We start from the raw sequence: 115343 nt of genomic DNA, 5'->3' as shown, positions 1-115343 counted from the left end.
CTCACGTTTGGCTTGATGAACTGCATTGTGTCGTAGATAGACATGCCCGCTGTTACGCTACCGCCAGGTGAGTTGATGTAAAGATAGATATCTTTGTCTGGGTTTTCTGATTCCAAGAAAAGCAGTTGAGCCACGACAAGATTTGCCATGTGGTCTTCCACTTGACCTGTTAAGAAAATGATACGTTCTTTTAATAGACGAGAATAAATATCGTAAGAACGTTCACCACGGGAAGTCTGTTCAACCACCATAGGAACTAGTGCGTCCATAATCGATGGCATTGTATTTTTTTCTTGGTAGCTCATATTCTTATGTCCCTAAAATAAATGGCCCGAATGATTAAATCATACGGACCATTGTTAGCAGAATTGTTGACCGTACGTCAACCTTCTACGTCAGATATTACTATATTAAGCAGGTTGCTGATTCATTAGCTCGTTGAAGCTAACTTCTTTATCAGAAACTTGAGCTTTAGCGATGATTGCATCAATAGCTTGCTCTTCTAGAGCAACATTGCGCATGTTGTTCATCATTTGCTCGTTTTGCTCGTAGTAAGCAATAACTTCTGTTGGATCTTCGTATGCTGTAGCCATCTCTTCGATGATAGCTTTAACTTTCTCGTCGTCAGCTTTTAGCTCTTCAGTCTTGATTACTTCACCAAGAAGAAGACCTACAACTACGCGACGTTTAGCTTGCTCTTCGAACAGCTCACGTGGAAGTTGGTCAGCAGCTTCAGTGTTGCCACCAAAACGTTGAGCAGCTTGTTGACGTAGAACACCGATCTCTTGATCGATTAGAGCAGAAGGTACGTCGATGTTGTTTTCGTTAACTAGACCGTCGATTGCTTGCTCTTTGATGCGGTTCTTAACAGCTTGCTTAAGCTCACGCTCCATGTTCTTACGAACTTCAGCTTTAAGGCCTTCAACGCCTTCAGCTGCGCCGAACTTAGAAACGAATTCTTCGTTTAGTTCTGGAAGCTCACGAGCTTCAACTTTGTTCAGCTTGATAGAGAACTTAGCAGCTTTACCTTTTAGGTTTTCAGCGTGGTAATCTTCTGGGAAGTTTACTTCGATTTCGAATTCCATACCTGCTGTTTTACCAACGATACCGTCTTCAAAACCAGGGATCATGCGACCAGCACCCATCTCTAGTGGGAAGTTCTCAGCTTTACCGCCTTCGAACTCTTCACCGTCGATAGAACCAACGAAGTCGATAGTTGCACGAGAACCAGCGTCAGCAGCAGCTTCAACTTCAGTCCAAGTTGCTTGTTGCTTACGTAGAGTTTCGATCATCTCTTCAACGTCAGCTTCTTTAACTTCTACTGCTGGTTTCTCAACAGTGATGTTTTCTAGACCTTTCAGCTCAACTTCTGGGTAAACTTCAAAAGTTGCGTTGAATACTAGGTCAGCGCCTTCGTTGTTTTCAACTGGTGCGAAAGTAGGTGCGCCAGCTGGGTTGATTTTCTCTTTAACGATCGCTTCGATGAAGTGACGTTGCATTACTTCGCCCATCACGTCTTGACGTACTGCTTTGCCGTACATTTTAGCAACCATCTTCATAGGCACTTTGCCTTTACGGAAACCATCGAAACGACGGTTTTTCGCGATGTTGCGTAGTTCAGCTGTAACTGCATCTTCGATGTTTGCAGCAGGAACAGTAATATTAAGACGGCGCTCTAGGCCTTCTAGCGTTTCAACAGTAACTTGCATTATATAAACCTCAAAACTGGCTCAGTAATCTGAGCATATGAGCCGTAACTTAGCTTTAATTCAAAAGCCGACGTTGTTGGCTGCATTCTTGTGTAGTGCTCTATCCGAACACCTAATTTAAAATCGAGCATTGATGTCTGAATTGATTATTCAACCAAACACCAGACTAATCAGCGATATCTTCGTTCTTCACATGCTTATTGAACGTTCTCACGCAGTTATAAAACGTTTTCACGAACCTATAAAAAGCAGTGAAGCTTGTTTTCGGAAACAAGAAAGGTATCTCCGATTAGCCTCAGGACAGAAATTTTAGATGCGACATTCTAGCGATCTGTTTAATCTCTGTCGAGCCGTTCACCTCTGCATGATGATGAATGCTCTAAATTCGTCCAACTAAATGATACAAAAACGATCAAATCATCACTTAGCACAACAGAAATGGGGACAATAGCGACTTTTTCAAGGGAATCGAGGGCTTTTTTTGCTAAAAACCTTAAAAAGAGATCTTGCTCTTGTTTTACCCCTCAGAGTCGATAACTTTTTCAACAATCCCCGTTACAAACCCTTAACCTACCCCACCTGTCGACTTTCTCCTTTCAGCAAAAACTACCGCTATTTGCTACCATAAATGAGAGAAGACGGGCTTGATTGATTACCAAAGAAATTAGCGGAGAGCCTTCATGTTTCAAGCTTTTAGAATCCCAATACTATTAATGGCCATATACAGTCTACTGATGGTCTTTGGCGGTCATTGGGTATGGAGTACAAGTCATGAAAGTTTGTTAAATGATCATCAATCTAAGCTAGACCGCTTTTCGGTTCATATTTCAAGCCAACTGGATAAGTTCGCGCACATTCCCGAGCTGCTTTCAAAAGACAAAGAGCTGGTCGATGCCCTTCACTCTCCAAGTAACTCTGCGCAAATCGAACTCACCAATCGCTATCTAGAGCACGTAAATTCGGTGATTCAAGCGTCCGACACTTATTTATTAGACAGCATTGGCACCACTATCGCAGCCAGTAACTGGAATCAACCGCATTCTTTTATTCGTCGAAACTTTGCTTTCCGTCCCTACTATCAAGAAGCCATTCAAGGTAATGAAAATCAATATTTTGCGCTAGGTTCAACGTCTGGGAAGCGAGGCTATTATTATTCTTATCCGGTCTCCTATGCCGCTGAGATTATTGGCGTCATTGTCGTAAAGATGGATTTATCGCTGATTGAAGCAAGTTGGAAAGGCAAACAGAGTTTTTTTGTTGCTGACGATAAAGACCAAATCGTATTCATGTCGAGTAATCCTGAATGGCTGTTCAAAAGCCTTCAGCCGCTGAGCCAAGCACAGCAAGCTCGAATTCAAAAAAGCAGGCAGTATCTCGATACCAAAATCGAAAGCCTTCACTTCTCTGGTGATTTCGAGAGTGCTACTAGCAATATTGAGTCTCCGCACAAGCTCGTCCAAGAGCAATTCTTTAGCTCTTCACGCTTCTTAGCCGAACCGAAACTCACCATACGGGTATTTTCTCCGACCCACTTAGTTTGGTGGGATCTGGTGGCTTACCTAGTGGTTTTGAGCCTTATCTTTGCGATTTTTTATCTAACGATGCAGCTCAATCACCATCGACAACAAAGGCGTGCCCAAATTGATAGGCTGCAATCTGAAGCCAAGCAAAAGCTAGAATTTCAAGTACTTGAGCGCACATCAGAGCTGCACGTCGAGATTAAACATCGTATCGAAACCGAACATGTACTGAGACAGACACAAGACGAACTCATCCAAGCCGCCAAACTGGCGGTGCTAGGGCAAATGTCAGCAAGCATCAGCCATGAGTTGAATAACCCTCTCGCTGCGATTCGCAGTTATGCCGACAACGGCCGACTGTTTCTTGCCAAAGAAAAGATCGATCGTGTCGATGACAACCTCTCGCGAATCTCGGCGCTCACTGATCGCATGGCGAAAATCAGCCACCAGCTTCGCTCCTTCGCCAAGAAATCCACCGCGGAAGAGCTACACACGTTGCAGATACTTCCCGTATTGCACTCGTCAAGAGAGCTGATGAAACCACAACTCAAGAGTGAACGAGTTAAGGTCAACGAACTCCCTGAAATCTTTGATGCTTGCGTGCTCGCCAACGCCATTCAATTGGAACAAGTGATCATTAATTTGCTGACCAACGCGATTCAGGCGATGGAACAACAAGACGACAAGCAATTAGCTATTCTGTTAGAGATTAGGGAATCCGACCATCAACAAGCCAGCACCTTGCTGATTCATATCGATGATAATGGCCCCGGCTTCACTTCCTCTTCGAGCGGAGATTTTTTTGAACCTTTCCATACCACCAAGAAAAACGGACTTGGACTTGGGTTATCGATTTCTCAACAAATAATCCGCGGAATCAACGGCAAGCTAGTTACCGGTCACAGCCCTCTAGGTGGCGCTCGATTCAGCATAGAGTTGCCCCTTGTTGAACAAGAACAAAAAGAAAAAAAACCAACACCCAAACCAAAAACAACAGACTGAGATTAAACCGTTAGCTAGCTATTGAACAAGCGAGCCAACCAACAAGCAAAAAACTCAGCGATAATCAGAATACAAAGAAGTAAAGGAATCACTATGTGTCACGTCTATTTCATTGATGATGAATCCGATCTAAGAATGGCGATTGAACAGAGCTTTGAGCTCGCCGATATTGAAGCGGAGTTCTTTCCCGATGCCGAATCTGCTCTGCTCGCAATTCAAGAGAACGGCTTACCCCACGTGATCGTCACTGATATCTGTTTACCGGGTATTTCCGGGCATGACTTGCTCAACACCGTAATGCACAAAGATAAAGAAGTCCCCGTAATCATGATCACTGGCCACGGCGATATCTCCATGGCCGTGCAAGCAATCCAAGACGGCGCCTATGACTTCATTGAAAAGCCGTTCGCCAATGAACGCCTAATCGAAACCACTAAGCGAGCGATAGAAAAACGCCAACTTACCCTTGAGAATCTTGAATTAAAGCGCTCTCTCAAGGCCAGTAAAGCGCTTGGACCAAGAATCATTGGTGACACGCAATCAATGACCGAGCTACGTTCTATCATCACCCACGTTGCCGACACTAACGCCGATATTTTGTTGTTTGGTGAGACAGGCACGGGCAAAGAATTAGTCGCACGATCCCTACATGAGCAAAGCAGTCGACGAGAACAAAACTTTGTTGCCGTCAATTGCGGGGCGGTTCCAGAAAATCTGATTGAAAGTGAGTTGTATGGCCATGAAAAAGGCGCATTCACAGGTGCTGAGAGTAAACGCATTGGCAAGTTCGAGTTTGCTCAAGGCGGAACCCTATTCTTAGATGAGATCGAATCCATGCCGATGCAGGCACAAATTCGCCTGTTACGTGTCTTGCAAGAACGCGTCATCGAAAGAGTTGGCTCAAACGGATTGGTCCCACTTGATATTCGAGTAATCGCCGCAACCAAAGTTGACTTGAAAAAGGCAGCTGAAGAAGGGACTTTCAGACAAGACCTTTACTACCGATTGAATGTTGTCACCCTAGATTTACCGCCGTTGAGAAGCCGCCAAGAGGATATCCCAGCACTCTTCCACCACTTCTTACTGGTCGCTGCGGCACGTTATGGCAAAACAGCCCCGGCAATTCCACAGAAAGAACTGCACGAGCTTTTAGCCCACGATTGGCCGGGAAATGTACGAGAATTGCGTAACACTGCGGAGCGTTTCGTACTTTTAGGTAAACTATCTCACTTATCAGACAGCACTTCGGAGTCGACCCAACATTTGTCGTTAGCAGAACTGGTTTGTGATTTTGAGAAAAACATGTTAAAGCAAGCGCTTATTGAGTGTAATGGCAGCATCAAAGAGACGATGGATAGACTACAACTTCCCCGAAAAACACTCTACGATAAGATGCAAAAACACCAGCTAGTGAAAGAGTCATACAGACAAAACGAAAACTAAATTAGATTTGGGAGCAAGATCACCTATACTTATTTTGATAACAGGATGTTATGCAATCAAAGTAATAAGGAAATAACTATGGGTGAGAAAACAAGAGTTCCCTCGATCACCGATACTTTCGAGATAGATGGTATTTTTTATACTGACAATCATGTCGATCTATACACGCCAGAATTAGAGGCAAAAAGAGCGCTGTATGAGCAGATTGATTCAGGCTCTAGATATGGCAAGATTATCGATGAGGAGGTTTAACCCTCCTCATCACTTCGTTGTTACTTCACTATCTACTTAGTGATGATCTCTGGCCCCATCAACGTGGTCGGTAACCATGTTGATACCCAAGGTACGTAAGTTACGATAATCAAGAACAAGAACATCACGCCAACCCACGGCAACGCTGCTTTTACCACGTTCATCATCGACATCTTCGCGACCCCGGCGGTCACAAACAAATTGAGCCCAACAGGCGGCGTTATCATCCCTATCTCCATGTTCACCACCATCATGATACCTAGGTGAATTGGGTCGATGCCCAGTGCAATTGCAATTGGGAATACCAATGGCGCAACGATGATCAGCAAGCCTGATGGCTCCATGAACTGCCCACCAATCAAGAGTAGAACGTTCACCACAATCAAGAAGGTGATCGGACCTAAGCCTGCAGAAAGCATAGACTCAGTGATCATCTGAGGAATGCGTTCCTCTGTCAGTACATGCTTAAGAATCAGAGCATTGGCAATGATAAACAGCAGCATGATCGTCAGCTTACCCGCATCATAGAGCGTGTCTTTGGTATCTTTATGGAAGAAGGTTTGGAACACCTTAACCAAAGCAGGCTTTGTATTCTTCTTGTCAGCGAAAGGCCCCATATCTTTATAGATAAAGTTGGCAATAAAGAACGCGTATACCGCTGCAACAGCCGCCGCTTCCGTCGGTGTAAAGATACCGCCGTAGATACCACCCAAAATGATGACAATCAGTAGCAGACCCCAACTTGCGTCTTTTGCTGCTGCGAACATCTCACCCCAGCCCACAAACGGCTGTGCAGGAATCTTCTTAATACGTGCTGCAATGTAGATGGCAATCATCAACATCACACCCGCCAACAGACCAGGAATAACGCCACCGAGGAACATACGACCTACAGATACATCCGTCGCCGCAGCGTAAACAACCATAACAATTGACGGTGGAATCAAGATACCCAAAGTACCCGCATTACAGATAACCCCTGCCGCGAACTCTTTTGTGTAGCCGTTTTTGATCATACCAGCGATAACAATGCTACCGATTGCTACTACCGTTGCTGGAGACGAACCAGATAACGCTGCGAACATCATACATGCCACAACCGACGCCATCGCTAAACCGCCGCGGAACCAGCCGACCATTGCGATAGCAAAACGGATAATACGTTTCGCCACACCACCGGTTGACATGAAGCTAGAGGCCAAGATAAAGAAAGGGATCGCTAAGAGTGTGTAGTGGCCTGCAAATGCGTTGAACAACGTTTGTGCAACCGAAGCTAGTGACGCATCAGAGTGCATCAACAAGAATATGACGCTTGATAAACCAAGGGAAATCGCAATTGGTACACCGACCAACATGAAAGCAATTACCATTAAAAATAGAAATAACATTGCCATGATTAGTCTTCCTTACCGTTAGATTTTGTACCCGACTCGTTCGCCTTGTTTTGCTTAGTCGAATCCAATACCGCTGTCGCGTCTTCATCAGAACCCGCTAACACATCAGCTTTCAATGCATCCAGCTCTTCTTCGGCTTCATGGCCTGCAATCATGCGGTCAAGCTTGCCCGTCGCCACTTGATAAGCGATTTGGATGAATCGGAACGTCAGCATTGCCATACCAATCGGCAGCGCCATATAAGGAATAAAACGTGGCAGTTTCTCGTATCGCTCGCCTTCATTCAGCCAGTCAGCAAGAAACTGAAGCATCTCGGGCATTGGAATATCATCGGTCTCGTACCAAGCGCGCTCAGTCGCGAACGGGTACCAGTAATTCCAAGAACCGATAAGAAGTAAGATTGAGAATGCTAGGCAGCTTGTGACGGCGATTAACGCATACACTTTACGTAGCTTTTCTGGGGCAAGGTTGATGATCACATCAACGCCAATGTGGAAGTGTTTTTTAACGCCATAAGATGCGCCCACTAACACCATCCAAGCGAACATGAACACAGTCAGTTCTAGTGCCCACAAGATATTGCCATTGAATGCGTATCTGAATACAACATTGGCAAAAGTAAGTAGCGTCATTGCGCCAAGGAAAAATGCGATTAATGACTCTTCAATCACATCTGTAACTCTTCCGACTTTGGAAAAAAAAGAGGTTTCCAGTGCTGATTCGCTAGAATTTGGTTGTTCCATTTGAGGATTATCCATAATTGACTCCGCTTATAGTTATTTTAATAAGGAGTGGCGAAATGCACGCCACTCCCTTAGCGGTGTTATTGGTTTGAAGCTAACGCTGCATCGATAAGGTCTGAACCGATGTCTTTTTCAAACTTCTTCCATACTGGTTGAAGTGCAGCTACCCATGCTTCACGCTGTTCAGGCGTAAGTGTACGAACCTCACCACCGGCTTCGATGATGTTATTTTTGTTCGCTAGGTTAACTTTTGAAGATTCTGCATTACGTGTTTCAGAGACTTCTTGAACGATAGTGCCAAGCTGTGTACGTACATCTTCAGGTAGGTCTTTCCAGAAGTCGTTTGACGTTACCACTAGGTAATCCAAGATACCGTGATTGGTTTCAGTTACGCCGTCTTGTACTTCAAAGAACTTCTTACCGTAGATGTTTGACCATGTGTTCTCTTGACCATCGATAACCTTAGTTTGCAGGCCACCATAAACTTCTTTGAAAGACATCTTCTGTGGGTTAGCGCCTAGTTGTTCAAACTGAGCCACCAATACGTCTGATGCTTGAACACGGAATTTCAAACCTTCCGCGTCCTCAGGGTTGATAAGAGGCTTATTCGCCGACATCTGTTTCATGCCATTGTGCCAAAACGCTAGACCTTGAAGGCCACGACGCTTCATCGCATTCTTCAGTTTTTCGCCAGATTCTGAGTTTTGGAAACGGTCAACGGCTTCTACGTCTTCAAATAGGAAAGGAAGGTCAAAAATGCGGTATTTCTTAGTGAACTTCTCAAATTTTGACAACGATGGCGCCGCCATTTGAACATCACCATTTAACAGGGCTTCCAGTACCTTATTATCATCGTAAAGTGTTGAGTTAGGGAAAACTTGCATACAAGCCTTGCCATTCATTTCCGTGTTTACTCGCTCTTCCAGTAAAGAAGCGGCAATGCCTTTCGGGTGCTTATCGGTATTGGTTACATGACTGAATTTAATCACGATTTCACCTGGATCACAGTTTGCAGCAGCATTAAAACTTGTGAGCGCCAGAGCAGAGACAGACAGCAGGGTAAGAGGCTTAAACATTATTATTCTCCTTAGTAAACAAAACAGCCCTTCAATGGGAACTGCGTGCTTTCACTAAGGCAATTAGCGCGCCACATTGACACAAATCATTAACAACCCTTTAACCATAAGGCTTCATGATATCTGCCTGCTGCACTCGCCAACTCGCTGCAAAAATCAATGGGTGGGAAATGACACATAGAATATTTGTAAATGGGTGGGAGTTGACCAACGCATCACTAATGGATACGACCGAATGAGGTCTGACCAAGAGCCACATTGCCGATGATGCCTTGAAGTAATTTCCACCTATCCTGTAGAGTGCTGCACAACTTAGTCAGATTTACAGCCCCACTACTTACCAAGAGTTGATACCAATGAGTCAGATCTACCATCACCCAGTACAAATTTACTATGAAGATACCGATCACTCAGGTGTGGTTTATCACCCTAACTTTCTAAAATACTTTGAGCGTGCGCGCGAACATGTCTTGGGTAGCGATAAATTGGCGGAATTGTGGAACGAGCACGGACTAGGTTTTGCGGTCTATAAAGCCAACATGACTTTTCAAGATGGTGTTGAGTTCGCTGAGATCTGTGACATCCGAACTTCTTTTGAACTCGATGGCAAATACAAAACGCTATGGCGACAAGAAGTGTGGCGTAAAGATGCAACCAAACCCGCGGTGATTGGTGATATCGAAATGGTCTGTTTAGATAAAGACAAACAACTGCAGCCCATACCTGCCGAAGTATTAAAAGCGATGCTTGGCGAAACGAGCTAACTTCACCTTACTTCACCAAACTCGCTTAAAAGAGATGAGACGACGAAAAGGTTCTCATCTCTATCTGCATGGGTAGCAAATTTCCACCAAGAGTCACGGCGAAACGATACTGGTCATCTAATCGACCCAAGCAACATTGCCAATCTGTAGAAATATCGTCTTGTTGATAAGAATCCAAATCCAACCCAATCCCGCTATCTAGCCTGATTTCGCGATACAATCTAATTTCATCCTGCAAATTTGGCTGAAAATCCGAAGCGTGAATTGGCAATGTTTGCTCCGTCAGATTGGAGAATTCGAACGAAAAGCTTCGCAACGATGTGGCTAGCCCCTTACCCGTCGCTTTGATGTACGACTCTTTCAACGCCCACAGATCGAAAAAACGCTCTCTCTGCTCTTCTTTGCTGAGCTCAAGTAAATCCGCCAATTCTTTACCTGAAAAGTAGTGCTTCATGATCGAGTCGATATTGGTCGAACTTCTGGCGTGTTCAATATCAACACCCAATTGAACTTGCTTCCCTTCTCTCTGGCAAACTGCAATCAACAAATGTTCTTTGCTATGACTAATATTGAAATTTAACCCCGTCTTGAGTTGCTGTTTGGCGACTAAACTTGGCTTTCCTTTCTCGCCATATTCAAAGCGCCACGCTTCAGGCATCAAATCAGAATAGCGAGACAGCACCTTTCTTAGGTAATTTCGAACATACAGAGCCTGAATTTGAGATGAGGGCATTCGATAGCGCTCAACTTTAGCTATCTCATCGGCTGTCAGTCTCTTTTTGAGCTGCGATACATTGTCTGGCTGGTCATCTAAATTACTCAGAGAACATAGCCACAAATCAACAACGGAAGTTTTCATTTAACTCGAACTCACTTCTAGAAATCACTCTTCAAAACACGATTGGAACAACCAAATCGAACAAATTTAACTCATCTATGATTTAAGTAAAACCTAGAGAATACGGGAGGGAAACACCCTTCATATACGGGCTTAAAACCAATTTTTTAAATAATAACAAATTAAAACACAGATCACACTTAGCCTTGCACAAGAGGCATCCATTAAATGTTACTTACAAAAACATGACATAGATCTCACCAAATCAAAATATAGAGTAAAAACACTAAATAACAACTCATAACCATTAATTATCAACAAGTTAATGAAATTGAAAATGCAAAAATCAAAACCATGCCAAATTCATCTGGTCTGAACAGATCATAGTGGCCTCTCGGAGCATTGTATCAATAAGTCACCTCGGGTAGCCTGCTCAACCATTAAACAAATTCACACGTTTTCTTTGCGGATACCGACTTTTCAATTAGTCAGACTTTGAACAGGATTTTAATGGACATCGCCTCAACATTTGAATGCCACCGTCGCGCATGAAACACCTCCCCTACTCTCGTAAGTCAACGCACTTCGAAAGCCTAATTTCTATCTGGTTGCCGCCACTCAGCAACCTGAATTTTCAGCTGCGCTTCCCTAAATCTGTTTCAGATTTTCTTTCTTTAATTTTAAAAGCGCAGCCTCAAAACACGACATCACTTTCTGTGATTTCTAGTGGAGACTCATAATGAGCCAACCCGAGACAAATACACCGGAATCAGTCGACGATACTCGACTGAATAAACGCCTTAAAGATATGCCTGTCGCTATCGTTGGTATGGCGAGCATGTTTGCAAACTCTCGCTACCTGAATAAATTTTGGGACCTTATCAGCGAAAAAATCGATGCGATTACTGAAGTACCAGATACGCACTGGCGTCCAGAAGATTACTACGACTCAGATCGTACTACGCCAGACAAGTCTTACTGTAAGCGCGGTGGTTTCATCCCAGAAGTGGACTTCAACCCTATGGAGTTCGGTCTTCCGCCAAATATCCTAGAACTGACTGATACGTCGCAGCTGCTTTCTCTGATCGTTGCAAAAGAAGTACTTGAAGATGCCAAGCTGCCTGAAGGCTACGATCGCGATAAGATCGGTATCACGCTCGGTGTTGGTGGTGGTCAGAAGATCGCTCAAAGCCTAAATGCTCGCCTGCAATACCCTGTTTTGAAAAAAGTCTTCAAGAGCAGTGGCATCAACGACGAAGACAGCGAAATGCTGATCAAAAAGTTCCAAGACCAATACATCCACTGGGAAGAGAACTCATTCCCTGGTTCATTAGGTAACGTAATTTCAGGTCGTATTGCTAACCGCTTTGACCTTGGTGGCATCAACTGTGTGGTAGATGCTGCGTGTGCAGGTTCTCTAGCCGCAATGCGTATGGCACTGAGCGAGCTGGTTGAAGGCCGCAGCGAAATGATGATCACAGGTGGTGTGTGTACTGATAACTCGCCAACCATGTACATGAGTTTCTCTAAAACACCTGCATTTACCACCAATGAAACCATTCAACCTTTCGACATCGACTCAAAAGGGATGATGATTGGTGAAGGCATCGGTATGGTTGCTCTGAAGCGCTTAGAAGATGCAGAACGCGATGGCGACAGAATCTACTCAGTGATTAAAGGTGTCGGTTCTTCTTCGGATGGTAAATTCAAGAGTATTTACGCACCTCGCCCTGAAGGACAAGCAAAAGCACTGAAACGTGCTTACGACGATGCTGGTTTCGCACCGCACACGCTTGGCCTATTAGAAGCGCACGGTACAGGTACAGCAGCGGGTGATGTTGCTGAATTTGGAGGCTTAAACTCGGTATTCAGTGAGAACAATGAAGAGAAGCAACACATTGCGTTAGGCTCTGTGAAATCTCAAATTGGTCACACCAAATCAACCGCGGGTACTGCAGGTTTAATCAAAGCTGCATTAGCACTGCACCACAAAGTACTGCCGCCAACGATCAACGTATCGGCTCCGAATCCTAAACTGGATATCGAGAACTCTCCGTTCTACCTAAACACACAAACGCGTCCTTGGATGAAACGTGTCGACGGCACACCACGCCGTGCAGGTATCAGCTCATTCGGTTTTGGTGGCACTAACTTCCACGTTGTATTGGAAGAGTACACACCAGAGCACGCTCGCGGTGACAAATACCGTCAGCGCCAAGTGCCGCAAACGCTGTTATTCAGCGCAGAATCTCGTCAAGCACTGATCAATGAGCTCAAGCAGGTTTCAACTCAAGCTGCAGATGCGGCATTCAAACTAGAAGCGCTTGCTGAGCAGCACGCTCTACGCGAAGTAGACGCTAAGCACGCTCGTCTTGGTTTAGTTGTCACTGACCAATCAGACCTTCAAGCGCAACTGACTCAAGCGGTTTCTATGCTTGAGAGCCAAACCAAAACACATTGGCAGATGCCAAACGGTACTAGCTACCGTGAGTCGGCACTGATTGCTGAAAACGGTGCAGGTAAAGTGGCAGCGCTATTTGCAGGTCAAGGTTCGCAATACCTAAACATGGGTCGCGAGCTTGCTTGTCATTACCCTGAGATGCGCCAACAGCTTGCTCAAGCGGATCAAGTATTTGGTCAGCACAAGAAAACAGCTCTGTCGCAAATTCTGTTTCCAATTCCAACCTTCACACCAGAAGCAACCAAAGCTCAAGAAGCGGTGTTAACCAACACTGCCAATGCGCAGAGTGCGATTGGTACTGTGTCTATGGGTCAGTTCGACATCATGACTCAAGCTGGCTTCAAAGCAGACATGGTTGCAGGCCACAGCTTTGGTGAGCTAAGCGCATTATGTGCATCGGGTGTTATCTCGCAAGACGATTACTACCAGTTAGCTTTCGCTCGTGGCGATGCGATGGCTGCGACACCTGAACAAGGCGACAGCGGTACTATGTTTGCGGTCATCCTAGACGCAGACAAGCTTCCAGCCGTTGAAAACTGTATCAGCCAATTCGAAGGCGTGAGTATTGCCAACTACAACGCTCCGACTCAACTGGTTATTGCAGGTCCAACTGCAACGGTTCAACAAGCAGCACAAGCGCTAACTGAACAAGGCTTCAAGGCGATTGCTCTGCCAGTGTCTGGTGCTTTCCACACACCGCTTGTTGCTCACGCTCAAAAACCATTTGCTTCTGCAATTGATAAAGCTTCATTCAGCGCTCCAACGCTGCCGCTTTACTCAAACGCAACGGGCAAACTGCACAGCAAAGACGCTAAAGCTATCAAGAAAGCGTTCAAGCAACACATGCTGCAATCGGTTCGTTTCAGTGAGCAAATTGAAGCGATGTATGAAGCAGGCGCGCGTGTATTCGTTGAGTTCGGTCCAAAAAACATTCTTCAAAAGCTGGTTGAGAAAACATTGGCTGATAAGAACGAAGAGCTTTACGCAATCAGCATCAACCCAAGCCCTAAAGGCGACAGTGACCAACAGCTTCGTTTAGCTGCGGTTCAACTGTGCGTGGCAGGTGTTTCATTAGACAACATTGACCCTTACCAAGCTGACATTGCTGAACCTGCGAAGGCATCACCAATGAACATCAAGCTGAATGCAACCAACTACATCAGCCCTGCTACTCGTAAGAAAATGGATCAATCATTAGCTTCGGGCAACGTCACCGAAAAGACTGAGATTGTTGAAGTGAAAGTTGAAGTCGAGAAAATCGTGGAAAAAGAAGTGATTAAAACAGAAATCGTTGAAGTACCTGTGGCTGCTCCTCAAGCTTCAAATGTACAACAGTCAGTTGCTCCAGCACCAAGTGCACAAGTAGTAACAGCAGCTCAGCAGCCACAAGTGGCGCAACCTGCACCAGCGACTATTCAGCCAGCAGCTCAAGTAACAGTTGATGAATCTTCACTGCAATCGTTCTTCAATGCTCAACAACAAGCAGCAGAAGTACATCAGCAATTCTTGGCGATTCCTCAGCAATACGGTGACACATTCAACACCCTAATGTCTGAGCAAGCGAAAATGGCAACAGCAGGCGTAGCAATTCCTGAGAACCTACAGCGTTCTATGGAAATGTTCCACCAGCACCAAGCTGAAACGCTAAAAGCTCACGCTCATTACCTAGAAATGCAAGCGCACAGCAACAGCTCTGCACTTAATATGCTGACGCAAGGTTCAGTACAAACGGCACAACCAACCTTCGTTGCGTCTGTAAATGCTCAGCCAGTAATTCAAGCTACTCCAACAGCTATCGTTCAAGAGCCTGTAGCTCAAGTACAAGCTGCTCCTGTACAAGCTGCGCCAGTTCAAAATACAACAGTTCAACAAGCTCCGGTCCAGAAAGCCGTTCCTGCACCACAAGTAGCGGCTCAAGCGGCAGCGCCTGTTGCAGCTCAGCCTGTGCCAGTTAAAGCACAACCAGCTCCTGTGGCTGCACCAGTAGCAGTACAATCAGCCGATGCTGAAAAAGTGATGCTAGAAGTGGTCGCTGAGAAAACGGGTTACCCAACGGAAATGCTTGATCTAGAAATGGACATGGAAGCAGACCTTGGTATCGACTCAATCAAGCGCGTAGAGATCCTTGGTACCGTTCAAGACGAAATGCCAAACCTACCTGAGCTGAACCCTGAAGATTTAGCTGAGTGTCGTACTCTTGGCGAAATCGTCGGCTACATGAACAGTAAAAGCATGAACAGCAAGATGCCAGCATCAGCGCCTGTGGCAGCACAACCAAGCGCAACTGCTCCTGTTCAAGCCGCTAACGGTCTTGATGCGAAAGTCGTTCAACAAACCATGCTAGAAGTGGTTGCTGAGAAGACAGGTTACCCAACGGAAATGCTTGATCTAGAAATGGATATGGAAGCAGACCTTGGTATCGATTCAATCAAGCGTGTTGAGATTCTTGGTACGGTTCAAGATGAACTGCCTACTCTTCCAGAGCTAAACCCTGAAGACTTAGCTGAGTGTCGTACTCTTGGCGAAATCGTTGCTTACATGAACAGCAAGCTTCCGGCTTCTGCTCCAGTATCTTCACAAGCACCAGTAGTTGCTCCGGCAACAGCTAGCAATGGTCTAGATGCGGCTGTCGTTCAAAAAACCATGTTAGAAGTAGTGGCAGAGAAGACGGGCTACCCGACTGAAATGCTAGACCTAGCAATGGACATGGAAGCTGACCTTGGTATCGACTCAATCAAACGTGTTGAAATTCTAGGTACGGTTCAAGACGAGCTACCGACTCTTCCAGAGCTAAACCCTGAAGACCTCGCTGAATGTCGCACTCTGGGCGAAATCGTAGCCTACATGAACAGCAAGCTTCCAGCTTCTGCTCCAGTAGCAGCTCAAGCATCTGCGCCAGCAGTATCAAACGGTTTAAACGCAGAACAAGTTCAAAGCACAATGTTGAGCGTAGTGGCTGATAAAACAGGCTACCCAACAGAAATGCTCGACCTAGCAATGGACATGGAAGCAGACCTTGGCATCGACTCAATCAAACGTGTTGAGATCCTTGGTACGGTTCAAGACCAGCTACCAACATTGCCAGAGCTGAACCCTGAAGACTTGGCTGAGTGTCGTACTCTTGGCGAAATCGTTGACTACATGAATAGCAAGTTAGCTCCTAGTTCGGAAGCAGCGACAGTAGCTCCTGCTGCAGAAGTAGAGACAATTGTAGAAAGCGCAAGCAACGACCTAAACCCTGCTCACGTTCAATCAACAATGATGGAAGTGGTTGCCGACAAAACAGGCTACCCAGCAGAAATGCTCGACCTAGCGATGGACATGGAAGCAGACCTTGGCATCGACTCAATCAAACGTGTTGAGATCCTGGGTACGGTTCAAGACCAGCTACCAACGCTGCCAGAGCTAAACCCTGAAGACTTAGCTGAGTGTCGTACTCTGGGTGAAATCGTTACTTACATGCAAAGCAAGCTATCCGCTGCTGCACCTGTAGCGACTCCAAAAGCTGAATCAGTAACGCCTATCGCAGAAACAGCGACAGCGGAACTTCCTCCACACAATGAGGTAGCGCTAAAAAAGCTACCAGCGGCAGATAAACTCGTCGATTGTTTCTCAAAAGACGCTTGTGTCGTGATCACAGATGATGGTCACAACGCCGGTGTTCTAGCAGAAAAGTTGACCGCTAACGGCATTCAAGTTGCTGTAGTGCGTAGTGCTCTTTCTGCCGCGTCACCTTTAAACAGTGAAATCGCAAGCTACACACTCAACAGCGTCGATGATGCGGGTGTGACTGCGGTTATTAACGACATCGAAGCAGACCTTAAAACGTCGAACAAAGTGATTGCTGGCTTCATTCACCTACAAGCTATCGTTGATGCTAAACAAAGCAACGAGCAAGCGGTTAACTTGAATGCAGACTCAAGAGCTTCACTGACGACAGCGTTCTTATTCGCCAAGCACCTAAATGGCCAACTGAATGCGGTACCTGGTCGCAGCGTGTTCTTCACGCTAAGCCGTATCGATGGTGGCTTTGGTTACCTAGATACTAAGCAATTAGCGAACGCAGAACTTAACCAAGCAGCACTGTCTGGTCTAACTAAGACACTGAGCCATGAATGGTCAAACGTGTTCTGCCGTGCATTGGATGCTGACGCTTCTATTGATGCTCGTCACCTAGCTGAAGCTATCACAGGTGAACTGTTCGATATCGATACCAACACGGTTGAAATCGGCCTTAGCCATGCGGAAAACGGTGAATCTGGTCGTGCAACATTGATTGCGGCAACACCAGGAGCTGCACAAACGAAGAACACAGGCGCTCAACTCACCAAGAGCGACAAAGTTCTCGTAACTGGTGGCGCTAAAGGCGTGACGTTTGAATGTGCACTGACGCTTGCTAAGCAATGTAAGTCTCATTTCATTCTTGCAGGTCGTAGTAAGCATATTACTTCAGCTGAGCTACCTCAGTGGGCACAAGGCAAACAAGAGAAAGAGCTAAAACCAGCGGCTATTGCTCACTTACAAGCAACAGGTGACAAACCAACGCCAAAGAAAGTTGATGCCTTACTAAAACCTGTATTGAGCAGCCTTGAAATCAACGCAGCACTTGCCGCTTTCAACGAGATTGGCGCGAGCGCTGAATACCTAAGCTTAGATGTGTCGAACCATGAGTCAGTAGCGAAAACGCTGGCGAATTTCGACGACATCACGGGGCTTATCCATGGCGCAGGCGTGCTGGCTGACAAACACATTCAAGACAAAACGCTCGATGAGCTAAACATGGTTTACGGCACGAAAGTGGGCGGACTAGAAGCGGTTCTTAGTGGTCTTGATAGCAACAAGCTAAAACTGATTGCGATGTTCTCTTCGGCGGCGGGTTTCTATGGAAATACTGGCCAAAGTGATTACTCGATGTCTAACGAAATCCTAAACAAAGCGGCTCTACAACTATCTGCTCGTAACCCTCAAGCGAAAGTGATGAGCTTCAATTGGGGACCGTGGGACGGTGGCATGGTCAACGCAGCACTGAAACGTATGTTCACAGAACGTGGTGTGTACGTAATTCCTCTTCAAGCAGGTGCAGAGCTGTTTAGCTCTCAACTGCTGAACGAAACTGGCATTCAATTGCTGGTTGGTACGAGCATGCAAGGTTCTGACAACAAGGAAGCTGCTGTAAAAAAGCTTAATGCGGAGTCTGTGCATCTTGCAAAGAGTCCGCTGAATACAAGCATCACTGTGACACGTCATCTTGATCCAAAGGCATTGCCTTTCATTCAAGATCACTGCATTGCCGGTAACCCAGTGTTACCGACAGTATGTGCCATCCAATGGATGCGTGAAGTGGCAGAGCAACTGTTAGGGGTGAACGTTAGCGTTCACAACTACAAACTGCTTAAGGGTGTGATTTTTGATACCGATGAAGTGCAAGAGCTGAAACTGGTTCTTTCTTCTGACGCTAAATCAAAAGATCAGCTAAAAGCGGTGATCAGTTGCCAAGGGCGACCACAGTATCAAGCTCAGTTGCAAGTGGCCTCTGTGCAAGTCTCTGAAGATGTTCAACAAGCGTCAGTAAAACGCTTTGAGGCCAACACTTCAGCACCTGTAACAACGGCACAAGCTCTATACAGTGACGGCACTCTGTTTCATGGACCAAGATTGCAAGGTATTACCTCAGTCGAACGCTTTGACGACTTAGGTTTATTGGCTCAATGCCAGTTGCCTCACATTGAAAACAGCGACTGCGGATCATTTATTCCTAAGCAAGGTTTTGGCGATAGCCAGCCATTTGCTGAAGATTACCTGTTGCAAGCAATGCTGGTTTGGGCTCGATTGAAATACGGCGCGGCAAGCCTACCGTCTGCAATCGGTGAGTTTGTTTGTTACGCACCGATGCACAATGGTGACCAAGGTTGGCTAGAGCTGAGCGTGATAAAAAGCACGGCTCGTTCTCTGCAAGCTGATATCTCGCTTTACCACCAAGATGGTCGTTTAAGTGCGGTAATGAAAGGTGCCAAAGTCACCATCAGCAAGAGCTTAAACGACGCATTTTTGCCGAAGTCTAGCTCAGCAGTATCGAAGAAAGAGGCGACTAAGAACCCAGAAAAGGAGCAATTGTCATAGTGACTGTTCCTTCTGATAAAGCGATGCCATTACGCATCGCTCTTTTAGCTCAGCCAGCAAATGCGGCTGAGCTTTCTGCCGACTTATTCCCCTCGTTCCCAGACATAATGACTGTTGTGGTTGATGGCAATTTTAATCAAGCACTTACTCAAGCGATTGAGGCAGTCAATCAAGGCAGTATGGTTAAGCTTTGTTTGGATTCTCACTCACCATCATTGTTGATGTTGAGTGCGCTGACCGCTGCTCAGAATAAGATTCACCCGCACGCGAATTTAGCGGGTTTTGCAGATACAGTTACCGAAGATAGCGTTCAGCTTGCTCTAGAGATGTCACGTCGCCCCGCTACAGATTTAAGCCATCAACAGCAACACTCTGACTTATCTGCTTCACAACAGTTCGGTCAATTGCTAAATATGGTGAATTCGATATCGAGCCGTTCATTGCCGAGCCATTCATTCCCTAACCATTACTGGTTCACTGAGCCGAACAAAGCACGTGTTGTTGCGTTAACTTTCAGTGACGATAGCCAGAAAGCCACCAGCCTGATATTGACTCAAGCGACCGGTTTGCAAGAACCAAAACCATTACTATCCAGCGAGCGTTTGATGTTTGTGGTTTCAGGCTACGAACAAGCCGAATTGGTTTCTCAGTTAATCTCGTTAAGAGAAGAGCTTAAATGCGTTAACGAATCGGCAGACCGTGAACTTGCTATAGCCAGCTTGATGCATTCAAATCTAAGCCATTTTCAAAGCGTTCAGCACAATGCTGGCCGTGGTGCGAACATCGTGATTCAAGCGGCTTCAATTGAGGCTGCAATACAAGAGATCACAGCGCTAGAAAATGCGTTGCCAAAAGTAATGGCTGACAATAGCCAATACAAGACTCCTGCGGGCAGTTGTTTCTCACCCAAGCCTCAAAGCAAAGGTGGCGTTGCATTTGTTTACCCTGGTGTTGGCACGGTTTATCCCGGTATGTTGCGCGAATTTCACCACCATTTCCCACAGTTATTTGCTCGTTTAGAGCGCGAAGGTAACTTGAAAGAGATGCTGCAGGCTGACAAAACCTACGCTGAAGACTCGCAAGAAATGTCGCTCAGTGAATTGGCCATTGCAGGTGTGGGCAGTAGTTATCTATTAACACAACTGCTATGTGATGAATTCAAAGTGCAGCCAGATTTCGCTTTGGGTTACTCCAAGGGTGAAGCTTCAATGTGGGCCAGCTTAAATGTTTGGAAAAACCCACATGCGCTGATTGAGATGACTCAAACCAGTCCTATCTTCACCACGGCTATTTCTGGCGAACTCACCGCAGTACGTCAAGATTGGCAACTAAGCAGCGACGAAAGCATCCAATGGAATAGCTTTGTGGTTCGAAGTGATGCGCAAGCGATTGAGGCTCTGTTACCAGAGTTCCCACGCGCTTATCTCGCTATCATCCAAGGCGATACCTGCGTACTGGCAGGCTGTGAAAGCACTTGTCGTGCATTGCTCAAAAAGCTTGGTAAACGTGGCATTGCCGCGAACCGTGTGACTGCCATGCACACCACACCAGCACTAAGCCAGCATAGCCAAGTGCGTGAGTTTTACACGCAACCACTATTTGACGAATTGCCAAAGCATATCCGTTTTATCAGCGCAGCAGGTCTACCGACTGGCGCACCAATCAATATCGACAGCGACAACATCGCCCTTTCGATTGCCGACACTTTCTGTTCGACGTTAGATTTCACCGCGTTGATCCAGAGTGCGCGTCAACAAGGTGCTCGTCTGTTTGTTGAAGTGGGTGCCGATCGTCAAACCAGCACATTGATCGACAAGATCAATCGTAGCGACGACGTAGCCGACCATTACTGCACAATCGCTTCCAATGCCAAAGGCGGTGACGATGTTGTCACGCTCATCAAGTGCATTGGTCAGCTCATTACTCATCAAATTCCACTGTCTGTCGAGCCTCTTATCCAAGGGCTAGAACAACAGATCACCGCCGCTAAGCAATTAAGTGGTGCGTCTCAAGGCAGCGCAGTGAATCATCAAGGAGAGCTAGTATGAGTTCTCAATCGAACCAGTATCAGGCTCAGAACAAACAGCAAGTGAAGTGCAATAAGATCGCGATTGTCGGTATTGCTAATCAATACCCAGAAGCGGATACGCCAAAAGATTTTTGGCAAAACTTGTTAGATAAAAAAGATTCTCGAACCACATTAAGCGCTGAAAAGTTAGGCGCTAAGCCTGAAAGCTATCAGGGCGTGCAAGGTGAATCAGACCGCTTTTACTGTGATAAAGGCGGCTACATCGAAAACTTCAATTTCGACAGCAATGGCTACCGCTTAACAGCCGAGTCATTCAACGGTGTCGACCAGAGTTTCCTTTGGGCTTTGGATACCAGTCGCAAGGCTTTAGTCGACGCCGGCATTGATCTGAATGCCGATGTTTTAGAGCGTACCGGCGTGATCATGGGTGCCCTTTCGTTCCCAACCACACGCTCAAACGACCTGTTTCTACCGATGTATCACTCTGTGGTCGAGAAAGCACTACAAGCGAAATTGGCTAATGACCAGTTTTCACTGCTACCAACCAATGAAACCGCGCAAGACCTCAACCCGATCAACGGTGCGGCAGCACACAACGCCTCGAAATTAGTGGCTGATGCATTAGGTTTAGGCAACGTGCAACTTAGCCTAGATGCCGCATGTGCAAGCTCAGTGTATTCATTGAAGTTAGCGTGTGATTACTTGAACACGGGCAAAGCCGACATGATGTTGGCGGGCGCGGTATCCGGTGCTGACCCATTCTTCATCAACATGGGTTTCTCAATCTTCCACGCTTACCCAGACCACGGTGTGTCGGTTCCGTTTGATAGCAACAGTAAAGGTTTGTTTGCTGGCGAAGGTGCTGGTGTTTTAGTCCTAAAACGCTTAGCTGATGCAGAGCGTGATGGCGACAACATTTACGCAGTCGTCAGCGGTATTGGCTTGTCGAACGATGGCCGTGGCCAGTTCGTATTAAGCCCAAACAGCAAAGGACAAGTACAAGCCTTTGAACGCGCTTACAAGGCATCAAACCTAACACCAGACAGCATCGAAGTGATTGAGTGTCACGCAACCGGCACGCCATTAGGTGACAAGGTTGAGTTAACCTCAATGGAGCGTTTCTTTGCTGACAAATTGAATGGTTCTAACCCGCCATTGATTGGCTCTGCGAAGTCAAATCTCGGTCACTTACTGACTGCGGCAGGTATGCCAGGGATCATGAAGATGATCTTTGCGATGAAAGAAGGTGTACTTCCGCCAAGTATTAATTTGGACAAGCCACTATCATCGCCTGAAGGTTTATTTGGATCACAGACTCTGCCAACACAAGTTCAACCTTGGCCAAGTAAAGCGGGTAACCAAGAGCGCTGTGCGGGTGTTTCTGTATTTGGTTTCGGTGGTTGTAACGCTCACTTACTACTTGAAGCGTATTCAGACACGAGTCATGTAACCCAGACTTTAGAGTCGGCATCTCCAAGCCTACAACCGTCTAATTTAAGCATTACTGGCCTAGCGTCTCACTTCGGTTCTCTGCAAAGTATCAACGCGCTGAGCACTGCAATTGAAACCAACAACGATGCTTTCATTGCTTTGCCTAAGAAACGCTGGAAAGGCTTAGACCAACATCCAGAACTACTGAATCAGTTTGGTTTACACGGCATTCCAAACGGAGCGTACATCGATCAATTCGATCTCGATTTCCTACGCTTTAAAGTGCCGCCGAATGAAGATGACCGTTTGATCTCTCAGCAGTTGCTACTGATGAAAGTTGCAGACGAAGCGATCAAAGATGCCAAGCTTGTGGCTGGCCAAAAGGTTGCAGTTTTAGTTGCGATGGAAACTGAGCTTGAGATGCACCAATTCCGTGGACGCGTAAACCTGCATAGCCAACTGGCGGACAGCTTTGCCAACATGGGTATTGAGCTAACACAAGACGAATACCAATCGCTAGAAACCATCGCGATGGACAGTGTGATGGACGCAGCCAAGCTGAACCAATACACCAGTTTCATCGGCAATATCATGGCTTCGCGTATCTCTTCATTGTGGGACTTTAACGGCCCTGCCTTTACGATTTCAGCCGCTGAACAGTCGGTTGCTCGTTGTATCGATGTCGCGCAAAACCTCATGTCGCAAGAATCGATGGACGCCGTTGTGATTGCAGCCGTCGACCTAAGCGGCAGTGCGGAACATGTGATTCTCAAGAACAGCGTGAGCCCAGTGTCACTTTCTCCAAAGTTCGGCCAACCGCAAGACGGCAATTGGAATGTCGGCGAAGGCGCAGGTGCAATTGTTCTTGTTGAAGAGAGTCAAGTAGCGAGCAACCAAGATACGGCTTACGGCAGCATCAACGCATTGGCCTTTGGTTCAAGCGAGAATAACAACGCCGTTGCTGATGAGTTACTGACTCAAGTCGGTATGAGCTCGAACGATGTTTCTCTGCTTGAGCTTAACCATGCACTAGAGTCTTCGTCATATCAGTCTTCGTCTCTAAGTTTAGCGAGCACAAGGACGACTCAAGCGAGTCAGCGTGTAGGTCACTGCTCTGCAGCTTCTGGTATGGCAAGCCTGCTACACGGTCTGCTCAACCTGAACCATGAGCCACTGAATCCAAATGTCAGCTCTAAAAACGCTATTGTTGCCAACATCAGCGAAGGACAATGTTCACAGCTGCTACTAAGCCAGTCGAGTGTTGAATCTCAGTCACTTTCCGTTCGTTTAAGCAATGAACTGGCGAGCGATGCTAAACGTCAATTGGTTAAGCAAGTGACTCTTGGTGGTCGTGATATCTATCAACATATTGCCCAAACCCCAGTGACCAACTTGGCAACGATTCAACAGAAAGCTTCTGGTAAACAAGCAGTAAGAGTGGCGTCGATTCCAACGACAGCAAGCATTCAAGCAGCCCTTGCGCAAAAAGAGTTAGAGAAGAAAGCATTAGCGCAGAACGTGGTAGAGCCAGTCATCGAAACTCCTACATCAGTATCCCCTACTCTGGCGCCAACGCGCCACAGTCAGCTAACAGGTAACCACAGCAATATGACTCATGTCCTATCCGCTAAAAATGGCGTATCGAATATCGACGCTAATACGGATGCAGCATCACAGCCGTCTGTAACACCATACAACCAAGCTTTTGCTCAAAATCAGCAAGCAGCTCAACAGGTACACAAAGCATTCCTGCACACACGTGCCCAAGGCATGCAAATGGCTGATGCGCTATTAAAAGCACAGCTAAACGCAATTACGTCTGGTTTAGATAGCTCAGCCCTTATTCAACAAACGAATGGTCAGCAAACATCAGCTCAGCCTGTTCAAGCTCAACCAGCTCAGGTTCAGTCAACGCCAGTCAACGTACTTGCGACACCAGCACCAGTGAAACCGATCCGTAAACCATGTATCTGGGATTACGATGATCTGGTTGAATACGCTGAAGGCGACATCGCTAACGTATTTGGTCCTGATTACGCGATCATCGATAGCTACTCGCGCCGCGTTCGTTTGCCAACCACCGACTACCTACTGGTATCTCGTGTCACTAAGCTCAACGCGACAATGAACGAGTACAAGCCAAGCACAATGACCACCGAATACGACATCCCAGTTGATGCGCCGTATCTTGTTGATGGTCAGATCCCTTGGGCTGTTGCAGTTGAATCTGGTCAGTGTGACCTAATGCTGATCAGCTACTTAGGCATTGATTTTGAAAACAAAGGCGAGCGTGTTTATCGCCTGCTTGATTGTACGCTGACCTTCCTTGGCGACTTGCCTCGTGGTGGCGATACACTGCGTTACGATATCTCAATCAACAACTTTGCTCGCAATGGCGACACATTACTGTTCTTCTTCTCGTACGAGTGTTTCGTTGGCGACAAGATGATCCTGAAAATGGATAACGGTTGTGCGGGCTTCTTCACTGATGAAGAGCTAGCAGATGGCAAAGGTGTGATTCACACTGAAGACGAAATCAAGGCTCGTAAGCTTGCAACTAAGCAACGCTTCGACCCTATGTTGCACTGCCCTAAAACTCAGTTTAACCACCAAGAACTACGTCATCTACTGACTGCAAATATTGCAGAATGTTTTGGCCCGACTCACCAATCTAATCGCCACCAGCCTTCTCTATGCTTCAGCTCAGAGAAGTTCATGATGATCGAAAAGGTTAGCCGTGTAGAACCGCAAGGCGGCACATGGGGACTTGGTCTGATTGAAGGTCACAAACAGCTTGAGCCTGAGCACTGGTACTTCCCTTGTCACTTCAAAGATGATTCAGTAATGGCTGGCTCTTTGATGGCAGAAGGTTGTGGTCAACTGCTTCAGTTCTTCATGATGCACCTTGGCATGCACACACTTGTTCAAAATGGTCGTTTCCAACCGCTTGAAAATGCCCCTCAACAAGTACGTTGTCGTGGCCAAGTTCTACCGCAATCTGCAGAACTGACTTACCGCATGGAAGTGACCGAGATTGGTCTAAGCCCTCGCCCATACGCGAAAGCTAACATCGATATTTTGCTGAACGGCAAAGTGATTGTTGATTTCCAAAACTTGGGTGTGATGATCAAAGAAGACGACGAATGTACTCGTTATCTGCCTTCTTTAGAATCAGCTGTCGCGATCCCTGTTATCGAAAGCTTGGACCATAAAAGCTTGGGCCATACACCAGCAGTTAATCAACAAGCTTCAGTAAATGCGCCACTTATGGCGCAAATTGAAGACCTAGCAACAGCGCCAAACAAAGGTGTGGTTCCTCTTCAACACGTTGAAGCTCCGGTAACTCCAGATTACCCAAATCGCACACCCGATACGGTTCCATTCACGCCTTATCACATGTTCGAATTCGCAACGGGCGATATCGAGAAATGTTTCGGTCCTGATTTCTCTATCTACCGTGGCATGATCCCACCACGTACTCCGTGTGGCGACCTACAGCTAACTACTCGTGTTGTTGAGATCGACGGTAAGCGTGGCGACTTCAAGAAGCCTTCATCGTGTATCGCAGAGTACGAAGTGCCAGAAAATGCATGGTACTTTGATGAAAACAGCCACCAAACCCTAATGCCTTACTCGGTATTGATGGAGATTTCACTGCAGCCAAACGGCTTCATCTCAGGCTACATGGGTACAACACTGGGCTTCCCAGGTGAAGAACTGTTTTTCCGTAACCTAGATGGTAGCGGCAAAATGCTGCGTAACGTCGACTTGCGTGGCAAAACGATCACCAACGATTCTCGTCTGCTTTCAACAGTAATGATGGGCACCAACATCGTACAGAGCTTCAGCTTCGAACTGAGCACTGACGGCGTGCCTTTCTACCAAGGTACAGCTGTATTTGGTTACTTCAAAGGCGCAGCACTGAAAGACCAACTGGGGTTAGACAACGGTAAAGTGACTCACCCTTGGCACGTTGATAACAACCGCACACCGGATGTAAACATCAACCTGCTAGACAAAACGACGCGTTACTTCAATGCACCTATTTCTGCTTCGGGTGAAGTGCAAGAGCACTACCAACTGGCTGGCGGCCGTTTGAACTTTATCGATACGGTACAGATCACCAGCGATGGTGGTAAAGATGGCCTAGGTTACCTATACGCAGAGCGTACGATTGACCCGAGCGATTGGTTCTTCCAGTTCCACTTCCATCAAGATCCGGTAATGCCAGGTTCTCTAGGTGTCGAAGCGATCATCGAGCTGATGCAAACCTACGCACTTAATAAAGATTTAGGCGCTGGCTTCCGCAATCCGAAGTTTGGTCAAATCCAATCGGAAGTGAAATGGAAATATCGTGGTCAGATTAACCCTCTGAACAAACAGATGTCTCTGGATGTACACATCACTGCGATTAAAGATGAAGACGGTAAACGCATCATCGTTGGTGACGCAAACCTAAGCAAAGATGGTCTGCGTATTTACGAAGTGAAAGACATCGCGATTTGTATCGAAGAAGCATAATCCTGACACGGGACTAGGAAAGAAATAATTATGACAACTCAAACCACTATCAATAACGAAAAGCTATCTCCGTGGCCTTGGCAGATCGAAGAGAACACAACGCGTTTCGATAACGCAGCAATGTCGACAATCTTGAAAGATTTAAGCCTTGCTTGTTACGTTGTGAACCACCCAGAAAAAGGCTTAGGCGTAAGCCAACAAGCGGAAATTACATCGGGCGATTCAGCAAGTTCAGCGAACAACCAACCTGTTAGCGCTTTTGCTCCGGCTCTTGGTACACAAAGCCTAGGTGACGAAGATTTTCGTCGCTGTCATGGCGTGAAATACGCTTACTATGCAGGCGCAATGGCAAACGGAATTTCATCTGAAGAGTTGGTGATTGCGCTTGGCCAAGCTGGCATTCTTTGTTCATTTGGCGCGGCGGGCTTAATCCCGTCTCGCGTTGAGCAAGCGATCAACCGCATTCAGGCTGCATTACCAAACGGCCCTTACGCGTTTAACCTGATTCACAGCCCAAGCGAACCCGCGCTAGAACGTGGCAGTGTTGAACTATTTTTGAAGCACAAAGTGAAAACGGTTGAGGCTTCTGCCTTCTTAGGTCTAACGCCGCAAATCGTTCACTACCGTGCTGCAGGTCTTAGCCGCGATGCACAAGGTGAGATTCAGATTGGCAACAAAGTTATTGCTAAGGTAAGCCGTACTGAAGTCGCAAGTAAGTTCATGCAACCTGCTCCTGTGAAAATGCTGCAAGCTTTGGTTGATGAAGGTCGAATCACAGCAGAACAGATGGAACTGGCACAGCTGGTTCCTATGGCTGATGACATTACCGCAGAAGCCGATTCTGGTGGTCACACCGATAACCGCCCACTGGTTACTCTACTGCCAACGATTCTTGCGCTGAAAGAGCAAATCCAAGCTCAATATCAATTCAAAACACCGCTACGTGTCGGTTGTGGTGGTGGCGTAGGCACACCTGACGCTGCTCTAGCGACGTTTAACATGGGTGCGGCATACATTGTTACCGGTTCAATCAACCAAGCGTGTGTTGAGGCTGGCGCGAGCGAACACACACGTAAGCTGCTTTCGACAACCGAAATGGCTGACGTGACTATGGCTCCGGCGGCAGACATGTTCGAAATGGGCGTGAAACTGCAGGTGGTTAAGCGCGGCACTTTATTCCCAATGCGTGCCAACAAACTGTATGAGCTATACACACGTTACGATTCTATTGAGGCGATTCCAGTAGAAGAGCGTCTAAAGCTTGAGAAGCAAGTATTCCGTTCAACACTGGATGACATTTGGGCGGGGACTGTGGCGCACTTTAACGAGCGCGACCCTAAACAGATCGAACGAGCTGAAGGCAACCCGAAGCGTAAGATGGCGTTGATCTTCCGTTGGTACTTGGGTCTTTCGAGCCGTTGGTCAAACACAGGTGAACAAGGTCGTGAGATGGATTATCAAGTATGGGCTGGCCCGGCACTTGGCGCATTCAACGCTTGGGCGAAAGACAGCTACCTAGATGATTACCAACAGCGTAATGCGGTCGACCTTGCTAAGCACCTCATGCACGGTGCGGCTTACTTAGCACGTGTTAACCTGCTGACTTCGCAAGGTATCAAGCTTGACCCAGAACTAGCACGTTGGAAGCCGACGCAAAGAATGGCATAGGCATTTCAATACAGCGTTAATTAAGCTCAACGAATAAAAAAAAGCGACCTTAACGGGTCGCTTTTCTTTTGGTCATTTTTCTTAAGCTAGCTAAAAGATTAAGACTTCTGCATACGCTTTTTCAGTCGCGCTAAATCAATGGCGCTTGAACGAACCGTTAATTTGATGTGTTCGTAGTCGTACTCTTCTTTAACCACACTCATATTTGAGCGAATTTCACCGATGATGCCTTGTCCAGAATAAGGGATAGTGATCTCTTCTTCGATCATGCCTTCTTCAGCAACACCAACGATGTACTTGTGCAGTTTCGTGATATCCAGAGGATCTCGAGTCGACGTCAGCATCGCATCTGGGAATTCTTCGATCAGCTCTAATTGCTGTTCTTCAGTCAATCTATCGCACTTATTAAGCACTAATAGTTTTTCGCTGCCTTCAACACCCACTTGTGCTAATACGTCGTGTACGACATCAAGCTGAGCTCGGAACGAAACGTCAGAAGCATCAACCACATACAAAAGCAGTGAAGCATCATGCGCTTCTGCTAGCGTTGAGTGGAATGAAGCAACCAGATCGTGTGGCAATTTCTTGATGAAACCAACGGTATCTGAAACAAGGATACGCGGTTGAGTGATTGGCTGAAGCGCACGAACCGTAGTGTCTAGCGTTGCGAACAGTTTATCTTCACCCACCACTTCGGTTGCGGTCATTGCACGCATCATCGAAGACTTACCGGCATTGGTGTAGCCAACTAAAGCAACAGTGAAAAGCTCCGCGCGCCTTGTGCGTCGAGTCTTCATTTCATCTTGTACGCTTACTAGCTCACGCTTAAGCGCAGCAATTTGGTCACGTACGTTACGACGGTCTAGCTCTAGTGAAGTTTCACCTGCGCCCTGACCCATTTGGCGTTCTTTATCGCCTTCAGCCGTTTCACGAAGTCGTGGCACTAAGTAGTTTAGACGAGCGATATCAACTTGCAGACGAGCAGTACGAGTACGAGCGTGACGGCTAAAGATTTCGATGATGATGCCAGTACGGTCAAATACTTCCACACCCAAACTCGCCTCAACAGTACGCATTTGAGATGGACTTAAATCACAGTCAAAGACCACAACATCAGCGGCACCGTATTGGAAGTTGCCCGTTGGAAGATCATCAAAATCTAGCTCATCGATTTCAACATTAAAATCAAACGACTCATCAATAAAGTCTTCATCTTCTGCTTCTTCAATAGAGCCTTGATAACCAGTTAGGTGTGCAATTTCAGCAAGCTTACCGGCACCCAACACGTTTTGTCGTTGTGATGAGCTGTGGTGTTGCGATTGCGTACCGACTACTTTAAACCCTAGGGTTGTCACTAAGCGAGCAAGTTCGGCAAGAGACTCTTTTGCTTCGTCACCTTTAAAATCCGGTGTCGTAATAGAAATAAGTAAAGCGTTATTCGCCGCTGGTTTTGCTGTTAGTTTCATGTTTTATTCTGTCTATGCACCAAAGTGCAACCTAGTATTTGATCTAAAGTAGTGTGATCCTACGCGTTTCTACGTCAGCTTTATAGAGCTAAGGGATACTAAATCACAATATTATTGCAGTAGAAGCATATATATAGTTTACCCCTCTGTTTTTATAAGGAATAAAAAGCAAGTATAGACAACGAAAAAGGCAGCACCACGTTACTTATTACTAATTGGTGATACTACCTTTGATTTAGACATGAACTTTGATTGTTAAACTAACTCAGCAACTAGAAGTTAGAAATCGATTCTCGCTTCGGTTTGAGCATCGAAGAATACCGCTTTGGATAGGTCAAAATGCAGCGGTGCCATTTGCCCAACGGACACTTCAAATTCTGGCGATAAACGACACGCGACTTCTTGGTCGTTCACTTTAACCATCGCAATAGTATCTGGCCCTGTCGGTTCCAATACCTCTAGTTGTAAGTCTAGCTTTGTAGAGGCAGAAACATCGTCACCCTGCTGCTCGGTAATGTGCTCAGGACGTAGTCCTATCACCAACTCTTTGCCATCTTGGTCGCGCATACTTTGTGGCAAACGAATGTGGTGTTCTTGATCTGCGGTACCGACCACTTTAATAATCGGATTCTGTTCCTCATCCAAGTCCACCATGGTTTTAATGAAGTTCATTGATGGTGACCCCATAAAGCCCGCTACGAACATATTGTTTGGCTTGGTGTAGATCTCTTGTGGTGTGCCTAACTGCTGCAGTTCACCGTCTTTCATTACTGCGATGCGATCAGCGAGAGTCATCGCTTCGATTTGATCATGGGTTACATAAACAATCGTGGTATTCAGCTTCTGGTGCAGACGTTTAATCTGATGACGCATCTCAACACGCAGCTTGGCATCCAAGTTAGAAAGCGGCTCATCAAACAGATACAGCTTAGGACGACGAGCCAGAGCGCGTCCCATCGCGACACGTTGACGCTGGCCACCAGAAAGCTGCGACGGTTTACGATCAAGCAACTGTTCGATTTGCAGCATTTCTGCCACTCGATTTACTTCAGCATCAATCTCTTGCTGCGGCATCTTACGAATCTTCAAACCGAAAGCGATATTGCCACGCACCGTCATGTTTGGATACAAGGCGTACGACTGGAATACCATCGCGATATCGCGATCTTTAGGTTCAACCTGCGCCACGTCTATGCCATCAATGACAATCTCACCCGAGCTAATATTTTCTAGCCCAGCGATGGTGTTCATCAAGGTGGATTTCCCACACCCCGAAGGGCCGACAAGTATCAAAAATTCCCCCGAATCGATACTGATGTCGATGCCCTTTAACGTTTCGTTGTCCGCGTTGCGATAGGTTTTACGGATCTGTTTTAAATCTAATGTTGCCATGGGTAATTATCCTTTTACTGATCCTGCCGTTAGGCCACGAACAAAGTATTTTCCTGCGAAGACATACACCAACAGCGTTGGCAGTGCGGCGATGATCGCGGCAGCCATGTCGACGTTATATTCTTTAACGCCAGTGCTGGTGTTGACTAGGTTGTTTAATGCCACGGTGATCGGCTGAGTATCTGAGCCGGAATAGACCACTCCAAACAAGAAGTCATTCCAAATCGCGGTGAACTGCCAGATCACCGTCACCATAATGATTGGTGTCGAGATCGGTAATAAGATCTTGAAGAAAATCGTAAAGAAGCCAGCACCATCGAGCTTTGCCGCCTTGATCAATTCATCAGGAATCGAGATATAGAAGTTACGGAAAAACAGTGTGGTAAATGCCATACCGTAGATAACGTGCACAATCACCAAGCCGATGGTTGTGTTCGCTAGCCCCATCTTGCCGAGCATGGTTGCCATTGGTAGTAGCACCACTTGGAATGGAATGAAGCAGCCAAATAACAACAAACTAAAGAACAGGTTTGAACCTCTGAATTGCCATTTCGTCACGACATAGCCATTGAATGCACCGAGCAATGTTGAAATCGCAACCGCAGGAATCACCATTTGGAACGAGTTCCAGAAGTAGCCTTTGATGCCTTCACATTTCACGCCAGTACAAGCGGTGTCCCACGCTTTATACCAAGCATCGAACACCCACTCTTTTGGCAAACTCATCAGGTTGCCCGCCTTGATGTCTGGCAGAGTTTTGAATGACGTCAGCGCCATTACGAACAATGGCATTAGGTACACTAAACAGAAGAAAAGCAGTGCTGAATAAATAAAGATTCGAGCAAAATTGATGTTATTCATCATGACTTTTTCTCCCTAAGTTCAGAGTAAAGATAAGGCACGAGAATCGCTAAAATGCCGGCAAGCATCATCATGGCGCTGGCAGCACCAAGGCCAATTTGACCACGAGTAAATGAGTGGGCATACATGAATAGCGCTGGAAGATCCGATGAATAACCCGGACCGCCTGCCGTCATTGCCGTCACAAGGTCAAAGCTCTTAATTGCAATGTGAGAAGTAATGATCACCGCACTGAAAACCACAGGGCGCAAGCAAGGTAAAATGATTTTGAGATAGATAGTGGGTAAGCTTGCCCCATCGATTTGAGCCGCTTTGATGATTGAAGAATCGATGCCACGCAGACCTGCTAAGAACATCGCCATCACGAATCCAGAAGACTGCCAAAGTGCTGCAATCACTAAGGTGTAAACCGACATTTCAGAATTGACGAGCCAGTCAAATTTGAAGTCAGTAAATCCCCAGTCTTGCATCAGCTTTTCAATGCCAAGACCCGGGTTAAGAATCCATTTCCAAGCCGTACCTGTCACGATGAATGACAACGCCATTGGGTAGAGATAGATAGTGCGAATCGCGCCTTCTTGACGGATGTTCTGGTCAAGTAATACCGCTAAACCAACACCTAGCAAGATAGCAATCGCCATGAATAGAAAACCAAACACACCGAGGTTGGTGATAGAGGTAATCCAACGATCGTTATCCATCAGCTTTTCATATTGGGTTAAACCAACAAAGTTGAAGCTCGGAAGAAATCGAGAGTTGGTGAACGACAATGCGGCCGTCCAAAATATATAACCGTAGATACACACCACGGTCACTAACGCTGTTGGCGCCAGCACAATTTTAGGTAACCAATGTTGCAACCTGTCAGCAAAACTCGGTTTCGGTGCAGGCTGGCTCCTTGTGGGTTTTGGAGTCGACTCAGTCAAAACATGCTCCATAACTTATCCTTGTTGCACAATCGAGCCAATGGCTTACCTTTCGGCACCACATCAGCATCACGCATATTAGAATTGGGAGTGAAGAGCAGATAGGCTCCCTACGAGCCTACCCACCCTGGGGGTTCGATAAAGCAACACAACCCGTCACTCACGTGCGTTGTGTGTCGCTTATCAAGTTAGATTAGATAGCCGCTTTCACTGCTTTTGCTAACTTAGCTGCCGCTTGTTTCGGATCGGCATCTTTCTCATTGAAGAAGTTGGTCACTACGTCATAGATCGCGCCTTGAGCGTAGCTTGTTGTCGCTAGGCCGTGAGCCATACTTGGAACAAGATCGCCAGATTCAGCACTCGCTTTGAAGGTTGCCATTGAGTCCAACGCACATTGGTCAAACTTAGACATGTCCATATCTAGACGTACAGGGATAGAACCTTTGTTAAGGTTGAAGACTTCTTGGAAGTCTTTAGTAAGAATGGTTTTCGCTAGGTCTTGCTGCGCTTTTTGGTTCTCTTTGTCACTTAACTCAAAGAACGCAAAGCTATCGATGTTGAAGGTAAATTGGCCGTCAGTACCTGGAGCTGGTGCACAGATGTAATCTTTACCCGGCACTTTGCCTGCTGCAGTAAACTCACCTTTCGCCCAATCGCCCATGATCTGCATCGCGGCTTCGCCATTGATAACCATTGAAGTTGCTACGTTCCAATCACGACCTGGAGAGTTGCTGTCGATGTAGTCACGCATCTTTTTGAACTTGGTGAAGACTTCCACCATCTTGTCGCCAGATAATACGTCCATATCAAGATCAACGAACGCTTTGTTGTAATCTTCACTGCCTAGAACATCAAGAGCCACCGCTTCGAATACGGTAGCGTCTTGCCAAGGTTGACCACCGTGAGCCAATGGAATGAAGCCAGCTGCTTTAATCTTGTCTGCAGCAACAAAGAACTCATCTAACGTAGTTGGAACCGTAACGCCCGATTTTTCTAAAACAACAGGGTTAGCCCAAAGCCAGTTAACGCGGTGAACGTTAACAGGAACCGCCACATATTCGCCATCCCACTTCATCACTTTAGTCACCACCTCTGGCAGTAACTCATCCCATTGTTCTTGTTTAGCAGTCGCATCGAGAGACGTTAGAAAACCTAAACCACCCCACTCTTGAATATCATGACCTTTGATCTGCGCGGCAGATGGAGGATTGCCCGATACTGCTCGAGTTTTCAAAACAGTCATCGCACTTTCACCGCCGCCACCAGCAACAGCAAAATCTTTCCAAGTATGGCCTTGTTCTTCAATCATCTCTTTCAGTACCGCTGCGGATTTCGCTTCGCCACCGGCAGTCCACCAGTGAAGCACTTCCACTTCACCAGCTTGAGAAAATGTTGAGGCAGCAAGAAGAGATAGAGTAAGTAGGGTTTTATTGATTTTCATTATTATCTTCCATGTTTTAGCGGACTCGACGTCCGGTTCAATAAAGAGTCTACTTATTCTGATTGATAAGATTGAAACAAAAGGTAAGCCCTATGTAACACAATTGTTACATTACACTTCTAGGCCTGTTGGGATATAGACTTTGGCTTCTAAGCCGCCTTGAGAGGAGTTGCGAATAATGAGATCTCCGCCGTGTCCGTGCAGGATATTTCGGCAGATCCCGAGGCCAAGTCCGTGTCCTTGGTCGTCGGTTGCAAGCCTAAAGTAAGGTTCAAAGACCATCTCTAGTTTGTCTTCTGGAATGCCATTACCACGGTCTTGAATAGTCACGACCACCCAAAGCTCATCACCACTAACTTCCACTACGGCAGATGAACCATACTTAACTGCGTTGTCGATTAAGTTGGTCAGTACACGCTTAATCGCCAGTGGTTTCGCGACCAATGGCTCAATGACGACCGGCTCGAACTCTACCTTTGTTTGGTACTGGTTATGAGATTCAATCACAGAGAGCACCATTTCATTGAGGTCAATAATGGCATTATTCTCGTGTAGATCGGTGTCTCTTACCGCTTGTAAAGCACCTTTGACCATCATCTCGAGCTCATCGAGATCTTTATTGAATTTGTCTTTCTTTACTTCACTCTCCAACAACTCTGCACGCAATCTTAGACGTGTTATTGGTGTCTTTAAGTCATGGGAGATCGCAGAAAAAAGGTGCTCTCGGTCGGCAACATAGCGACGAATCCGTTGCTGCATGCGATTAAAGGCTCGGGTTGCAGTGACCAGTTCAGTCGCCCCTTCTTCTTTCAGTTGGGGTTGCTGAATGTCCATACTCATCTCATTAGCTGCTCTTGCTAACTTTTTCAGAGGACGCACTTGGCGACGAATCATCAAGTAAGTTAGAACCAGCAGAATAAGCGTTGAAGAAACTAAGAAGATCACCTGCTCTCTGCCAAGAATCGTATCGTCGAGTTTCACATATGGAGCAGGCAACAATGCCGCAATGTATACCCATTCATGACTGGTCAATTCGATTTGTACAACCAGAATGGGTGGATTCAGCGGTTCTAACGTTAAAGTATGATGTGCCCAAGATCGCGGGAGATCGCTTAAATAGATGTCATTTTTGAGCAAGCGAAGGTGTTCAGGACGAGAAAAATCAACCCGCACTGACGCCACTTTATTGAGTTTGCTACTCAAAACACTTTCTATCGCTTCAATCGAGGCGGTTTTTAAACGGGTATCGGGGATCGGTTCGACAATCAAAGCCTCTTTATTGAAAGAAACGAAGAAACGCGTTCCCCCCATATTGCGGATTTGATCCAGCACGATATGACGATATTTAACGGGTAGAGATTGGAAAAAAGTCACCGTTGAAGCAAACATGTTCGCCATGCTCGACGACGCAGAACGAATCCCTTCTAGCTCTTTGTGTTTTGATTCGCTATACCATATAGACGTTGCGATACCTTGAGCTATCACCACGGCTAACAGCGTCAACAATAAGGTTCTTGCGACTAACGAATTTGGTTTCAACCAACTCATCCAGTTCATACGAGATATTTCATCCGGAATACTTCATTGGAAATACTTTATTAGCATTACTTCATTAACAGTAGGTCATGCTTAGTGTTCATACTGAACCGGCACAGCAAGAATGTAGCCATTACCGCGCATAGTTTTGATGTAGTGAGGGTATTTACCACTGTCGCCCAGCCGACTTCTCAGGCGACTAAGCTGCACATCAATACCACGTTCAAAAGGCAGCGCTTCGCGGCCTCTAGTGGCGAAAGAGATGGTGTCACGGTCGAGAACTTCATTAGGACGAGTCAAGAACAGCATTAACAAAGAAAAGTCACTGCCCGACAAATCCATTTCATCTGAGTTTTCATTGTGAGAAATTCTATGCGCGAGTGTATCGAGCGTCCAATCACCAAAAACAATCTGCTTTGGCAGTGCATCACTTGGCTTGTCATCCACTACTTGAACACGTCGTAATAACGCTTTGATACGAGCCATTAATTGGCGCGGACTAAATGGCTTGGCAATGTAATCATCGGCACCAATTTCTAAACCAATAATTTGATCGGTTTCATCCGATACCGCTGTCAGCATGATGATTGGCACATTGGATTGCTTTCGAACTCGCTGACACAAGGTAAAACCATCGTCACCGGGGAGCATAACATCGAGCAGAATCAGGTCTGGATAACCTTGGCTTTGCAGGTGGGTTTCTAATTCAACACCGTCTCCAACAGAAGAGACATCGAAACCCGATTTTGTGAGGTACTCTTCCAGCAGCTCGCGGATTTCTTGATCATCATCCACCACGAGAATTCGAGTATTTGTTGGCATCGCCCAAACCTATTAAATTTACAACTTATTCACATAGTGTATAGGCTGGCCGATTATTTGATTATTGACATGTTTGTAAAGTTAGAAGAACGAACAGATAAAGATCACAACTTAGTGACCTCTATCTGAATCTTTAGGGCTTAATCCGCTATTGGTTGGTTATGAGGAGCAGCTGATCTCCATGGCTTTGCCCCACTCAGGCGGCAGCGCGGCAAGGTGTTCGTAGTCAGGGTGTTCCGCATAAGGGTCTGCCAACACCACCATTAACGCATCAATATCGCAGCTATCACCGCGTTCCGCTTTATCTATGGCGAGTTGGGCAAGGTAGTTTCTGAGGATGTATTTCGGGTTCACTTGTCGCATCTTTTCGCTGCGCTCTGCCACTGAACTGTCTTCCAATTCGCAGCGTTGTAAGTAGTTATCCATCCATAGCTTTGCTGCCTCGCGGTCGATAACCAAATCAATCACTTCCTGTGGCGGCAAGGTATCCAAGTTCGACAGCGTTCTAAAGAATCTTGGGTAGTCGACTTTGTTTTGCGACATCAACTCAAACATAGATTCAAACAAACGACTGTCACCTTCTTGTTTCGAAAGCAGCCCCAACTTACGACGCATCATCTGACTGAAATAACCATTCATTTGTGGTTCGTATTGTTCGAGTGCAGCCTCAAGACCGGCTTTATCCACCAGCGGCGAAAGTGAGTGAGCCAGTGCCGATAGGTTCCACAATCCAATTCTAGGCTGTTGATTGAAAGCATAACGACCTTGGTAATCCGAGTGATTACAGATCAATCTTGGGTCATATTCATCAAGGAATGCGAATGGGCCATAATCGAAAGTTTGCCCGATGATAGACATGTTATCAGTGTTCATCACTCCGTGAGCAAAACCATTTGCTTGCCACAATGCGACCATTTCTGCAGTGCGATCAACAATCTGATTAAACATGGCTGCGTAGGGCTTCTCTTCATCGAGGCATTCTGGGAAGTGCCATTCGATGACTTTGTCAGCCAATAATTTATGTTCTGCCAACTGATTGGTATAAAACAAGTGTTCAAAGTGACCGAAACGAATATGTGACTCAGCAGCACGCACCAACAATGCGCCCCACTCTTGCTTCTCACGATAAACCGGCGTATCGCTGGTCATCATCGCCAACGCACGTGTGGTTGGGATATTAAGACCCGCCATCGCTTCGCTACATAGATACTCACGAACCGTTGAGCGAATAACCGCTCGACCATCACCCATACGTGAATAAGGTGTTTTACCTGCACCTTTGAGGTGCAAATCGAACGTTTCGCCACTTTTCGCCACAACTTGCGCTAATAACAGCCCTCTTCCATCACCTAAGTCCGGGTTATAAGAGCCAAACTGGTGCCCTGCGTATTTCATTGCGACTGGCGAAAACTGCTCAGGTTCAACATTGCCCGATAACGTCTCAAGCAATTCCTCGGAAGCGTTTTCAAATGACGGAAAGCCAAGTTCATTCGCAAGATTATGGTTCCATGCGAGCCATTGGACATTGCTGAGCGGTGTAGGTTGAATTGGGGTATAGAACAGTCGAGGTAATGCGGTAAATCGATTGTTAAATGAAATAGAATCCCAGACAGACATGAGAGGCACACTGTAGATAAAAGATGATTTAAGATTATCACAGTTTGATAACAACTTCAGATCAGGTTATGCAATGAGTCTATTGAGATAAAGGGGTTAATCAGACAAAGAGATTATTCAGAGAAAAAGGTTACTGAGAGAAAGGTACTGCTAAGAAGAGGAAAAGCTAAGTGGCTAGACTGATGAGAAGAGCCACATTTACGAGAATAAGAGTTCTGACTTTGAAGACTTTTTAACAAGTGTATTCATAATAAAAGCTGAAAATATTGAGCCATAAAACTGACTACATTAGAGCAAGAATACCCACTAGAGAAAGGGTAGAGAAAATCCAAGTGCGACTGATAACGCCGAAATTACTGTGTTGAATCATTTCTTGATGCTGCATATGTCTCTCCTCGAGAACGTGATGGTGTAACACCAATATATCGACTTTATGCCGATATCAGCAAGCACATTAATATTAACCTTTTATGACAACACCAAGAAACTTCTGTAACTATTCAACTATTTGATAAATCAAAAGCTATGCTCGACTGGTCGTCGAAAGCAGTGCACCGGCCCCAATAAAGACACCTCCAGTGACACGATTAAAAACCTTGGCTCGGCCTTTAGCGAACAACCAATTTGACGATTTAGCCCCTAAATAGGCGTAAACCAATAACCAAGACAATTCCATTATAATAAAGGTCAAAGCAAACACGGTGAACTGTGGAACCAGAGCGATCGATGGGTCAATAAATTGTGGGAAAAGTGCGGTAAAAAATAGAATAGCTTTGGGATTGCTCGCGCCAACAATAAAGCCACTGAGGTAATGCTGCGCAGCACTTTCATTAACCGATTTAGAATCGGATTGTTGATTGGATAGGTTGTCATAATCTTGCTGACTAGAACGTAGAGACTTCCAGCCAAGGTAGATTAGGTAAGCAGCTCCTGTCCATTTAATGACATTAAATACCACCTCAGACGAAGCGATAATCACACCTAGCCCGGTAAACGATAACGTTAGAATTCCAGTAATCGCAGTTAAGCTACCCAGCGCGGTAAATATCGATAGTTTAAAGCCAGATTGCACACCTTTGGTCATGCATAATAAAGAGCTTGGCCCGGGCGAAGCTGTCAAAATCAGCACCGCTAATAAATAATAAATCCATGCATCAAAGCTCATCGCGAATTCTCCTTAACTCACTAAAACGACTAAACATTGACCATCAATATGTGATAGTTATTCATATTAAGCAACTAAATAATATGCAACAAATCCTCAACGCTAAGTCCCGATATCCAAAATGTAGGCAATAAAAAACGCCATGCATTGCTGCATGGCGTTTAAATTAATACAGATAGGGTTTCTTTAATAACGAAGGTAACCCGAATCTAATCAAAGAAGCTTTTTCGATACAAAGCTTAGTCTATATAAACCTTAGTCTGTGCAAACTTAGTCTATAAAAAAACTTAGTCTTTGTAGAGAGAGAACTCATCTGCACAAGCCACTAGCTGCTCACGAGTGATCATGAATACGCCATGACCACCATTAGAGAATTCAATCCAAGTGAATGGAATCTCTGGGTACTGATCCATCATGTGAACCATTGAGTTGCCCACTTCACAGATCAGAATACCATCATCCGTTAGGTAGTTTGGCGCGTTAGCTAAGATACGACGAACCAATTTCAGCCCGTCAGTACCTGCCGCTAGGCCAAGTTCTGGTTCATGAGTAAACTCTTCTGGCAAGCTGTTCATATCTTCTTCGTCCACGTAAGGTGGATTCGATACGATCAGGTTGTATTTCTCTTTTGGTAAATCACGGAAAAGATCTGAACGGATTGGGAACACTTGCTGCTCCATGCCGTGATCTTGAACGTTCTGCTCAGCAACTTGCAATGCGTCAGTAGAGATATCAATCGCGTCTACTTCAGCGTCAGGGAATGCATGAGCACAAGCAATAGCAATACAGCCACTACCCGTACAAAGGTCCATGATGCGTGTTGGCTCTTCAGTTAACCAAGGTTGGAATTGAGCTTCGATCAGCTCACCAATTGGCGAACGAGGCACAAGAACGCGTTCATCAACGAAGAACTCTAGACCACAGAACCAAGCTTTGTTGGTTAGGTAAGCCGTTGGTGTACGATCATTGATACGCTTGATTACGCGCTCAACAATACGCAGACGTTCGCTGCTTGTTAGGCGAGAGTTCATAACATGCGAAGGAACATCAATCGGCAGATAAAGAGTAGGTAAAATAAGTTGTACCGCCTCATCCCACGCGTTATCAGTGCCGTGACCATAAAAAAGGCCCGCTGCGTTAAAGCGACTAACAGTCCAACGAATCACATCTTGAAGCGTGTGTAGTTCTGATACCGCTTCTTCTACAAAAATCTTATCCAAAATTGTCTCCGAAAAGCGCTACAATACTGCTAATTACGTTTCTAATTAGAATTCATAACCTGATGAGCAAAAAAGACACCGACTTCGATGACGATTTCGCCCTATTCAACGATGCAGTAAAGGGCGTTAAAAAGTTGCAACAGGATACCATAGTCCAGCAGCCAAAAAGAAATGCCAAGCAAAAAGAAATTACTCGCACGGCAAGACAAGCCAGTGATAGCGAGTTTTATTTCTCGGATGAGTTCATTCCGCATCTTAGCGAAGAAGGCCCAACACGTTATGCGCGTGATGATGTCTCTAAGTATGAGGTGAAGCGCTTACGTCGTGGTGTCTACGTACCTGATGTGTATCTTGATATGCACGGTATGACTCAACAAGAAGCGAAACGCGAGTTAGGAGCCATGATTGCGCACTGCGTGAAAGAGAGCGTGGCGTGTGCCTGTGTTCAGCACGGTATCGGTAAACACATCCTTAAACAGAAGGTGCCTTTGTGGTTAGCGCAGCACCCTGACGTGATGGCCTTTCACCAAGCACCTTTAGAGTTCGGTGGTAACGGTGCGTTGTTGGTTTTGCTTGCTATTCCAGACAAATAACCCTGACTCGCTATTCCCCCCCAACGTCAAAAACAGAAAAGGGCACCTCAAATCATTGAGGTGCCCTTTTCTTTGTTATCTTTCAGCCTATAGGTTAGATATAACCTCGACTATGGATTGATGTTCCAAAGTAACTCGCCTTTTTGTGTCTCAAGGTCGAATTCAATGCAAGCCAAACCTGACGTCGGAAACATAGGTGGCGCCATGCCCGTTGCAAATTCTGCTGTTAAGTAGCCCACTAGAGGTAAATGAGAAACAAATAAAATGGTCTCTAGTTTTTCTACTTCTGCCATTGCTACGGTCAAATCAAACACATCGTCGGACATTCCATAAGGCGTAATATCATCACAGGTTTCTACTTTCTTTCCAGAAAACGCCTGAGAGATTTCTAACCACGTTTCTTGTGCCCTTAAATATGGGCTCACAAGCACTTTATCGAATTGACTAATCCCCTGCTCATTTGCAGCTTGAGCCACTGCAAGAGATGCCATTTTCCCGCGCTTGGTTAACGCTCGTTCTGCATCCGAGTCCGCAAAATGTTCTGCTTCACCGTGGCGCATTATGAATATTTTCATGTTCAGTCCTGTCTACGTAACATTTCGAAAGTCGATATATCCCATATCAGCGATACGCTACTTAGCGTTTGGCTCTCAAACTAGAGAAGCCGCAGTCTATATAAATAATTATATCAAGTCACTTGCTAAAGAGTTCGACTTTCTTAACAATCTTATTAAAAGAAAATAAATCACTGATAAAAATCGATAAAAATGATTTAGAAGTCGCCAAAAAGCTCTTCATATCCCAAAATGTGATCGCAAGGTTTGCACCTCAAATCATCGCGTACATAATTTAAAAACCACCTTCTCTGGAGATGCTTCTGTGCATTTAAGCCCTAATGATGAACATCAATACCGTTACGTAACCTTGGATAACGGATTGCGAGTACTGTTAGTTCACGATCAGAACGCTCAAAAAGCTGCAGCCGCACTCGCCGTTAATGTCGGGCATTTTGATGACCCTACAGACCGAGAGGGTTTAGCGCACTACTTAGAGCATATGCTATTTTTGGGAACTGAAAAGTATCCAAAGGTCGGAGAGTTCCAAAGTTTTATCAGCCAACATGGCGGTAGCAACAATGCTTGGACCGGAACCGAACACACCTGCTTCTTTTTTGATGTTGAATTGAATGCCTTTGAAACCGCACTCGATCGCTTCAGCCAATTTTTCACAGCGCCACTTTTTAACGAAGAAGCACTAGATAAAGAACGCCAAGCCGTTGATTCCGAATATAAAATGAAACTCAACGACGACTCGCGACGCTTGTACCAAGTTACCAAAGAACTGGTGAATCACAATCACCCATTCTCGAAGTTTTCTGTTGGTAATATCGAGACGTTGGGTGACAGAAACGGTGAAACGATTCGACAAGAGATCTTGGCTTTCCACCAGCAACAATATTCAGCCGATCTAATGACGCTGACACTGTCTGGCAATCAATCATTAGACGAAATGCAAAGTTGGGTTGAGGAGCGCTTCAGTTCTATTACCAACCATCATCTACAAGGCAAGAAGGTTGCAGTTCCGATTGTTGGTGAATTAAGCACGGGTGTACAAGTACACGTTAAACCGATAAAAGAAGTGCGCAAACTTATCTTAACCTTCCCAATGCCAAGCATGGACGAGCACTATGGCGTTAAGCCATTATCATTCTTTGCACACCTTATCGGTTACGAAGGCGAAGGCAGTTTAATGATGCAGCTGAAAGAGAAAGGTTGGATTACTTCCCTCTCGGCAGGTGGCGGCGCAAGTGGCAGTAACTATCGTGACTTCACGATCAGTTGCTCAATGACCATCGAAGGCTTAACCAAAACCGATAACGTCGTTCAAGCAATATTTCAGTACATCAAACTCATTGAACAACAAGGCATCGAAGAGTGGCGTTATCTTGAAAAACGCGCCGTTTTAGAGTCCGCTTTCCGCTTTCAAGAGCCCTCCAGACCGCTCGATGTCGTCAGTCATCTTGTTATCAACATGCAGCACTATCAAGAGCAAGATGTGGTGTATGGCGATTATAAGATGTCGCACTTTGACGAAGAGTTACAACGCTCTTTGCTTCCCTACTTATCTGTCGACAACATGCGGGTCACCATCGTAGCTCAAGGCTTCGAGTATGATAGAGAAGCGAAGTGGTACTTTACGCCCTACTCCGTTACGCCTTTTAGCTCAGAGCAGACCCAGTGCTTTACGTGCATCAACCCCGGCTGGATGTTTGAGCTGCCAAGTAAAAACCCATTTATTTGCTACGACTTAGACCCTGCTGAACTCGAAGGTGACGCTAAGCACCCACAACTGTTAGAAGAGCTCGACGGCTTTAAGTTATGGCACCTCCAAGATCATCAATTTCGAGTACCTAAAGGTGTGGTGTATATCGCTATCGACAGCCCACATTCAGTCGCCACCCCGAGAAACATCGTTAAAACACGCTTGTGTGTAGAGATGTTCTTGGACTCGCTTGAAAAAGATACGTATCAGGCTGAGATTGCGGGTATGGGCTACAACATGTATACCCATCAGGGCGGTGTAACACTCACGCTTTCGGGATTCAGCGAAAAGCAACCACAGCTGCTCAATATGATCCTTGAGCGCTTCCAAGCACGCGACTTTAGTCCAACACGCTTTGAAACTATTAAGCATCAATTGCTCAGAAACTGGAATAATGCGTCGCAAGATCGTCCTATTTCGCAACTCTTTAATGCGATGACCGGAGTACTTCAGCCAAATAACCCGCCTTATTCCGTATTAATTGAAGCATTGGAAACGATTGAGGTCGATGAACTCTCTTCTTTTGTTCAAGCGATTTTGGCTGAACTGCATGTCGAAATGTTTGTGTATGGTGATTGGAAAAAAGCCGATGCACACAATATGGCTGAAACGCTAAAAGATGCATTACGTGTTCAAGACCAAGCTTACGAAGAGTCACTACGCCCATTAATCATGTTGGGTGAAAATGGTAGCTTCCAACGCGAAGTCGTATGCAATCAAGATGATTCAGCCATCGTGGTTTACTACCAATGTGCTGATATTTCACCTAAAAATATTGCGCTGTATTCATTGGCGAACCATTTGATGTCAGCCACCTTCTTCCATGAGATTCGTACCAAGCAGCAGCTAGGCTATATGGTCGGCACTGGCAATATGCCGTTGAACCGACACCCGGGTATTGTGTTATATGTGCAATCACCGAATGCTGCCCCAGCAGACTTGTTAGCCTCGATAGATGAATTCCTCAATGCCTTTTACATGGTGCTGCTGGAGCTTAACGACTATCAATGGCACAGCAGTAAACGCGGGCTCTGGAATCAGATTTCAACGCCAGATACCACCTTGCGCGGTCGCGCTCAGCGCTTATGGGTCGCGATAGGCAATAAGGACTTGGAATTCAATCAGAGAGAGCGTGTCTTAGAAGATCTTAAAGGTCTAACACGCTCAGACATGATGCGTTTTGTGGTCAGCCAACTTAAACCTCGTACGGCAAATCGTCTGATTATGCATGCACACGGTAATGCTCATAATGAGGAAGAAAAGCTGTCAGCAGGTGTGGAGATTGGCTCAATTGATGAGTTTCAGTTACGTCCTAAAGACTGTGAACTTGGCTGATAAAGCTGGGATAAAAATCATAAGGTTGATGTGAAAGCATCAACCTTTTTTCTTGGGTGAAGCACAAAATCAGATCTCCTATTACGCTCTTTCGTCACTCCCAAGAGGGAGGAATGACCGAGTTGGGAATCTCCCGACACACCGATAATATCAGGCAAAACACATCCCTCTTCTCGTCATTCCCGAGAAGGAGGAACGACTGAGTCGGGAACCTCCCAACACTCCAACATCCTGAATAAAAACACTCCATCCTTATCATTCCGGATTACGGAGAAGCGGAAAAGTCAGGAATCTTCCGCTCCACACCGACACTACCTGACAGAACACACCACTCCCCGTCATTCCCGAGAAGGAGGAAAGACTGAGTCGGGAATCTCCTTCCTTTCGCACACTCAAAAAAATAAAAAAGCCCGCTTCAATTGCTTGATACGGGCTTAATAATCAATGTGCTAGAACGTTACTTGTAGAGAGTTACTTATAAAAAGACTCATCCAAGCCAGCACGTGTCAGTAGGCCATCGCATGGCGCAAAACGATCACCGTACTTCTTAGCGAAGTCGTTCATCATTTCGACCAATGACTTAATACCAATTTGATCCATGTATCGGAACGGACCTCCTAAGAATGGAGGGAAACCGATACCGAAAATAGCACCAATATCGCCATCACGTGGGCTGCGGATAATACCGTCATCCAAACAACGAACCGCTTCGTTTAGCATAGGTAACACACAGCGCATCGCGATATCGTTATCGCTCAACTTAGGATCGGGTTGCAGCTTAAGCAGCTTGTAAACTGACTTATCGACTTCTTTCTTCTTACCTTTGTAAGTGTAGAAACCTTTGCCACTCTTACGGCCTTTACGGTTGTCATTCAAAAGAATATCGAACACATCAGGGCCTTGGAAACGATCGCCAAGCTCATTCACTAAAATTGGAATAATCTTCGCGCCGATATCAACACCCACCTCATCTAACAAAGTAATTGGGCCAACCGGGAAACCGAAGTCCAATAACGTGCTATCGAGCTTTTCAATCGGCTCGTTTGCCAATAATAAGTGCGCGGCTTCATTCATGTACGGAGCAAGAATACGGTTCACGTAGAAACCAGCCGTGTCTTTAACAACAATCGGCGTTTTGCCTTGCTTCTTCGCTAATGCTACAACCGTCGAAATCGTCTCTTCTGACGTAGTTTCATGAGGGATAACTTCGACTAGCGGCATTTTTTCGGCAGGGCTGAAGTAGTGAAGACCGACAACGTTTTCTGGTCGCTGCGCCTTCTCCGCAATCTTATGGATTGGCAATGAAGACGTATTCGTCGCAAAGATAGTCTCTGGCTTTGCATTGGCTTCAATGTCCGCAACCATTGATTGCTTAAGATCGAGGTCTTCAAATACCGCTTCAATCACCACATCAGTGTGATTAAAGCTCGTAAAGTCGATACCACCAGAAAGCTGAAGCATCTTACTTTCCAGACCAGCTTTAGTCAGAATGCGACGCTTACGCTGCTTATCGAACAACTTAAAATTGTAGTTCAGCGCGTTCAGCACGCCTTCATTGGATACGTCTTTAATGCGAACAGGCACTTTCGCTTTGGCAACGCTAACATGGCTGATACCAGCACCCATAAGGCCACCGCCCAGCACACCAACACGCTTAACCGCTTTGGGTTCTGCGTCTGCGCCGTGCTCTTTTTTCATTTCAGTGGTGGCAAAGAAAATCGAACGAAGGGCTTTGGATTCTGAAGTCATTACCAGTTCAGAGAAACGCTTCGCTTCATACTGAAGGCCTTTATCAAAACCGTTCTCAAGGCCGTAACGAATGACATCAAGAATCGCATCGGCTGCAGGGTAATTACCGCGTGTTTTCTGGTTGGTTTTCTTCGAAGCCTGTTCAAAAATAACCTTACGACCAAGACCCGTGCGTGAAATAAGCTTCTCTTTGGTCGAAGCTTGGCTTTTAGACGCAAGACGCTTGCCTTTTTTGCCGCCTGAGTTCTTTTCAACAAAGCTCTTAGCGACTTCAAGCAAGATAGTTTCTGGCACACAAGCATCCACAACACCAAGCGATTTCGCTTTCTTAGCGCGCAACTGCTTACCCGTCAGAATAAGGTCAAGAGATGGCAGCAAACCGATAAGGCGAGGTAAACGCTGTGTACCACCAGAGCCTGGTAACAGACCTAACTGTACTTCTGGCAAGCCAAGGCGAGTCTTATCTGAGTCGGTACATACGCGGTAATCACATGCCAACGCAAGTTCTAAACCACCACCTAAACATGGACCGTGGATCGCTGCGACTACTGGATATGGAAGATCTGAGAGTGTTTGGAACATCTCCTGCCCTTGACGAGCAAGAGACTGTGCTTCGTCAGCCGTTTTACAAGCATCAAGCATTCGTACATCAGCACCAGCGATAAAGTTATCTGGCTTTAGTGAATGAACGATTAAGCCTTTAACTCGGCTTTGCTTTTCTTTTAACTGCTCGAAGATGGCTTTCATTTCTTCAGCAAAAGCCGCTTGCAGCGTGTTCATTTTCTCGTTTGGCACATCAATCGCTAACCAAGCAATATCTTGCTCATCAATATTAAGAGTAAATGCTGTCGCTTTCTTTTTGGTTGATTCAGTCGCTGACGTTGAATCTGGTTGAGCGACGGTTTCTTTTTCTGTTGTTGCATCAAGAGTCGTAGACATTATTCTACCTCCAAGATCATTGCTGCACCTAAACCACCAGCCGCACACGCTGTGTTCAGTGCCAAGCCGCCACCACGACGTTTAAGTTCACGCAGTGTTTGAGTCATCATACGCGCGCCAGTCGCAGCAAACGGGTGTCCGTAAGCAATTGAGCTACCCAGCACGTTGAATTTCTCCATATCAATCTCACCGATCGCTTTGTCACGGCCAAGATTCTTCTGAGCAAACTCGTCACTTGCAAACATTTTGACGTTCGCTAGAACTTGGGCTGCGAATGCTTCGTGCATCTCGATTAGAGTTAGGTCTGACAACTCTAGACCTGTGTTCTTCAACACTTGTGAGGTCGCGTAGGTTGGCCCCATCAACATATCCGTTTCAACACCAATCGCTGAGAATGCATAGCCACGAATATAGCCAAGCACTTCTAAGCCTAGCTCTTTAGCTTTACCTTCGCGCATCAACATCACCGCAGCACCGCCATCGGTAAGAGGTGTTGCGTTGGCTGCCGTTACACTGCCGTACTTTCTATCGAATGCAGGGCGCAGTTTCGCGTAGCCTTCAACCGTTGAGTCGTGGCGAACGTTGTTGTCTTCCGCTAGGTACTTTTTATAAGGCGCTGGGAACGCCGTCATCACTTCGTCTTTAATCTTGCCTTCTTTCCATGCTTGAGAAGCCAAAGAGTGAGAACGGTGAGCAAGTGCGTCTTGAGCTTCGCGAGTAATACCATGCGTCTTCGCCATCTGCTCAGCCGTTTGTCCCATGGATAAACCGGTCGAGTATTCTGCGACTGCCGGTGGCACTGGCATCAGATCTTTTACTGAAAGCGTTTTAAGAATCTTCAGCTTCTGACCCATGGTTTTCGTTTTACTCAGCGCTAATAAATTTGCCGCTAACTTTTTCGAAACGCCAATAGGCAATACAGAAGAAGAATCCGCACCGCCTGCAATACCGACATCAATCGTGCCAGCCATAATGCTCTCGGTCACGTTGACTGCCGCTTGGAAGCTGGTCGCACATGCTCGTGTCACACTGTAGGCATCGGTATTGATGTCCATGCCCGTACCCAACACGATTTCACGTGCAATATTCGGTGCTTCTGGCATTTGCACTACTTGGCCGAACACCACTTGTTCGATAAGCGCAGGATCGACATCTGTTCTTGCAAGCATTTCACTCACAACCATTTTGCCTAGGTCAACCGCAGGCACTTGGCTAAATTCTGTACTCTGACGAGCGAATGGGGTTCGTAGTCCAGCGACAACGGCAACACGTTCTCCAGAACGCGTTTTGACTTCCTGTTTGCCCATGGTTTCTCCTTAAAGTTAAGAGGTCTGACCTGAAGCATTGTAAAGAAGTTGTTAATTAAATCAAACGAGCGTTTAAATAAACGTGATACGAGTATCTCACTGTTTGAAAATATAACTGCGCATTCAGGCGAACCTTTTTGGGGGAAAGGTTGTCGTAAGAGACTAAACTATTGTAAGCAAAGACTGTTATCGCTGTGTAGGGAATGGTTTTCTTGAGGCAAAAAAAAACCACACAAAACTGTGTGGTCGGAATGTATATAAAGCAATTAACTTAACGCCAATTGAAATAATCAGTTTCCTGATTAGGAGAAAGTAAAGTCAGCCTTCAAAAGGAAGTGTCGTCTTGCTCAACATGCTAACCACGAATGACTAACTAGACGACAAGGTGTACTATAGCTTGTTCGAGGCCTTAGATTTTGAAGTAGATCAATTTTAATGTGATTTTACGGTTTCCTGCCGATCGTTAGCCTTAAAAACGAAACAGAATATAAAAACGAAGCACAACGTATAGAGGACAGCTATACGCAGAGCAATTATGGAGGCTCGTGTGTCAATAATAAAAATGTTTGGAAAGAAAACAGCCAAGCGTCCGGTCAACTCTGATATGGACAAACAAAGAAAGTACGAAGCACTCGTTCGTGCCTATCATCGTGACCTCTTTCGCTACGCCTATTGGCTATGTAAAGACAAAAGCATTGCCGAAGATTTAGTACAAGAGACTTGCCTTCGTGCATGGAAGTCACTCGATAGCTTACAAGATGAAAAAGCCGCTAAATCTTGGCTGATCACCATCTTGCGACGCGAGAACGCTCGACGTTTTGAACGCAAACAGTTTGATCTGGTTGATATCGACGATCATGGTAACGATGCAAGTGTCAGCGATGACCCACATCATCAACACCTGTGGTTGCAAGCTCAGATCATGAAACTTGAAATCGATTACCGTGAACCCCTCTTCTTACAAGTGATTGGTGGTTTTAGTGGTGATGAGATCGCAGATATTCTCGACCTCAACAAAAACACGGTGATGACACGTTTATTCAGAGCTCGAAATCAGTTGAAAGAGATGCTGGATACAGAAGAGGCAGAGAGGGGGCAACATAATGGATGATTTGGAATTTCGTCGTCGTGTATTGTCGGAACCTAAGCAACGTACACAAGATATTATTGATGCAGCAGCAAGCAGCGAAGCCAATAGTAACTTTCTAGACGATGTACTATCGCTTGATAAACAGATCCATTCAGCAATGAATGTGAATGTGCCAGACGATCTTGCTGATCGTATACTGTTCAATCAGACCTCAAGCGAAGAAAGCAAAGTAGTAAGACCTACGTTTGCTCGTCGAGCGATGGCAATGGCTGCCTCGGTGGCGTTTGTTGCTGGTTTATTGGTTGGCCAAGTTAACTGGGGCAATGCATTCGTTTCACCCGCGCAAGCAAGTTTGGCAGATACGGCAATGAAACATGTTGTCGATGAAAAGAGCTTTGTGAGTGCGCTTGATGAGAATGTTACTTCACAACAAATCAATGCCAAGATGAATCCGTTTGCATTTCAATTTGATGAAGCCTTCCCTTACCACGTCTATTACCTGAACCATTGTGGCTTTGGCAAGTCCAACGCAATGCACATGGTTTTCCAAGGCGAAAAAGGCAAGGTCACTCTGTTTTTAACTGGAATTCCGACTGACAAGTCTATCGACTTTGATGAAAAAGGCATGTCAGGCTCAGTAACACCGATCGATGGCAGCAGTTTGATCCTTGTAGGCGAAGATGGCGAGGATGTCTCTAAAATCGCCGAAAAGCTGACAAAAATGATCAAACCAATGAGCTAATTTGCTCTCAAAGCCCCGTAACAAAAGGCCCAGTAAGTATATCACTGATATTGCTGGGCTTTATTTATCAATAAACCGCAAAACCATTCACCGCAGATATACCTCTAGAGTTAAAACTCTAAAAAATGGCATTTATCACCATTTTCGTGCCAGATAGGCGTCATTTCCATAATTTTACACTCATTTTTTCCAATGGTCGGATTTGTATATCGTATACTTGCGAATAGGATCAGCCACCATTGAGCAATTGCTCAAATTAATCGCCCTGTAGAGGCGGATATATAAAGGATTAAATGAATGACTACCAACAACACGCGTCTGTTTAAAAAGTCTCTTTTAGCAGTAACAATCACACTGGCGTCTTCGCAAGCGATGGCAGCAGGTTTCCAACTTAACGCACAATCAGCAACCGGCATCGGCCGTGCTTTCGCTGGTGATGCAGTAATCGCAGATAACGCGTCAGTAATGGCACGTAACCCTGCAGCAATGGCACTATTTGATAAAACTGAGCTATCTCTTGGTTTTGAAAGCATCACTTCAATGATTGAAGTTAAAGATGCTACCTATAAAGGCTTCATGGGAAGCACCTCCAGCAATGCTGATTATGACGATGCTGGTGATACTTCTATAGCTCCAAATATTCACCTTATTGTTCCTATCAACGAAAAATTTGCTGTAGGCTTCAATGCTTATTCGAACTTTGGTACAAAAACTGAGTTCAGCGATAGCTATGTGGGTGGTGAATATGGCGGCCTTACAGATGTAAAAAGTGTTAACTTTGGCCTAGCTGGTTCGTACCGTTTAAACGATCAATGGAGCTTTGGCGCTGGACTTGATCTTATTTACGGCAAAGGCGAGCTAAAACGAACAATGAGCTCAGAATCAGGCACAGGTGGGCTCCCTTTACCACAACCTGGGCAAACGGTCCTTGACGCTGAAGCAGATGGCTGGGCTGTTGGCTTTAACCTTGGTACTGTTTTCGAATTGAATGAAAACAACCGTTTTGGTTTGGCTTATCACTACTCTCCGAAACTTGAAGCTGAAGGCGATATCAGTTACCAAGGCACTGAATATAAAGATGACACTCTTTATATGCCTCTACCTGATATTGTTGAGTTCTCTGGCTTTCACAAAATCGAAGATACTAAATTCGCGGTTCACTATTCAGTACAATGGATTGGTTGGAGCTCATTTGACAAGCTAGAAGCAGAAAAAGCGGGTGTTCTAAATAATTACGAATGGCAAAATGGTATGCACTACTCTCTAGGTGGTACATATTACATGAATCGTGATTGGACACTTCGTGCCGGCTACATGTATGACACTAGCGCACAAGATGAAGTAACTTCAGTTTCAGTGCCAGATTCAGATCGCCAATGGTTCTCAGCTGGTTTCACATACCACATCAACGAAGCATCAAACGTAGACTTTGGTTTCACATACCTGATGGGCGACGATGTTACAGTCAACGAATCAACTTCTGTTGTTTCGTCAATTTCAGCAACAACTCGTGCAGATGCAATCCTAATGGGTCTGCAGTACAGCCGTAGCTTCTAGTAAAGCTAGGTGATAAACCCAAAGGGTCGCATTACGCGACCCTTTTTTGTTGCCTAAACCACTGACCGACATCAATTTAAGCTTACAGCTGTAGCCTGCAAAGGCAAAATATGCCTACAAGTGTACGCTCAAACTTCGCAACACAGCCGAAACATTTAGATTATTTCTCTAATAATTAAACACATTTACTCATTTAATCCCTAAAACACTGTTTTATTCGAATTTCATTTTTAAAGTAATAACTCTAAACGTAGAATCACGACACTAAATACTTATGATTCAGCGAACATAATAATGAAAATGAATAAGACTCTTCTATCTGCTGCAGTGGCAGTTGGACTACTTTCGACTTCTACCGTCACTCACGCGGCAGGCTTTCAACTAGCAGAATACTCAGCAACAGGCCTTGGCCGTGCGTATGCTGGTGAAGCAGCAATCGCAGACAACGCTGGTTCACAATGGCGTAACCCTGCCCTTCTTACTTATCTAGAAGGCACACAGGTCTCTGTTGGTGCTATCTATGTTGATCCAAATATTGATATCGACGGTACTTCAACATCAGGTGGCACCTCTACACCTTCAAATTCTAGCGATTTCGCTCATAGTGCAGTGATTCCAAACTTTTATGTTTCTCATAAGTACAACGACAAATTTGCATTAGGTTTTGCAGCTGGTACCAACTACGGTATGGAAACAGACCTAGGTAAAGATTTTGGTGGCGCAAACCACGGAAATGAAGCAAGCGTAACCACAATGGAGCTAAACCTAAACGCTGCATACCAAGTACTTGAAAGCGTATCTGTTGGTGGTGGCGTTCGTTACATCATGGCTGAAGGCAGTTTTGGTGCTGTTGCTGCTGCTGATTACTTATTCATGAATAAGGGCGACACCTTAAAATACATGGAAGGTGATGACACCGCATGGGGTTGGCAAGTGGGTACCGTTTGGCAACTGAATGAGAATAACCGCCTTGGTTTTACTTATAAATCAGAAGTTGACTTAACCCTAGAGGGACATGCTAACGGCCGTGGTTTCAATACTTTTCAACCAAATAAGAAAGATGCAGGCTCTATGGATCTAGCTCTGCCTGCTACAGCAGAACTTGCAAGTTTCCACCAATTGACAGAGAAAGTTGCGGTCCACGCGAGTGTTAACTGGACAAACTGGAGCAGCTTTAAAGAACTTGTTGCTGATTTCCCCAACAAAGATAGCGTAGATATCAAGGAAGAAAACTGGGAAGACAACTACCGTTTTGCAATTGGTACGACTTATCAAATGACGCCAAAGCTGGCTCTACGTTCTGGTATCGCATATGACACTTCTGCTGTAAGCGAAGAGCATCGTACTGCGACGATTCCTGAAACAGACCGCACTTGGTTAAGTATTGGTGCGGGCTACCAATGGTCTGATCAATTAACTCTAGACGCAGGTTTCACTTACATTTTAGCGAAAGATGCAAAAATGCTTGAAGATGATGCAAGTTCAGAACCATTTGGTGGCACATTTGAAGGCGAAGTAACGGGTAGCATTTGGTTAGTAGGTATTCAAGCTAACTACCGTTTCTAATCTGGTTGCTTAATCTAAAGTAGCAAATATAAAAAAAGGCTCGATGTTATTTTCAACATCGAGCCTTTCTTTTATCAGTTATTCAAAATCTTATATCTAGTAGTCTTCTAGGTATCCGTCAATGAAATCTTCTTCTTCAAGATCGACTTCTTCCGGTTCGATTTCGGCTTTAAAGTCACGACGTTGAATGTAAACTTCACGAGTCAGAGCATATGGATCTGGCGAGTCATCCAACAAAGCTTCTTGAGAAACTAACTGAGCTCGAGTCTCCATACCTTCAAATGCCCACTTTCCGAGGCTCGCCCAGAAGTTCAACAGAGCTAAAGGCACATATAAACTATCCACTTGCTCCGTCACTTCACGAGTCGTAATAGGACCATAACCCGGCACCATAAAGTACGGCCCATTCCCTACCCCATAATGACCAATCGCATCAGAAAACGACTTGTCGTCATATTTGGTGATACCCGCTTCACTGGCAATATCGATTAGACCCAACAGACCAAAAGTTGAGTTAATCCAAAAACGGTTGAAATGGTCGAGTGCTTTCTCGCCATTACCCATGAATATGTTGTTCACCATGCTTGCAGGTTCGTCTAAGTTGGCTAAAAAATTTGAGATACCAGAGCGAACTGGAACAGGGGTGTAGCCAACATAAGCGAGTGAAATAGGACGAACTAAATAAGGATCAAGATATTCGTAGTTGATATCCCACATCGCTCGGTTGAACCCTTCGAAAGGGTCATTCGGGTGGGACTCTTCGACGTATTCAGAGGTTTCGAGGTTATTATCGTTCGTGCTTTCATCTGGCGCGCTAGAACAGCCCACCGTTAAGCTTGCGATAAAAAGTAAACTCGAGAGTCTTAAAACACTGACAGACATATCACCTTTTCCATAAGGAATAATAAAAAAAGGCCAGCAATCGCTGGCCTCAATTGTTTGCGTAAGTCTATACCGTTTATTGCAAAATCGGAATAGCTAACACCTATGCAAAATGATGATTAATATTGCTTATTGATATTAATGGTCACTGGAGCGCCCAGTTCAACCACTTCACTTTCACCGTACCAATCACCATCGCGAGTTGAAACGTTACCATCTGTATCAAGCCTAGCTCTAACCATCAGAGTTTCAAGGCTAGACAACTTCGAGCCTTCCATCATGCTGTTACCATCATCGAGAACAACAGTGCGTGGGAAAGAACCCAATGGGTAACGGGCTGCAGCGACCGGCATTGGCGAACCATCAGCTCTATGTACCGAAACAACCAGCACAGACTTAGGATCAGCGTTCACATCGCCAGACAGCTCAAGTGTTACTGCAACGCTCTTACCTTGGTCAACACCCATGGTGTCGCCCATTTTCTTCTGAGCACTTTCAATACTGCGTGACAACATCTCGTAGCGACTGTCTTGTGGACCAATCATCTGTTGCATGATGCTCCAGTACTTGACAGCACCCGGGTAATCTTGACGTTCAAAAGAATCAAACGCTAGCAGTGAGAACACTCGAAGGTCGACATAATCGTTTTGGATCAAACGGCTCAAAATCAAACGCGCTTGGTTTTGATCGGCTTCATCAGGTGAAAGCATCAATGCTTGAGCAAAACCTAGCTGAACATCTTCATTCTTAGGCTCAAGTTTGTAAGCTCTTTCCATAGAATCTTTCGCAGTTTCTGCGTCACGGTTTGCTAATGCAATACGACCAAGCAGTAACCAACCAGTTGAATCTTTTGGTTGATAGTGAAGACGAGTACGAAGCGCTAGAGTCAAATCTTCAAGTTCATCATCGGTAAGCGTTCCACCTTCTGATGACATTAACTTTTTAGACAACTCAGGAAGGTTTGAACTCACTTCTTGCCAGTGTTGAACTTTATCTAATGCACCAAACTGAAAGTACATACCATAAGTCACAACCAGAACCAGGATCACTGACGGTACAACGACACCCAGCGTAGATATTTGTGTTCTCTTGATTTTTTCTTGCGTTGGAACGTCATCAAGTAGTGACTGTTTTAAGTCAGCGATCAGTTCTTGCTGGTTATCAACAAGGCCTTCTTCAGCTTCTACTTCTAATTCAACTAAGCGATCTTTATAGAAGGCTTTATTCAACTCATCGCGAAGCACGTCATCGTTGTTTTCTTTCTTGTTCAAAAAAGGCAGAACAATCAATAAAATCGCGGCTAGCGAAAGGACAATTGTAGAAATCCAAAATAGAGTCATTACTGTTTATCTCCGTCGTTCTCTTCGTCGAGTAACGCTTTTAAACGTGCTTCTTTGTCTGCATCCCAGTCTTTATTGGACTCTACTGCTTTCGATTTTGACTTTCTGCTTCGTAAAACAATCAAACCAAAACCTAATACAACAACCGAAAACGGGCCAACCCAAAGGATCGATGTCGCTAAGGTCAGTGGCGGGTTGTACGTTACAAAGTTACCGTAACGAGCAATCATATAATCAATAATTTCTTGCTCAGACTTGCCTTCTTTTGTCATCTCATACACTTTTTGACGCAAGTCGACCGCAAGTTCCGCGTTCGAATCACCAATCGTGTTGTTCTGACATTTTGGGCAACGAAGCGTATTGCTCAAATCTTTAAATTGTTGCTCTTGATCAACCGTATCAAACTCATGAAATTCGATAGGCGCAGCCGTTACCGACGCAGAGATAGCGAAGGTGGCAAACATTGCTACAAGTGTTTGTTTAATCATTTCGCCTCCTCCAATAACTCTTGGTACATCGGCTGAAGCGTCGATGCCCAGTTAGTCGGGTTCACGTCACCAACATGGCGGTAACGAACCACGCCGCTGGCATCAATGAGGAAGGTCTCAGGAGCGCCATATACGCCAAGGTCAAGACCTAACATACCGTTACCATCGAACAAGCTGATTAAGTACGGGTTGCCCAGTTCTTTTAACCAACCAACCGCTTTATTACGATCATCTTTGTAGTTAAGACCAATAATCTTAACGCCTTGATCCGCTAACTTATTCAGGTAAGAGTGCTCTGCATAACAAGTAGGACACCAAGTCGCCCACACATTAAGAAGCAGAGGCTCACCTTTAAAGATAGCTTGATCATGAAACTTACCCGGCTGTTCCAAATCCTCTAGGCCAAACTCAGGAACCTGCTTACCAATCAATACGGATTCAAGTTTAGTCGGGTCATCACCCGACTGGTTACGCATCAATTGAGTTGCAAAGATTCCAGCTAGAACCATGAACGCAATCAATGGAATGAATAAAATCTTCTTGTTCATTCGAATTAAGCCTCCTGCTCTTGAGCCGACTTTTTCGTTGGCTTACGGAAACGGTAACGACGGTCACTGATAGCAATCACACCACCAATCGACATGATCAAAGAACCCGCCCAGATCCAACGTACAAATGGTTTGTAGTAGATACGTACAGCCCAAGATTTGTTGTCGTCTAAACGCTCACCCATTGCGATATAAAGGTCGCGCGTTACGCCACGATCAATCGCCGCTTCAGTCATCATAGACTTAGCTGTAGTGTAGAAACGTTTTTCAGCGTGAAGCGTGTTGATGTATTTGCCTTCTTTGGTAATTTCAAAGTCAGCAATGTAACCATCATAGTTAGGGCCATCTTTGTCACGAACCCCTGTAAACAGGAAGCTGTATTCTTCAAGTTGGTAGCTTTCGCCTGGCGCTAAACGCACATCACGTTCGATGCTGTAGTTTTGCACCATCGCGATACCGATCACTGTTACGGCTAAACCCATGTGACCACAGATCATTGCCCAATGGCTACGAGGTAGCTTAGTTAAGCCTTTCATGAAGGTATGACGGTGTGTTGCACGCTCATGCAGCTCAAAGCCGTGCATGAAGAAGATCCAGAACGCCATCACCCAACCAGCAAAAGCAGTACCACTGAAGCGGTCAGCTAGCATGGTCACCATTAGCGCACTTAAACCTAGCGAGAAGATACCCGAAACTAACATTGGCTTAATAAGCTTAGACAGGTTGTCACGTTTCCAACGGATCAGTGGACCGATACCCAATAGGAACGAAAACGGGATCATTAACCAGAAGAACAACATATCAAAGAATGGTGCACCGATTGAAACCGAGCCCAAACCTAACTGCTTATGAACTAATGGCAGTAGCGTACCGACTAACACAACGACAAGCGCAGCAATCAATAAGATATTGTTGCCGAGTAGTGCGTTTTCACGAGAAACCAAATCAAAGTTACCACGGACACGAACCGATGCGCCTTTAACAGCAAACAACAGCAGTGAGCCACCGATAACGAATACTAGGAAACCTAAAATAAACATACCACGAGCAGGATCTGACGCGAATGCGTGAACCGATACCAAGATACCCGAACGAACTAAGAATGTACCTAGTAAGCTTAAAGAGAATGCAGAGATAGCCAGTAATACTGTCCAGGCTTTAAATGTGCCACGCTTTTCTGTTACCGCAAGCGAGTGCATCAGCGCTGTACCAGCCAACCAAGGCATGAATGAAGCGTTTTCTACTGGATCCCAGAACCACCAGCCACCCCAGCCAAGTTCGTAGTAAGCCCACCATGAACCAAGTGCGATACCTACCGTTAGGAATAACCAAGCAGCGATTGTCCAAGGACGAGACCAACGAGCCCAAGCCGTATCTAGACGACCGCTCATTAGAGAAGCAATAGCGAAAGAGAACGCAACCGAGAAACCTACATAACCCATGTAAAGCATAGGCGGGTGAATAATCAAACCCGGGTCTTGCAGTAATGGGTTCAAGTCACGGCCATCGACAGGAAAGTAAGGCAGTGTACGTAAGAACGGGTTAGACGTTACGATAATGAACAGCAAGAAGCCGACAGTAATCAAGCCCATGATAGCCAGTACGCGAGCCACAGACTCTTGTGGCATACCACGGCTAAACGTCGCTACTGCAACCGTCCAACCCGCTTGGATAAGAACCCAAAGCAGTAATGAACCTTCATGAGCACCCCAAACCGCTGTGATTCGGTAGTACCAAGGAAGTTGGCTATTCGAGTTACTTGCTACGTATTGAACCGTAAAATCATTGGTGTAGAACGCGTAGCACAAGATAAAAAACGAAATCGCTAGGAATCCGAACATACCCCATGATAGCGGTCGCGCACTATTCATTAATAATGTGTTATTTCGAGCTGCCCCATACAGCGGGAGCACACTCAATAGCAATCCCAGCCCTAAGGACAGGATCATGGCAAAGTGGCCGATCTCGGCTATCATTGAGCACTTCCTTCTTTTTGTTCTGTCGAGTACTGCATTGGCTCATGGGTTTTCTTCATTGCTTCAGCAACTTCAGAAGGCATGTACTCTTCATCGTGTTTCGCTAAGACTTCGAAAGCTTCAATTGTTGTCGCATCTTTCAGAACGCCTTGAGCAACAATACCTTGCCCTTCACGGAAAAGATCAGGAAGAATGCCATCGTATAAAATCGTTACTTTAGGACCAACATCTTTCAAGTCAAAACTTACACGTAGTGATTCGTTGTCACGGCTTACAGAACCGACTACAACCATGCCACCAATACGCAGACGTTGGCCAACTTCAGGTTTCTTGCCGTCTTTGCCGTTAACAAGCTCAGTTGGCGTGTAGAACAGATCCATGTTCTGGTTAAGCGCATAAACCATTAATCCAACAGTTGCACTGATACCAAAAAAGATCGCTAAGACAATGCCCAGCCTCTTTTTACGTCTTGGGTTCATAGAGTGTTCTCCATATTTTTTGCTGCATCGATACGAGCTTGACGATCAATCTTAGCTTGTACTTCATTTAGTAATTGCTTACCACGACGAACGCTTAAGACCAGTAAAATGATCATCGCGAGGAATGTGATTCCAAATGCACTCCATACATATGAGGCGTAGCCACCCATGGCAAAGAAATCACTCAGAGATTCAAAATACATAATTACCTACCCTACTACGCTTTATCAGCCGCGAGTTTACGAACCCACGGACGGTGACTTTCTTTACTGATGATTTCGTTTCTAAAACGAACCATAGTCACAGCACCAAAGAAAAAGGCGAAGCCGAAGATGTTGAGAAGAAGCGGCCATAGCATGTCACTTGAAATAGAAGGCTGATCGAACTTAGTAATCGTCGCGCCTTGGTGAAGTGTATTCCACCACTCTACTGAAAAGTGAATGATAGGTAGGTTGATGACACCAACGATCGCCAAAATACCTGCTGCTTTCGCTGCGGTTTTTTGGTCGTCAAACGCGTGGTGTAGTGCAATCACACCCAAGTATAGGAATAGAAGAATCAGCTCTGAGGTCAAACGTGCATCCCAAACCCACCAAGCACCCCACATTGGTTTACCCCAAACAGCACCAGTTAGCAGCGCTATGAAGGTAAAAACAGCACCAATAGGCGCCATAGCCAATGCAGCCATGTCTGATAATCTCACCTGCCATACCAAGCCGATAAATGCAGCAATTGCCATCGACATGTAGACGCCCATCGACCAAATTGCAGACGGAACATGGATATAGATGATACGGAAGCTATCGCCTTGTTGGTAATCAGAAGGCGCAAATGCAAGCCCCCACACAGTACCTACTGATAGACACAATAGCGCTAGGATAGAGAACCATGGCAGAAGTTTACCAGCAAGCTGATAAGAGGTTTCTGCTTTGGCATAGGGATGGAGCCATTTCCACATGTTGTAATCTCACTCTTACTTCATATTGCTTACAGCTATCACAGCTATAATTATTATAATTTATTTGGCTTACTGTCTCTTTCAGTGACTCTATGAGTTTAAAAGCTTCAATTAGTTCACTCTGAACAAACAAAGTGGAAGTGAGCGCTTGGTTAGCTAGTTTTAATCAGATAATTAACTAGTTAACACTCACTCTCAGCGCTGCGCTTATGGCAAATGGGGTGAGCGTCATTGCGCCCATTAGCATTGCCCCTAACACAGCTAATTGTCCGTTATACGCAACGCCTAGTGCTGCCGCATCAATCGCTGATGTAGCAAATATAAGAATTGGGATATACAACGGCAAAATAAGCAGACTTAACAGCACACCGCCTTTTTGTAATCCAACCGTTAAAGCGACACCAATCGCACCAATGAAGCTTAATGCAGGCGTACCAACCAATAACGTTAAGACCACCGATAACCAAGTATCGAAATCCAAGGACAGCAGTACCGCTAACAACGGACTGATCAATATTAATGGTAACCCTGTCAATAACCAGTGCGCTATGACCTTGGACAATACTACCAACTGCAACGGGATGGGCATCAGCATCATCTGCTCGAGGGCGCCATCTTGAAAATCATCTCGGAATAATCGTTCGAGAGAGAGTAATGCAGAAAGTAAAGCAGCAACCCAAACAATGCCCGCTGCGATACGCGCAAGTAGGTTTGGCTCAGGGCCGATACTCAATGGGAAAAGGGTGATGACAATGATAAAAAACCACAGAGGGTTAAAGATATCGGCTTGGCGACGAAATGCGATCAACAGCTCACGTCGAATGATCGTTGTCATTGAAGAAATCATATTACTCACCCAACTTTATTTTTCTTAGTTTCGGGCTATCAGCAAACATATCTTGGTGTGTGGTTAATAACACAATTCCACCGTTGTCTGCATGCTGAGAAAAAAGAGACTCAAGAACTTTAACGCCCTGCTTATCAATGGCAGTCAGCGGTTCATCTAGAATCCACAACATTTGCTTACTTAACCACAGACGAGCCAATGCTACACGGCGCTGTTGGCCCGCCGAAAGTTGACCTGCAGGCACGTCTTCTCGTCCAGCAAGGCCGACTTGAGCCAATGCATTGTAAAGTTCTTCCTTACTCGTTCCACTGCTGTGAATCGATTGATAGAAGCTCAGGTTTTCATAGGCACTAAGCTCGCGTTTTACGCCAGTTTGGTGACCAAGAAAAAGCAAATTTTGGTGATACACATCTCGACTCGTTTCAATGGACTCACCATCCCAAGAGATAGTGCCTTCATCACGATCACCTAAGCCGGTGATAATCCTAAGGAGTGTCGTTTTCCCAGTACCGTTACGACCTTCAACTTGAACCAGCTCACCGGGTTTCAATTGAAAAGACAACGATTCAAATAGAACCCTGTCGTCACGAATAGCAGTTAAATTTGAGACTTCAAGCATAGGTAAATTTAGTCGAGTAATGAAAGGGCTATAGTAGCACACCAATATGGTGACAAAACAGGACTAGGCGTTTTCGATAGAACAAACTCCGTAAGAAACTGTTACCACCGCATCACAATTTACACATTTTCATCAACAAACAAGATACTGCCTTAGATACAAGCACTTATAAACATCGTTCTATATAGAGCTGTCAGGCATAAAAAAAGAAGCCGAAGCTTCTTTTAAGAGGAGTGCACGATAAACATCAATTACTCAATACGCAGCGAGCGCTCAATTTAACGACGTCGAGTTGGGTCTCTGCGCTTATGAGCTGCATCTGGTTTTTCATCGTACGATGAAGGGTTACTTCTTAGCGAAGGAATTTTTTCCTTACCCGCGAGCTTATTCTGCAGAGACATCATCAGCTCAGCTTCAGCTTTAGGTAATTCACACTCTTCGATCAGTTCGTTTATCCCTGCACCAAGCTGAACCATCTTCGTTGCACGCGTGTACAAGCGCCCATCGGTATCAACATGTTCCAGCTCTACAATGCGTTCATTCAAGTGCTTTATTAGATCTTGCTGTTCCGTCACTTTCTGACCAAGGCCAACCACGACAGAGCGGACCTCAAGCAATTGCTTGCTCGATTTTTGAAGCTCTTTGTCCAAGTTACGAACTTGCAGGCGTGACTGATCGAGCTGCTTTTGAATCGCACGTTTTACTTTGCTAATCAAAATCACGATGAATAACGTAAAAACCCCGACTCCGGCAATCAGAGCAACAGGGCTTAAAGGAAGCGCTTCAAACATTACAGGTGAGCCATCTCATCCCATTCGTCTTCGCTTAGTAGTTTGTTTAGATCTACTAAGATAAGCAGCTTGCCATCACGGTTACTTACACCTTGGATGAACTTGGCACTTTCATCAGTACCAACACTTGGAGTAGTGTCGATTTCAGAAGAACGTAGGTAAACCACTTCAGCAACGCTGTCTACTAGAATGCCAATGACTTGACGCTCAGATTCAATAACGATGATACGAGTGTTGTCTGTGATTTCACCTTGCATCAAACCAAAGCGAGAACGAGTGTCGATAACAGTAACAACGTTACCACGCAGGTTAATAATACCTAGAACGTAATCTGGAGCACCCGGTACTGGAGCAATTTCACTGTAGCGAAGTACTTCACGTACCTGCATAACATTAATGCCGTAAGTTTCTTCTTCTAGCTGGAATGTCACCCATTGAAGTACTTCATCATTGGTTGGGTCTTTTCTTACTTCAATTTCACTCATATGAGACATATTTAATCCTCTTGCCGTCGTTACCGACCACTATTATTAACTTGATGCGTTTATTGTTAGCCTAATGCTTATTACTAGCTTAATGCTTTTACATCTAGCCCTGCGTTTAGCATGGCGATCAATGCTTCAACATGAATCAAAGCACACATTTTTTCTTTTACCATACCAGCGAGCCATGGGCGTTTACCTGCCATTTCTCGCCAACGAACTTTATCTGTATTAAGAAGCTCGGTACCTTTAAGTTCAGTACCCGCAAGCCCCCATAAGCTTTCTCCAAGCATCACTATATATTGATAGTTTTCTTTGTATTCATCATTCGTTAGTTTCTCAGGCATCACCCACTTTGCGGTGTCGACCACATCTAACTGACTATCTCGATTTGTTTGCAAACCTAAATACCAAGCAGGCTTACCAATCAAATGGCTTAGCTCTTCAAGGCGATGAATACCACCAAGCTCATCAAGAGGAACAGCAAATGTTACCCCGTTGACGTCAAAATACAGTACCTGAAAATCTTCTGTTCGAGCCGTAGTTTCCCAAGAGGTAAACCGTTCAATACCGCCAGATTGAGTTTCAAGCTCAACCTCGGGCTCACTGACAGATTCAATTTCTGACTCTTCAGTGTGAGTTTCGTCTTGCAGAGCTTCAACGTGCGACTCTTCAGCTGTTGGTGATTCTTCAGCTATTGGCGACTCGGCTTGCTGCTCAATTGGTCGTTCAACAGGTCGATCAACAACCATTGATGAATCTGACTCTGGGAGGTTCCAATCTTGAATCTCAGGTTCTACAGAAAGCTGAACGGATTCCACCGCCGCATCAAACATTTGCATGTCTGCTTGCTGAGCGATTTTCTGCGTGTTCTGATCCATTAATTCATCAAGATTCAGTTCATCAACCACGTTCGTCGCTTCTAAGCGGCTCAGTAATTTTTGAACGTCTTCCAGATTGGGCACTTCAAATTCAGCTTCTCGTAACTCGGCATAAGTCGAGTAACTCGAATGTTTGGGCTCTGGCTCTGGCTCTGGCTCTGGCTCTGGCTCTGGCTCTGGCTCTGGCTCTGGCTCTGGCTCTGGCTCTGCAGATGATGACTCATCGCTGGTCTCGTCAACAAAAAATTCGTCAGAATCCAGCATTTCATCACCTAACAGCGCAGTAAAGTAATCATCAAGTGCTTGTTCACTTGATAAACTTGATCGCGCCATTGTTGATTCTTTATTCGCGCTCATTTATCGCCAGCCTTTCGAGATAAATAAGCAGCTGTTTGTAAGCAAATACACCACGACTACCCGATGCAAAATGAGATGCTGGTAAGCGCTTTAGGCTAGCATCTCGAAACTTAGTGTCTATCGGCACAGCGGATGTCCAAACTTGATTTGGATAATCTTCTTTTAGCTGAGTTAATGTTTGCAGTGATGCTTTAGTTCGCTTGTCGTACATCGTCGGGACAATCGTCACCTTAAACGGTGTTTTGCGAGACTTCTGCATGATAGCCAAAGTGCGAATCATGCGCTCTAAGCCTTTCATTGCCAAAAACTCAGTCTGTACCGGAATCAAAATACGGTCACTGGCAGCCAATGCGTTGACCATCATCACACCCAAGATCGGCGGACAATCGATAAGCACATAGTCATAGTCGTCTTTCAAAGCGGCTAAAGCACGCTTCAAGATCAACCCCATACCGCTTCGATTTCCCATCACACGGTCTAATGTTGCCAAAGACATGTGCGCGGGAATAATATCGATACCTTCGACTTCCGTTTGTAAAATCAAAGGTCTTACTGTCGGCGCGTTAAACTCACGCAACTGAAATAGATCAAACAGACTCGATTCCACCGTATCTGAGTCGTAACCCAGATAGGTGGTTAGTGATGCATGCGGGTCAGTATCAACCAACAGAACACGGTGCCCCTTCAACGCAAGTAAACCTGCTAGGGTCACGGTCGAGGTCGTTTTACCAACACCACCTTTTTGGTTTGCAACACTCCAAACAATCATTTCGATTTACCTAAGCTAACCCAACTTCAACCAAAATCCTTTCCGCAATGCGGTCTAGAGGGAGGTCTTCAGTAGAAATGCCAGCTTTTGCTACAGCTTGAGGCATACCATATACAACACAGCTATCTTCGTCTTGCGCCCAGATTGTCGAGCCCGCAGTTTTTAACATACGCGAACCTTCTCGACCATCAGCGCCCATACCGGTCAGTATCATAGACAAGACTTTGTCACCGTAGATCTTCGCTGCAGAGCCGAAGGTTACATCCACACAAGGTTTGTAATTCATTCGGTCGCCGCCATCGATAATTCTTAAGCGAGCAGATCCTGCACGGCCGTCAACCATCATCTGTTTACCACCAGGAGCAAGATAAGCCACTCCAGGTTTCAACACATCTCCGTCTTGTGCTTCGCGAACCTCAATCTTGCATAAGGTATTCAGTCGGCTAGCAAAAGCGGCGGTGAACGTTGCTGGCATATGCTGAACTAACACAATCGGATGTGGGTAGTGTGCAGGGATGCGCGTCAAAATTTTCTGTAGTGCAACAGGGCCACCCGTAGAAGTACCAATTGCAGTTAATTGATACTTTTTACCCGAAGCTCTGAATTTCGCCGTTGATGCAACCGCTGGTTTCACTGCTGAAGCTGCTGCTGAAATCGGTTGGCGCAATGGTGTTGAAGTTGTTGCCGGTGTAGCTGTAGCTCGTGGCGCAATCGGAGCACGGCGCATAAACGCACGCTTTGCTGCAATCTGAATCACACGTTGTTGAAGCAATGCGACAGCATCATCACGGTTACGTGCGATGTCTTCAAACTTCTTAGGTAGGAAGTCTAGAGCACCAGCGTCTAACGCATCTAACGTTGCTCTCGCACCATCATGCGTTAGCGATGAAAACATTAAAATAGGCGTTGGCGACGCAGCCATGATTTCACGAACGGCGGTGATGCCGTCCATGACAGGCATTTCGATGTCCATCGTGATTACGTCAGGTCTCAGCTGTTTCGCTTTCTCAACCGCTTCTTTACCGTTTACTGCTACATCAATGACTTCTAGGCGAGCCTCTGAGTTGATGATCTCGCTAACGCGACGACGAAAAAAACTCGAATCATCAACGACTAATACTTTAATCGCCATATTTATCCTTAAATTAAATTCTTGACGCAGCTGCGTACTGCTTCAACAAGTCCGGCACATCTAGAATCAATGCAATGTGTCCATCACTTGTAATTGTCGCGCCTGCCATTCCTGGCGTGCCCTGTAGTAGTTTATCAAGTGGTTTGATAACAACTTCTTCTTGGCCAATAAGCGTATCAACAACAAAACCAACACGTTGGCTACCAAGTTGTACGATAACAACATGGCCGTGTCCTTTACGCAATTCCACAATACCCGCTTTAGGTGCCAGCCAGTTTTGCAAGTAGAACAACGGAATAGACTTATCGCGAACGATAATCGTCAGCTGGCCATCAACCACGTTTGTACGGCTTAAATCTAGGTGGAAGATCTCGTTTACAGAAGCCAGTGGCAATGCAAATGGATGTCCGGCAACACCGACCATCAAGGTTGGTAGAATCGCCAGCGTCAATGGAACCTTGATCGTGATCTTGGTGCCTTGTCCCATCTCTGAATCAATATCAATCGAGCCATTCAGTGTGTTGATCGCTGTTTTCACAACGTCCATACCTACACCACGACCAGAGATATCCGAGATCTGCTCCTTGCTTGAAAAGCCAGGGGCAAAAATAAGATTGAAACACTCTTTGTTTGATAAGCGAGACGCTGCATCTTCATCCATCAGACCGCGTTTAACCGCAATAGCACGAAGCTTATCAGGATCCATACCACCACCGTCATCAACGATAGCCAGTTCAATATGGTCACCTTCTTGCGAGGCAGATAGAATCACTTTACCCGTTTGTGATTTGCCAGCCGCAATACGGGCTTCAGGCATTTCAATACCGTGATCCACAGAGTTTCTCACTAAGTGAATCAGTGGATCGGCAAGTGCTTCAACTAAATTCTTATCAAGATCCGTTTCTTCCCCGCGCATTTCAAGAACAATGTCTTTCTTCAAACTACGAGCAAGGTCGCGGACAACTCGTGGGAAACGACCAAAAACTTTCTTGATCGGCTGCATACGAGTCTTCATTACCGCACCTTGGAGGTCTGCGGTAACAACATCTAAATTCGAGACAGCTTTTGCCATCTCTTCATCGTTACTGTTTAAGCCAAGGCTTACAAGTCGATTACGAACCAACACCAGCTCACCCACCATATTCATGATGGTATCCAGTGTTGACGTGTCGACACGAACTGTAGCGTCGGCTTGTTGTTTCTTCGCTGGCGCTTTAACTTCAGCTTTCGCTGGTGCTTCTTTAACAGCGACCGGTGCAGATGGCTTAGGTGCTGCTTGTGGAGCCGGCACTGGAGCAATAGGCTTCGCTGCAGCAGGTTTAGTTGCTGCATCTAGCTCTTCAATAGTTGGTCCATTACCTGAACCATGTAACTGGTCTAGTAGCTTCTCAAACTCTTCGTCGCTCATCAGGTCATCACCTTCAGACATCGCCGAAACGGGTGCGGAAGAAGGCGCTGGCGGAGGAGGAGGCGCTGAACCTACTGCCGTCGGGCTCTTGCCCGCGCCATGCAGTTCATCTAATAACTTTTCGAATTCGTCATCCGTAATATCACCGCTCTCAGCAACCGGCTGAGGAGCGACAGGAGCTGGCGGCGGTGTTGGTACAGAAGAAGCTGTTGGTGAACCACCTTTACCATGAAGCTCATCAAGCAGACGCTCAAACTCATCTTCAGAGATATCATCCACTGAAGATGCACTAATGCTTGCGCTTTCGACGATCGGTTCAGCAGGCGCTTCAAAAACGGGGTCAGCGATTACTGGTACTGGGGCTTCTACTGGAGCAGCTTCATCGGTCGACTGTGGTTTACAGAGGCGGTGAAGTTCATCCAATAAAGCTTGATCAGCTGGCACTAAAGGTTCCTGATCTTGCACGGCTTGAAACTGTACATTAACTGTATCTAGAGCCTGCAGCATGGTATCCATCAAACCTGATGTTACGCTGCGCTGGCCGTTTCGTAGAATGTCGAACACATTCTCAGCACCATGACAAGTATCCACCAGCTCAGTCAATGCTAGGAAACCAGCACCACCTTTTACTGTATGGAAACCACGGAAAATAGCATTTAATAGGTCTTTGTCGTCAGGGTTATTCTCAAGCTCTACCAGTTGTTCTGATAGGAGTTCAAGGATCTCTCCTGCTTCGACTAAAAAGTCCTGAAGAATATCTTCGTCTAAATCGTAGCTCATACGTTACCTTTAAAATCCAAGACTGGATAACAAATCGTCGACTTCATCTTGAGATGCAACAGCATCTTCACGCTCTTCTGGGTTCAGAATTGGACCTTCAGGCGCAATAGATGCTTTCTTCTCTGACTCTGGAGTTGGCTCTGTTTGATTCGCACCGAATACGGTGAGAATCTCGACCAAACGTCCTTCAACCTCATTCACCAAGGTAATAACTTTGCTAATTATCTGCCCAGTTAAATCTTGGAAATCCTGAGCCATCAAGATTTCAGTCAATTGTCCACGTAGTTCAGTACTATCGCCTTCTACTTGGACAAGCAATCCATCAATGCGGTGACATAAAGCTTTAAATTGTGCCAGCTCAATGCGGCCATGCATCAGTTCATTCCATTGAGGCCTTACTTGAAGTAAACACTCGTGTAGGTTGTCTGCAATTGGCATACAACGATCGACAGCGTCCATCGTCTTATTTGCCGCAACTTCCGTTTTATCAATGACATATTGAAGGCGATCCCTTGCGTCAGGGATTTCATCATTTGCGATAACGCTAATGCGCTCATCGAAATTGAATTGAGTCAAAGAGTCATGGAGGTCGCGAGTCAAACTTCCTATTTCTTGAAGCATTGGATTGTCTTGAAGACTAAAATTGTCTTCATAAATGCTTCTAACAAGAGAATCAGCATCTTGCTGCTTATCGTTCTCAAGCAGCTCTACTAATTTTTTTGCTTGTTCTAATGAAATCATCCTGAGTTCGGCCTTACTCCGCATACTTTGTGCGCTTAGGCTATCGAGATAAACAGAGATCTTATCGGTCAGTGTTTGCCTAGAAGTGCCTAAAACTTATTGATGCTTATAAGCGATCAAAAATCTTATCAAGTTTCTCTTTCAGCGTTGCAGCAGTGAAAGGCTTCACAATGTAACCATTAACACCCGCTTGCGCTGCTTCGATGATCTGCTCACGCTTCGCTTCCGCAGTGATCATAAGCACTGGAAGGTGCTTAAGTTCTGCATCTGCGCGAATGTGTTTAAGCAGGTCAATACCTTGCATGCCTGGCATGTTCCAGTCAGTTACCACGAAATCAAATTCGCCTTTTTTCAGCATAGGTAACGCGGTTAAGCCATCGTCTGCTTCTTGAGTGTTGTTGAAACCTAAATCGCGAAGTAGGTTTTTAACAATTCGGCGCATCGTTGAAAAATCATCAACAATGAGAATTTTCATGTTTTTGTTCAAATTAGCCTCCACTGAATAGAATCAGTGTTGTTAGTCGTTCTGTGTCCAAGCACTTAACTTAGTGCGTAAACGCTGCATAGATTGGCTCAGTATTTGGCTGACACGAGATTCGCTGACACCTAGTACTTCCCCAATCTCTTTTAAATTGAGTTCTTCGTCGTAATAAAGCGAAAGCACGAGGCCTTCCCTTTCCGGAAGTTGTTTTATCGAATCGATCAAAGCTTGACGAAATGACTCATCAGCAACCCCTTGAAAAGGCGTGTTATCTTGAGAGTCTTCATTCGGAGATATTACATCATCTGAGACGCCTAAATCTTCGATCCCGACAAGTCTTGAGCAATTAATATCAGTTAAAGCGTTGTGGTACTGGTCTAAACTCAGCCCCATGTGCTTTGCCACTTCGGCATCACTTGGGTCGCGATTGAGGGTACCCTCTAATTCCGCGATTGCACTGCTGATTTCTCGATTGTTTTTATGAACCGATCTCGGCACCCAGTCACCACGGCGAATGTCATCCAACATAGCTCCGCGAATCCGAATACCTGCGTACGTCTCAAAGCTTGCGCCTTTGGTACCATCATAGTTTTGTTGCGCTTCAATCAAGCCAATCATGCCAGCTTGAATTAAGTCATCAACCAAGACATTAGGCGGTAATCGCCCCAACAAGTGATGAGCGATACGTTTAACCAACACAGAATACTTCTCAAAAAAAGCCTGTTGGCTATTGTGATTAGCATGTTGATCGTAAGTAAGCGCTTTATTCACCAAATGGTTCCTCTATAAATTCAGTACGATTCAGCAGCCTTTCAACAAAGAACTCCAAGTGTCCACTTGGCGTTTTTGGTATTGGCCAGGTCAATGCTTTATTAGCCAAAGAACTGATTGCCAATGCAGCTGGAGAGCGAGGGTACGCATCTACTACGATTTTCTGTCTCTTGACTGATTGACGTACTTTATCATCTAAAGGAATACATGCTACGAGTTCGAGGCTCACATTCAAGAAGCGCTCTGTGACCAAAGTCAACTTTGCAAATAATTCTCGGCCTTCGCGGTAGCTTCTGACCATATTTGCAACAATTTTGAATCGCTGAACTTGGTGCTCTCGGCTCAAAAGCTTGATCAGTGCATATGCATCTGTGATTGAGGTAGGCTCATCACATACCACAACAACCACGTCTTGCGCCGCTCTTGAGAAGCTAATTACCATGTCTGAAATACCCGCAGCGGTATCAACCAACAAGATATCCATCTCGTCTTCAAGCGAACCAAATGCACGAATCAGCCCAGCGTGTTGAGCGTGTGAAAGTTCAGTCATGCTTTGCGTACCAGATGTCGCTGGAATAATTCTAATTCCGTGCGGCCCTTCGACAATCGCATCCTTAAGTTCACATTCGCCAGCCAACACATGACCCAGGTTTCGTTTAGAACGAATGCCCAGCATGATGTCTACGTTAGCCAGCCCTAAGTCGGCGTCCAGTACCATGACTTTCTTGCCTTGGCGAGCCATACAAATAGCCATACCTAACGTCACATTCGATTTACCGACGCCTCCCTTACCACCGGTTACAGCGATAACTTTTGTGAGTGAAGGCTTGGTTAAGCGACGGAGGCCGCTAGCTTGATCGTGTATCATATTCTCATTCATATTTATCCGCCGCCTAGAGCCCTTCAGAATCGCTATTCCAGTAATGAGGTTCATTCTCTGTAGATTTTTCTAATAACTCATTAGCCTTAGCAATCATATACTTTGGCTGAGCTATGACGATATCTTCAGGAACTCGTTGACCATTTGCTATATAAGCAACTGGTAATGCATTTTGTATTACCACACTGATGAACTCACCCAAGCTAAGGGATTCATCCAGCTTAGTCAGGATACATCCCGACAACGGGATTCTTCTAAAGTGTTCAATGGTTTCTTGTAGTACTTTGCGCTGTGCGGTTGCAGGCAACACAAGGTAACTATTGATAACGGAACCACTCTCTTGCATCAATGTGTCTAACTGCTCGGATAGGCGAACATCTCGTTGTCCCATGCCTGCAGTATCGACCAGAATCAGGCGACGATTACGTAACTGATATATTACATCGGCCAATTCACTAGAATCTTTAGCAACTCTTACAGGACAACCCATAATTCGACCATAAATCGATAACTGCTCATGTGCACCTATACGATATGTATCCGTTGTCACTAGTGCGACGTTGTCGGCGCCATATTCCATGGCTGCGCGTGCAGCTAACTTAGCAACCGTCGTTGTTTTACCTACGCCAGTCGGGCCCAATAAGGCCACAATACCACCGCGTTTTAAAATATCTTTTTGCGTGACAGAGATTTGGTCAGCAACCAGAGCTAACAAGGCCTTCCATGCACGAGCAGGCTTGGTATCTTCAGGAATGTAACAGGCCATTTGATCGGCAAGTTCGGCAGATACACCCATACGCTCAAGGCGTTTGATAAGCATTGCTCTGAGCGGTTCACGACGCTCAACTTCTTGCCACATTAGCCCTGATACTTGATGCTCTAATAGACGACGAATTGAGGTCATCTCTTCACGCATCGTCTCCATTTCTGCATCTGAACCTTTCGATTGAGGGTTTTCACGACCACGATCATAACGGGTAGGATCCAAACGAGGTGCTGGACGCTCTACTCTGCGGTCTTCGGCAATCAATTTAGATAAGCCTGTTTCACGAGCAAATGCTGAATCGAGGCTCCCGTGAGATTGCTGGTTACCAGAAGACTGTTGGTTGCCAAGAGACGGCTGGTTGCCGAGAGACTGACGATTACTATGTGGCTGATGATTACTATGCGGCTTATGACCCGTGCTGGATTGGCGATTTAGCAATGCTGACAACGAGTCTTCGTTTTCAGCACGGTGTTGTGGCTCATCATCGGCACCATGACTGTATTGCTTTAGCATATTCGCAAAGCGTTTGGTCATTGAGCGTCCACCTTCAGCATTCGTCTGTAAGCTAACCTTGTCATCGTCTAATTGACGACGCCCTGCCGGTGCTGCGGGCGCGGCCATTTGCGTATATTGGCTTTGCGCAGGCTGCTGAGGTTTATTTAATCTCTGGCTCGCTGTCGACGGGCTAGATTCGCCATCAATAGCGGCAACAATTTCCACGCCACCTGCGACCTTTTTGTTAGACATGATCACCGCTTCTGAGCCAAGTTCTTCTTTAACTTGGAGCAGTGCGGTTCGCATATCTTTTGCAAAAAATCGTTTAATTTTCAATTCGATCGTCCGTTCTAATTAGGCGGCTTAATTACCAACAGCTTGTACTATACGTATCTGCTTTTCGTCCGGTATCTCTTGGTAAGATAACACTCTCAAGCTTGGGATCGTGTTCTTCACGAACTTAGCCAGAGTTGAACGCAATACACCAGAGGTCAGTAGCACTGCTGGCTCACCTTTCAGCTCTTGCTCTTGTGTGGCATGGCTGAGTGAGGTCTGTAAACGTTCGGCTAAACCAGGTTCAATACCAGCAGATTCTCCGCCGGATGCCTGCATGGTTTGATGCAAGATTTGTTCCAGCTCTGGGATCAAGGTTATCACGGGCAACTCTGGCTCTATACCATTGATTTCTTGAACAATTAGTCGTTTCAAAGAGATACGAACAGCCGCCGTAAGTATGTCAGGTTCTTGACTCTTACTTGAGTACTCCGACAAAGTTTGGACTATTGTTCGAATATCACGAATTGGAATGGCTTCATTCAATAGGTTCTGTAGCACTTTCACAACGACGCCAAGCTGTAACTGGTCCGGTACAAAGCCTTCCACCAGCTTAGGCGTTGAACGGCTAAGCATCTCAAGTAAGTTCTGAACTTCTTCGTGACCAATCAGTTGTGATGCGTTATTCGTTAGCTGCTGACTGAGGTGAGTGGCCAACACGGTTGATGAATCAACAACCGTGTAACCTAAGGCTTGCGCATGTTCACGCTGCTCTTCACGAATCCACACGGCTTCTAGACCAAAGGCAGGGTCAATCGTCGGCTCACCATCGATCATTCCATACACTTGGCCTGGGTTAATAGCTAATTCCATATCCGGCTTAATCTCAGCCTCACCAACCGCAACCCCCATTAAGGTGAGTCGGTAACTGTTTGGCGTCAATTCTAGGTTATCGCGGATGTGTACTGCTGGGATCAAGAAACCAAAATCTTGAGACAGCTTCTTACGCACCCCTTTAACGCGTTCAAGCAATTCGCCACCTTGGTCTCTGTCAACTAGAGGTATCAAGCGGTAGCCAACTTCTAAGCCAATAATATCAACAGGCTGAACATCATCCCACGAAAGTTCTTTCTGAGAACCCGTCTCCCCACTCGCTTCAACCGTAGCTGGAAGGTTGGGTTGTTCAGCTTTTTTCTTGTTCTTTTTATCAATGTAATAGGCACCTGCACCTGCAACGACAGCAAGGCTCAAGAACGAGAAATGAGGCATACCCGGCACAATACCCATGATGCCAAGGATAGCGGCGGTGATCATCAAGGATTTAGGATTGTCGAACAGTTGGAAGAAGAGCTGTTGCCCCATATCTTCATCAGTATTTTGACGCGTTACCATCATCGCAGCAGCGATAGAAAGCAGTAGAGACGGAATTTGAGCAACCAGACCATCACCGATAGTCAGTAGCGTGTAGATTTCGATCGCTTCACCAAAACCAAGGTCAAACTGAACCATACCAATACTCAAGCCACCAATAATGTTGATGAACAAGATCAAGATACCAGCGATCGCATCACCTTTAACAAACTTAGATGCACCGTCCATTGAACCGTAGAAATCGGCTTCTTTGGTCACTTCAAAACGTCGAGTACGAGCCTGATCTTGGTCGATCAAACCTGCATTTAAATCGGCATCGATTGCCATCTGCTTACCCGGTAAAGCATCAAGGGTAAAACGTGCACTTACTTCCGAGATACGACCCGCACCTTTGGTGACAACCATGAAGTTGATGATCATCAGGATCAAGAACACCACCAAACCAACCGCATAGTTACCACCGATAACCACGTTACCAAAGGCTTCAATAACGTTACCGGCAGCGTCACCACCCTCATGGCCATGGAGCAATACTACACGTGTCGAAGCAACGTTCAAGGCCAAGCGGAGCAGAGTCGCAATCAGGAGTACGGTCGGGAATGCAGCGAAGTCTAAAGGCCGACGGGTATAAACCGAAACCAATAGCACAACCATAGACAGTGCAATGTTGAAGGTGAAGAACATATCCAACAAGAAAGCTGGAATGGGCAACACCACCATAGCAAGCGTTGCAAGCACCATAACAGGCGCGCCAATCGCAGGCATGGCACGGTTAGGAATTTTAGGTAGCTTGTCCGCAAAAGGCAGGGTGAATTTCATAAATCTAGGCAGTTTCGCTATGTTGTAGCTATCTCACTAAGCAGATTGAGGCCTAGGTCTAAGCTATGTTGCTATGGGCTAATATGTTCGGAATTGATATAGCAAACACTGTACCAACATCTCACGTCAAATTATCGCCATCACCTCGGAAACAAGAGGTGTAGCTAAGTTGCTATTATCAGGGTTCATCAAGCTGAGCTCAAGCAATTGATCTAATGTCGTAAATCAGGTGGGATCGGCATATTAGAATCTTGCAGTTTTGGCCTCTCTCCACCTTTTTTTCGGTATTGCTTAAGTTGGAAAACATATGCAAGCACTTGTGCAACTGCCGCAAACAGACCGTCAGGAATTTGTTGTTCGAGCTCTGTGGTGTGATAAAGCGCCCTAGCCAATGGCGGTGCTGGAATAATATAGATGTCATTTTCTCGTGCGATTTCACGGATCTTCATCGCCATGTGATCGACACCTTTAGCAACCACAATTGGTGCCTTATCTTGATTCTGCTTATAGCGCAGCGCCACTGAAAAGTGCTCAGGGTTGGTCACAATCACATCCGCTTGAGGAACGTCAGCCATCATTCGACGTTGAGCGGCTTCTCGTTGCAGCATACGAATACGACCTTTCACTTCGGGCTTACCCTCAGTGTCTTTGAATTCGTCTTTGACTTCTTGCTTGGTCATCTTCAGCTGATCAGCGTGTTGCCAGATCTGGAATGGGATATCAATGGCGACCACGATGAGTAGAGAACAACTGATCAATAGGATAAAGTTGAGCAAAATATCTAAGGCATGGAATATATTCTGTGGATACACATCCATACTCAACTGCATCAAGTCATGTTGAGAAGCTTGAATCAGGTAAATGGCCATGCCCGATACCAAAGCCACTTTCAAGATAGATTTCAGCAGTTCAACCCAGCTTTGTAAGCCAAACATACGCTTGATACCACTCAAAGGGTTGAGCTTAGATGCTTTTGGCATAGCCGCTTGCATTGAGAAATTGACCCCACCAACACCCGCAGCGCCAATCACAGCAGCAACGAACAAAGTGATGAGAATCAAGAACAGTGGAAACAACAAGTTTACTAATGCGCCACCCGCTATTTCCAGTAGCTTGTTAGTATCAAAAATCTCGTCACGACTGAGTGAAAACAGGCGTTGCATGGCCTCGAACAAAGCCTTCGCCATCGATTCGCCAAACCACATTAAAGAAATCGCACCGACTATCAATACCGATGCTGACGCCAGCTCTTTTGACCTTGCAACCTGCCCTTTCTCTTTGGCCTGTTGCAAGCGTTTGGGCGTGGCGTCTTCTGTGCGTTCTTGACCGTCTGACTCTGCCATTTCAGTCTCCTAGCAATCTAACCGGATTAGACGACATATCTGTTGCTCGCCTTGTATCCAAAATAGCTCATAGTGGCTAAACAATCCGCCAAGGATGTACCAACAAAGTAACAGACCCACGAGTAGCGCAAATGCAAAACCCAAAGAAAATATGTTTAGCTGAGGTGCCGCACGTGTCATTACACCAAATGAAAGGTTAATCGTCAGCAGCGCAATAATACCCGATAACGACATCGCTAATGCTGTTTTGAACATGATGCCAAGCCACAATGCCAGCTCTCTGAAATCGACGGCGGTTAAAGACCCACTGCCAATCGGCAAGGTTTTAAAACTAAACACCACCAGTTGCAACATTTTCAAGTGACCATCGGTCGCCAAGAAAAACATGGTCGCCAACAGCATGAACAGTTGGCCAAGTACTGGCGTATTTTGACCGTTAGCTGGGTCAACCATAGAGGCAAAACCCAAACTCGATTGCATACCTAAAATCTGACCGAGCATAACAAAAGTTTGAATCAAAAACTGCGTAACAAACCCCATGGCGACACCAATCACGATTTGTTCAAATACAGTCAAGAATCCTTGGAAGGACAGCAGCTCAATCTCTTTAGGAACAGCAGGGATTGCGGGCATCACAGCAAAGGTGATCGCCAAACCTAAATACAGACGGATACGCGGCGACACAAAGCGTGCCCCTGTTACCGTCATTACCATCAGCATGGCTGAGATGCGAGTGTATGGCCAAAAATAATTGGCTAACCACTCTAGTACAAGGCTCGTTGGGTATTCCATATAGGTTTAATACAGAACTTGCGGTAAGCGTTCGATGAGTTCGAAAAAAAACTCCATCATCATCTGAGTCATCCAGTGAGCAAACATCATCAACGCCAATAACGTCACGATCAAACGCGGTAGGAAACTCAATGTTTGTTCGTTGATAGACGTCGCAGCTTGGAAAACCGCTACGACTAAACCAATTAATAGGCTAGGAATAATAATGGCACATACCATTATCAGTACCATCCAAAGTGCATCTCGGAACAACTCTACGAATATTTCAGGATTCATTATTCCCCCAGCTACAAGGCAAAACTGCCGGCGAGAGTGGAGAGTATCAAGTTCCAACCATCAACAAGAACGAACAGCATCAACTTAAATGGTAACGATACAATCATCGGTGACAACATCATCATACCCATAGCCATCAATACCGAGGCGACCACCAAGTCGATGATTAAGAAAGGTAAGAACAGCATGAAGCCAATTTGGAAAGCCGTTTTCAACTCCGATGTGATAAACGCTGGAATCAGAACCGCCATGGAAACATCTTCAGGGTTAGTCACTTCCGCACCCGAGATCTCAACAAAGGTTTCTAGATCTTTGATTCGGGTTTGTTTGAGCATGAAAGACTTAATCGGGCCTTGCGCAACGTCGAACGCCTGTCGTGCCGATATTTGTTCATTGAGATAAGGCTGAACCGCTTGCTCATTCACTTGATTGATCACTGGCGACATGATGAAAAAGGTCAAAAATATCGCGATACCAATAATCACTTGGTTTGAAGGCGTTTGTTGGAGACCCATCGCCTGACGCAAAATAGACATCACCACCACAATACGGGTGAACGACGTCATCAAAATTACCATTGCCGGCAAGAAGCCAAGCATGGTCATTAGGGCCAATATCTGTAAATTGATCGAGTAGTCTTCACCGCCATTGGCGTTGGTGGTCATGGTAAAGGCAGGAATGCCACCACCATTACCCGTTAAACTACCAGTGGTCATGGTTTGCGATTTAGCTTGGTCTTGTTCCATCGTGCTGATGGTAACCGACTCTGAGCCTGCTGTATTCGCTGGAATGACGGTGCCATCTTCAGCCTGTGCAAATACCGACACACTGAACACGAAAGAACAGAGGAGAATGAGCTGAACCAACAACGCTTTTACCACTCGAAAAGATCCGATTTGGCAAAGGTAAGATGAGGTAAAAAGTCCGTTACTTGTTTGCATCTTTTTTAATTAGCTGGGAAAGCTGACTTGAAAATGTACTTTTTTCCAGCATCTCCTGAGTAAGAGGTTTATCGAGCTTAGAGATCAGCTGAATCGACTGTGTGGTAATGCCGACTAAGAACTGTTCATCGCCTGCTTGCACAATCGCAATGCGTTCTTTAGTACCAACAGGAATTTGCCTAACAATCGCCAAACCTTGTTGATTCGACATCGCAGGCACTTGCATTCGCTTGAGTAACCAAGCAATAAATAAGATGAAGGCGATAACGAAAATTAGCGACCCAAAAGTGGTCGCTAAATCTAGAGAAGGAGGCGCGGCAAAAACAATAGAAGGCGTAGACAACAGCCCTATTCCCAATGTTCCACGGGACAAGCTTGTGATTTCACGAAACAAGCCAGTCATTCCGCGAAACAAGCAGGTCATTCCACGAAACAAACCCGTCACTCCGCGAAACAAACCAGTTATCCCGCGAGACGAGCCCACCAATCTTTTTGGCGAAAATCGCATTAACGTAGCTTCTTAATTCGTTCTGTTTGGCTAATTACATCAGTCAAACGAATACCAAATTTGTCGTTCACCACAACCACTTCTCCGTGAGCAATCAGAGTACCGTTAACCATCACGTCTAGTGACTCACCAGCAATTCTATCGAGCTCTACAACCGAACCTTGGTTCAATTGAAGTAAGTTACGGATACTGATCTGAGAACGGCCAACTTCCATCGAGATAGTCACTGGGATATCCATGATGGTATCCAGTTTACGACGCTCATCTTCAGAAATCGGAGACGATGAATCAGTTAGCTCATCAAGTGGCGCCGCAAGCACATCATCAACATCAATTGACGGTGCTAAAGGGTCTTCACCAAGTGCTGCAGCCCATTCGTCTGCTAGCTTTTGATCTTCACTAGGTTCCATTACCAATTCCTATACTTTTATCTATTTTGCTATTCGTCATCATCGCTGTTTTCGAGCTCAGACATTAGGTCTTTGCCTAGAAAAGCGAGATCAGTTTTGACCACACTTGGTCTTCGAATTTTTTCCGAAATCTGTACCGCGAGTTTTTCACCCGCACGCCCCATTTTCACACGATACGTTGGTAGTTCTTCAACAAACATCGTCGCGTGTTCAGGCATGTTCATGGGAATGACATCTCCTGGGCGCAGCTCCATCAAATCACGTAGAGAAATATCTTGCTCTAACAAGTTCACACGAAAGTTAACGGGTACATCCATGATTTCATCACGCAATGCCGAACTCCAACGAACGTCAGTTTCCATTTTGTCTGATTGAACACCAGCGTCCAACAATTCACGAATCGGCTCAACCATGGAATAAGGCATCACGACGTGGAAGTCACCGCCACCGCCATCCACTTCAATGTGGAATGAACTCACAACAATCACTTCTGTTGGGCTCACAATATTCGCCATACTTGGGTTCACTTCAGAATCCAAGTATTCAAACTCAACCCCCATTACTGGAGACCAAGCTTCTTTGTAATCTTCAAAAACAATTTTCAGCAGTAACTGAATAATTCGTCTTTCTGTTGGCGTGAATTCACGGCCTTCAATCTTGGCGTGGAAACGGCCGTCACCACCAAAAAAGTTTTCTACAAGAATAAATACAAGGCGTGCTTCCATAGTGATCAGCGCCGTACCTTTCAACGGGCGGAAACGAACCATGTTTAAACTGGTGGGTACATACAATGTGTTTTGGTACTCACCAAACTTCATCATTTGTACGCCATTGATCGACACTTCAGCCGTTTTACGCAACATGTTAAACAAACTGATACGCAAATGACGTGCAAAGCGCTCGTTAATAAGTTCAAGGGTCGGCATTCGACCACGAACAATTCGATCTTGTGAAGAGAAGTCGAAATTAACCGCACTGTCGTTATCAGCTTCTACGCTATCTTCAACTTCTTCAACATCATCTACGCCATGTAATAGCGCGTCAATTTCGTCTTGGCTTAATAAATCGGTCACAAATTACCTACTGAATCACAAAATCAGTGAATAGCACTTTTTCAATAACAGGCTGGCCAACAGCTTGAGTCAGGCTTGCTTTGATATCTTCCGTTGCCTTGTTACGCAGTTCAACTCGCCCAGTGGGTGAACGCAATTGATCGACCGTTGCCGAGGCGAACGTCGCCAAGAGCGTACTTTCCACGAGTGGAGAGTGGTAACGAGCAAGGTCTTCATTCTTACTGCCCCGAACCATCATCTGTGCTTTTATCTGAACTAGGCGATCTTTTTTATCACCTGTCACATTGAACAAAAAAGGCTGAGGGATATTAACATACATAACGGGCTCTGCAGCGACCACAGCAGTGGCTGGCTGAGACGGAGATTCAGAGGCGCTATCATCAGAGCCTAAGAAAAAGAGCAGCGCACCACCTACACCAAGCAGTAACACGACTACGGCAATAATGATGATAAGGAGCTTGCTCTTCCCTTTAGGTGCATCTTGTTCTTCTGCCATACTTTACTCTAACTTCCTGTTCTTTCGATTAACTGACGGTTTTTTCTATTAACTAACAGTACTTTCTATTAACTGATGGTTCTTTCTATTAACCAAGCGTTCTTAGCCTGATATTAGGCATAATAACTAATTCCATCACGCTTTGATGCGACATTCAATTCAAGATTGCTGCCACTATCAAGGTTTTCATCACCTTGGCCATCATTTGTGCGGTTAGCGCCGGATTGTTGCTCACCATTGTTGTATCTATCTTGCCCCTGACCGGAGTTCTGTTGTTGAACTGACGAATCGGCTAACTGTAGCCCTTGTTGAGCAAGCATCTCCCTCAAGCGAGGTAAGGTTTGTTCAATCACCTCTCTTGCCTGTTGATTACTAACCGTAAAGTGCACATTTGCCACGTCATTATTCATGGTCATGCGGATTTTCATCTGACCCAATTCTGGTGGGTCGAGACGAATGTCCAAGTTCTTGAGGTTCTTAGACATCATCATTTGGACTTTTTCCGCGACCTGCTCATTGGCTAGCTCTTTGGTGAGCTGTAAAGGCGCTTGTTGAGCAGCTTGAATTTCAGCTCGCGTAGGTGCTGAACCAGCCGTTGCTGTACCTTGTGCGCCAGCCGCAGAAGCGATCTGCTGGGCCAAGGTCGAATCTTTAGAATCTTCTTTAGCACCCGCTTTACCCAAACCAGACAATGCAGCTGCACCAGCGCCCGCTTTAAGAAGCGCGTCAGTCGAGCTTGCTTTTGTGGCTGCTGGCGTTGCATTCATCGCTAGGCTTTGTGCCGTTAAGCTAGGATCTAAGGCTGCTTGCTGCTGCATTGGAGCGGCATTCCCTTGTTGTAATTGCTGAGCCGCTGTCTGTTGAGCCGCATGCGCATTATTGGCGTGCAGCATTGCCGCCTTATCCGTAATAGCATTAATTGCTGATTGAGAAGCGACCTGCGCTGATACTTGTTGTGCAGCCGTCGCTACTGCCGCTGTTGATGCCACCGCGGCTAAGGCTTTGGCTTCATTTGAATCAGTATTGTCCCAATCAATAGCGGCGGGTTCACCGGGAGTGCTGTTCACGTTCGGAGCTTGGCTTAGTAAAGCCGTTGCTTGCTGTTGAACATTGGTTAGTTGTTGATTCAAGACTTCTAAGTTAGAGGTTGCTTGAGCCAACGCAGCTTGCTCATCGACCGTCAACTTAGTGCCACTTTGTTGCTTTTGAACCAGACCATCAACAACAAACTGTTCTGATTCGATTTGTCTATTCAATTGGTTTAACGCTTTGGTATGGGTATCAACCTGTTTTGCAAATTCCATATCCGCTGCTGAGAGTGCTTGACTCTGATCGGCAGCAACCACACTAGCCGCGTTCTTTTGGCGCAACTCTCGGCTCATACTCGCTTCAATTTGTTCTGGGGTGACGCCTTTATCCATCAACTGTCGAATTTCAGCATCAGTCAGCTGTGAAACACCCTTACCTCCGGTAAGTGCGGCAATTTCAGAATCGACCTCAAGACTGTTTTCTTGGTTTGCTGTATTGGTTTGTTGTACCGATTTACCCACCGTGTCGGTCGCAAGAACGCCCACAGCAGTTGCACCTACAATCTTGCCCTGTGCTTCATCAACCTTCACTTGCTGAGGCAAGCCTTTGCCGTTGTCAGGCTGATTCAGTGTTTTGTTTGCCTCGTCCAACTGACCAAGCAATTTATTGCCTTCACTCATCGCAGCACTAGCTTGAGATGCCCCCTGAGCATTCAGCTCTGCGGATTGTGAATCAGAATCACTATTGACCAGAGCTTTCTGGGACTGGTCACCTTTGGGCTGAGCCGCAGCCAAGGCATCGTCATCAGACGGTTTCGACGAGGCTTTATCGCTCGACGGTGAATTTAGTTCAGACGTCTGTTCAGTAGTTGCGTTGCTAGTAGCCGTATTTTCAACATCCGTCGCTACTTTAGTCTGCTTGGTTTGAGCTTCGCTAGCCTCATCAGCGATCTTAGACTCAGTTGAGTCACCTTTAGTCTTTTCAGCTGATACTTCGTCTTCCGCAGAGGTCTGTTTTTCGTCTGATTTTGAGGCGTCATCAGTGTCTTTTACTGCCGCTTTGCTGTCACTTTCTTCAAAGCCTAGCGCTTCTTTAAAAGACTCTAAGAAACCTTTAGAGTCGCCGGTCTCTTCTACCTTTGAAGAGGCAGAACCGGTGTCCAACAACGATGACGTTTTGTTGGTCGCTGAATTTGAGGAAAGGCTAACATTCATATATACAAGCTCTATCTACTAGCTTTGCTGCCATAAATCGGACAACAAAAAGAAAGTCGGGTGCTTTTCATGCCTTTGCTGGGCATAACGCGCAATTTTATATAAAACGGAGCAAGAAACATGCCTATTAGTTCTGTTCTCACAATCTGAACGGCAACACCTTCGTCATTCAGGGCTTAGGATCACATCTTCTTTCGGCCATACATCAACGTCGAGAACTCATCCATTTGCTTTTGTTCTCTTTGATCTTGCAGCTTTGCCTTCTCTTTCTGTTTTTTCTCCATCAACCACTCGTAGGATTTACGCTTTTTACGTAGCTCCATCCAGTAGTTTTGGCAGTTGTCGACTTGGTTTTTAAAATGATGCTCCGCTTCTCTCTGTTTAGATAATGTTTCATCTAGTTGAGTTAAAAAACGGTTCAAGTGACCGTACTGACTCGCTGTGAGTCCTGCTTTTCCGCGGTCAATAAGTTGCTGACAGTAATCAAGTCGGTACTTTTCAATCTGAGCGACCTGCTCATAGTAACCTTGAAGCTCTGAATTCGCTTTGTTGAGCGCGAGTACGGCTTGGTTCTCTTGATCCTTGGCTTGGTCGAGCAAAAATTCTAATGCGTTATCCATGACTAACCTTATTCATTCGTTAGCCACCCAATACATGTTTCAACATGTTGACACACATGTCATAGGGAACCGTTTCTTTCATTTTTTGCTGTAGGTACTCGTCCAACCTCGGTTTCAAGGTGAAGGCACTATCAATGGCAGGATCAGTCCCCGGTTTGTAAGCGCCAATCGATACCAAATCTTGGTTTTTACGACAGATAGACAGTACTTGGCGCACCGCTTTCGACATCAATACATGTTCTTCGGTGGTGATTTGCGGCATAACACGACTGACGGATTTCTCAACATCAATCGCAGGATAATGTCCGGCATCGGCCATCTCACGCGATAAAACAATGTGACCATCAAGAATCGCTCGTGACGCATCGGCAATCGGGTCTTGTAAGTCATCACCTTCAGTTAAAACGGTAAAGAAAGCCGTGATAGAACCTTGTTCATCGTTGCCGTTACCCGCACGTTCCACCAGCGCAGGAAGCTTGGCGAATACTGATGGCGGATAACCTTTGGTTGCTGGCGGCTCACCCACAGACAGAGCAATTTCACGCTGAGCCTGAGCAAAACGGGTCAATGAATCCATTAATAAAAGAACATCTAAACCTTGGTCGCGGAAGTACTCAGCTACAGCCAGTGCAGTTTGACAACCTTTCAATCGCATCAGTGGCGATGAATCCGCAGGAGCAGCGACCACCACAGATCGTTTTCGTCCATCTTCGCCAAGAATCTCTTCAATAAATTCTTTAACTTCTCGTCCACGCTCACCAATTAGACCTACCACCACCACTTGCGCGGTTGTGCCTCGAGTCATCATCCCTAGCGTGACCGACTTACCGACACCGGAACCAGCAAACAGACCAATACGCTGACCTTTACCTACCGTCAGCAAGCCATTTATGGCCTTCAAGCCAACATCGAGCGGTTCAGATATAGGTTTTCGAGCTAAAGGGTTGATTGGCTCAGCGTTAAATGAAGCGCGTTGTTCGGTATAGATTGGACCTAGCCCATCAAGTGGATTACCCACCCCGTCGATCACTCGGCCAAGTAATTCCATTCCGACAGGGATACCGCTTTCAGTGGTCACGGGGGTCACACGAGCGCCAGGTAATATCCCAGTGATTTGTTCACTCGGCATCAAAAATAAGTTATCACCAGAGAAACCGACGACTTCGGCCTCCATCTGACCAGACATGGTTTCTACTAAACACAGGCTGCCGATGGGTGCTTTACAACCGGTCGCTTCAAGCGTTAAGCCAACAACGCGTACTAACTTACCAGAGGCAATTGGTCGCGATTTTAGCCCTTCGACTTTGTATTGGCTAAGACGATTTGCTAATTCAAGCATTACTCATGACCCTGATGACGGTTTGCGCCACAGAAGTTTTGAATGACGTTTTTCACACGGTCTTCCATGCGGTAGTTAACGCTCGACTCACCCGCTTCGATTTGTACGTCACCACGGTTGAGTGCCGGCTCTGCAACTAACGTCCAATTGCGGCAATCCAATTCAGTTTCGCCATACGCAGAACGAATAATCGCGACGTCTTCGGGATTAAGCTTCAATGTGATCGCATGACCTGAGATCGGCAACGACTCGACCGACTCTTTGACGGTATCTAATATGATTTGTGGGTTGGTTTGCACTTCAACATGAACCACTTCTTTGACCATGGTCAATACCATGTCCACCAATTGCTTCTCTACCTGAGCGTTCATCAGATCTAACGGTTGAGCAAACTGGTTGGCTAGCCCCATAAAGATGGCAACTTGCTGCTGAATGTACTCTTGACCAGCAGTCACGCCTTCAAGCTTGCCGGCTTGGTTGCCTTCTTCGTGGCCTGCAGCAAACCCTTCTTCTTTACCTTTATCGTAACCCTGTTTAAAGCCAGCTTCTTGGCCTTGATGAAGCCCTTCCTGATAAGCACCTTGCTTAATCAGTTCGATTTGCTCTTCAGTCAGAACAAGCTCTTCGTCTTCAATGGCTTCTTCAACCGTCGGCATCCAACTAGGATCGTAATTAAAGGCCGTTTCTTTGGCTTGTTTATTCACATCAGAGGTGTAGTCAGGCAACCCCCATTTCTGAGGTTGGGCAACCGTATTATCTTCTTCAGGGCGAAGGAAGCCGCGTTTTCTATCACCTGACATATCAGTACCTATCTATGAATGCGTCCAGCTGCATTGTAAATTCAAGCCGTTGAACGGAGTTAATCTTGGGTTCGAGATTGGATAAAGAAAAGCCCCAACAGTGTGGGGCTCTTGAGGTTTCTGTATTAAAGGAACTCGTCGGCGCCACCAGACAGCATAATCTCGCCACTGTCTGCCATCTTCCTCGCAATACCCAATATCTCTTTTTGAGCCGCTTCCACGTCGGAGACTTTTACTGGCGGCATCGCCTCAATGTCGTCTCTCATCATATCGGCAGCACGTTTAGACATGTTCTTGAAGATCTTCTCACGTAGACCGTCATCAGCACCTTTAAGCGCTTTTTGTAGAACGTCTTGTGGAACATCACGCAGCAGTCGCTGAACACCTTGGTCATCAACTTCAATAAGGTTTTCAAAGACAAACATAAGATCTTGAATCTGCGTTGCCATATCTTCGTCTTGATCACGGATTTGATCCATCAAGACACCTTCCACATTATTGTCCATGTAGTTCATGATCTCAGCCGCGGCTTTCAGGCCACCAATTTTGGCAGCTTGAGCACCCGCTTGACCCGCAAACTGTTTCTCCATGATTTCGTTCAATTCAGCAAGAGCCGAAGGTTGAACTTCTTCAAGGTTAGCGATACGCATCATCAGATCCAGACGAACTCTTTCTGGGAATTGAGACAGAATCTCAGCCGACTGATCAGAATCGAGGTACGACAATACAATGGTTTGAATCTGAGGGTGCTCGTTGATGATGATACTCGCCACCTGACGAGGATCCATCCACTTAAGTGAGTCCAAACCTTTCGAGCCAGTACCAAGAAGGATTTGGTCAACAAGGTTATTCGCCTTGTCTTCACCCAAGGCAGCAACCAGTGCATTACGCATGAAGTCTTCACTGCCCATACCAATGTTGGTGTACTTCTGAATATCATCTAAGAAAGCACGGTGAACCGCTCCCACTTTTTCTTGGGAGAGATCAGTCGCTCGCGCCATTGCACTACCCACACGCTGAACCTGTTTTGGCTCTAGGTGACGAATAATACCAGCAGCATCTTCTTCATTTAAACTTAGCAACAAGATCGCAGCGCGTTCGTCGCCTGAGATAGAATCGATATCCACGCTAGAGACATCAAGCACTTCACCGCCTTCCGTTTGTTGTGGAACTATTTCGTTAGCCATCTACCATCCAATTCTTAACTACTTGAGCTGCTAGCTCTGGTTCATTCGCTACAAGTGCACGTACTGCTTTCAGCACGTCTTCGTCTTTATGAAGGTTAGGTAAGTCGATGCTTGAACCAAATTCAAACAGCTCGCCACCTTCAATATCACCACCAATTAAGCTGGTTTCGCCGTCGGCGCCAATTGGCATACCATCAGGGCCGTACATTTGATCATCATCGTCAGCTGCTGGGTTAAGCAGTTTCTTCATTGCAGGGCGAACAAGTACCAATACCACGACGATAATAACCAACGCGCTCGCAAACCAACGTACCCAATCATTGAAGTTTGGATGCTCCCAAATTGGCACATCAGCGACAACATCCGTCACTTGTGGTGCGAACTGCATGCTTAACACATTGAGTAAATCGCCACGATTTTCATCAAAGCCGACAGTACCAATCAGTACCTGACGAATCGCATTAATTTCGCTGGCAGGGATTGGCGTATGAACCACTTCGCCCGTATCAGGGTTCAGTGATTGACGGTCTTTGATCGCTACCGATACCGTCTGTCGGTTAACCGTGCCACTCTGTTTACGTTCATGGCTGATGGTTGTGTCTAGCTCAAAGTTTCGGGTCGCCTCTTTGTGAACCGAGCCTTGCCCCGTCATCGAACCGTCTTTCATCTGAGCGACATCTTGGGGAATTGAAGCATCTGCAGGGGGCTGGTTACTCAAAGCGCCAGGAATACCAGCCACAGTGTTGCCGTTGTTATAATCTTCTAACGTGTATTCACTTCGAGTCGCTGGCGTATTCGGGTCAAACCGTTTTCTTGTTTGCTCCACAGCACTAAAATCGAGTTGAATATCAACCTGAGCGGTATAGTTACCAAACCCAAGAATAGGAATTAGGATAGAGTCAATTTTTTCACGCAGTGCTTGCTCTTGATTACGCTCTAACTCATGTTCTTTACGACGCGCAGCTGACATCGGGTCTTGAGAACCTGAGTTCAACAGTCGGCCATGCTGGTCGGTCACAGTGATACGTGAGGTTTTCATTCCCGGAACGGCACTTGCTACCATGTCGACAACAGAATCAACTTCTTGCTGCTTGAGGTTAGTACCCGTTTTCAGAGTCAGGAATACGGAAGCTGAGGCTTCTTGATTGTGACGAACAAAGACACTCTGCTTTGGCAAGGCCAATAAAACCTGAGCTTTACGTACCTGTTTCATCTGCTCAATGGCTTTCGCAAGCTGTCTTTCACGACTTAATTTAAGGCGCTCTTGCTCGACACGTTGTGATACACCAAAACCCATGTCTTGCATGAGGATGTCATCACCTGCGTTTCGCTCTTGATTCAAACCCGCTCGTACCATATTAAGCTTTAATGAGTTGTACTCACTAGCCGGTACCGAGATAGTGTTACCTTCAAGAGTGTATTCGATCTTTTGTAGATCCAAGTAATCAAGTACGGGAATCAACTCTTCTGTTTCATAAGCCCCTAATGGACGCATTTCTGGCTCTTTCACCCAGAAAAACAGCATCACAATCAGCGCTACACAGATAGAAATAGATAGGACTAAGACGACCTGACGAAGTAAATCGAGATCACCGACGGCCATATCGAACTTAGAGGAACTGCGTTCACCTAGATCGGGATTTTGCCCTTCTCCGTCAAGCTCAGAACCTGCAATGAGTGCATGGTCATTGCTGTCGCTTACGGTTAAATCTGTTGTTTGACTATTATCTGCCACTATTTAATTACCCAACTTATACCGGCATATTCATCAGCTCTTTGTACGATTCGACCAATCTATTTCTAATTTGGATCGTCGCCTCAAAAGCCACACTAGATTTATTACGAGCAATCATCACGTCCGATAGAGACACGCTTTGGTCACCACTATCAAAACGAGCTTGAAGATCACCTGAGGTCTTTTGTAATGAGTTCACGTTATTAATGGCCTGCGTCAGCATGTTGCCAAAATCTGCACCGACCGCTTGCCCCGTTGCAGCAGGACGCGCGCTAGCAGCTTCAACCATCATTGCCTGCATTTCGCCTTGTAAACCATCTATTCTCATCTACTACCTCAGGAGTCAAAATTATGACTATCTATTTAGCTGTATTATTGACAGAGCAATTAGCGTGCCACACATTAAATTGACTAGACATCGTATTACACTAGTCAGAAAGCTGACACTACTAATCTATCCTCAGTTTGGGATATCTATTCCAGCATCGCGCATTTTCGCCAACTTATAACGCAATGTGCGAGGGCTAATGCCCAACTTTTCTGCCATTTCTTTGCGTCGGCCATTACAAGCGATCAGCGTCTCAAGAATAATCGCATACTCTTGATCTCGAAGCTCATTTCCAAGCCCTTCGCTGGCAGCCGAGACTTTACCAATAGGGTTCGCTTCAGCAATCGGCTTGATGTCTGGCGCTGCAACACTGTTGCCTTCCACAATTTGCTGTAGACCACTTGCGTCTTGCCAATCGACACCTTCAAGCAAGATGTGCTCACCTGAAATATTTTCTTGCTCACTCAAAATTAGAGCGCGCTGCACGACATTATCCAGTTCACGCACATTACCCGGCCACGGATAATTGACGAGCTTACTGAGGGCTTGCTCGGACAGAACAGGAACGGGCATACCAAGTTTGGTGCAATGGCGCTCAACCAAGTGCTTCGCAAGCGGCTCAATATCGCCTTTCCGTTCACACAGTGCTGGCCAAGTAATTGGAAATACATTAAGGCGGTAGTATAAATCTTCACGGAAATTCCCTTCAGAAACATACTGCTTTAGGTCGCGGTTACTGGTTGCCAGAACACGAACATCCAGCTTGATACTCTTACGGCTACCAAGACGTTCAACTTCGCGCTCTTGCAATACGCGCAGTAGTTTCGCTTGTAGGCTAAGATCCATTTCACTGATCTCATCCAACAAAATAGTACCGCCTTGAGCTTGCTCAAATTTACCAGGACAAGCTTGAATAGCACCAGTAAATGCGCCTTTATCGTAGCCAAACAGTGTTGCTTCCAACATGTTATCTGGAATCGCGGCACAGTTAATCGCAACAAACGGACCGTCTTTACGGCTCGAAGCGTTGTGAATATAGCGAGACATGACCTCTTTACCAGAACCACTTGGCCCCAACACCATGACGTTAGCATCGGTTTTAGCCACCTTATCAGCCAACATCATTAGTTTGATGCTTTTCTCATCGGCAACGATGGCATCGCCATTATCATCCGATTTTACCGGAGCGTAACGGCTCACCATATTGAGCAGTACTTCAGGCGCAAATGGCTTTGCCATATAGTCTATAGCGCCCTCTTTCATTGCGGCAACGGCGTCTTCAATGTTGGCATACGCTGTCATCAACAATACTGGTAGATTTGGCCAATGCTGCTTGATATTTCTTAGCAGTGCTAAGCCGCCCATACCTGCCATCTGCACATCAGAGACAACAATATCAACGGAGTTCGATTTCAATTTTACCAGAGCATCTTCCGCACAATCCGCTTCCAGCCATTCATAGCCAGCAAGCGCGAGAGTGTCGACAAGGGCTTCGCGTAAACCTTCATCATCTTCGACGATTAACACTTTGCTTTGAGCCATAGGATTCTCCAGTGTAAATTCAGTTAAAACTTATTAGTCTTCAGAAGAAGCGCTTCTTTCCAGCGGTAGACACATGGTAAAGCATGCGCCGTCCCCTTCTTCTGATATCAATTCCAGTCGGCCTTCATGTGCTCGACAGACCATTTGTACAACGGCTAAACCTAGACCTGTACCTTGCGAACGAGTGGTAAAGAAGGGTTCCATAATTTTACCTTGAAGCTCTTTCGGTACGCCGGGGCCACTGTCTTGCACTGATATCTTAAGCTCGCCGTTTACGGGCCTAAAAAAAACATCAATCTGCGATTCTTTACCCGCAATTTGAGCCGCATTCAAAACTAGGTTGCTCAGAGCAGAAGCTATAGCATTAGCATTGCCAAACATCTGAGTCTCTTCGCCTTCCACTTCCTGGCAATAATCAATCTGGTTCGATTTTAATGCCGCTTCCACCATTGGGTGAAATTCAGTGATCAGTTCAGCAACGGTAAATGGCTTCACAACCTTGTTGTCGCCACCTTTAGCAAACAACAGCATGTCATTCACTTGCTTCTCTAAGTCATGGAGCCTATCCATAAGCTTAGATTGAAAGCGCGTTTTTGTTGCTGGCGGCAGGTTCGGCGCGGCAAGGTTTGATGCATACAGCATCGCACTAGAGAGTGGCGTACGAACCTGATGTGCCAACGAGGCTACCATTCTGCCTAGCGACGACAAACGCTGAAGATCACTCACGCGAGACTGTAGAAGACGAGTTTCTGTCAGGTCGGTAATCAAGATAAGTTGACCCGTGGTAGAAGCTGAAATAGCCAAACGAACCTTACGCCCATTCTTCAGTGAGATCTCATGTCCATCATCGTCTTTAGGGTCAAAGGCACTTTGAATCACCGAAAACCACTTCTCGCCCACCAGTTCCACACCTAAAATTCGGTGCGCTTCTGGGTTCGCTTCCCTTACTTCACCATGAGTATCTAACAAGATGACACCTGCTGGCATCACATCAAGCACTTGCTTATAGCGCTCAACCTGCTGTTCAACTGAATCTAGGTGTGACTGATTTTCTGATTCGTTAGATCCGTGCATGTCAAAAATTTGCCTCAAATACTAAAACAGCCTGACACGTAAAACACGCGTCAGGCTATTTGCTATATTTATCACATAGTTAAGCAAGCAACAACTCGACTATGCCCTCTCTATTCTCTCAACCAAAACGATGCTTTAACTCAACACCCGTCTTAATTTGATATCGCTGAACACGAATCTGAGCTCTATCGCTGTAGATTATACTTACGCATTTTTTCAACCAGAGTGGTTCTGCGCATTCCAAGCATGTCTGCAGCACGGGCAACAATGCCACCCTGCGCTTCCAAAGCTTGGTTAATCATGTTCACTTCCATATCCGCCAACAGCTCTTTCAAATTAACACCTTCTGGTGGTAACTCTTGAGGCGCATTCGCGTTATCGGCAAGATCATCTTGCTGGTCAAAGCTGAAATCTTCTGAGAACAAATCAGAAAGTGCATCACGTTCTTGCTCTTCTTCCGACACAAAGCGATTAAATTCAGGCTGAAACTCAGGGATATCACTGTATCTATATTTAGTGGGTAGATGATTCACATCAACCAAGCTATTCGGATACAGGATAACCATTCGCTCAACGAGGTTCGCTAGCTCACGAACGTTACCTGGCCAGTAGTGCTCCATCAAAGAATTGATAGCACGTGCCGTGAAGCAGATAGGCATACTGCCTTCCGCTTCCATTCGAGTCATTAGCTCTTGAAGCAACAGTGGAATATCTTCTTTACGATCTTGAAGCGCCGGCATTTCAATCGGGAATACATTCAAGCGGTAATAAAGGTCTTCACGGAACGAGTCATCGTCGATCATGTCTTCAAGATTGCGGTGTGTTGCTGCAATCACACGAACGTCAGCTTTAATGGTGCTGTTGCCACCTACGCGTTCAAAACAGCGCTCTTGCAGTACACGCAACAACTTAACTTGCATTGCCATTGGCATATCGCCAATTTCATCAAGAAACAGTGTGCCACCTTCAGCCAATTCAAAGCGACCTTTTCGTGCGGTAATCGCACCAGTAAATGCGCCCTTCTCATGACCAAACAACTCACTTTCGAGTAAGTCTGGTGGAATAGCACCACAATTCACAGGCACAAAAGGCCCAGAACGGCGCTTAGAGTGATAGTGAATATTACGCGCTACGACTTCTTTACCGGTACCAGATTCACCAAGAATCAGCACGTTCGCTTCCGTAGAAGAAACTTGTTCAATTAAGTGACGTACTTCTTGAATGCCAGCACTTTGCCCTACGAGGCTGCGAAACAGTGTGTTCTTGCGTGCCGAAGACACCACTTGAACACCCTTGCGGCCTAAGAAATCTTTACAGTGTCTTAATGCATCACTTAATTGCGGGTAGTTAAGAGGAAGTTCAAGCTCGCCAACATAGTTAGTTAGCTCGTCAACCGGGTGATTGTTTTTACCAATCACCAGTAAAGGGATGTGATTGGCGTGAACAAGCTTTTCATTCAGTAATGCGTTGAAGCCTTTACCTTTAATGGTACCAATAATGCAGCCGGCCCACTGTAGTGACCAGTCAACTTTACGTGCTTGTTCAGAGCTGATTACTTCGCAGCTCTCTCCTACAAACTCTAATATTGTGCTTAAATTGTGACGATCTTGAGCGCTATCGTCGACGACAAGCAGTTTTGCCAAACCTTGCATAAGTAGGAATTATTGCCTTTATTTTGGTGCGATGCGGAAAACGGTGAGCGACGTAATCGATAAAACAGAGAAAAGTATCAATGATTATGGTCTACGTGGACAAATTTAGGAAATCAGCAACGAAAAAAGCCACTAGGCTATCTAATGGCTTCTATTTTATTTGATTAAAAAAATAAGGCAACCAACCAATTAAGGGATATGAGATTGGTTAAAACTGCAATTTTTCTTTAAATACCTACGTCAGCAGACGTCAAGTTGTGATATTCGTTCGGAATTTGGTCCCAAGCGCTCTTAATTTCGCGGATAATATCGATAACATCATCAATAGCCTGTGGGTCATTTTTGTGATTTGCCGCAGAAATTTGCGTGATCATGAACTCATAAAGTTGATCTAGGTTTTTCGCAATATCGCCACCATCGTCCATAGACAGGCAACTACGTAGGCTAATAATGATATCCAGAGCCTTACCAAGTCGCTCGCCTTTCACTGGGATGTTGCCCGCTTGCATTGCCGCTTTACCTTGAATCAAGCGCTCGATAGCACCTGCCATTAGCATTTGTACAATCTTATGCGGTGAGGCAGCTGTTAGCTGACTATCCACTGATACCTTTTTATATGCCTGTAAAGAACCGCGCATAGTAAACCTCTTTTATAAAAACTTTTTGTATTGTTGAACTGATTTAGCGCCGTGACGGTATTTGTGTAGGGTCTTACCTACTCGACTCGTCTCTGACTGCATCAATTCGACTAATTTTCTGGTTCTAGTAATGGCTTCAAACCATTCAGAACTTTGCTTAACGTCGGGGTGTGAGTCGATTATTTGAAGCACGTTTTGCAATAACTGTTCTCTGTTATCGACAAGCCGCGTTATTTCTTCAGCATTAATTTCACTAAATTCAAGCTTAGAGATAATTAATTGATCGAGTTCACAAAGCTCTTGCAGCTGACTGTTCATCTATTAGCCCAACGCATTCATCATACTGCCCAGTTGGGATTGCATCTTGCTAGTCGCATCTTGCATGGCAGTAAACTTAGAATGTGTACGGTTTTCTAGGCTGTCCATACGGCGATCGAGTGCGCTTTGGTCATCAACCAAGCGGTAGTTTTGCTCGACTAAGCTCTTTTCTCTAGTACGAATCGAACCTGTGATACCTGTGATACCTTGAATCGCATCTTCCACTTTTTTGGCGAAACCGTTGTTGCCGCCAAAGAACTCACCCAACTTATCGAAGTTATTATTAAGTTGACGATCAAGCATGTCGTAGTTGATTTCTAGCGAGCCTTGCCTAGTGGTAGTGATACCAAATTCAGTCAATGACTTGAGATTATCAGGCGCGCCTTCAATACTTGATGAGAACACCCCTTTCAATCGCGAATCGGCATTACGTACAGTACTGTCGCCAGAAAGCGGCCCTTTTTGGCCAGTCGTTGGATCAACGCCCGCCAAATTCTTAGACACTTGATAAAACTGATTGTAAGAGTTAACGAAAGCTTCAATGTCTTGGCGCACACTATTACGGTCGTACTCAACACCAATTTCAGCCGGTGGCTTATCTTTTGGCGTTTTTCCTTTCACCGTAATATCGATACCTTCTACGGCATCTTCAATCACATTGTTATTACTCGAAAGCTGTGCAACGCCGTCTAGAACGACCATTGAATCTTGCCCTGCCTGAACTTCAGCCATACCGCTATAGGTATCAAAAGACTGCTGTGCCTGTTCGAGCTCAGCTTGCGCTTTATCGACTTTATCTAAAAGCTCACGCTCTTCGGGTTCTAATTTCGCACGCTCAATTTTTTTGGCTTGTTCGGCGGTCAATTCGCCTTTTTGAACTTTCTCAGCCAAATCGGCTTTTTCTTGTGAAATTTTATCTTCGATACGCGCTTGTTCAGCTTCAAGCTTTTGCTGAGCTTCTTTCGGCGTCACGTAGGAATCGGTCAGAGTACCCGAGGCAGCATTTGACCACCCCGGCACGTCAGGCGCCTTCTCTATCGCTTTTTCATCAAGCTCAAGTTCTGGTGTGTAGTAAGAATCTAAAAGAGTTCCTGAGGCTGTTTCAGTCCAACCTGGGATATTGTCTTCGGGCATCACAGACTTTGACGCAAAAGCTGCGTCTAGGGCAGCTTGACCATCGGCTGCAGCTTGCTCGCCGTAACTAAGACCTTGAGAGTCTCCGTCAACATCTGAGGTAGAACCGGTTTGGGTTGCTGGGATAACATTGCCGTCTTCATCGAGTTTTTCACTCGCATTTGGGTCATCGTTAGCGATCGCTTCATCGATGAGTTCAACGGCTTTTCCAGCAGGAGTTAGAGCAAGAACATCTTGAGCAGCAAGGCGCGCTTTCTCTAGCGCCTTCACGCGCTCTTCTAGAGTTTTGTATTCGAGTTGTTTTAGAGGGTTAGCAGCATCAGACTCTACATTAATGCTGATCTGCTGATCTGAACCAGACTGGTTCGAAGCGACAATAAGTCGTGGGCCTTCGACATCATTGATAATAGATGCACGAACGCCTGGATTGCTATCTGCGCCGTTTATACTGCGAACGACATCGATAAGTTTCGATCTGTCGCCAACTTGCACATCAAAGCTGTCATCACCAAGCGAAACCTGCAGCTTACCTGGGCCAAATTTCATGTCCTCTGACAGTACATCAGAAGCCACTTTATGACTCTGGGCAAGCTGCAACACATCGATGGCATATTTGCCAGCGATCGCTTCGGTAGTCGCGGTTGCAGAGACAAGACCTTCATCGGTACTTTCAACTGTTCGCACAGCAAAAGCTTTTTCCTGACGAAAGTTTGTCATCAGGTTTTTCATCGAATCAAGGGATTCTCTGAGTCTTCCATAGGCACTAATGCTGGTATCGATTCGCGTTCGTTCATTATCAATTCGTTGCTGTTTAGGTACACGCTCCGAATCAACAATTTTGCTGACCATGGAATTGATATCCATGCCAGACGAAATCCCCATTGGGCCAAAACTCATTAAACCACCTCAATAATACGACTTAAACCTTCACCTCAAATATTCTACTATTTGAGTTTTGGGCTGCTAGGCGCCTTAGAATCTCAAGCATTTCTTCATCAGGAATCTGGCGAATAATATCACCGGTGGTGGTCTCATAAATAGTGACCACATCTCTCCCCGACTCTTCATCGACTTTAAAGGCAACACCCTTGTTGAGAGAGGAGACAAACTCGTTTACCTTCTCTACCATCTTGACTCGCTCTTCATCGTTTAACTGCTGTCTATCTTGAGCTAATTGAATCGCAGCTTCGGTAGCTTGCTCTTTCGATTTTTCTACCTTGCCATAAGATGTTGCTTCTTTCAGTCGTGAAATGTTCGACGCACTACTACCTTCATCGCTTGCAAATTTAATGCCATTAGGTGAGCCATAAGGCTGGATGTTCGATGCGTTGGATGGAATTTCCATAACACTCTCCCTCCCTCCTTTATGAGCCAAGCAGTAAAACTCTACCCAGAGTAGAATTTACCACTACTTACCAAGGTAAGTTTAGCCCAATAAGCTTAGAGCTGCTGATGGTGACTGCTTCGCTTGAGCTAGGATAGAAGTACTCGCCTGTTGCAGAATTTGAGACTTCGTCATTGCCGTTGTTTCTTTCGCGTAATCGGTATCTTTGATACGGCTCTTAGATGCATTAACGTTTTCGTTGATGTTATCTAAGTTGCTGATTGCATGATCAAAACGGTTTTGGAAAGCACCAAGAGAAGCGCGGTTACTGTCCACTGATTTTAGTGCGCCATCAATAACAGATACGGCTTCGTTCGCACCAGCAACCGAGGTTACATCGATATCGTTAACAGTCACGTCTTTAGCGGCACCGATACCTAGCTCGCCCGCAAGGCTGCCACCAAACTCAACATCACCTTCAACTTTTTGACTTGAAGCGAAAAGTTGCAATTTGCCGCCTTCACCAACAGACGCTTTAACATCTTCACTTTGGCCATTGATGTACGTTGCTAGCTCTTCGATATCGTTGCCTTCTTTTGCAGAAATAGACAGCTCTTGAGCTTCACCAAACTTATCGTTGTATTTGATAGTCAGATCAGAACCTGCGCCTACACGCCAAGAAGCATCTTTGCCTTCTTCTACGCCGTAGCTTTTGCCACCCATGTCTTGAGTGTCGGTACGCATGTTATTCATAGTCAGCATCACTGCTTCACCAGAATCAGCACCGATTTGGAAAGATTGGCTACCGTAAGTACCGTTAAGAAGCTTGTTACCACCAAAAGAGGTCGTTTCAGCGATACGGTTAAGTTCTGTGTTTAGAGCAGAGACTTCTTCCTGGATCGCAACACGTTCAGATTTGCTGTTTGAACCATTTGAAGATTGAAGAGAAAGGTCACGCATACGTTGCAGAATGTTGGTTGACTCATTCATTGCACCTTCAGCTGTCTGTGCAATAGAGATACCGTCATTCGCGTTTTTCACAGCCATATCTAGGCCACGGCTTTGCGACGTTAAGCGGTTAGAAATTTGTAGGCCTGCAGCATCATCTTTTGCGCTATTGATTTTATAGCCAGAAGACAAACGCTCCATTGATTTTTGAGTACCTTCAGCCGCGCTATTTAGGTAGCGCTGAGCCGTCATTGCAGACACATTAGTGCTTACATTAATCGCCATAGTTGATCTCCTTTAGGCATTTTTTAATGTACTTATGTGACTCTCACCTCACACAAATACATGTCAATTTTGTTTATGCACCAGTGTCTCTCTCACCTTACATTGGTACATATCATTTCTCTCAATCCCTTTAACGGCCCCTTAATTAGAAGCTTTAATAAAAAATGTGCTTTTTTTCATATTCTTTTCAACAACAAAGAAAAGTGTGATCGGGATTCAATTAATCGAGCGACATTCGCTAAAGTTTCCATTCAGCTTGGATTAATGGGCGTGGTGTTGAATATAAAAACCAAAAAAGATCCCTGATATCTCGTTCTACTCGATTCTGGGATGACGGTTAATTCCCTCACCGGCTTATGGTTCACTCTTCATTCCTTACAGTTGTAGATAAGAACTAAACAAACCCCTTCCTCAAAAAGCTAGATTCCTGATACCTCGTTCTACTCCGTTCTGGAATGACGATAAAAATCTAATGTTTGAATCTGAGTGAGTGTTTATTCGATCCGACCTTGCCAAAGCAGCTATAAAGTCTCCACAACCCAATTCCCGTCATTCCCTACAGTGAGGAACGAACGTGATAGGGAATCTCGCTTTTACTCCTGCTCACCGATAGCGCACTTTTCCAAATACACCTTCGCCAAATTGCAGGCAATAAAAAACCCAGCCGAAGCTGGGTCTGTTTAGCGCTCATCTCTCACCACGAGCTAATTTGTGGAGGCCTTACGTTAACACTTATGATTCAATAACGCTTAATAAGTCAACGTGGCTTTTCAATCGATTAACCTAGTAGGCTAAGTGCCGAGTTCGGAGCTTGCTTCGCTTGAGCAAGGATCGAGCTTGAAGCTTGAGAAAGGATCTGAGACTTAGTCATCTGGGTCGTTTCTTTCGCGAAATCGGTATCTTTAATACGGCTCTTAGATGCATTAACGTTTTCGTTAATGTTGTCTAAGTTGCTGATAGCATGGTCGAAACGGTTTTGGAAAGCACCTAGCTCAGCACGGTGGCTATCTACATACTTAAGGGCCGCATCGATTACTGCAACAGATTCTTGTGCACCACCAACTGACGTTACATCAATCGTATCAACCGTTACTTCTTTACCCGCTTGCATGCCTAGTTCACCCGCAAGTGAACCAGAAAACTCAACGCTGCCTTCAACCTTGTTATTACCTGCAAACATTTGTAGGTTGCCGTCTTCAGTTACAGACGCTTTAACAGAATCTTGTTGACCATTGATGTACGTTGCTAGCTCTTCGATGTCATCGCCCGCTTTCGCAGACACATCGATTTCTTGTGCTTGACCGAAGTTATCAGTGAACGACATTTTTAGGTCGTTTGCGCCAGCTTGAACGTTCCAGTCTTTGTCTTTCGCGTTCTCAGTTTGGTAGCTTTTACCACCCATCTGAGCGTTATCAGAGCGCATGTCTTTCAGTTGAAGCATTACCGCTTCACCGTTATCCGCACCGATTTGGAATGATTTAGTACCGTGAGTACCGTTAAGCAGCTTATTGCCACCGAAAGACGTTGTTTCCGCGATACGGTTTAATTCGTCATTCAATGCTGTTACTTCTTCTTGAATCGCTACACGCTCAGATTTTGAGTTTGAGCCGTTTGAAGATTGTAGAGACAAATCACGCATACGTTGCAGGATGTTGGTTGTCTCGTTCATTGCACCTTCAGCAGTTTGTGCAATAGAGATACCGTCGTTCGCGTTACGTACAGCAACATCAAGGCCGCGGCTCTGAACGTTCAAACGGTTAGAGATTTGTAGGCCCGCAGCGTCATCTTTCGCGCTGTTGATTTTAGAGCCTGAAGCTAGACGCTCCATTGATGTTTGTTGTGCGCTGTTTGCGTTGTTTAGGTAACGTTGCGCTGTCATCGCTGAAACGTTTGTATTTACATTCACTGCCATGGTGATTTCTCCAATTGATTTTCCGGTATAGCGGTTTCCGACGTCTCGGAAAACCAAGTAGTTCTCTCAAAGTTACTTTTAATAACGGCTCAAAATCCCGAAGCTTTAGAAAAACTTTTAAAAAACCACAAATAAAATATTAATTTCATATTTATTAGTAGGTTAAATTTACTGAATTTCTAAAGCAGCTATTGAATTTAATTAGGTAAAGATCCTAATTTGTTCAAAAAACACGCTAACCGTCGTTAAAATTGGTCAACGCTCAGAAATGATCAATCACCAAAGATCATTGATGGGCATAAAGATTATGCAATTTATCTAGCCAAGGAGAGCATTTGTAACGAAGAAAATGGGTTGAATGGAAACTTAAGGATCAGAAAACTAAAGTTAGAAATCAGTGGGGAAACGCAAAAGACAGGAAACAAAAAGGTAAAAATAAGAAATATAGGAAACAGAGATATAAAGAACAGAAAGGAAAAAGCCCCTTTTCCTTTGAGAGAACCGGGGCTAGTTGGCAGGTCAGAGCCTGTGTGGAGATCATCGAGAAATGAACACATTTCTGACACGCCGTTGCATTCTTACCGTAAAAATGAATAGCAGGTGAGAGATGAGAGAGCTAAACACTCATAGTAAGTATGCTTGCCAGTTTCCCTTGCTGCATGGCTCACGTCTGAACACGAGCAGCAAGTTCAACCAATAACTATTGCAATAGTGTCATTGCAGAGTTAGGCAACTGTTTTGCTTGAGCAAGTATCGAAGTACCTGCTTGTTGCAGAATTTGTGATTTGGTCATTTGCGTCGTCTCTTTCGCAAAGTCCGTATCTTTGATTCGGCTATTTGAAGCGTCTACGTTCTCTTGAACGTTTGCCAAGTTGTTAATACTGTGGCTTAGACGGTTTTGTTTCGCACCTAAATCAGCACGCTGTGAATCTACGTATTTCATTGCAGAATCAATCACGCTAATAGCATTCTGTGATCCTGCTACGCTCATCAAACTAATATCTTGAACCGATGTTGCACGACCTTCACTCTTAATACCTAGCTCAGAAGCTAAGCCACCAGAAATAGACATAGCCCCTTCAAGGTCAGGTTCAGCAACAAATAGTTGAATGCGACCATCATCGGTAACCGATGCGTTCACAAGATCAGATTGACCATTAATGTAAGTAGCAAGCTCTTCGATATCATCACCCGCTTTGGTATTAATATCTAAAACGATGTCTTCACCTGACTTTGTTTTAAATTCGAGCTTAAGATCGCGAGCTTGTGCTGGTACTTCCCAACTTTTGTCTTTACCGTTTTCAGAATCAAACGTTGTACCACCCATACGGAAATCATCAGCACGAACACTAGTAAGGCCCATAATCATCGCTTCACCAGAGCTAGAACCAATCTGGAATGATGCTTCACCAAATGAACCATTCAACAGACGACGACCACCAAACGAGGTTGTCTCTGCGATACGGTTAAGCTCATCTTGAAGTGCCGAAGACTCTTCATTGAGCGCGGTACGTTCAGCTGCGGTATTAGTTCCGTTTGATGATTGAATCGCCAGATCACGCATACGTTGTAGTACGTTGGTTGATTCATTCATCGCGCCTTCAGCGGTTTGTGCAATTGAAATACCATCATTGGCATTACGCATTGCCACGTCTAAACCACGTGATTGCGCCGTTAAACGGTTAGAGATTTGCAGACCGGCTGCATCGTCTTTCGCGCTGTTGATTTTATGCCCTGATGACAAACGTTCCATAGAGGTCGCTAAATCATTAGACGCTTTATTCAGGTAACGTTGTGCTGTCATAGCAGAAACGTTAGTGCTTACATTAATAGCCATTTTGCTCTCCTTATGAGTTCGCAAACTTTCTGCGAAGCGGCCAGCTTTACTCTCATATGGATAAGCACTGACCGTGTATTACTCGCTAAACCCTATGCAAGGTTTAAGATCTGTATAAATCATTTTATGACCAATACATATACAAGTTATATGCCAAGTTTAATACTGTTTTAATTAAATTTTAATATACATAAAATCAATCACTTAAATTAAAACTTAACTCGATTTGGTTTAACTGGCTTAGGGAACAAAAAGTACCTTCATTGACCCATTGCCGCTTTTTGCCGCTATTTTCAAACAGATGACACCCTGTATAAAAAACCGGCAAAGGTTGAAGTGATTCGCTCGTACGGCATAGCACATACGGCAAAGAATCTAACTTCAATGGTGAGTGTTAGTTCACCACTAAATACCGATTGATCATTAAATATAGTTAAACAAGGTCAGGTCTTTGGTTTTACCAAACGCTTGTTGAGAAGCTTGCAATGCTCGTGAGTTTTCATTGAACTCAATGATGGCTTTCGAGTAATCCAAATCTTCAAAGTTGCTTTTTGCTTTGGCTAAAGACAACTTAAAATCTTCATGTTGCTGTTCTTGGATATCAAGCGTATTCAATCGCGCACCGACATCCGTTCTCGCTTTGGTCAAATGAATAAACGCAGCATGGAACTCTTCGGTTGCTTGTTGCAACTTTGCCGTCGCTGATGCGTCAGACACGGATGATTCTGCAAGTTCTGCTGCATCTTGGAAGGTGTCAAATATTGAAAATGAGCTTCTTGGCTCCAAAGTAATCGAGTCGCCTTTAGTGATTTGACCTTTGATTTGAATACTCAAACCTTCATATTCAATACCTTTAGATGGTTCAAAATCTTCCACAGATACAGTACTACCATCTTTTTCTAGTTGATAAGCAAACTGACCATTTTGCATATCGACAAAAGTAACTTTGTAAGTTGAATCATCTTGAAAAGACTCATTTGTGGCTCGTTCAAGTAACAATGCAGAGGCCGGCTTCAAATCATATTGAGGCTCATAATCACCAAATGGGTTATCGATTTCCATAAACAGCTTGCTGCCCGGATCATTCATCGCCATTTCAAAACTACTTGCAACACGCATCTTGCGTTGGTAATCATCACCGGCATAGCTGACATGACCTTTATTATCTCGAAAGAAGGGTTGATTCTTCGGCTTAGTGCCAGCAAATGTGTAGTTACCTGACTCGTCTTGAGAATTAGACATATGCAAAAAATTACTCGCTAATTCTTGAATTTCACGCCTCTTTGCAAGACGATCTTCTGGTGATAACGAACCATTTACCATTTCCATCACGGTACGTTTTGCTTCATCTGCAAAATCCTCCGAATTAGAAATCATTACTTCTTGGTGCTCCAATCGATTGCGGACCAGGACAATGGCGTCACCATATTGCTTAAGCTGCTCTGACTGCTGACCAATGTTTTGCAAATAATGCGTAGCCAACGGATCATCACTTGGCGACTGCAACTTCTTACCGGAAGCAAGTTGCGCTTGATTGTGATGTACCTTATTTTCTTGACGGCGCAAGTCATTTTGTACTGACTGATAATTGTGGAAGCTAGAGATGCGATTCAACATTTATACCTTCCTATCTCAGAGCCAAAATAGTGTTAAACGTATCATTGGCTGCTTGCATGATTCGCGAAGAGGCCATATACGCTTGCTGAAATTTCATCATATTTGCCGCTTCTTCATCTAGGTTAACTCCAGACACTGAAGCGATACGTTCTTGAGCTGACTCTTTTTCCAACCTAGCGATATCACTCAGACGATTTGCCGTTGATGACTTCAGTCCCGTATTAGTATTCAAGTTGTGGTAAAGCTCTAAAATCGTAGATTCACCATCGTTCAAAACTTTTTCAGTTTGAAGATCTTGCAGTTTACGTAAGTTACCGTTGTCACCCTCTGATGGGACAAGGTTTGCCGTAAATTTATCGTTTGCCACGGCTCCAGAGGTCAACTCGAAAGTCGTGCCATTAATCGTAACCGGCCCCTCAGGTGGGTACGGCTGAGGCTGCATTAAAATATTGCCTTTCGGATCAGTCACGGCAAACTGCTCACCTTTTGGTGAAACAATCACTTCAAACTCACGCAATTGACCGGCCGCTAAGATCTTGAACCCCGCAGAGCCTTTCGCGAACGTGGTCGAGGCTTCATAACTTTGCGCGGCAATATCTCTAGGGTCTTTGGTTTCCATCTGAATCTGAGCAGCAAAGTTACGCGTTGGACGCAGTAACAGCTTCTCACCCAATTCAGGAGGGTTTCGAACTTCGACTCGCATCCCATCTAGATAAAAAGCATTGCCTGCTGAATTAGTGCTGACTTTTACCGTTTCACCATCCGGCTTGGTCACGACATATTCACTGCCATCATACTTAAGACCATACTCGCCACCTTTCAAGGCAGAGGTGTCATCAATATATACGGCAACATCAGCCTTTGATTGGCTACCCGCCGTCACGCGTGATTTCGCCACTCGCTCAGAGTTCACATCGGTGAAAATATCTTGGCCAACGTTGCCATTGAGATCTAAGCCTTGTGATTGAAGTAAATTTACTTTCTCCGAGAAAGCCGTCGCCAAACGCCCAAGCTCATCCATGATGTCAGGAATGTGTTCGTCTCGCATATCGAGCATGGCACCGATTTTCCCATCGATATCATTACTGGTAATCGGCTTCAAAGACTTACCTTCAACAATCGCCAGTCGACGCTGATGCGTATCAGGTAAACCGTCAACTAGCTTCAGTTGACTTGCTTCACTACCAGAAACCAAGGTATGACCATTACCAATATGGACGTTAAATCCTTCCGCATTCGAGCGCGGCGTTACCGTCACCTTGGTGTAGCCAGATAGCTCATTGATCAGCTTTTCGTGCTGATCTCGTAAATCATTGTGAGGTCCTGGGGTTCGCATCATCAGACGCTGAACGTCGCGAATCTCAACCGCAATTTGGTTAACACGTTCGATGCCGACTTCTAATTTTTTGTTGGTAGAATCAGACTGTTGACGTACCGTTTCATGAAATTCATTCAAGGTTTTAGTTAAAAGCCCAGCTTTCTCTAGCACGACCTTGCGCGCACCCACATCATTCGGGGTATCGGCGAGTGTCTTAATCGAATCAAACCACTCATTGAGGTTTTCTGGAATCTTCTTCGAAGCAGCCGATGACAACATGCTCGACAGCATATCGAGGTTGGCTTCGGTATCGCCTTTGTTGGCGGCATTGGTTGTCGATAAGTTAAGTTCTTTGACGGCAAACTGATCCCAAGAGCGGCGAACATTTTCCACATGCACACCCATACCGTAGGATTGCCCACCGTACTGGCGCGGGTCATTCACACCTTGAATCACAGACTGGCGGCTATAGCCCTCTGTGTTGGCGTTAGAAATGTTATGACCTGTGGTGTTGAGCTGTCTCTGAGCCGTAAGAACACTTTGTGCCCCTACATTCAGAAGATCCGACGCCATAATGCCCCCAAAAAACTTAACAAAACCAGAATGAACTGATTAACTACAACCGTATATTACTAAGATAAAAGCAATATATATGCCAACACAAACAATGGAGAGTTAAAATACGATAATTTATTGAAGTGTAAGGAGATAACTATGGATTACGCGTAAGAACTGAAGGGGCGGAGAAGAAAAGAGCCTGCCAGTAGCAAGCTCTCTATGTTGATTTATGACGCTAGTTCATCTCATCAATCTTGGCTTTAACTCGTAAAACCTTGTCTGCATAGTTAGGGTCAGTTGCGTAACCAGCCTGATGAATACCTTTGATGAAATTCTCTGAATTGCCTTGATGCTGTAGCGCCGTTTCGTATCTTGGATTTTCGTTCAAGAACTTCACGTAATCATTAAAGCTATCTTCGAAATTAGAGTAAGAACGGAAAGAAGCAGACTCTTTAACGGCGGTTTTGCCATGGAACTCAAGAGTTTGGGTCGCGACCTTATCGCCCTTCCAACTTCTATCTGCTTTGATGTTAAATAAGTTATTGCTGTTGCCCAAAGAGTTCTTAATCATCTTAGAGCCCCAACCTGTTTCAAGTGCCGCTTGTGCTAATAGCAGTGACGAATCAACGCCAAGTGCACTCGCCGCTTTTTCAGCGTAAGGCTTCATCGACGTAACAAACGATTCTGGCGAATCAAATGAAGCGGGTTGTTTTGCTGCTGACACGTCTGTTGTTGACTTAGCAGATTGAACTTCAGAGACTTTCTCTTCTGAACGACCAGAATATTGAGGTCTTTCCAACGAGGTATCAAAACCTTCACTGCGAACCTTATCTTCTGTCGCGTCGCTTACTTGACCAGCGCTTAACTGAGCTACAATCATGTCCGCAAGGCCTAATGAACCTGATGCACTGAGTTCACTCGCCATTTGGTCATCTTGCATCTGACGATAAAACTGCTCGTTCTGGCTGTTCAGCATATCCGACTTAAAGCTAGAGTTAGCATCACGCATCGACTTAAACAGCATTGAAGTAAAAATCGATTCAAACTGTTTTGCCGCCGCAGTTAGCGCCTCTTTTTCGCTGCCTTCTTCACCATTTACTGCTTGTTGACGAAGGCGGTCTAAACTACCGATGTCGTGAATAAAGCCGATGTCATTGTTATTCTTAATCATGCTTTATTCCTTAGATAATGATCAATTGGCCTTCAATTGCACCCGCTTGTTTCAGTGCTTGAAGGATTGCCATTAAATCAGAAGGTGCAGCGCCTACTTCATTGACTGCGCGTACCAAATCGTCCAGCGTTAGGCCCGGTTCAAATTTGAACATCTTGCCATCGCCTTCCGTGATTTCGATATCAGAATCAGGAACCACTACCGTTTGACCACCAGAGAATGCATTAGGTTGGCTTACGTTGAGATTTTCTTTGATTGCAACCGTCATACCACCGTGGGTTACCGCCGCCGCTCTTAGACGAACGTGCTTACCAACCACAATGGTGCCGGTACGAGAGTTAACTATGATTTTTGCAGAGCCCTCTGCAGGATCAAATTCGATGTTTTCAATTGCCGATAAGAAAGCCACACGTTGGCTAATTTCTCGAGGTGCGCGAACTTTTACAGACGTCGCGTCAACCGCTGAAGCCATTTGTGGGCCTAGGAAATTATTCACCGCATCAGCCAAACGCTGAGCCGTTGTAAAATCGGATTGGATTAGGTTGAAAGTGATGTAGTCACCACGGCCAAATGGAGTTGGGATTTCTTGTTCAACCGTCGCACCGCTAGATATGATGCCGACATTAGGGTTGTTTCCGACGATTTTAGAACCGTCGTTACCTTGTGCACTAAAGCCACTTACTACCAAGTTACCTTGCGCGACCGCATACACCTGACCGTCTAGACCTTTCAGGAAAGTCTGCAGTAAGGTACCACCACGCAGGCTTTTTGCTGATCCGATAGAAGACACCGTTACGTCAACTTCCTGGCCCTGCTTAGAGAATGCTGGGAGTTCAGCGGTAACAATTACCGCGGCGACGTTTTTAGTTTTTGGCTTGGTGCCGGGCGGCAATTGGATGCCAAAGTTTTGCAGCATTGCGTTAAACGTTTGATCGGTAAAGGGAGTTGTCTCACCTGTCCCCGGCAAACCCGTAACCAAACCATAACCGACAAGTTGGTTACTACGAACACCCGCCACTTTTGCCACGTCTTTAATACGCGCAGCATGGGCACTGGTGGCAAGAAATAGCATGCCGAATAGTACGAGTGTGAGTTTTTTCATTGAGTAACCTGTCTGTATTGCTTTAGTTTATAATAACTTAGCGAAATATTTGTGATTGATGAGGGCTGTCAGTATCTCGACGCTCTATCAAGCTCTACAGAGATACATTAAAGAATCGTGCCAAGAATCCAGGCTCTTGCATATCTTTCTGCACGCCCGTACCTGAATACTGAATTCGTGCGTTAGAAACACGGTTTGAAGCGATGGTATTTTCGAAGTCTATATCATCAGGACGGATGGTGCCGCTTAGGCGGATGTACTCATCGCCCGTATTCAGTGTCATCCACTTTTCGCCACGGACTACTAGGTTACCATTGGCTAATACTTCGATAACTTCAACGGTAATGTAGCCGCTGATGCTGTTACTTTGGTTGGCTGACGCGTCACCCGCAAAGGTGTTGGTGTTGCTCAGATCATAAGAAAAGTTGTACTTGTCGATTGTCAGCTCTTGTCCACCGACTGCCAGCGGCTCCATCGTTGCATCGTTCGACTTAGACATGTCTGCGTTGGCTTTCTTGGTCGCTCGAGTATTCTCGTCCAACGCCACGGTAATGATGTCACCAATACCACGAGGTTTTGAGTCGTCATACATGCTGCCAATGTGATTAACATTGAACAGTGAGCCCGTTGCTGCTGCGTAGTGTTCTGGTTTTTCTTTTGGATTGATTGGCGCCCATGCTGGGTCACCAGCAACTGGATCGGTTCGACCACGAAGTGTATCGATAATGCCTGAGCTCTCTTGCGCTGACTTATCACCTTCCACGGCATCAACCACTGTGGTTGCGTTTTCTTCTGCCGGAGTCTCAATAGGATCCAAAACAGAACACCCCGTCATAGACATAAACAGAGCTAAACAAAAAATACGTTTCATGGCGATATACTCTCAGCAGGCAATGGTAAATAGATCAATTGGTAGAAACACGTCAGCTAATTGGAAAAATCTATTAATTATCAATAAGTAAACGGCTAATAAACCAATTACAGCTGTTGGTTAACAAAGCTCATCATCTTGTCTACCGACGAGATAACTTTCGAATTCATTTCGTAGACACGTTGAGCTTCAATCATATTCACCAGCTCTTCGGTTACGTTGACGTTCGATGTTTCGAGCATCGACTGACGAATATTACCTAAGCCATCAAAGCCAGGAACCCCCTCTTGCGGGTCGCCACTAGCACCGGTTGGTAAGTAAAGGTTTTGACCTACAGGCTCCAAACCACCTGGGTTTACGAAGTCAGTGATGGTGATTTGGCCAACCACGACGTTGTTTTGCTCACCACGTAGACGTACTGATACTTCACCGTCGTTACCAACCGTCACCGAAATCGCATCTTCAGGAATCACGATTTCTGGTTGCAGAGCATAACCTTGACCTGATGTAACGATCGCGCCGTCACCGTTCAGAGTGAACTGACCATTTCGGCTGTAACCTGTTTCACCGTCTGGCATTTCAACTTGGAAGAAGCCGTCGCCTTCAATCATCATATCTAAGCTGTTCGACGTTGTTTGCGCGTTACCGTGAGTGTGCACTTTTTGAGTTGCGACTACTTTTGAACCTGCACCTAACATCAAGCCACTAGGCAGCTCAGTATTTTGAGACGATTGGCCACCAGGCTGGTTGATATTCTGATAGAACAGATCTTCAAACACCGCACGGCTCTTTTTAAAACCAATGGTCGAGGCGTTGGCAAGGTTGTTCGAAATTGTTGAGATATTGGTTTGTTGTGCGTCTAAACCTGTTTTACTTACCCATAATGCTGGATGCATAGTAAATTCCTTTAAATTCTATTAGCTCATACGAAGCAGTGAATCAGACGACTTGTCCATTTCCTCTGCCGTGCTCATCATCTTGACCTGCATTTCAAACTGACGTTGCAAGTCAATTAGGCTGGTCATTTCACCTACAGCATTTACGTTACTGCCTTCGATAGCACCTTTAAGCAACGTTACCGCTGCATCCGCTTCGTATGCCTGATCTGGGTTTTTCGAACGGAATAGACCATTCGTATCTTTAAACAAACTTTGGTTGTCTGGGCGTACAAGTTTAATACGGTCAACAATCGCTAATTCTTCAGCTGGAGCGCCTTGAGGAATCACCGAAATCGTACCATCTGTACCAATTTCTACTTTGCTGACCGGGATTGGGAGCGTGATTGGCGCGTCATTCTCACCTAACACCAAGTGACCGCTTGCGTTGGTTAACAAACCGTTTTGGTCAACCTTTAGATTACCATTACGCGTTAAACCTTCACGGCCTGTGTTATCCATCACTGAAATCCAACCATCACCTTGAATAGTGACATCAAGATCTCGGCCAGTGGTGACCACACTACCTTGTGCGAAATTATGACCCGGACGTTCTGTCATGCTGAAAACACGAGTAGGCATGCCTTCACCGTACGCTTGCATTGAACGTGCTTGTGCTAAATCAGCACGGAAACCCGTTGTACTTACGTTGGCAAGGTTGTTAGCACGTAGCTGCAAAGCTTGCATATTTTGCTTAGCGCCACTCATGGCAAGAAACAGTGCGCGATCCATAATTTTGCTCCAAAAATCATCTTCTGGGGCTAATAAAGCAAACACTGTGCCAATATTTTTAACTGTTATTTATCAATAATTTAAATAGAAAACAAACAAGAAAGGTGATCATCAAAGGATCATTGAGGAAGAATTGTTGCCAGTGGCATTACCGGGCGGCAATAGTGGCGGCAAATAGAAAAGTAAACAGCCATATCAAATTCAACAACAATACCCAATTCAATAACATTGAATTGGGTATTCGCAGATGATTCAAACGCTCGAAACGATTAACGAATCTGAAGAATATTCTGTTGCAGTTGGTTGTGTACTTCTAGAGAACGCGAGTTCGCTTGGAAGTTACGTTGAGCAGAAATCAAATCAACCAGTTCTTGAGTCATATCGATGTTCGACTGTTCTAACGAGCCGTTATTGATGCTACCAAATGAACCTTTGTTCGATTCACCCCAGATCTTATCACCAGAGTAGCTAGTAGAGTCCCATTGAGTGCCGCCTTTCTTATCTAGACCTTGCTCATTGGGTACACGAACCAAGCCAACACGACCAAGCATTACGTTTTCACCATTTGAGTAAGTGCCCAGAACAGTACCTGATTCATCAAAATCTACTTTTGTTAAGAAACCTGTTGTCGCACCATCTTCATTAAACTTGGTTAGTTCAAATGGAGCAGCAAACTGAGTTGATGAATCAAGACTGAAATTAAGTGTTTGAGTTACATCAGCGCCGTTTAAATCAATAGGGGTAGTACCGGCTCCTAATTGCTCTGATATAATCGGCTGGCCGTTATTAAGGCTAGCTAAAGTGCCATCATTATTAAAGCGCATTGTATGGCCGACCTGACCCGCTGCATTTGTCGCATCACCACCAGTGATGTTGACTGGCTTCTCACCCTCGCCATCTGTCATGGTGTAGTACGTCTGCCAAGTATTCGGTTGAGTTTGATCTTTAAGGTAGTAAGTCGTTAACTTGTAAGACTGACCCATAGAATCGTATACCGTCGAAGATGTCGAACGATTATACGTATCAGAATCATTAAAGTTAAACGCAGCCGGATCTTTAAGATCACCATTTGCAGGTAAGTTGACCCCTACTTCAATATTTCCAGTTTGCTTTGGCTTGCCGAATTCAGCAGGAATACTAAGTGGTTTGGGTGCATATGAGGATACTTCCCCACTTTCGGGATCAACTGCATAGCCAAGAAGAAACTCATCATTCGAGGTTACCATGAAGTTGTCTTTATTTAAGTGAAAAGCACCGTTACGCGTTAGTTCGTTGATCTCTGGCACCATGCGGTCTTTCGATACTGCAAAGAAACCTGTACCACTGACACGCAGGTCCATTGGGTTATTTGTATAAATACTTGAACCTTCGTGGAACTGTTGCGCAACTTTACTTGCTTGAGCACCACCACCAGGAGTAGTCTTTCCGTTAGTAAACAACGAGCTTGAATACACATCGCCGAACTCTGCTCGAGACTCTTTAAAGCCAAACGTGTTTGCATTCGCAATATTGTTACTGGTTGTATTCAAGTCTAATTGTGCAGCGGATAGGCCGCTCAAAGCTACATATGACATTCCAATATTCTCCTAATCTCTCTAGCTAGCATAATCACTCTTTTAAAGAGTTACGCTTTACCAACTTCTAGTACTTCAGCAAGTCGTACTGGCGATGTAAAACCAGCCAGATTGAGTAGTACGTTGCCATCACCCTTACCAAGAAGCACACTGTTCACGTTCGCATAACTGGAAACTTGGAACTCTGTGTTCTCGCCATCCAGTAAACCCGACGCTTTCACGTTGTATTTACCAGCCGGTAATGGGTTACCGTCTTCGTCTTTTCCATCCCATTCAACACGTGTGTCGCCTGATGGTTTAGAGCCGATATCAAAAGTGCGAATCAATTGACCAACTTCATTCTCAACACGGACGATTACATTGTCCATTGCCTGAGGAAGCTTAACCATTGACGCCATACCGCCATCACCGGGTTTCACACCTGCCGCACCAGGAACCAATACATCGCGGCCAACCAAAGAGGATGCCTGTAATGCTTGGTTAGAAGTCATTGATGAATTCAAGCTTTCAAACTGTGTATTCATTTTGCCAATGCCATCTACGGTCGCAAATGAAGCCATTTGCGCAATCATCTGGTCATTGCTAACCGGCTTAAAAGGGTCTTGTTGGGCTAATTGCTTAGTCAACAAAGATAAGAAGTCTTCTTGTTTAAGATCCTGCTTACCTGTTGTTTCGTCGGGCTTTTTCGCGCCATCTTGAAGACTCTTAAGCTGGTCAACATAGGACAAGCCGCTTTGACCAACATTGTTGTTGATTCCAGCCATTTGTTACCTCCTTATCCTTATTGACCCATCTGCAGCGTACGCAGCAGCATTTGTTTACTCGAGTCAGCAACCTGCACGTTTGTTTGGTACGCGCGTGATGCCGAAATCATGTTGGCCATTTCTTCCATAACGTTCACGTTAGGCTTGTAGATATAGCCTTCGTTATTCGCTAATGGGTGATCTGGGTTGTACTCCGCGCTCAACGGCTTATCGCTTTCCACAATACCTAATACTTTCACAGGCACAGTGTGACCACTGTTGCGTGCTTTATTTAACTCAGCGCCGAACACTGCGTGGCGAGCCTTGTAAGTTTCTTCAGCAGAACTACTTACACTGTCCGCGTTCGCAAGGTTGCTCGAGGTCGTATTTAGACGAACAGATTCAGCACTCATCGCTGAACCAGTCACATTGAATACATTGAATAAACTCATCTAATTATTCCCCTTTAATCGCTTTAGTTAAATTCTTGAACTTACTTCCTAGGAAGTCGAGAGAGGCTTGATGCCTAATTTGGTTTTGCATGAAAAGGTTTCTTTCCAAATCCAAATCAACCGTGTTGCCATCTCCTGTATCAGGTTGGGTAGGAATTCGATACTTCGTTTCCCCGTTCACCGTTGTTGAGGCAGAAATGTGCCGACCATCTGTACGGCTAAGACCAATACTTGCCCCAGAACTTGCCGCTTGCAGCGATTTCTTAAAGTCTAATCCTTTTGCTTTATACCCAGGCGTGTTTGCTTGCGCGATATTGGTGGAAAGCACCTCAGCGTTACGCTCACGTACACCAACGGTGTGCTGGTGAATGCCTAAAGCATTGTCAAAAGAAATAGCCATGTAAACCTCAACTCAAGAACTGACTGTTATGAGATAACCAAAGCAATATATATACCAACTTTTAAAACAAAGCGGGCTATCAATACTTTTACAGGTTACTCGTGGGTAAACTTGCAATATACAAGCCAAAAAATAGAGTAAATTGGAATGTCACTCTGACTTAAAGATATAGGTTAAGCCGGAAAAAGAAAACCCAGCACTTGGCTGGGTTTTGAAATTAGGCAGTAACGTTGCACCTAAAACTGGTGCCACTCATTACTTTAATTTGTAGATGATGCCTGGATTACAGCGAACCATTTCAAAACGATCCGTTAAGCCTGTTAGCGATTCAGACGCACCCAATAATAGGTAGCCACCAGGATTCAGGCTGTTTGCCATCTGGTTAAGTACCTTTGATTTCATATCAGGCGAGAAGTAAATCAGCACGTTACGACAAAAGATGATGTCGAACTTACCTAACAATGCATAGCTGTCCATCAGGTTCTGAGGGCGGAAGTTCACCATGCGCTTAACGTTATCTTTCACTTTCATACGGCCATCGCCCGCATCTTCAAAGAAAGTACGACGACGCTCAGGAGAAAGTCCACGTCCCAATGCAAGGTTGTCGTACGCGCCAGTGCGGCACATATCCAACATACTTGCTGAGATGTCAGTTGCGGTAATCGATACATTTGGCAACATACCTGGCTTACGAGCTTGAGTCTCAAGAATCGTCATTGCCATTGAGTATGCTTCTTGGCCTGAAGAGCTTGCCGCAGACCAAATCTTAATAGGACGTTTATTTGCCGCTATTTCCGGTAGAAGTTTATCCGCAAGCACAGCAAACGGGTAAGTATCACGGAACCAAAGTGTCTCGTTCGTCGTCATGGCATCGACTGCAGCCACACGCAGCTCACGGTTTCGACCTGTTACTACATCTCTCAACAAATCAGACAACGAAGCTAACTTAAACTTCGTTACTAATGGGCTTAGACGGCTGCGCACTAAGTACTGTTTGCTGTCACCTAATACAATGCCACATTGAGATTCTAAGAAACGGCTGAAATCGCGATACTCTTGATCACTTATTGTTATAGCAGTCATTAATGTCTCTTTTAGTTAGTTAACGCAGCTTTTACCGCTGCACCAAGCTCATCGGGGTTGAACTTCGCGATGAAGGAGTTA

The 115343-nt window shown here is 45.4% G+C and carries 94 protein-coding genes and 1 pseudogene (2 of these 95 cut by a window edge); 15 read left to right on the top strand and 80 right to left on the bottom strand.

The window, feature by feature from the left end:
- From clpP to NX845_RS23420, 3 genes and pseudogenes are all read right to left on the bottom strand, one after another.
- Positions 1 to 305 carry the 5' portion of an ATP-dependent Clp endopeptidase proteolytic subunit ClpP gene (clpP, locus tag NX845_RS10025; protein ID WP_004736080.1) on the bottom strand. 322 nt of this gene lie to the left of the window's left edge, so only the first 305 of its 627 coding nucleotides appear in the window; the start codon lies at positions 303 to 305; its stop codon lies beyond the left edge, outside the window.
- A gap of 105 nt (positions 306 to 410) precedes the next feature.
- The gene (gene tig / locus NX845_RS10020) at positions 411 to 1709 is read right to left on the bottom strand and encodes a trigger factor (protein ID WP_004736079.1); all 1299 of its coding nucleotides are present in this window, start codon (positions 1707 to 1709) and stop codon (positions 411 to 413) included.
- A 335-nt stretch (positions 1710 to 2044) separates the two neighbouring features.
- Positions 2045 to 2227 (bottom strand): annotated as a pseudogene (locus tag NX845_RS23420) (hypothetical protein); the annotation flags it as partial.
- A 162-nt stretch (positions 2228 to 2389) separates the two neighbouring features.
- Between NX845_RS23420 and NX845_RS10015 the strand changes: the two are divergent.
- The 3 genes from NX845_RS10015 to NX845_RS10005 all read left to right on the top strand — a co-directional run bounded on the left by NX845_RS10015 (position 2390) and on the right by NX845_RS10005 (position 5926).
- Positions 2390 to 4231, top strand: a complete 1842-nt coding sequence (locus NX845_RS10015) for an ATP-binding protein (protein WP_260256797.1) — start codon at positions 2390 to 2392, stop codon at positions 4229 to 4231.
- Between the two features lie 93 nt (positions 4232 to 4324).
- Entirely contained in the window at positions 4325 to 5674 is a 1350-nt protein-coding gene (locus tag NX845_RS10010) for a sigma-54 dependent transcriptional regulator (protein WP_260256796.1), read from the top strand.
- A 78-nt stretch (positions 5675 to 5752) separates the two neighbouring features.
- Positions 5753 to 5926: a hypothetical protein gene (locus NX845_RS10005; RefSeq protein ID WP_004736075.1), complete on the top strand. Its 174-nt coding sequence runs from the start codon at positions 5753 to 5755 to the stop codon at positions 5924 to 5926.
- Between the two features lie 32 nt (positions 5927 to 5958).
- Here the strand turns inward: NX845_RS10005 and NX845_RS10000 are convergent, their stop codons facing one another.
- The 3 genes from NX845_RS10000 to NX845_RS09990 form a co-directional block, all read right to left on the bottom strand.
- On the bottom strand, positions 5959 to 7320 hold the full coding sequence (locus NX845_RS10000) for a TRAP transporter large permease (protein ID WP_004736074.1): 1362 nt from the start codon (positions 7318 to 7320) through the stop codon (positions 5959 to 5961).
- A 2-nt stretch (positions 7321 to 7322) separates the two neighbouring features.
- Positions 7323 to 8078 carry a TRAP transporter small permease gene (locus NX845_RS09995; RefSeq protein WP_017076776.1) on the bottom strand — a complete coding sequence of 252 codons (756 nt, stop codon included), beginning with the start codon at positions 8076 to 8078 and terminating at the stop codon, positions 7323 to 7325.
- 65 nt (positions 8079 to 8143) lie between these two features.
- Positions 8144 to 9139: a TRAP transporter substrate-binding protein gene (locus NX845_RS09990; protein WP_004736072.1), complete on the bottom strand. Its 996-nt coding sequence runs from the start codon at positions 9137 to 9139 to the stop codon at positions 8144 to 8146.
- A gap of 356 nt (positions 9140 to 9495) precedes the next feature.
- Between NX845_RS09990 and NX845_RS09985 the strand changes: the two genes are divergently transcribed.
- Positions 9496 to 9903, top strand: a complete 408-nt coding sequence (locus NX845_RS09985) for a thioesterase family protein (RefSeq protein ID WP_102540290.1) — start codon at positions 9496 to 9498, stop codon at positions 9901 to 9903.
- A gap of 25 nt (positions 9904 to 9928) precedes the next feature.
- On the opposite strand, the gene NX845_RS09980 is transcribed toward NX845_RS09985, so the two are convergent.
- The gene (locus NX845_RS09980) at positions 9929 to 10762 is read right to left on the bottom strand and encodes a 4'-phosphopantetheinyl transferase superfamily protein (protein ID WP_102540291.1); all 834 of its coding nucleotides are present in this window, start codon (positions 10760 to 10762) and stop codon (positions 9929 to 9931) included.
- A 527-nt stretch (positions 10763 to 11289) separates the two neighbouring features.
- Here NX845_RS09980 and NX845_RS23450 point away from each other — a divergent pair.
- From NX845_RS23450 to pfaD, 5 genes are read left to right on the top strand one after another with little or no spacing between them, the layout of a single operon-like run.
- Entirely contained in the window at positions 11290 to 11481 is a 192-nt protein-coding gene (locus tag NX845_RS23450) for a hypothetical protein (RefSeq protein ID WP_017076779.1), read from the top strand.
- Positions 11481 to 19322: a type I polyketide synthase gene (locus NX845_RS09975; protein ID WP_260256795.1), complete on the top strand. Its 7842-nt coding sequence runs from the start codon at positions 11481 to 11483 to the stop codon at positions 19320 to 19322. Before NX845_RS23450 ends, NX845_RS09975 begins: the two co-directional genes overlap by 1 nt.
- A complete protein-coding gene (locus tag NX845_RS09970) occupies positions 19322 to 21370 on the top strand; it encodes a PfaB family protein (protein WP_260256794.1) in 2049 nt (682 codons plus the stop codon). The genes NX845_RS09975 and NX845_RS09970 overlap by 1 nt, the downstream gene beginning before the upstream one ends.
- Positions 21367 to 27303, top strand: a complete 5937-nt coding sequence (locus NX845_RS09965) for a beta-ketoacyl synthase N-terminal-like domain-containing protein (protein ID WP_260256793.1) — start codon at positions 21367 to 21369, stop codon at positions 27301 to 27303. The genes NX845_RS09970 and NX845_RS09965 overlap by 4 nt, the downstream gene beginning before the upstream one ends.
- Positions 27304 to 27333: 30 nt before the next feature.
- Entirely contained in the window at positions 27334 to 28971 is a 1638-nt protein-coding gene (pfaD, locus tag NX845_RS09960) for an eicosapentaenoate synthase subunit PfaD (RefSeq protein WP_260256792.1), read from the top strand.
- Between the two features lie 98 nt (positions 28972 to 29069).
- Here pfaD and hflX read toward each other — a convergent pair whose 3' ends face one another.
- The 10 genes from hflX to prmB form a co-directional block, all read right to left on the bottom strand.
- On the bottom strand, positions 29070 to 30437 hold the full coding sequence (hflX, locus tag NX845_RS09955; RefSeq protein ID WP_017076784.1) for a GTPase HflX: 1368 nt from the start codon (positions 30435 to 30437) through the stop codon (positions 29070 to 29072).
- Between the two features lie 279 nt (positions 30438 to 30716).
- Complete coding sequence (locus NX845_RS09950) at positions 30717 to 31829, bottom strand: ABC transporter ATP-binding protein (protein WP_004736060.1); 1113 nt, start codon at positions 31827 to 31829, stop codon at positions 30717 to 30719.
- A gap of 6 nt (positions 31830 to 31835) precedes the next feature.
- Positions 31836 to 32693, bottom strand: a complete 858-nt coding sequence (locus NX845_RS09945; RefSeq protein WP_004736059.1) for a carbohydrate ABC transporter permease — start codon at positions 32691 to 32693, stop codon at positions 31836 to 31838.
- Positions 32690 to 33628: a carbohydrate ABC transporter permease gene (locus NX845_RS09940; protein WP_010439457.1), complete on the bottom strand. Its 939-nt coding sequence runs from the start codon at positions 33626 to 33628 to the stop codon at positions 32690 to 32692. The genes NX845_RS09945 and NX845_RS09940 overlap by 4 nt, the downstream gene beginning before the upstream one ends.
- Before the next feature lie 181 nt (positions 33629 to 33809).
- Positions 33810 to 35057: an ABC transporter substrate-binding protein gene (locus NX845_RS09935; RefSeq protein ID WP_004736057.1), complete on the bottom strand. Its 1248-nt coding sequence runs from the start codon at positions 35055 to 35057 to the stop codon at positions 33810 to 33812.
- Positions 35058 to 35168: 111 nt separating this feature from the next.
- On the bottom strand, positions 35169 to 36614 hold the full coding sequence (locus NX845_RS09930) for an ATP-binding protein (protein ID WP_017076787.1): 1446 nt from the start codon (positions 36612 to 36614) through the stop codon (positions 35169 to 35171).
- A gap of 72 nt (positions 36615 to 36686) precedes the next feature.
- Positions 36687 to 37415, bottom strand: a complete 729-nt coding sequence (locus NX845_RS09925) for a response regulator (protein ID WP_102491838.1) — start codon at positions 37413 to 37415, stop codon at positions 36687 to 36689.
- Positions 37416 to 37574: 159 nt separating this feature from the next.
- A complete protein-coding gene (locus NX845_RS09920) occupies positions 37575 to 39032 on the bottom strand; it encodes a protein adenylyltransferase SelO (protein WP_260256790.1) in 1458 nt (485 codons plus the stop codon).
- A 523-nt stretch (positions 39033 to 39555) separates the two neighbouring features.
- Entirely contained in the window at positions 39556 to 40197 is a 642-nt protein-coding gene (locus NX845_RS09915) for a LysE family translocator (protein WP_260256789.1), read from the bottom strand.
- Between the two features lie 287 nt (positions 40198 to 40484).
- Complete coding sequence (gene prmB / locus NX845_RS09910; protein WP_017076792.1) at positions 40485 to 41417, bottom strand: 50S ribosomal protein L3 N(5)-glutamine methyltransferase; 933 nt, start codon at positions 41415 to 41417, stop codon at positions 40485 to 40487.
- Positions 41418 to 41479: 62 nt separating this feature from the next.
- Between prmB and smrB the strand changes: the two genes are divergently transcribed.
- Positions 41480 to 42010, top strand: a complete 531-nt coding sequence (gene smrB / locus NX845_RS09905; protein WP_004736048.1) for an endonuclease SmrB — start codon at positions 41480 to 41482, stop codon at positions 42008 to 42010.
- A 110-nt stretch (positions 42011 to 42120) separates the two neighbouring features.
- Here smrB and sixA read toward each other — a convergent pair whose 3' ends face one another.
- Positions 42121 to 42585, bottom strand: a complete 465-nt coding sequence (gene sixA, locus NX845_RS09900; protein ID WP_017076794.1) for a phosphohistidine phosphatase SixA — start codon at positions 42583 to 42585, stop codon at positions 42121 to 42123.
- A gap of 304 nt (positions 42586 to 42889) precedes the next feature.
- On the opposite strand from sixA, the gene NX845_RS09895 reads away from it, so the two are divergent.
- Positions 42890 to 45667: an insulinase family protein gene (locus NX845_RS09895; protein WP_108156718.1), complete on the top strand. Its 2778-nt coding sequence runs from the start codon at positions 42890 to 42892 to the stop codon at positions 45665 to 45667.
- Between the two features lie 471 nt (positions 45668 to 46138).
- Here the strand turns inward: NX845_RS09895 and fadJ are convergent, their stop codons facing one another.
- Positions 46139 to 48355 carry a fatty acid oxidation complex subunit alpha FadJ gene (fadJ, locus tag NX845_RS09890; protein ID WP_004736045.1) on the bottom strand — a complete coding sequence of 739 codons (2217 nt, stop codon included), beginning with the start codon at positions 48353 to 48355 and terminating at the stop codon, positions 46139 to 46141.
- Entirely contained in the window at positions 48355 to 49662 is a 1308-nt protein-coding gene (fadI, locus tag NX845_RS09885; protein ID WP_017076797.1) for an acetyl-CoA C-acyltransferase FadI, read from the bottom strand. Before fadI ends, fadJ begins: the two co-directional genes overlap by 1 nt.
- Before the next feature lie 562 nt (positions 49663 to 50224).
- Here fadI and NX845_RS09880 point away from each other — a divergent pair.
- From NX845_RS09880 to NX845_RS09865, 4 genes are all read left to right on the top strand, one after another.
- A complete protein-coding gene (locus NX845_RS09880) occupies positions 50225 to 50773 on the top strand; it encodes a sigma-70 family RNA polymerase sigma factor (RefSeq protein WP_004736042.1) in 549 nt (182 codons plus the stop codon).
- Positions 50766 to 51494 carry a DUF3379 domain-containing protein gene (locus NX845_RS09875; protein ID WP_260256787.1) on the top strand — a complete coding sequence of 243 codons (729 nt, stop codon included), beginning with the start codon at positions 50766 to 50768 and terminating at the stop codon, positions 51492 to 51494. Before NX845_RS09880 ends, NX845_RS09875 begins: the two co-directional genes overlap by 8 nt.
- A gap of 297 nt (positions 51495 to 51791) precedes the next feature.
- Positions 51792 to 53051, top strand: coding sequence for an outer membrane protein transport protein (locus tag NX845_RS09870; RefSeq protein ID WP_102481570.1), 1260 nt, complete (start codon positions 51792 to 51794; stop codon positions 53049 to 53051).
- 294 nt (positions 53052 to 53345) lie between these two features.
- Entirely contained in the window at positions 53346 to 54617 is a 1272-nt protein-coding gene (locus tag NX845_RS09865; protein WP_102481571.1) for an outer membrane protein transport protein, read from the top strand.
- A gap of 96 nt (positions 54618 to 54713) precedes the next feature.
- On the opposite strand, the gene NX845_RS09860 is transcribed toward NX845_RS09865, so the two are convergent.
- The 60 genes from NX845_RS09860 to NX845_RS09565 all read right to left on the bottom strand — a co-directional run.
- Positions 54714 to 55499, bottom strand: coding sequence for a VacJ family lipoprotein (locus NX845_RS09860; RefSeq protein WP_102481572.1), 786 nt, complete (start codon positions 55497 to 55499; stop codon positions 54714 to 54716).
- 119 nt (positions 55500 to 55618) lie between these two features.
- Positions 55619 to 56839, bottom strand: coding sequence for a c-type cytochrome biogenesis protein CcmI (gene ccmI, locus NX845_RS09855; protein WP_102447221.1), 1221 nt, complete (start codon positions 56837 to 56839; stop codon positions 55619 to 55621).
- Complete coding sequence (locus NX845_RS09850; protein WP_102447220.1) at positions 56839 to 57327, bottom strand: cytochrome c-type biogenesis protein; 489 nt, start codon at positions 57325 to 57327, stop codon at positions 56839 to 56841. The genes ccmI and NX845_RS09850 overlap by 1 nt, the downstream gene beginning before the upstream one ends.
- Positions 57324 to 57875 (bottom strand): DsbE family thiol:disulfide interchange protein, encoded by a 552-nt coding sequence (locus NX845_RS09845; RefSeq protein WP_017076803.1) that lies wholly within the window; start codon positions 57873 to 57875, stop codon positions 57324 to 57326. The genes NX845_RS09850 and NX845_RS09845 overlap by 4 nt, the downstream gene beginning before the upstream one ends.
- Before the next feature lie 5 nt (positions 57876 to 57880).
- Positions 57881 to 59851: a heme lyase CcmF/NrfE family subunit gene (locus tag NX845_RS09840; protein ID WP_017084525.1), complete on the bottom strand. Its 1971-nt coding sequence runs from the start codon at positions 59849 to 59851 to the stop codon at positions 57881 to 57883.
- Positions 59848 to 60330: a cytochrome c maturation protein CcmE gene (ccmE, locus tag NX845_RS09835; RefSeq protein ID WP_017076805.1), complete on the bottom strand. Its 483-nt coding sequence runs from the start codon at positions 60328 to 60330 to the stop codon at positions 59848 to 59850. Before ccmE ends, NX845_RS09840 begins: the two co-directional genes overlap by 4 nt.
- The gene (gene ccmD, locus NX845_RS09830) at positions 60327 to 60533 is read right to left on the bottom strand and encodes a heme exporter protein CcmD (RefSeq protein ID WP_004736230.1); all 207 of its coding nucleotides are present in this window, start codon (positions 60531 to 60533) and stop codon (positions 60327 to 60329) included. Before ccmD ends, ccmE begins: the two co-directional genes overlap by 4 nt.
- A 14-nt stretch (positions 60534 to 60547) precedes the next feature.
- Complete coding sequence (locus tag NX845_RS09825) at positions 60548 to 61288, bottom strand: heme ABC transporter permease (RefSeq protein ID WP_004736229.1); 741 nt, start codon at positions 61286 to 61288, stop codon at positions 60548 to 60550.
- A gap of 178 nt (positions 61289 to 61466) precedes the next feature.
- Entirely contained in the window at positions 61467 to 62135 is a 669-nt protein-coding gene (ccmB, locus tag NX845_RS09820) for a heme exporter protein CcmB (RefSeq protein WP_004736228.1), read from the bottom strand.
- A 1-nt stretch (position 62136) separates the two neighbouring features.
- On the bottom strand, positions 62137 to 62754 hold the full coding sequence (ccmA, locus tag NX845_RS09815; protein ID WP_012603450.1) for a cytochrome c biogenesis heme-transporting ATPase CcmA: 618 nt from the start codon (positions 62752 to 62754) through the stop codon (positions 62137 to 62139).
- 278 nt (positions 62755 to 63032) lie between these two features.
- A complete protein-coding gene (locus tag NX845_RS09810) occupies positions 63033 to 63545 on the bottom strand; it encodes a DUF2802 domain-containing protein (RefSeq protein ID WP_260256786.1) in 513 nt (170 codons plus the stop codon).
- Positions 63545 to 64039: a chemotaxis protein CheW gene (locus tag NX845_RS09805; RefSeq protein WP_004736225.1), complete on the bottom strand. Its 495-nt coding sequence runs from the start codon at positions 64037 to 64039 to the stop codon at positions 63545 to 63547. Before NX845_RS09805 ends, NX845_RS09810 begins: the two co-directional genes overlap by 1 nt.
- A 74-nt stretch (positions 64040 to 64113) precedes the next feature.
- Positions 64114 to 65265, bottom strand: a complete 1152-nt coding sequence (locus NX845_RS09800; protein ID WP_260256785.1) for a chemotaxis protein CheW — start codon at positions 65263 to 65265, stop codon at positions 64114 to 64116.
- Positions 65252 to 66034, bottom strand: a complete 783-nt coding sequence (locus tag NX845_RS09795) for a ParA family protein (RefSeq protein WP_017076808.1) — start codon at positions 66032 to 66034, stop codon at positions 65252 to 65254. The genes NX845_RS09800 and NX845_RS09795 overlap by 14 nt, the downstream gene beginning before the upstream one ends.
- A gap of 10 nt (positions 66035 to 66044) precedes the next feature.
- Positions 66045 to 67166 (bottom strand): chemotaxis response regulator protein-glutamate methylesterase, encoded by a 1122-nt coding sequence (locus NX845_RS09790; RefSeq protein ID WP_017076809.1) that lies wholly within the window; start codon positions 67164 to 67166, stop codon positions 66045 to 66047.
- A 13-nt stretch (positions 67167 to 67179) separates the two neighbouring features.
- Positions 67180 to 69354 (bottom strand): chemotaxis protein CheA, encoded by a 2175-nt coding sequence (locus tag NX845_RS09785; protein ID WP_260256784.1) that lies wholly within the window; start codon positions 69352 to 69354, stop codon positions 67180 to 67182.
- A gap of 9 nt (positions 69355 to 69363) precedes the next feature.
- The gene (locus NX845_RS09780) at positions 69364 to 70095 is read right to left on the bottom strand and encodes a protein phosphatase CheZ (protein ID WP_004736219.1); all 732 of its coding nucleotides are present in this window, start codon (positions 70093 to 70095) and stop codon (positions 69364 to 69366) included.
- 106 nt (positions 70096 to 70201) lie between these two features.
- Positions 70202 to 70570: a chemotaxis response regulator CheY gene (cheY, locus tag NX845_RS09775; protein WP_016767062.1), complete on the bottom strand. Its 369-nt coding sequence runs from the start codon at positions 70568 to 70570 to the stop codon at positions 70202 to 70204.
- 42 nt (positions 70571 to 70612) lie between these two features.
- The gene (locus NX845_RS09770) at positions 70613 to 71347 is read right to left on the bottom strand and encodes an RNA polymerase sigma factor FliA (protein WP_017076812.1); all 735 of its coding nucleotides are present in this window, start codon (positions 71345 to 71347) and stop codon (positions 70613 to 70615) included.
- A complete protein-coding gene (locus NX845_RS09765) occupies positions 71340 to 72227 on the bottom strand; it encodes a MinD/ParA family protein (protein ID WP_004736216.1) in 888 nt (295 codons plus the stop codon). The genes NX845_RS09770 and NX845_RS09765 overlap by 8 nt, the downstream gene beginning before the upstream one ends.
- Positions 72228 to 72240: 13 nt before the next feature.
- Positions 72241 to 73824 (bottom strand): flagellar biosynthesis protein FlhF, encoded by a 1584-nt coding sequence (gene flhF, locus NX845_RS09760; RefSeq protein ID WP_017095930.1) that lies wholly within the window; start codon positions 73822 to 73824, stop codon positions 72241 to 72243.
- 27 nt (positions 73825 to 73851) lie between these two features.
- Entirely contained in the window at positions 73852 to 75951 is a 2100-nt protein-coding gene (gene flhA / locus NX845_RS09755) for a flagellar biosynthesis protein FlhA (RefSeq protein WP_004736214.1), read from the bottom strand.
- A gap of 212 nt (positions 75952 to 76163) precedes the next feature.
- Positions 76164 to 77294 (bottom strand): flagellar biosynthesis protein FlhB, encoded by a 1131-nt coding sequence (flhB, locus tag NX845_RS09750; RefSeq protein ID WP_004736213.1) that lies wholly within the window; start codon positions 77292 to 77294, stop codon positions 76164 to 76166.
- A gap of 9 nt (positions 77295 to 77303) precedes the next feature.
- Positions 77304 to 78086 (bottom strand): flagellar biosynthetic protein FliR, encoded by a 783-nt coding sequence (fliR, locus tag NX845_RS09745; RefSeq protein ID WP_004736212.1) that lies wholly within the window; start codon positions 78084 to 78086, stop codon positions 77304 to 77306.
- 6 nt (positions 78087 to 78092) lie between these two features.
- Entirely contained in the window at positions 78093 to 78362 is a 270-nt protein-coding gene (gene fliQ / locus NX845_RS09740) for a flagellar biosynthesis protein FliQ (protein WP_004736211.1), read from the bottom strand.
- An 11-nt stretch (positions 78363 to 78373) separates the two neighbouring features.
- A complete protein-coding gene (gene fliP / locus NX845_RS09735; protein ID WP_017091072.1) occupies positions 78374 to 79303 on the bottom strand; it encodes a flagellar type III secretion system pore protein FliP in 930 nt (309 codons plus the stop codon).
- Positions 79290 to 79706: a flagellar biosynthetic protein FliO gene (fliO, locus tag NX845_RS09730; RefSeq protein WP_405054869.1), complete on the bottom strand. Its 417-nt coding sequence runs from the start codon at positions 79704 to 79706 to the stop codon at positions 79290 to 79292. Before fliO ends, fliP begins: the two co-directional genes overlap by 14 nt.
- A 104-nt stretch (positions 79707 to 79810) precedes the next feature.
- A complete protein-coding gene (fliN, locus tag NX845_RS09725) occupies positions 79811 to 80221 on the bottom strand; it encodes a flagellar motor switch protein FliN (RefSeq protein ID WP_004736208.1) in 411 nt (136 codons plus the stop codon).
- Between the two features lie 29 nt (positions 80222 to 80250).
- Positions 80251 to 81294 (bottom strand): flagellar motor switch protein FliM, encoded by a 1044-nt coding sequence (fliM, locus tag NX845_RS09720; RefSeq protein ID WP_017087925.1) that lies wholly within the window; start codon positions 81292 to 81294, stop codon positions 80251 to 80253.
- A gap of 7 nt (positions 81295 to 81301) precedes the next feature.
- The gene (gene fliL / locus NX845_RS09715; RefSeq protein WP_017087926.1) at positions 81302 to 81790 is read right to left on the bottom strand and encodes a flagellar basal body-associated protein FliL; all 489 of its coding nucleotides are present in this window, start codon (positions 81788 to 81790) and stop codon (positions 81302 to 81304) included.
- A gap of 113 nt (positions 81791 to 81903) precedes the next feature.
- Positions 81904 to 84033 carry a flagellar hook-length control protein FliK gene (locus NX845_RS09710; RefSeq protein WP_260256783.1) on the bottom strand — a complete coding sequence of 710 codons (2130 nt, stop codon included), beginning with the start codon at positions 84031 to 84033 and terminating at the stop codon, positions 81904 to 81906.
- Positions 84034 to 84215: 182 nt separating this feature from the next.
- The gene (gene fliJ, locus NX845_RS09705; protein WP_017076818.1) at positions 84216 to 84653 is read right to left on the bottom strand and encodes a flagellar export protein FliJ; all 438 of its coding nucleotides are present in this window, start codon (positions 84651 to 84653) and stop codon (positions 84216 to 84218) included.
- A gap of 19 nt (positions 84654 to 84672) precedes the next feature.
- The gene (gene fliI / locus NX845_RS09700) at positions 84673 to 85992 is read right to left on the bottom strand and encodes a flagellar protein export ATPase FliI (protein ID WP_010439337.1); all 1320 of its coding nucleotides are present in this window, start codon (positions 85990 to 85992) and stop codon (positions 84673 to 84675) included.
- The gene (gene fliH, locus NX845_RS09695) at positions 85992 to 86792 is read right to left on the bottom strand and encodes a flagellar assembly protein FliH (RefSeq protein WP_017095934.1); all 801 of its coding nucleotides are present in this window, start codon (positions 86790 to 86792) and stop codon (positions 85992 to 85994) included. The genes fliI and fliH overlap by 1 nt, the downstream gene beginning before the upstream one ends.
- Before the next feature lie 125 nt (positions 86793 to 86917).
- The gene (gene fliG / locus NX845_RS09690; RefSeq protein ID WP_004736200.1) at positions 86918 to 87979 is read right to left on the bottom strand and encodes a flagellar motor switch protein FliG; all 1062 of its coding nucleotides are present in this window, start codon (positions 87977 to 87979) and stop codon (positions 86918 to 86920) included.
- Positions 87972 to 89714: a flagellar basal-body MS-ring/collar protein FliF gene (gene fliF / locus NX845_RS09685; RefSeq protein WP_017091069.1), complete on the bottom strand. Its 1743-nt coding sequence runs from the start codon at positions 89712 to 89714 to the stop codon at positions 87972 to 87974. Before fliF ends, fliG begins: the two co-directional genes overlap by 8 nt.
- A 16-nt stretch (positions 89715 to 89730) precedes the next feature.
- Entirely contained in the window at positions 89731 to 90042 is a 312-nt protein-coding gene (gene fliE, locus NX845_RS09680) for a flagellar hook-basal body complex protein FliE (protein WP_004736198.1), read from the bottom strand.
- 132 nt (positions 90043 to 90174) lie between these two features.
- Positions 90175 to 91584: a sigma-54 dependent transcriptional regulator gene (locus NX845_RS09675; protein WP_017095936.1), complete on the bottom strand. Its 1410-nt coding sequence runs from the start codon at positions 91582 to 91584 to the stop codon at positions 90175 to 90177.
- A 33-nt stretch (positions 91585 to 91617) separates the two neighbouring features.
- Complete coding sequence (locus NX845_RS09670; protein ID WP_017095937.1) at positions 91618 to 92658, bottom strand: PAS domain-containing sensor histidine kinase; 1041 nt, start codon at positions 92656 to 92658, stop codon at positions 91618 to 91620.
- Positions 92659 to 92843: 185 nt separating this feature from the next.
- The gene (locus NX845_RS09665) at positions 92844 to 94310 is read right to left on the bottom strand and encodes a sigma-54 dependent transcriptional regulator (protein WP_004736195.1); all 1467 of its coding nucleotides are present in this window, start codon (positions 94308 to 94310) and stop codon (positions 92844 to 92846) included.
- Positions 94311 to 94537: 227 nt separating this feature from the next.
- Positions 94538 to 94948, bottom strand: coding sequence for a flagellar export chaperone FliS (gene fliS, locus NX845_RS09660; protein ID WP_017087931.1), 411 nt, complete (start codon positions 94946 to 94948; stop codon positions 94538 to 94540).
- 12 nt (positions 94949 to 94960) lie between these two features.
- On the bottom strand, positions 94961 to 95266 hold the full coding sequence (locus NX845_RS09655; RefSeq protein ID WP_004736193.1) for a flagellar protein FliT: 306 nt from the start codon (positions 95264 to 95266) through the stop codon (positions 94961 to 94963).
- A 3-nt stretch (positions 95267 to 95269) separates the two neighbouring features.
- On the bottom strand, positions 95270 to 97297 hold the full coding sequence (fliD, locus tag NX845_RS09650; protein WP_017095939.1) for a flagellar filament capping protein FliD: 2028 nt from the start codon (positions 97295 to 97297) through the stop codon (positions 95270 to 95272).
- 22 nt (positions 97298 to 97319) lie between these two features.
- Positions 97320 to 97745 carry a flagellar protein FlaG gene (gene flaG, locus NX845_RS09645; protein WP_017087933.1) on the bottom strand — a complete coding sequence of 142 codons (426 nt, stop codon included), beginning with the start codon at positions 97743 to 97745 and terminating at the stop codon, positions 97320 to 97322.
- Between the two features lie 81 nt (positions 97746 to 97826).
- A complete protein-coding gene (locus NX845_RS09640) occupies positions 97827 to 98957 on the bottom strand; it encodes a flagellin (RefSeq protein WP_017087934.1) in 1131 nt (376 codons plus the stop codon).
- A gap of 778 nt (positions 98958 to 99735) precedes the next feature.
- Positions 99736 to 100869 carry a flagellin gene (locus NX845_RS09635; RefSeq protein WP_017095940.1) on the bottom strand — a complete coding sequence of 378 codons (1134 nt, stop codon included), beginning with the start codon at positions 100867 to 100869 and terminating at the stop codon, positions 99736 to 99738.
- Positions 100870 to 101569: 700 nt separating this feature from the next.
- A complete protein-coding gene (locus NX845_RS09630; protein ID WP_017085293.1) occupies positions 101570 to 102706 on the bottom strand; it encodes a flagellin in 1137 nt (378 codons plus the stop codon).
- A 423-nt stretch (positions 102707 to 103129) separates the two neighbouring features.
- Positions 103130 to 104323 (bottom strand): flagellar hook-associated protein FlgL, encoded by a 1194-nt coding sequence (flgL, locus tag NX845_RS09625; protein WP_065682137.1) that lies wholly within the window; start codon positions 104321 to 104323, stop codon positions 103130 to 103132.
- Between the two features lie 10 nt (positions 104324 to 104333).
- Positions 104334 to 106214, bottom strand: coding sequence for a flagellar hook-associated protein FlgK (flgK, locus tag NX845_RS09620; RefSeq protein ID WP_065682138.1), 1881 nt, complete (start codon positions 106212 to 106214; stop codon positions 104334 to 104336).
- 220 nt (positions 106215 to 106434) lie between these two features.
- Positions 106435 to 107370: a flagellar assembly peptidoglycan hydrolase FlgJ gene (gene flgJ, locus NX845_RS09615; RefSeq protein ID WP_017076827.1), complete on the bottom strand. Its 936-nt coding sequence runs from the start codon at positions 107368 to 107370 to the stop codon at positions 106435 to 106437.
- 10 nt (positions 107371 to 107380) lie between these two features.
- On the bottom strand, positions 107381 to 108472 hold the full coding sequence (locus tag NX845_RS09610; protein ID WP_017076828.1) for a flagellar basal body P-ring protein FlgI: 1092 nt from the start codon (positions 108470 to 108472) through the stop codon (positions 107381 to 107383).
- 94 nt (positions 108473 to 108566) lie between these two features.
- Positions 108567 to 109343 carry a flagellar basal body L-ring protein FlgH gene (gene flgH, locus NX845_RS09605; protein ID WP_017076829.1) on the bottom strand — a complete coding sequence of 259 codons (777 nt, stop codon included), beginning with the start codon at positions 109341 to 109343 and terminating at the stop codon, positions 108567 to 108569.
- Positions 109344 to 109450: 107 nt separating this feature from the next.
- Positions 109451 to 110239, bottom strand: coding sequence for a flagellar basal-body rod protein FlgG (gene flgG / locus NX845_RS09600; protein ID WP_004736180.1), 789 nt, complete (start codon positions 110237 to 110239; stop codon positions 109451 to 109453).
- A 21-nt stretch (positions 110240 to 110260) separates the two neighbouring features.
- A complete protein-coding gene (gene flgF / locus NX845_RS09595; protein WP_017095944.1) occupies positions 110261 to 111010 on the bottom strand; it encodes a flagellar basal-body rod protein FlgF in 750 nt (249 codons plus the stop codon).
- Positions 111011 to 111279: 269 nt separating this feature from the next.
- Positions 111280 to 112584, bottom strand: a complete 1305-nt coding sequence (gene flgE, locus NX845_RS09590) for a flagellar hook protein FlgE (protein WP_017085298.1) — start codon at positions 112582 to 112584, stop codon at positions 111280 to 111282.
- A 50-nt stretch (positions 112585 to 112634) separates the two neighbouring features.
- Positions 112635 to 113348, bottom strand: coding sequence for a flagellar hook assembly protein FlgD (flgD, locus tag NX845_RS09585; protein ID WP_017085299.1), 714 nt, complete (start codon positions 113346 to 113348; stop codon positions 112635 to 112637).
- Between the two features lie 17 nt (positions 113349 to 113365).
- The gene (gene flgC / locus NX845_RS09580; RefSeq protein ID WP_004736176.1) at positions 113366 to 113779 is read right to left on the bottom strand and encodes a flagellar basal body rod protein FlgC; all 414 of its coding nucleotides are present in this window, start codon (positions 113777 to 113779) and stop codon (positions 113366 to 113368) included.
- 4 nt (positions 113780 to 113783) lie between these two features.
- Positions 113784 to 114179, bottom strand: coding sequence for a flagellar basal body rod protein FlgB (flgB, locus tag NX845_RS09575; protein WP_004736175.1), 396 nt, complete (start codon positions 114177 to 114179; stop codon positions 113784 to 113786).
- 255 nt (positions 114180 to 114434) lie between these two features.
- A complete protein-coding gene (locus tag NX845_RS09570; RefSeq protein WP_004736174.1) occupies positions 114435 to 115262 on the bottom strand; it encodes a protein-glutamate O-methyltransferase in 828 nt (275 codons plus the stop codon).
- An 11-nt stretch (positions 115263 to 115273) separates the two neighbouring features.
- On the bottom strand, positions 115274 to 115343 hold the end of the coding sequence (locus NX845_RS09565) for a chemotaxis protein CheV (protein ID WP_004736173.1). The gene runs 857 nt beyond the window's last position; 70 of the gene's 927 nt are visible here — the last part of the coding sequence; its start codon lies beyond the right edge, outside the window — the gene reads right to left on this strand; its stop codon occupies positions 115274 to 115276.

This window comes from Vibrio sp. NC2 (assembly GCF_025195005.1).
Lineage (GTDB): Bacteria > Pseudomonadota > Gammaproteobacteria > Enterobacterales > Vibrionaceae > Vibrio > Vibrio splendidus.
Note: the sequence above shows the minus strand (reverse complement) of the source record. Positions and strands in the feature narration are given on the sequence as shown.

Bases quoted from the DNA above. Each gene is read 5' to 3' on its own strand.
- NX845_RS09995 (WP_017076776.1), bottom strand. From the start codon at position 8,078: ATGGATAATCCTCAAATGGAACAACCAAATTCTAGCGAATCAGCACTG.
- NX845_RS09765 (WP_004736216.1), bottom strand. From the start codon at position 72,227: ATGAATGAGAATATGATACACGATCAAGCTAGCGGCCTCCGTCGCTTA.
- ccmI (WP_102447221.1), bottom strand. From the start codon at position 56,839: ATGACTCTATTTTGGATTTCTACAATTGTCCTTTCGCTAGCCGCGATT.
- flgK (WP_065682138.1), bottom strand. From the start codon at position 106,214: ATGGCGTCGGATCTTCTGAATGTAGGGGCACAAAGTGTTCTTACGGCT.
- NX845_RS09860 (WP_102481572.1), bottom strand. From the start codon at position 55,499: ATGTCTGTCAGTGTTTTAAGACTCTCGAGTTTACTTTTTATCGCAAGC.
- smrB (WP_004736048.1), top strand. From the start codon at position 41,480: ATGAGCAAAAAAGACACCGACTTCGATGACGATTTCGCCCTATTCAAC.
- flgH (WP_017076829.1), bottom strand. From the start codon at position 109,343: ATGAAACGTATTTTTTGTTTAGCTCTGTTTATGTCTATGACGGGGTGT.
- flhA (WP_004736214.1), bottom strand. From the start codon at position 75,951: ATGAAATTCACCCTGCCTTTTGCGGACAAGCTACCTAAAATTCCTAAC.
- NX845_RS09635 (WP_017095940.1), bottom strand. From the start codon at position 100,869: ATGGCAGTGAATGTAAATACAAACGTTTCAGCGATGACAGCGCAACGT.
- NX845_RS09945 (WP_004736059.1), bottom strand. From the start codon at position 32,693: ATGATGAATAACATCAATTTTGCTCGAATCTTTATTTATTCAGCACTG.
- flgF (WP_017095944.1), bottom strand. From the start codon at position 111,010: ATGGATCGCGCACTGTTTCTTGCCATGAGTGGCGCTAAGCAAAATATG.
- sixA (WP_017076794.1), bottom strand. From the start codon at position 42,585: ATGAAAATATTCATAATGCGCCACGGTGAAGCAGAACATTTTGCGGAC.
- NX845_RS10010 (WP_260256796.1), top strand. From the start codon at position 4,325: ATGTGTCACGTCTATTTCATTGATGATGAATCCGATCTAAGAATGGCG.
- NX845_RS23450 (WP_017076779.1), top strand. From the start codon at position 11,290: ATGAAACACCTCCCCTACTCTCGTAAGTCAACGCACTTCGAAAGCCTA.
- fliL (WP_017087926.1), bottom strand. From the start codon at position 81,790: ATGGCAGAAGAACAAGATGCACCTAAAGGGAAGAGCAAGCTCCTTATC.
- fliJ (WP_017076818.1), bottom strand. From the start codon at position 84,653: ATGGATAACGCATTAGAATTTTTGCTCGACCAAGCCAAGGATCAAGAG.
- fliR (WP_004736212.1), bottom strand. From the start codon at position 78,086: ATGGAATACCCAACGAGCCTTGTACTAGAGTGGTTAGCCAATTATTTT.
- NX845_RS09805 (WP_004736225.1), bottom strand. From the start codon at position 64,039: ATGTCTCATATGAGTGAAATTGAAGTAAGAAAAGACCCAACCAATGAT.
- fliD (WP_017095939.1), bottom strand. From the start codon at position 97,297: ATGAGTTTTGGCCCAATGGGGATTTCGTCTGGCATGGATATCAATTCC.
- pfaD (WP_260256792.1), top strand. From the start codon at position 27,334: ATGACAACTCAAACCACTATCAATAACGAAAAGCTATCTCCGTGGCCT.
- NX845_RS09940 (WP_010439457.1), bottom strand. From the start codon at position 33,628: ATGGAGCATGTTTTGACTGAGTCGACTCCAAAACCCACAAGGAGCCAG.
- fliS (WP_017087931.1), bottom strand. From the start codon at position 94,948: ATGCGCGGTTCTTTACAGGCATATAAAAAGGTATCAGTGGATAGTCAG.
- NX845_RS09965 (WP_260256793.1), top strand. From the start codon at position 21,367: ATGAGTTCTCAATCGAACCAGTATCAGGCTCAGAACAAACAGCAAGTG.
- tig (WP_004736079.1), bottom strand. From the start codon at position 1,709: ATGCAAGTTACTGTTGAAACGCTAGAAGGCCTAGAGCGCCGTCTTAAT.
- flgB (WP_004736175.1), bottom strand. From the start codon at position 114,179: ATGGCTATTTCTTTTGACAATGCTTTAGGCATTCACCAGCACACCGTT.
- NX845_RS09790 (WP_017076809.1), bottom strand. From the start codon at position 67,166: ATGGCGATTAAAGTATTAGTCGTTGATGATTCGAGTTTTTTTCGTCGT.
- NX845_RS09655 (WP_004736193.1), bottom strand. From the start codon at position 95,266: ATGAACAGTCAGCTGCAAGAGCTTTGTGAACTCGATCAATTAATTATC.
- NX845_RS09865 (WP_102481571.1), top strand. From the start codon at position 53,346: ATGAAAATGAATAAGACTCTTCTATCTGCTGCAGTGGCAGTTGGACTA.
- NX845_RS10015 (WP_260256797.1), top strand. From the start codon at position 2,390: ATGTTTCAAGCTTTTAGAATCCCAATACTATTAATGGCCATATACAGT.
- cheY (WP_016767062.1), bottom strand. From the start codon at position 70,570: ATGAAAATTCTCATTGTTGATGATTTTTCAACGATGCGCCGAATTGTT.
- flgL (WP_065682137.1), bottom strand. From the start codon at position 104,323: ATGTTGAATCGCATCTCTAGCTTCCACAATTATCAGTCAGTACAAAAT.
- NX845_RS09780 (WP_004736219.1), bottom strand. From the start codon at position 70,095: ATGATTTCATTAGAACAAGCAAAAAAATTAGTAGAGCTGCTTGAGAAC.
- NX845_RS09950 (WP_004736060.1), bottom strand. From the start codon at position 31,829: ATGGCAACATTAGATTTAAAACAGATCCGTAAAACCTATCGCAACGCG.
- fadJ (WP_004736045.1), bottom strand. From the start codon at position 48,355: ATGTCTACGACTCTTGATGCAACAACAGAAAAAGAAACCGTCGCTCAA.
- fliP (WP_017091072.1), bottom strand. From the start codon at position 79,303: ATGCAAACAAGTAACGGACTTTTTACCTCATCTTACCTTTGCCAAATC.
- flaG (WP_017087933.1), bottom strand. From the start codon at position 97,745: ATGGAAATTCCATCCAACGCATCGAACATCCAGCCTTATGGCTCACCT.
- fliE (WP_004736198.1), bottom strand. From the start codon at position 90,042: ATGAGAATAGATGGTTTACAAGGCGAAATGCAGGCAATGATGGTTGAA.
- fliG (WP_004736200.1), bottom strand. From the start codon at position 87,979: ATGGCTAACGAAATAGTTCCACAACAAACGGAAGGCGGTGAAGTGCTT.
- NX845_RS09800 (WP_260256785.1), bottom strand. From the start codon at position 65,265: ATGAGCGCGAATAAAGAATCAACAATGGCGCGATCAAGTTTATCAAGT.
- flgE (WP_017085298.1), bottom strand. From the start codon at position 112,584: ATGTCATATGTAGCTTTGAGCGGCCTATCCGCTGCACAATTAGACTTG.
- NX845_RS09845 (WP_017076803.1), bottom strand. From the start codon at position 57,875: ATGAACAAGAAGATTTTATTCATTCCATTGATTGCGTTCATGGTTCTA.
- ccmE (WP_017076805.1), bottom strand. From the start codon at position 60,330: ATGAACCCAAGACGTAAAAAGAGGCTGGGCATTGTCTTAGCGATCTTT.
- NX845_RS09795 (WP_017076808.1), bottom strand. From the start codon at position 66,034: ATGATTGTTTGGAGTGTTGCAAACCAAAAAGGTGGTGTTGGTAAAACG.
- NX845_RS09975 (WP_260256795.1), top strand. From the start codon at position 11,481: ATGAGCCAACCCGAGACAAATACACCGGAATCAGTCGACGATACTCGA.
- NX845_RS10000 (WP_004736074.1), bottom strand. From the start codon at position 7,320: ATGGCAATGTTATTTCTATTTTTAATGGTAATTGCTTTCATGTTGGTC.
- NX845_RS09610 (WP_017076828.1), bottom strand. From the start codon at position 108,472: ATGAAAAAACTCACACTCGTACTATTCGGCATGCTATTTCTTGCCACC.
- NX845_RS09935 (WP_004736057.1), bottom strand. From the start codon at position 35,057: ATGAAAATCAATAAAACCCTACTTACTCTATCTCTTCTTGCTGCCTCA.
- NX845_RS09570 (WP_004736174.1), bottom strand. From the start codon at position 115,262: ATGACTGCTATAACAATAAGTGATCAAGAGTATCGCGATTTCAGCCGT.
- NX845_RS09825 (WP_004736229.1), bottom strand. From the start codon at position 61,288: ATGTGGAAATGGCTCCATCCCTATGCCAAAGCAGAAACCTCTTATCAG.
- NX845_RS09675 (WP_017095936.1), bottom strand. From the start codon at position 91,584: ATGGCTCAAAGCAAAGTGTTAATCGTCGAAGATGATGAAGGTTTACGC.
- NX845_RS10005 (WP_004736075.1), top strand. From the start codon at position 5,753: ATGGGTGAGAAAACAAGAGTTCCCTCGATCACCGATACTTTCGAGATA.
- NX845_RS09810 (WP_260256786.1), bottom strand. From the start codon at position 63,545: ATGTTTGAAGCGCTTCCTTTAAGCCCTGTTGCTCTGATTGCCGGAGTC.
- ccmB (WP_004736228.1), bottom strand. From the start codon at position 62,135: ATGATTTCTTCAATGACAACGATCATTCGACGTGAGCTGTTGATCGCA.
- NX845_RS09990 (WP_004736072.1), bottom strand. From the start codon at position 9,139: ATGTTTAAGCCTCTTACCCTGCTGTCTGTCTCTGCTCTGGCGCTCACA.
- fliH (WP_017095934.1), bottom strand. From the start codon at position 86,792: ATGTCAGGTGATAGAAAACGCGGCTTCCTTCGCCCTGAAGAAGATAAT.
- NX845_RS09850 (WP_102447220.1), bottom strand. From the start codon at position 57,327: ATGATTAAACAAACACTTGTAGCAATGTTTGCCACCTTCGCTATCTCT.
- NX845_RS09920 (WP_260256790.1), bottom strand. From the start codon at position 39,032: ATGTCTGTCTGGGATTCTATTTCATTTAACAATCGATTTACCGCATTA.
- flgJ (WP_017076827.1), bottom strand. From the start codon at position 107,370: ATGATTAAGAATAACAATGACATCGGCTTTATTCACGACATCGGTAGT.
- NX845_RS09670 (WP_017095937.1), bottom strand. From the start codon at position 92,658: ATGCACGGATCTAACGAATCAGAAAATCAGTCACACCTAGATTCAGTT.
- ccmD (WP_004736230.1), bottom strand. From the start codon at position 60,533: ATGTATTTTGAATCTCTGAGTGATTTCTTTGCCATGGGTGGCTACGCC.
- hflX (WP_017076784.1), bottom strand. From the start codon at position 30,437: ATGAAACTAACAGCAAAACCAGCGGCGAATAACGCTTTACTTATTTCT.
- fliN (WP_004736208.1), bottom strand. From the start codon at position 80,221: ATGGAACCTAGTGAAGATCAAAAGCTAGCAGACGAATGGGCTGCAGCA.
- NX845_RS09915 (WP_260256789.1), bottom strand. From the start codon at position 40,197: ATGAGCTTTGATGCATGGATTTATTATTTATTAGCGGTGCTGATTTTG.
- ccmA (WP_012603450.1), bottom strand. From the start codon at position 62,754: ATGCTTGAAGTCTCAAATTTAACTGCTATTCGTGACGACAGGGTTCTA.
- NX845_RS09930 (WP_017076787.1), bottom strand. From the start codon at position 36,614: ATGAACTGGATGAGTTGGTTGAAACCAAATTCGTTAGTCGCAAGAACC.
- NX845_RS09980 (WP_102540291.1), bottom strand. From the start codon at position 10,762: ATGAAAACTTCCGTTGTTGATTTGTGGCTATGTTCTCTGAGTAATTTA.
- NX845_RS09640 (WP_017087934.1), bottom strand. From the start codon at position 98,957: ATGGCGATTAATGTAAGCACTAATGTGTCTGCAATGACGGCTCAGCGC.
- fadI (WP_017076797.1), bottom strand. From the start codon at position 49,662: ATGGGCAAACAGGAAGTCAAAACGCGTTCTGGAGAACGTGTTGCCGTT.
- NX845_RS09630 (WP_017085293.1), bottom strand. From the start codon at position 102,706: ATGGCTATTAATGTAAGCACTAACGTTTCTGCTATGACAGCACAACGT.
- flgG (WP_004736180.1), bottom strand. From the start codon at position 110,239: ATGCATCCAGCATTATGGGTAAGTAAAACAGGTTTAGACGCACAACAA.
- NX845_RS09875 (WP_260256787.1), top strand. From the start codon at position 50,766: ATGGATGATTTGGAATTTCGTCGTCGTGTATTGTCGGAACCTAAGCAA.
- flgC (WP_004736176.1), bottom strand. From the start codon at position 113,779: ATGAGTTTATTCAATGTATTCAATGTGACTGGTTCAGCGATGAGTGCT.
- NX845_RS09665 (WP_004736195.1), bottom strand. From the start codon at position 94,310: ATGCAAGGTTTGGCAAAACTGCTTGTCGTCGACGATAGCGCTCAAGAT.
- flgD (WP_017085299.1), bottom strand. From the start codon at position 113,348: ATGGCTGGAATCAACAACAATGTTGGTCAAAGCGGCTTGTCCTATGTT.
- fliQ (WP_004736211.1), bottom strand. From the start codon at position 78,362: ATGAATCCTGAAATATTCGTAGAGTTGTTCCGAGATGCACTTTGGATG.
- flhB (WP_004736213.1), bottom strand. From the start codon at position 77,294: ATGGCAGAGTCAGACGGTCAAGAACGCACAGAAGACGCCACGCCCAAA.
- NX845_RS09785 (WP_260256784.1), bottom strand. From the start codon at position 69,354: ATGAGCTACGATTTAGACGAAGATATTCTTCAGGACTTTTTAGTCGAA.
- NX845_RS09870 (WP_102481570.1), top strand. From the start codon at position 51,792: ATGACTACCAACAACACGCGTCTGTTTAAAAAGTCTCTTTTAGCAGTA.
- fliI (WP_010439337.1), bottom strand. From the start codon at position 85,992: ATGCTTGAATTAGCAAATCGTCTTAGCCAATACAAAGTCGAAGGGCTA.
- NX845_RS09985 (WP_102540290.1), top strand. From the start codon at position 9,496: ATGAGTCAGATCTACCATCACCCAGTACAAATTTACTATGAAGATACC.
- NX845_RS09880 (WP_004736042.1), top strand. From the start codon at position 50,225: ATGTTTGGAAAGAAAACAGCCAAGCGTCCGGTCAACTCTGATATGGAC.
- fliO (WP_405054869.1), bottom strand. From the start codon at position 79,706: ATGACTGGCTTGTTTCGTGAAATCACAAGCTTGTCCCGTGGAACATTG.
- NX845_RS09840 (WP_017084525.1), bottom strand. From the start codon at position 59,851: ATGATAGCCGAGATCGGCCACTTTGCCATGATCCTGTCCTTAGGGCTG.
- NX845_RS09925 (WP_102491838.1), bottom strand. From the start codon at position 37,415: ATGCCAACAAATACTCGAATTCTCGTGGTGGATGATGATCAAGAAATC.
- NX845_RS09710 (WP_260256783.1), bottom strand. From the start codon at position 84,033: ATGAATGTTAGCCTTTCCTCAAATTCAGCGACCAACAAAACGTCATCG.